Source organism: Aliarcobacter thereius LMG 24486 (assembly GCF_004214815.1).
In the GTDB taxonomy this organism is placed as follows: domain Bacteria; phylum Campylobacterota; class Campylobacteria; order Campylobacterales; family Arcobacteraceae; genus Aliarcobacter; species Aliarcobacter thereius.
Genome location: NZ_CP035926.1, coordinates 1,786,493 through 1,901,835, shown reverse-complemented (window position 1 = coordinate 1,901,835; position 115,343 = coordinate 1,786,493). Strand labels below are relative to the sequence as shown.

The following is a 115,343-nucleotide window of genomic DNA, read 5'->3' as shown; positions in this document are numbered from 1 at the left end:
AGGATAATTATGCTTGAAACTTCTGAAAAAAATAAACTTACTCTTGATGAAATAAATAGATATAGCAGACATTTAATAGTTCCTGAAATTGGACTAAAAGGACAACTAAAACTAAAAAATTCAAAAGTTTTAGTTGTTGGAACAGGTGCTTTAGGTTCACCTGTTTTACTCTATTTAGCAGCAGCTGGAGTTGGAACTCTTGGAATTATAGACTTTGATAAAGTAGAAGAGTCAAATCTTCAAAGACAAGTTATACATAATACAAGCTCAATTAATAAATCAAAAGTAGAATCAGCAAAAAAGCAGATAAATTTAATAAATCCAAATATAAATGTTATATCAATAGAGGAAAAACTAATAAGCAAGAATGCACTGGAAATAATCAATGGATTTGATGTAGTTGTAGATGGAACAGATAATTTCCCAACAAGATATCTAATAAATGATGCTTGTGTATTTTTAAATAAGCCTTTTGTTTACGGAGCAATATTTAGATTTGAAGGACAAGTTTCTGTATTTAATAAAAATGGTGGAGCTTGTTATAGATGTTTATTTAAAGAACCACCAGCTCCAAATAAAGTTCAGTCTTGTGCAGAAGCTGGAGTTTTGGGAGTTTTACCTGGAATTGTAGGAACAATTCAAGCAAATGAAGCTATAAAACTTATTTTAAATATTGGAGAAAACTTAGATAATAGACTTTTGACTTTAAATACTCTAAAAATGAAATTTCTTGAATATAAAATAGAAAAAAATGAAGAGTGTCCAGTTTGTAGTAGAAATCCAAGTATAAAAGAGTTAATAGATTATAATTTATTTTGTGGAATAAAAGATAATACAGAAGAGATTATTGTAGAAGAGATAAGTTTGATTGAATTAAAATCTATGATAGAAGAAGAAAATATACAAATAGTTGATATTAGAGAAAATATAAAAGAAGATGAGAAATCAATAAAGAACTCAAAACAAGTAGACATAAAAGATATACTTGAAGATTTAACTATCTTAAATAATCAAAAAAGAGTAGTATTAGTTTGTACAATAGGATTAAAAAGTAAAGAAGCTATAATAAAACTAAAAAAAGCTGGATATTTAGGTAAGATTTACTCTTTAAAGGGTGGAATTACATCTTGGCAAAACGATCAATAAAGAGTAAATATGCAAAATAACAATGAGATAACATTTCCTAAAAGAAGAGATTTTATACAAGATAGTCTTGATAAAAAGTTTAATAAATTAGCAATTTTTGATATAACAGGTTTTGGTAATGTAAATCATTACTATGGTTATGAATTTGGAGAAAAGATTCTAAAACTAGTATCTTCAAGGTTAGAAGATAAGTTTAAAAATGGAAATATTTATTATTTGGGAGCTGATATTTTTGCTGTTACATCAAATGAAAATATAGAAAAAGATATTTTTATACATGCAATTAAATCAATTATTTGGTATTTTGGATATTCACCAATAGAACTTGATGGATATAGAGTTTATATTCCATTAAGAGTTGGTGTTGCAATAGATTATGAGGAGCTTTTGTTTACTGCTGAATATGCTTTAAAACAGACAAGAGTATTAAAACATAATTTAGTTGTTTATGATAAAAAAGAGCATCATATTTGTCATCCAAATTCATCTAATATTGAACAAGAACTCTATTGGGAAACACAAATTATACAAGCTGTGAAGAAAGAGAAGTTTGAAATATTTGCCCAATTAATAAGTAATCAATATGAGAAAAAATATGAAGTCTTAGTTAGAATGAAAGATTCAAAAGGAGATATAATTTCACCTTTCTTTTTTTTAGATAGAGCAAAAAAGATAAATTTATATAGTTCTATTACAAAACAAGTTATACAAAAATCATTTGAATTTTTTGCAGATAAGAATATATCTTTTAATATAAATTTGTCAATTAGTGATATTTTAGATAAAGATGTTTTTGATTATTTAATACAAAAGATTTATGAGTTCGGAGTTGCTGAATTTTTAACTATTGAAATAACTGAAAGTGAAGGAATAGATAATCTTGAAGAAGTTATAACTTTTATAAATATTGTTAAAAGTTTAGGAGTGAAAATAGCAATAGATGATTTTGGAACAGGATACTCAAACTTCTCATATTTAGTAAAACTCCAAGCAGATTTTATAAAACTCGATGGTTCTATAATTCAAGATATAAATAGATCAAAATCAGCAAGAGCTGTAATAGAAGCAATTGTTTTCTTTGCAAAAAAAGTTGGAATGAGAACTGTTGCTGAGTTTGTATCTACAAAAGAGATTTATGATACTTGTAAAGAGTTAGAAATAGATTATTTTCAAGGATATTGGTTTGATGAGCCAAAAAGTGTAAAAGAGTTAAAAATAATCTAAAAAATTGATATTTATCAATGAGTAATTTAAAATAATCATCTACAATTTTCCTAGATAAAAAAGGAGTAAGAATGCTAATTGATAAAAATAGTTTACCACTTGTAGATGAAGAGTTTATGAATAATACACATTTTGAAGATGTAGATTTGATAAATAAACTTTATGAACATATAAAGATATTCCAAAAAAAGAGTTCAGATGAGAATTTTAATTTTCTAAAAGATAGTTATAAATCTTGGCAAAAGCACACAATAGAGCATTTTAAAACTGAAGAAGATGAGATGCAAAAAAGAGCTTTCTTTGCATATCCTTTTCATAAATCAGAACATGATAGGAATCTTTTAGAGATAGAAAATATTTGGAATAGTTTTGAAAATAGTAAAGATATTGAAGCTTTAAAAAACTATATTGAGTATGATTTGATAAATTGGTTAATAAATCATATAAAATCTATGGATACTATAACTGCAAGATTTTTTAAAACAGGAATGAGTCCTTGTTCAATGATGTGATTTAAGAAATTAACACTAAATTAACACTTCTTATATATAGTTTCAATAAAAAAGGGAAAAGATGAAAAAGATTATTATTCTATTTTTATTTGGAGCTACACTTCTTTTAGCTTCAGATTCTATAAAAGTAAGTGATGCCTATGCAAGAGCAACTCCACCAAATATGCCAAATAGTGCAGCTTTTATGAACTTAAATAATATTACAGATAAAAATATATCACTTATAAAAGCAAGTTCATCTCTTGCAAATAAAGTTGAGCTTCATACTCATGATATGAAAAATGGTATGATGAAAATGTATGAAGTAGAAGAGATTTTAATAAAAGCAAATAGTAATACAGATTTAAAACCAGGTGGATATCATATTATGTTAATTGGTTTAAATAAGTCTTTAAATGAAGGTGATTTAATAGACTTATCTTTAGAGTTTTCAAATGGAGAAATAAAGAATTTAGAATTAGAAGTAAAGAGTATAAAACAAGGTATGATGAAACATCATTGAAAGAGATTTTATGAATAAAGAGTTAAAAATAAATATTATATTAGTTTCAAGTACTATTTTTTTGGTGATTTTATATTTTACTATTGATTTTAACTCTATTTATCAATCTTTTAAAAAAGATATAAAGTATATAGTTCAAGATGAAGATTGTGATTTAAGAAATAGCTCTTGTAAAATAGTATTAGAAAATGGAATAGAACTGATTTTGGATATTGAACCAAAAAATATACCGCTTATGAACGATTTAGAATTTGTTTTAACAAGCAATAAAGAGGATTTAAAGAAAATATCTTTAAATATCTATTCAACAACTATGAATATGGGAGAAATAAATGCAATATTTCATAATATTGGAGATGGATATTATAGTTTAAAAACAATGCTTCCAGCTTGTGTATATGATAAAATGACTTGGAATGCTGATATAAAAATAGAAGAAAATAATGAAATTTTAGGTGCAAGATTTAGCTTTGAAACGAGAAATTAGATGAAAATAGTTTATAAAATATTAATAGCATTATTTGTAGCAGTTTTATTTATATTGCTGATAGAACCTTTAGTAGATAAATTTAAAGAGAATAGAAATTATAGTTTTACCTTAGATACAGTAGATGGACAAATTACAAAAGATGATTTCAAAAGCAAAGTTTTAGCTGTATATTTTGGATATACATTTTGTCCTGATGTTTGCCCAACATCATTAAGTGCTTTAGCTCAAGCTATTAATGAATTAGAAGAACAAAACAAAGATGAGATATTAGGGCTTTTTATAAGTGTTGATCCAAATAGAGATAAATTGGAAAACTTAAAAGAGTATGCAAAATATTTTCATAAGAATTTTATAGGAGCTAGTTCAACAAAAGAGAATATCGATGATATCATAAAAAGATATGCTTCTAATTATGAGTATATATATTTAAAAGGTTCAGCTATAGATTACTCTGTTGCACATACTTCATATATTTATATTTTTGATAAAGATGGAAAATTTGTAGAGAAAATCGATCACTTTTCAGATGTAGAAAAGATAAAAGATGTTTTAGGAAAAGCATTAAGATAAAGATAAAACAGTTATTTCACTACTTGCTCCAAGTCGCATAGGTGGTCCCCAAAAACCAGTTCCTTTATTTACATAGATTTGTGTATAAGTATTGTGTTGGTGAAGTCCTTTTACATAAGGTTGCTCTAGTTTTACTAAAAAATTAAAAGGAAAAATTTGTCCACCGTGAGTATGTCCAGAAAGTATTAAATCAATATCTTTTGTATTTTCTAATTCTTGTTCTAAATCTTTAATATATTTTGGTTGATGAGCCAAAAGAATAGTTGGAGAATCTTTTTTACAAGTTTTTAAAGTTTTATTTATATCTGGAATATATGAACCAAATCTATATCCAAATCTATCATAAACTCCAGCTAAATTAAATCCAAAATTATCTTCTCCAATATAGATAGAATCATTTTCTAAAACTTTTATTCCTAAAGAGTTTACATAAGAGATTATTTGTGAAACATCATGAAAATATTCATGATTTCCAACTATAAAATATGTTCCATAAGTAGATTTTATATTTCTTAATTCATCTAAAGCAGATTTTGCAAAATTTAGATTTGTATCAACTAAATCACCAGTGATTACGACAACATCAGCTTCTAAGATATTTACTTTATTTACAAGCTCTTTTATAAATTTCTGATTTATAAGTCCACCAATATGAATATCACTTAGCTGAACTATTTTATAAGCTTTTTTAAGATTATTTAGTTTTATATTTACAGCTTCAATTTCTATATTTCTTGCATTATCCATAGCTTTTGCATTTGTTGCAAGTATTATTGAAGTTGTAGTTATATCAAGTGATTTTTTAAAGAAATCTCTTCTGTTTTTTTTGTATTTAGTTTTTTTTAAACCAATTGAGATGATATCGTGAATAATAGCTATTGTAAATGTTAAAAAAATCACCCCAATTGGTAGGGAAAGGAGAAAATAGAGCCAATTTGGCACTATTGGAAAATATCTAGCAAATGGATACAAAAGTACCCCAAAAAATGTTAAATATAATAAAAAGCTAAGATATTTCCTAGTTTTATAACTAAAATCTAGTTTATTTATAAACCTTCTCTTGATGATATAGGTCTGAAAAGAGAAAGCAATAAAAAAAACTATAAAGAAAATTATAAAACTCATAAAGGAATGATAATTATTTTTAGTTAATAGTATTTAAATAAATAGTTAATCATTTTTTAATCTAGTTGTAACTAACAAATAAATATAATCAATGCCAATTTTTATATGAAAGATTAATATGATTAGAAAACTTTTAGCACTTTTTACAATATTTTTTAGCATGAACCTTTTTTCAATGGGATTTAAAACGGATACTTTTTTAGGTGCAGGATTGGGTTTAAATTTTGATAAACAAAAAATAGATAATAAAAGTAATACTGAAAATGGAACATTAATTATGTTAAAAGGTGGATTTATAATAGAAAATTATAGAAGAGTATCTTTTATATATAATCCAAGTTTTAGTGATGAAACTAATATAAATAAGCTTTATTCATCTTTTGATTATATTTTACCTTTAAATTATAGCTATGGAACAAAAGCATTTTTAGGAGTTCATTTGGGGCTAGTAAATGTTGAAAATAAAGAGCTTGAAGGTTCAAATCCAAATTCACTTATATATGGAGCACAATTTGGAATTATAAATGAACTTGCAAATAATTTAGAATTAGAAACAGGCTTGGTTTATACTAAATATAATATTGATAAAGATTATACAAAAAATGGAACGGGTGTAAAATATAAATTGGACAATAGCACTTCTTTATATGTAAGTATTAACTATAAATTTTGAGATAAATAAACTCTAAATAATTAGAGCTTTTATCTCATCTACTAAATTCTTTATCTGCTCTTTTGTATGAGTAAAATGAACACCAACTCTTAGCCATCCTGGTCTATTTTTCATAGATACTTTTTTTAGATTTAACAAATCATGACCATATGGTCCAGCACAAGAACAACCAGCTCTTGTTTGAAAGTTTTTTGTAGAAGAAAGTTTAGAGCATAAATCATAAGGATTAAAATCTTTTATATTAAAAGAGGTAATACCTATATTCATACTTTTATTATTTCCATAAATTACAAGATTTGGAATAGTTTTTAGTTCATTTAAAAGATAAGAATATAGCTCCTCTTTTTTATTTTGAATATATTCAAGTCCAATTTCATCTCTTAGTTGATAAGCTAAACTTGCTTTTATAAATTGGATTATTGCAGGAGTTCCTGCATCTTCTCTTATTTCTATATCTTTTTCATAAATTTGGCTAGATTTATTTACATATTTTACAGTTCCACCACCACTAAAAGTTGGAGCTAATTTTGTATTTATTAAAGTTTTTTTAATAACTAAAATTCCACTTGAACCAACTCCTCCTAAAAGCTTATGAGGAGATAAAAACATTGCATCATAGTATTTACAAGGAATATTTATATATGGACTTGAAGCTGCTGCATCAAAACATACAATAGCATTATATTTTTTTAGAAGATTAGAGATTTTTTTATAGCAAGTTACAATTCCACTAACATTTGAAGCTATTGTAAAAGAGCCTATTATTTCTCTTTTTTTATTCTTTTCAAGTATTTTTTCAAGATGTTTTAAATCTATCAATCCATCTTCTTGTAATCTTACTCTTTTTACTTGAGCCAAAGATTCTCTAAAAGATACTTCGTTTGAATGATGTTCATAAGGACCTACAATAACTAAAGGTAAAGCTTTTTTATCTATATTGTTTTTTAATCTAGTTTTTGTTGCAGGTGGAATATAAAGTCCCAAAAGTTCTTGAAAATGTTTTATTGCTGATGTTGCTCCTGAGCCACTTGGTAATATGGCAAAATTATCATCAATTTTTAATGATTTTCTTAAATTATCTCTTGCACCATCATAGAAAGATGTTGTAATTTTAGCATTTCCTGACTCTTTTGAGTGAGTATTTGCATAAAATTCTAGTACTTCATGAATTCTATTTTCAATCTGTCTAAATGCTAATCCTGAAGCTGTGAAATCAAAGTATCTCTCTTTGTGTTTACCTATTGTATTGTATTTTAGGAAATTCTCTTTATCTACATTTTCATTCAAAAATGGTCTAAAAATATTGTTATGCATAAATTGTCTCTTTTTAAAATTAATAAAAATTATATAAGAGATAATTTTAGCTTATTTGTATTTTAAAACTATTTAATCTGGCTATAAATATTTATTTTATAGCTACTTAGCTCTCTTTTTATAATATCATTTAATTTCTCACCAAATATTTTTGGAAGATTTTCACTTAATATTACACCACTTAAAAGATCTTTTTGTAATAAAGAGTAGAAAATTATTATTCCAGCTCCGATTCCTGTTGGATAAGATACATAAGTACTTCCACTATATGGGGTTTTTAAAAGGTCAAGATACTTACTAAAAGATAATCCAATTGATTCAATACTTGTTATCTTTTTTCTACTTTTTGGATGAGAAACTTCTAAGTAAATATCAGCGATTGCAGAAAATTCTGCATATTTTATAGTTTTCTTTTTTATATAATCTTCTATAACTTCAGGACTTTTCATTTTAGGAATTATATTTTTTATAACACTATTTATAGATATTTTCTCATTTTCATTATCAATACAGTATTTGTCTGAAAAAAGATTTAATTGATATAGATTTTTCATAAGTTCAAGCTCATTTCCACCAATATTTAATTTGATATTTTCAATTTCAGGAAAACTATCTTTTAAAGATATTAGCTCCTCTTGAAAAACAGGATAAATATCAACTATATTTCTAAAATATGGAAACTTATAGATTTTTGATTTTGAAAACGGTTCAATCTTTTTAATTTTATTGTTTTTAACAAAAATTGGTGGAAATGCAAGTTCATCTATTGCAACTTTTGGTGACCACGAAAAGATAAGTTTTTTTGATTGCAACTCTTCTAAAAGATTTAATTCAATCTTTGTAATTTTAACTTCATAAGGAAGATTTTTAATTGAGTTAATTCTATCTCCGATTAGAAAGTTTGTAATTCCTGGAGATATTCCAAGATTTATAAGTGCAAAAAGATTTCTTTTTTTAAACTCTTTTTCAAAGCTTTGTTGCTCAAATTTTAAAGAGTTTATAACATCATCTTTATAGATATCACTAGCTAAATCAGCATAGTTTGCATTGAATTCTAAAGCTAGTTTCATAATATTAAGATTGTATGAAGGCGTTGAACTATTTATAAAAATATCAAAACCTTTTAACTCTTTTTTATACTTATCTGGATTATTAAAAATATCATCAAAATTTTCTATTTCTAAAAAATTTGAGTTTTCTAACAAATCAATATTTTTATAAAAATGTAATTTGGCTCTTTTCTCACTTCTTACAATAAATAGAAACTTTGCACAACTCTTTTTATTTTTATCTGCTTGTTCACTTAAAAGTGTTGAAATAACACTACAAACGGCACCAACTCCAAAGAATACAACTTTCATAATTCCCCCATCTTATTAAAAATATGATACTATTTTCGTATTTTATTTCAAAGGCACTTAATATGCAAAGACAAAAACCTTATTTAGATAGTTTTCCAGATTCAAATGGTTATTTTGGGAAGTTTGGTGGCTCTTTTATTCCACCTGAATTAGAAAAGCCATTTTTAGAGATAAATGAAGCATATAATAAACTATCAAAAGATTTTAACTTTATAAATGAGTTAAAAAATATAAGGAAATATTACCAAGGAAGACCTACTCCTATATATTTTGCAAAGAATATATCAAACAAAGTTGGTGGAAATATATATCTAAAAAGAGAAGACTTAAATCATACTGGAGCTCATAAATTAAATCACTGTATGGCTGAAGCACTTTTAGCAAAATATTTAGGAAAGAAAAAACTAATTGCTGAAACAGGAGCAGGGCAACACGGAGTTGCTTTGGCAACTGCAGCTGCTTATTTTGGATTAGAGTGCGAAATTCATATGGGTGAAGTCGATATAAAAAAAGAGTATCCTAATGTTGTAAAAATGAGAATATTAGGTGCAAAAATAGTAGCAGTTACAAAAGGTCTAAAAACATTAAAAGAGGCTGTTGATAGTGCATTTGAAGCATATTTAAAAGATACAAAGAATTCTATGTTTGCTATTGGTACTGTTGTTGGTCCAAGTCCTTTTCCTAAAATGGTTAGAGATTTTCAAAGTATAATAGGTTTTGAAGCAAGAGAGCAATTTTTAGATATGACAGGAAAACTTCCAGATATGGTTACAGCTTGTGTGGGTGGAGGAAGTAATGCTATGGGAATATTTAGTGGATTTATTGAAGATAGTGTAAAGTTATATGCAGTTGAACCAGCTGGAAAAGGTGATAAGATAGGTGAACATAGTGCAAGTTTAACTTATGGAGAAGAGGGAGTTATGCACGGATTTAACTCTATTATGTTGAAAGATGAAAAAGGTGAACCAGCACCTGTTCATTCAATTGGTAGTGGAATTGATTATCCATCTGTTGGACCAGAATTAGCATATTTAAGTAGTATTTCTAAAATAAATTTAGGACTTTGTAGCGATGATGAAGCAGTTGAAGCATTTTATACTTTATCAAGATTAGAAGGTATTATTCCAGCTTTAGAATCTTCTCATGCTCTAGCTTTTGCTATGAGATATGCAAAAGAGAATAAAAATGAATCAATTCTTGTGAGTTTAAGTGGAAGAGGTGATAAAGATATTGATTTTGTAATTGAAAACTATCCTTTAGTTTAAAAGTTTTAGCTTTTAAACTAAAGTTCTAATTCTAAAAGGCTTGAGTTTAAATTTTCACTATTTTGTGATGGAGCATCAAGTATAATAATATTTGATTTGTGTGTTATTTTTATTTTACTAGCTTGATTTTCTTCTAAAATTCTAATAAAATCTTCGAGTTTCTTTTGTGTAAAATTTTTATATTTTGAATTTAAACCAATATATGAAAAACCATCGTTCATACTTTTATGAATTCCCATTCTTGGTTTTTTTGGATCTATATTTGAATTTATTAAAGAAGAATCAAATATCTTAAAATCCAGCATAGAAGATAAAATATGAGAGAAATTTATTAATTCTAAATCTTCTATAAAACTTTTAAAATCTGTAGTTAAATAATCTTCTCTTTGACCATATTCTTTATAAATATTTGCAATGGCTCTTGCTGTTGGAATAACTTGAGAGTAAGCAATATTCCCAATTGAAGTAGAACCTATCTTTATCTCAAATACAATTTTATCTTTTAAATTTTTTCTAGCATTAAAACTAATATCAGGAATAACTCCAGCATCACAACCTTCAGGATAACCACTTATTGCAAATTGTAAAGAGTTTGGAAGATTAAAGAAGTTTTTATTTCCAACAAAAGTACTATTTAGTCTATTTGCTAACTCTTCAACATCAAAAAGCTGAGTTGAATCAAGACCATTTACAGGACAAGTTATAACACTTTTTATACTATGACCAGATTCAAAAAAACTTGACAAAGAAGATTCTTGCAAAATATTAAAAATATTTGGAAGAGTTGATAATCTTATATTTTTAAACTCTAGTTTTTGACCTTCATTGAAATTTACTTCATCAAAACCAAATCTTTTTAATAGAGCTAAAATAGTTTTTAATTGAATTAAATTTAATTCTCCTAAAAGCAGAGGAATTTTTAGGCTAAAGCTTGTTTGATTATTGTCTTCAACATAAATTCCATGCCATTTAAAGCGTTCTAAATCCTCTTTTGATAGCATTTCGCCTGTAACACAGTAATAAAATATATCAGCAATAATATCATTGCTTGATTTATCACTTTTTATTTTTTCTATATTTAGTTTGTATGACATAAATAATTCTCCCCTATTGAATAATCTCTTTGCAATTCCAGTGTGGAAAATGTTTTCTAACAAGAGCATTAAACTCTATTTCAAAATCACTATAAGAGTTTTTTTCTTTTTGATTAAAAGATTTACTTCTTATCATTCCTGCACCGACTGTATTATTTGAAACTCTATCTATTATTATAAAGCTTCCCATAGTTTTTATTTTATCATATGAATCATATGCAATGTTTTGTTCTAGGTCAAGTTTTACTCTTGCTATTTCGTTTAAAACTAAATTATCTGTTTTTTCTTGTTTTAAACTATTTACATCGGTTTTATAATAAATCTCATTTATTGTTCCACTTGTAGTTGTAGTTGCTCTTTTTATGAAATATTGCTTTTCTTTTACTAAAGCATTTTCGCTAAGCCAAACTAAATCAACATCAAAACTTGATGCTTCATCAATAAGATTATCACTTTTTACAATAATATCTCCACGACTTACATCAATTTCATCTTCTAAAGTTAAAGTAATAGCTTGATCACAATATGCATGAGTTAAATCTCCTTCATAAGTTACAATACTTTTTATTTTTGAACTTTTATTTGAAGGAATAACTGTAATTTCATCTCCAACTTTTATAACTCCACTAGCAATAGTTCCACAAAAACCTCTAAAATCAAGGTTTGGTCTATTCACATATTGAACAGGAAATCTGAAATTTTCTAAATCTCTATTACTATCTATTTTTACATTTTCTAAATACTCCAATAGAGTTTCGCCTTTATACCAAGGAGATTTTGTACTTCTATCAACAATATTATCACCATTTAAAGCAGATAAAGGAATTAAAGTTATTTTACTTTTTACTTCTAACTCCTTTGCAAAAGATAGGTAATCTTCTTTTATTGATTCAAAAATCTCTTCTTTGAAATCTACTAAATCCATCTTATTTACAGCTACTACAATATGGTCTATACCTAAAAGTTTATTTATAAAGGTATGCCTTTTTGTTTGAGTTTGAACACCATATCTGGCATCTATTAAAATAATTGCTAAATTTGCTGTACTAGCTCCCGTTGCCATATTTCTTGTATATTGTTCGTGACCTGGTGTATCTGCAATAATAAATTTTCTTTTTGGAGTTGTAAAATATCTATATGCAACATCAATAGTAATCCCTTGTTCTCTTTCACTTTGTAAACCATCAACCAATAAAGATAGATCAAATTCATTATTTGTTGTATTGTTTTTTTTACTATCTTTTTTTATATTTTCTAGTTGGTCTTCAAAAATTGTTTTAGAATCATGAAGTAATCTTCCAATAAGAGTAGATTTGCCATCATCAACATTTCCACAAGTTATAAATCTAAGAAGTTGTTTATTTTCATGCTCTTTTAAATAAGCTTTTATATCATTAATTTGTTCCATCTTAAAAGTATCCTTCAATTTTCTTTTTTTCCATTGAACCTGAGCTATCATTATCTATAACTCGTCCTTGCCTTTCACTTGTACGACTTAAAAGCATCTCTTTTATAATCTCTTCCAAAGTTGTAGCATTTGAACTAACAGCTCCTGTTAGAGGATAGCAACCAAGAGTTCTAAACCTTACCATCTCCTCTTTTATTACATCATTTTTTTCTATTGGCATTCTTTTATCATCAACCATTATTTTCACACCATCTTTTTCAACAATTGGTCTTTTATCTGCAAAATAAAGAGGCACTATTGGTATTTGCTCAAGATAAATATATTGCCAAATATCAAGTTCTGTCCAGTTTGAAAGTGGAAAAACTCTAATACTTTCGTCTTTATGAACTCTTGCATTATAAATATTCCAAAGTTCTGGTCTTTGATTTTTTGGATCCCATCTGTGATTTTTATCTCTAAAAGAGTAGATTCTCTCTTTTGCACGGGATTTCTCCTCATCTCTTCTAGCTCCACCAAAAACAGCATCAAATTTATATTTATTTAGTGCTTGTTTAAGTCCTTGAGTTTTCATAATATCTGTATGAACAGCTGAACCATGAGTAAAAGGGCTAATATTCATATCAATTCCATCTTGATTTGTATGAACTAAAAGCTCAAATCCTTCCTCTTTTGCTCTTTTATCTCTAAAAGCTATCATCTCTTTAAATTTCCATAATGTATCTACATGAAGTAGTGGAAATGGCAATTTTGCAGGTGCAAAAGCTTTTAGTGCAAGATGCAACATAACAGCTGAATCTTTTCCTACACTATACATCATTACAGGGTTATCAAACTCTGCAACAACTTCTCTTATTATATGAATTGATTCAGCTTCTAGTTGTTTTAAATGTGTTAGTTGTTTTGTATCTAACATCTATTCTCTCCTCTTTAATTTGTGTCTGTACTTTTTCTTTTTGCCAAAGGCTAGTTCTTACTCTCTTTTGGATATAAAAAATCACTTTTTGTGAAGTCCACACTCTTTATGATTAGGGTCTTCCCACCACCATCTTCCAGCTCTAATGTCTTCACCATCTTTAATTGCTCTTGTACAAGGTTCGCAACCAATACTTGGATAGCCACTATCATGAAGTTTGTTATAAGGAACTTTATTTGTTTTTATATAATCCCAAACATCATCTTCGCTCCAGTTTATAAGTGGATTTAGTTTTATAATTTTAAAATTATCATCCCACTCAATTATTGGCATATTGGTTCTTGTAACACTTTGAGAAGCTCTTAATCCAGTTATCCAAATATCAACATCTTTTAATGCTCTTTTAAGAGGTTCTATTTTTCTAATATTACAGCAGTTTTTTCTATTTTCTATACTTTCATAGTGACCATTTATTCCTTGAGAAATATATAGTTTTTCTATATCTTTATAATTTGGAAATAAAACTTCTATTTTTACACCATATTTTAAATTTGTTGCATCCATAACTTCATATGTTTCTTTATGTAATCTTCCTGTATCAAGAGTGAATACTCTACTATTTTTATCTACTTTAAGAATCATATCTGTTAAGACCTGATCTTCTGCACCAAAGCTAGAGCTGAAAGCAATATTTGAGTAATTATCAAATATATATTTGATTAAATCACTATGATTTAAAAGTAAAATTTTTTCTTCTATTTTTATAAAATCTTCAAAATTCATTATAAGCCTTTAGATTTGATAATCATTCTCTGTTGGTTTGTGTAAACCAAACTTTAGTTTATTCCAGATTCTTTCGTGATAATAGTATAAAATCATTTTTGTAATAACTTCAATACTTCCTATTGAAGCAGCCATAATTAAATTTCCAGTAACAAAATAAGATACAATCATTGTATCAAGTGTCCCAACTGTTCGCCAAGAAATTGTCTTGGCAACAGATCTATAAGGTTTTTCGTGCATATATACCTACTCTTCATATTCATAAAGACCAGAACTTAAGTATCTCTCTCCTGTATCACAAAGAATTGTAACAATTGTTTTACCTTTGTTTTCTGGTCTACTTGCAATAATTTTAGCAGCAAGGGCATTTGCTCCTGAAGATACACCTACAAGAAGTCCTTCCTCTTTTGCCAATTCTCTTGAAGAGTTTATTGCATCATCATTATCTATTTTGATAACTTCATCAATTTGCTTTGTATTTAAAACATCAGGTATAAATCCAGCACCAATTCCTTGGATTTTGTGTGGTCCAGGGTTTCCTCCACTTAAAACAGGACTAGCTTCTGGCTCAACTGCAATTATTTTAATATTTGGATTATGAGCTTTTAAAACTTCACCAACACCTGTTAAAGTTCCACCAGTTCCAACACCAGCAATAAAGAAGTCCACTTTTCCATCTGTATCTCTTAAAATCTCTTTTGCAGTTGTTTCTTTATGAATTGCAGGATTTGCAGGATTTTGAAACTGTTGTAAAATAATTGAATCTTTAATTTCATTGTTTAATTCAACTGCTCTTTCAATAGCACCTTTCATACCTTTTTCAGCTGGAGTTAGTTCAAGTTTTGCTCCAAGTGCAACAAGAAGTCTTCTTCTTTCAACACTCATAGATGCAGGCATTACAAGAATAAGTTTTAATCCTAAAGCTGCACTAACACTTGCAAGTGCAACTCCTGTATTTCCACTTGTTGGTTCAATTATTGTTGAACCTGTTTTGATTTTTCCTTCTTCTAGAGCAACTTTAATCATATTTGCACCAATTCTATCTTTAACACTTGAACTAGGATTCATAAATTCACATTTACCTAAAACCGTAGCTCCTTCTTTACTTGCTTTTTGTAATTTCACTAAAGGAGTGTTTCCTATTAGTTCTGTTATATTGTTTGCATATGCCATAATACTTTCCTCTCTTTATTATATATTGTAATGTAAAAACTGATTATATTTGTTTTGATACTCATCTAATTTTGATAAGCTTAAATCAAATATCTTTTTCATTTTCTCTTTTGACTCATCGAAAAATAAGTCTAATATTGGATTATTTGTCTTTTGGTCAGCAATTTTTAAGTCATCTTCCAAAGTTATCAAAATATCCACCACTTTTATATCATCTGCACTTCTTGCTAAATGATAACCACCTCTTGCACCTCTTATACTGTTCACAAGACCAGCTTTTCTTAGTTTTCCTAAGAGCTGTTCAAGATAGTTCTGCGGTATAGACGCATTTGCAGAAATATCTTTAATTTGCATGGGAGAGTCATCATTATGTTTTGCTAATTCATGCATAGCTGACAATCCGTAAATCCCTTTTGTCGAAATTAAAGGCATATCTTAACTCTTAAACTAATGCTTGATTTAAATCTTCAATTAAATCAACACTATCTTCTAAACCAATTGAAAGTCTAATTGTAACAGGACTTACACCAGCATTTTTTAACTCTTCTTCACTTAATTGAGAGTGCGTTGTTGAAGCTGGATGAACAATAAGTGATTTACTATCTCCAATATTTACAACCACACTAAATAGTTTTGCACTATCAATAACTTTTTTGGCTTCTTCAAAACTGCTTACTTCAAATGAAATTAATCCACTTGCTAAGCCATTTTTGAAATATTTTTGAGCTTTTGTAAAATATTTATCATCTTTAAGACCAGGGTAATTTACACTCTTTACTTTTGGATGAGATTTTAAAAACTCAGCAATTTTTAAAGCATTGCTTGAATGTTTCTCAACTCTAATACTTAAAGTTTCTAGGCTTTGAATTAGTAACCACGAGTTAAATGGTGCAGGAGTTGCTCCAATATCTCTAAGAAGTGATAATCTAACTCTTAAACAAAAGTTTGGAAGAGGAACATCTGTATAAACAAGTCCATGATAAGAAGCATCAGGAGTTGTAAAGTGTGGGTATCTTGCACTATTTTGTTTGAAGAAATCTGCTAAACCATCTCTTTCAACTATAATTCCACCTAAAGCTGTACCATTTCCACTTGTATATTTACTTGTTGAGTGAACAACAATATCAACTCCCCAAGAGATTGGGTTAAATAGATATGGAGTTGCAACAGTATTATCACAAATTGTGATAATTCCATATTTCTTTGCTACTTCAACTATTTTTTCAATATTTGGAATTGCAATTTGTGGATTTGAAAGAGATTCAAAAAAAATACCTTTTGTTTTATCATCTACTAAGCTTTCTAAATCATTAGCATCATCACTTTTAAAAGTTTTTACAGAGATTCCAAATCTTTTTAAAGTAAAATGAAACAGAGTTACACTTCCACCATAAAGTTTATCAGAGATTAAAATATTATCTCCAGCTTCAGCAATATTTGCAATAGCATAAAAAATTGCACTAGCTCCACTTGCAGTTGCAAGAGCAGCAGCACCATTTTCAAGCTGTGCATATCTTTGCTCAAAAATATCTGTTGTTGGATTTGTTAATCTTGTATAAATTGAACCAAGCTCTTTTAATCCAAAGAGATTTGCTGCATGTTCACTATCTCTAAAAGCATAAGCTGTTGTTTGAGAAATAGGAATAGCCATCTCGCCATTTCCATTTTTTTTATCATATCCAGTATGGATTGCAATTGTATCTTTTTGCATTTTATATCCTTTGTTTTTTAATCAAGTTTAAATTTATGTAGAATTATAAGCAGATTTTTTTTAATTGTCAAGTCTTTTAATCAAATTTATATAAATATGATTAGGTAGGGCTTTCGATTAAAGTATATCAAATTAATATGGATTGAGAAACTATTTAAACTTAATTAGGTTAAAATATTAAAAATAAAGATTTAGGATAAGTTTTGAAAATAGCAATTATAGGTGGTGGTGCAGCTGGAATAATAGCAGTAATTACAGCAAAAAGATTAAATAAAGATTTACAAATAGATATTTTTGATGCAAATAAAAGTTTGGGGAAGAAAATACTTGCAAGTGGAAATGGAAGATGCAATATTTCAAATACAAAAATTACATCAAAGAATTATTTAGGAGAAAATCCAGATTTTGTAAATTTTGCTTTAAAAGAGTTTGATTTTAAAGCTTTTCTTAAATTTTGTAAATCTATTGGATTAATGCTAGATATAAAAGAGAGTGGAAAAGTTTATCCACTATCAAATGAAGCAAAATCAGTAGTAAATCTTTTGGCTTTAGCTTTAGAAAAGCTAGAAGTAAATATTTATTATGAACATTTTATACAAAAAGTAGAAAAAAAAGATGATAAATTTATAATTATTGCAAATGAGAAAGAGTTTAAAAACTATTCTAAAGTTTTAGTTTCAAGTGGATTAGGAGCAGCTCCTCAGTTAAATTCAACTGAAATAGGGCTTGAAATAGCTTCAAGTTTTGGACACACTTACAATCTTACATATCCAAGTCTTGTTGGACTTCAAACAAAAGAAAACTACAATGGAAAACTTCAAGGTGTAAAAAAAGAGTGTAAAGTATCTTTATATGTAAATGGAACTTTAGAAGATGAAATTTTTGGAGATGTTCTATTTACATCTTATGGGGTTTCAGGGTTTGCAATACTTGATATTTCACAAAAAGCAGTTTTGGCTTTGAGTCAATATTTTGATGTAGAATTAAGAGTTAATTTATTTCCAAATTTAAATGTAAATGATTTAGCAGATCAGATTGCAACTCTCTTTAAATCTTTACAAAAAGAGAGAGTAGTTGATGTTTTAGTAGGAGTTGTTTCAAATAAAATTGCTCCTATTTTACTAAATATTTGCAAAATAGATTTAGATACAAAAATAGAAGATATAAATACAAAACAGATAAAAGCAATTTCTCACCAATTAAACTCTTGGAGATTAAAAATAGTAAATACACAAGGATTCTCTCATGCAGAAGCTAGTGGAGGAGGTGTAAAAACATCAGAGATAAATGATAAAACATATGAAAGTAAGCTTATAAATAATTTATATTTTGCTGGTGAGGTTTTAGATATTGTTGGAAATAGAGGTGGATTTAATCTTCATTTTGCTTGGGCAAGTGGTTATATAGTGGGAAGAGCTTTGATTAAATAATTTAAACTCATATAAAATAATATTTTTAAATTTAACTAAAGAATACAAAGGTAAAATATCAAAATTTTACAAATGAGGACTAAGATGTTAAAGAATTTAAATACAAAAACAAAATTATTTTTATTTCCTGCAATATTTGTTATTACAATTATAGCAACAATTATAATATATAGCTTATCAATAACTTATGTACAAGAGAGAATTAAAGTATCTTCTCAAACAACACAATTAATAGATAATTTACTTAAAGCGAGAATTGCTGTTTATCAATTTATGTTAAATCCTACAAAAGATGAAAAAGAAAATGTAGATAAAAAATGGGAAACTATGATAAAAGATACTCTATTATTAAAAGATTTATTTGCATCAAGTGAGAATAAAGAGCTTTGCGATCTTACAATCTCTTATATAAAAGATTATGTAAAAAGCCTTGATGCTTTAGCAGAACACTCTTTTAGTACAAATAAAGATGAAACTAGATTACAATATGAATCTACTATGAAATCTATTGTAAAACTAGTAACTAGTATAGAAAAAAACTATGATGATATGAATAAAAGAAATGCTGAATTAAGAGATAATTCAATTCATTCATTAACAATGAACTTACTTCTTGTAGGTTCTTTATCGATGGTACTATTCATATTATTCTCTATTTTCTTATCAAACTCAATTACAAAATCATTAAATAACTTTAAATCAGGACTTTTAAGTTTCTTTAATTTCTTAAATAGAAAATCAGATGATGTTGTAGCATTAGATGATTCAAGCAAAGATGAATTTGGGGAGATGGCAAAACTTATTAATGATAATATTGATATTGTTCAAGATACTTTAGAAAAAGATCATGAATTAATTGATGAAGCAAAAGCTGTTATGATAAGAGTTAGAAATGGTTGGTATTCTCAAACAATCGACAAAACAACTCCAAATAGATCTTTAAATGAATTTAAAGATGAATTAAACTCAATGATAAGTAATACAAAAGAGAGATTTGAACATATAAATGATATTTTAAGTGCTTACTCAAATTATGATTATAGACCAATTTTAGAACTTGGAAAAGATGATGAAGAAGGTGGAGTTCTTGAGAAGATGATTACAGGAATAAATACTCTTCAAAATGCGATAGTTTCTATGTTAAAAGATAGTTTAAAAAGAGGAGTTAGTCTTGAAGAGTCTTCAAAAACATTGATTGAAAATGTAAATAGTTTAAATCAAAGTTCAAATGAAGCAGCAGCATCTTTAGAAGAAACAGCAGCAGCTCTTGAAGAGATTACAAGCACAGTTATTAGTAATTCAAATAATGTTATTCAAATGTCTGGTTACTCAAATGAAGTTAGTAATTCTGCTAAAAAAGGTCAAGAGATGGCAAGAAATACAGCAAATGCTATGGATGAAATTACAAATCAAGTAAACAATATAAATGAAGCAATAAGTGTAATAGATAATATTGCATTTCAAACAAATATCTTAAGTTTAAATGCAGCAGTTGAAGCAGCAACAGCAGGAGAAGCTGGAAAAGGTTTTGCAGTTGTTGCTGGTGAAGTAAGAAATCTTGCAAATAGAAGTGCAGAAGCTGCAAGAGAGATTAAAGATATTGTTGGAATAGCAAATTCAAAAGCTCAAGAAGGAAAAAATATTTCAGATCTGATGATAAAAGATTATGAAGGACTTTTAAGTAATATTGCAAAATCTTTAGAGATGATAAATGAGATATCAAATGCTTCAAAAGAGCAACAAAGTGGTATTTCTCAAATAAATGATGCTGTTACAATGCTTGATCAGAAAACACAACAAAATGCTGTAATTGCTTCAAAAACACAAAGTATTGCAAATCAAACAGATGGAATTTCTAAAAATATTGTAGAAGATGTTATTGCAAAAAGATTTATTGGAAAAGATGATATTCTTGTAAAAAGCAGAAAGCAGTCATCAAAAGAAGATAAGCTTGTAAGTAAAGAAGAAGTAATAAAAAATGAAAAGCCTACGAAAATTCTTGAAATAAAAGAACAAAAATCAGATGATGAGTGGGAAAGCTTTTAAATAAAGAGGATTATCCTCTTTATTTAAAGCCAAGAAATAATTACTCTTTTATCTCTCCACCTAAAGTTTTAAAAATATCTACTCTATTTTCTAGCTCACTTAAAACTAAATTTGTATAAGCTATTTTCGAATTTATATACTCTTTTTGTGCAATTAGTAAAGATAGATAACTTCCTTTCCCAATTTTATATGAGTTTAAAACAATATTATATGTATCTTTTAAAGATTCTAAAAGTAAAGAGTAGTTCTCTAGTTTAGAAGCAATATTTTTTCTAATAGCCAAAGTATCATTTACTTCTTTGAAGGCTGTTTGAATAGCTCTTTCATACTCTTTTAAAGCTATTTCTTGCTCTTTTTTTGAATATTCTAATCTTTTTATATTTTCACCAGCAGTAAAAATAGGAATATTTATACTTGGACTAATTTGCCAAAATGTATTTTGGTTTGAAAATAATCCACTTAGAGAGTTACTAGCATAACCAGTATTTGCAGTCAAGCTAATACTTGGGAAGAAAGCAGCTCTTGCTGCACCTATATTTGCATTTTTTTCTCTTAATTTAAATTCATACTCTTTTATATCAGGTCTATTTAGTAAAACATTTGATTCTATTTGATAATTTAAAGTATCAATATAATCAGCTTTTAAAAAATTGCTTGGTATTAAGTTTTCATCAAGTTTAGAAGAGATTAAAAGTTCAAGTGCATTTATACTTTTTGATACTTCATTTTCAAACTCTAAACTTATATTTTCCATCTCTTTAAGTGAAGCTAAACTCGCCAACATTTCCTGTTTTGAAGCAGCTCCTAAAACATATTTTTTACTTGTTAAAGTATAAACTTCTTCTAGATTCTTTAGAATTTCATCTGATAGTTTTTGATTTTCTAAGCTACTTGCTAATTTTAAATAAGAATTTATAGTTTCAGATATCAATAGAAGCTTTGTACTATTATAAGCATATTTTGTAGCAAGAAAACTATTCTTAGCAGCTTCATTTAAACTTTGATTTTTACCAAATAAATCAAGCTCAAAAGATGCTGTAACATTTGCTTTATAGTTATTTAATATTCTATTATTTGGATTTGTTGTATCACTTGCTTTTGTTCTATCTAAAGAAGGGTTTGCATCTATTTTTGGAAATAGATTTGAAGTTTGTATTCCATAAAGAGCTTTTGAACTCTCAATTTTTAAAAGAGCTATTTCTAAACTCTTATTATTTTCTAAAACAAGATTAATAATAGTTTTTAGTTTTTCATCTTTTAAAAACGCATTACTATTTAACTCTTCAAATCTCTTATTTTTATTCTGTTCATAATTTTTAAATGACTCTTTTGTAAAATCTTTATCTTCAAGATTAAGATTTGGCTGCATTGAAGTACAAGATACAAAAAAGAGTGCTAAAATAAAATAAAATATATATCTAAACATTTTTACTCTTTACTAAATACTTTTTTTATAAATATATAAAATAGAGGAACTAAAAATAGAGTCAATATTGTTGCACTAATTGTTCCACCTATTATTCCTGTTCCTATTGCAATTCTACTGTTTGCACCAGCACCTGAGGATATTGCAAGAGGTATAATTCCTGCAATAAATGCTAAAGAGGTCATAATTATTGGTCTTAGTCTTAGTTTAGCACCAAGAATTGCTGACTCTAATAAACCCATTCCATTCTTATAAGAACTATTTATAAACTCAACTATCAAAATGGCATTTTTACTTGCAAGTCCCATAACTGCCAAAAGAGCAACTTGGAAATAAATATCATTATGTAAATCTCTTAAAAGTACAGCCAATACAACCCCAAAAAGTCCTAAAGGAACAACTAATATTACAGAAAAAGGAACACTCCAGCTTTCATATAAAGCAGCCAAACATAAAAATACAACTAAAAGTGAAATAGAATATAGTAGCATGGATTGATTACTAGCCATTCTTTCTTGATAAGATGCTCCACTATATGCACTCATAGTTCCATTTGCTAATGAGTTAGATATTTTATCCATCTCTTTCATTGCAAATCCAGAACTAACTCCATCTTTTGCATCACCTTCTATTTGATAAGACATAAATCCATTAAATCTAGTTAATTGTTCAGGTCCATATTCCCAAGAAAAATCACTAAATTCTGAGAATGATGTCATTGAACCACTATTATTTCTTACTTTCCATTTATAAAGATCTTCAGGAGCACTTCTAAATGGAGCATCACCTTGAATATAAACTCTTTTTACTCTAGTTCTATCTATATAATCATTTACATAAACACCACCCCAAGCAGCACTTAAAGTAGTATCAATATCCCTTAAGTTTATTCCTAGACTTGTTGCTTTTTCAATATTGTAAGAGATTTTTAATTGAGGAGATTCTTCAGCACCATCTGATCTTACAGATTTTATATATTGATTATTTTTAGCTTCTTCTATAATATTATCTTTAACTTCTAGTAACTCTTCTCTACTTATGTTTGAACTTGCTAGTAATTGGAATTCAAAACCATCATTAGAACCTAAACCTTGAACAACACTTGGATTAAAGGCAAAAACTCTAGCATCACGAATAAAATATTTACTATTTGGATCATTAAACTCTTTTAATGCTCTTGCAGAAATCTTATCAACATGACCATCTTTATCTCTTTCATCCCAAGACTTTAAAGATATAAAAGCTGTACCAACATTTTGTCCACTACTTCTTGAGCTAAAACCTGAGATTGTGAAAATTGTATTTAAATATTTCTCTTCTTTTTTCATAAAGTAATCTCTGATAATATTTGCAGTATCAACTGTTCTTGAAGCAACAGCTCCACTTGGAAGTGTATATTGAACCATCATACTTCCTTGATCTTCTTTTGGAAGAAAGCTTGTTGGAAGTTTTGTAAACATATAAACTGATGAAATAATAATTAATAGATAAAAAAATGCCCATCTTTTTGAGAAAAATATACTTTTCTCTACAAGTTTAGAATATTTTTCTGTTAAAGATTCAAATTTTGAATTAAACCAATAAATAAATCCTCTATTTTTTTCTTGATGAGGTTTTAAAATAGTTGCACAAAGTGCAGGAGTTAAAGTTAAAGCTACAATAACAGATAAAATCATAGATGAAACAATAGTAACAGAGAATTGTCTATATATAACTCCCGTTGAGCCTCCAAAAAATGCCATAGGTAGAAATACAACTGATAAAACAGTTGTAATACCTATTAATGCACTTGTAACTTCTTTCATTGATAAAATAGTTGCTTCTCTTGGATTTAAACCTTTTTCATTCATATTTCTTTCAACATTTTCAACTACAACAATAGCATCATCAACCAAAAGACCAATAGCTAAAACAAGAGCAAACATTGTAAGAGTATTTATTGAAAAACCTAAAATATTTAATATAGCAAAAGTTCCTAAAAGTACAACAGGAACAGCAATAGCTGGGATTAATGTTGCTCTAAAATTTTTCAAAAATAAAAACATGACTAAAACAACTAAAATAATTGCTTCAATTAAGGTTTTAATAACTTCATAAATAGAAGCTTTTATAAATAGAGTTGTATCCCTTGGATAAGCTATTTTATAGCCTTCAGGTAAAAAACTTTCACTCTGTTTTAAAAACTCTTTTACTCTATTAGAAGTAGCAACTGCATTTGCACCACTTGCAAGTTGAATAGAAATTCCTGAAGCAGGTGAACCATTTAAAGAAGTGATGTTGCTGTAACTTTGTGCACCAATCTCCACTCGAGCAATATCTTTTATTTTTACACTACTTCCATCTAGATTTGCTTTTAGAATTATATTTTCAAACTCTTCGACAGTTTTGAATTTGCTTCTAGCTGTAACAGTAACTGACAGTTGTTGATCACTTAATGTGGGCATAGAACCTAATATTCCAGCACTTGCTTGAGAATTCTGAGAATTTATTGCACTTTGTATATCGCTAGGAATTAAAGAAAATTGTTCTAGTTTATAAGGATCAAGCCAAATTCTCATTGCATATTGACCACCATAAACACTAACTTCTCCAACACCATCAATTCTTGCAATACTATCTTGAAGATTGCTTACTAAAAAGTCACTAATATCTGTTCTATCTGCACGATTACTTGAGTCATAAACACTTGCTAACATTAAAAAGTCATTTTGTGATTTATATACTCTTACACCTTGTCTTTGTACATCTTCAGGAAGTCTTGATAAAATCTGTTCTACTTTATTTTGAACTTGAACTTGTGCAATATCAGGGTTTATTCCTTGATTAAAAACTACACTTATTCTTGATCTTCCAGATGAACTAGAGCTTGAAAAGAAATATAACATTCCATCTAGACCTGTTAGTTGCTGTTCTATTATCTGAGTTACACTATTTTCAATAGTTTCAGCAGAAGCCCCTGTATAAGTTGCAAAGATATTTATTTGAGGTGGAGCAATATCAGGATATTGTTCAACAGGTAATAAATATAGGCTTACCACACCACTTATCATAATAATAAGAGATATAACCCAAGCAAAAATAGGTCTAAATATAAAGAAATTTGCAATCATTTTGATACTTTGTATTTGCTATTTAAATCTTTTGGAGATATTTTTGTATTACGATTTATCTTATTTAAACCCTCAATTACTACTTTGTCTTTTTCATTTAATTTATCTTTGATAAGCCAGAAATTACCAAATGATCTTAATATCTCAACTTTTTCTTCTCTTGTTGTTAAATCATCATTTATTAGTGTAATTATAGGATTTGCTTTTTGATCTCTTAATACAGCTTGTTGAGGAAGTAAAAATCCATCAAAGCTTTTTTGGCTTTGTAAATTTGCTTTTACAAACATTCCTGATAATAAAATATTGTTTGGATTATTAAATATTGCTCTTATTTTTACTGTTTGAGTATTTTCATCAACGCTAAGTTCTTTGCTTTGTAAATTACCTTCAATTTCATAAGATAAATCATCATTTAAAGCTAAAGTTACTTTTGTATTGTTATCAAAATCTATTATTGATTTTGCTCTTAGATATTCACTATAAGAAAGATTTAAATCTACAAAAACTGTACTACTATCTTTTATACTTGCTAAAAAATCACTTTGATTTGCATTTACTAAAGCACCTGTTGTAACAGTAGAAACACCAATATAACCACTAATTGGAGCTTTTATTTGACATCTATCTAAATTTATTTTTGCATCTTCTAATTCTGCTTCTTTCTTTTTAACTTCAGCTAGTGCTTGAAGATAAGATGCTTCAATCTCTTCAAACTCTTGTTTTGAAATACCTTCAAACTTTAGTAATTCATTTGATCTTGAATTTTTTGCTAAAGCACTTTTTAAATATGCATTTGCACTTTGTAATTCAGCTTTTATTTTATTATAATTTGCTTTGTATGTAGAATCATCTATTTTATATAAAATATCGTTTTGCTTTACAAAACTTCCTTCTATAAATAGTTGCTCTTTTATTATTCCACTAATTTGTGGTCTTATTTGTGCAATCTGTTTTGCTTTTACACGACCACTTAAAGTCATATCCAATAAAAGACTTTGTTTAACAGGATTTATATATCCAACTTCAACTATTTTCTCTTTGATGCTTGATTGTTCAACATTTGAACAAGAGCTTAAAAATATAGTTATGAAGATTAAAATTAGTAGTTTTTTAAATATTTTCAATTTTATTCCCAAATTTTCTTTTAATTCTATAATATTAAGATTAACATAATTTTAATATTAATAAAGATTATCAAAAATTACTGCTTTATCTCTTCCATTCTCTTTTGCTTTATAAAGTGCAATATCTGCATAATTTAATAGCTCATCAGGACTTTTAATATTTTTATTAAATGAAGATATACCTAAACTAATAGTTAATTGCTTAGGATAGGTACTAAATATATGATTTTTAATAGCTTGATTTAATTTTTCTGCTAATAAGATTGCATCTTCACTTGAGCTATTTGGGCAAATTATTAAAAACTCTTCTCCTCCCCATCTTCCTAAAATATCAGATTCTCTAATAGAAGATTTCAAAATAGAAGCTGTTTCTTTTAATACATCATCACCTATTTTATGCCCGAAATTATCATTTACTAATTTAAAAAAATCAATATCTAAAATAATAAGACTAAAACTACTTTCATATCTTTTTGCTCTTTCAAACTCTTGTTTTAAAGCATCATCAAGTTTTGTTCTATTGTATAAAGATGTTAATTTATCTGTAATTGATAGCTCTTTTAATTCAGCATTTTTTATACGCAACTCTTCAGTTCTTTGTGATATCTTCTCTTCAAGATAAGTTTGGTGTTCAAAAATTGATTTTGACATAGATGTAAAAGAATCAGAAAGTAGAGCAATTTCATTTATATTTGTATCTATTTGAATTATATTAAAATCTTTACTTTTAATTCTATTACTCTGTTCTACTAAAGAATAAATAGGTTTTGTAATTACTCTTGAAAGATATAATATAAAAGGAATTGTGAGAATATTTAAAACAACAAAGATAGACAATAGCCATATTACTTCATTCTTATATGGTTTTGTTAATAATTCATAATCAGCAAGAATTGCTAAATAACCATTATTATAAGTCTCTAAATCAATAACTTTTAAGATATATTTTTTATCATTTTCTTCTATGATTCTAGCTTTTTTATAATATTCTTTGTCGAAGTTATTATTTAGAATATTCTTAAAAATATTTACATCTTCAGATAAGTAAGATAGGATATTTTTTTCTGGATCAAATAAAAACAGATCCATACTTTCAACTTCAATATGCTTTTTTAAAGAGTCTAAATAGTTATGAATTAATAGATCTAAAGATATTATAAACTCATTATTATAAGACTTTTTTGAGTAAGTAATACCTAATGCTTGGGCATTTATAAAATGGTATGGAAATGTTTTTGTAACATTATCACTTATAACAGCACTTTTAAACCAAGGTCTTTGTTTTGCATCATAATTATTCTTTTTTATTCTTTGAGAGCTAATCTTTAAATCTTTATCATAAAATGTATATTCAATATTATTTACATTATGATTTATAGATTTTAATAAAAGCCATCTTTCATTCTCTTTTGCATTATAGAAATTTCCAAGCTCTTTATCTATATTTAAATCTATAACTTGAATAAAATCATTTTGTTTTGAAAATGTATAAATAGCATATAAACTAGAGTTTGTTTCAAGAAGTTTTGTATAAATTTCTATAACATTTAAATCTTCTTCAATAAAACTAAGAACTTTTACTGTACTTGAATAAGTAATATCTTTTTGTTCAATATTATTTTTTAAATCTATTGATATTCCTTCAAGTTTTGAATTAATTTTAGAAATAGCTATTTTTTCGCTATAAAAAAATAATTGACTAGCTATTACAATTGTTAGAATAGAAACTATTAGTAATGAAAATAAGAAAATTGTATTGCTTAGAGAAATACCTTTATTAAAAATGACTTTTGATACTTTATCCAATATATAACTCCAATATTAATAGAAGATTATATCAAATAAAACAAAATATTTAGTTTGAACTTTCATCAAAGTTTTGTTAACATAAAAAATAATTAATATAAAACAATATAGAAACGAAGGGAAAATATGAATAAGAATTTTGAAAAATTAGTTCAAGAAGAGTTTAATTATAATATTGCATTTCAAATACATTTAAAAGAGTTTAACCAAAATGTAAGAGATGAACTTGAAAGAAGAGTAAGTGAAGTTTTCTTTTTCTCAAAAGGTGTTGATTGGAAGTTCGATAGTTTTGGAATAGAAAAAGCTGGTGAAAGAAAGATTGATATTTTGGGATATTTTATTTTTAGAGCAGTTGAAGTAGATAAAATAAAAAAACTATTTACTGATGAATTTAAAGATTATCCAAATGCAATAAAACTTTCATGTTCTGTTGCAAAATATCAAAAAACAGATGAAGAGTTTTTTGAGATAGAGTTATAAAGCCTAAGCTTTATAACTTTTTAAAATAATTAGATTTATTATAGAAATCAATGTAATACTAAAAGCAATTATAAAAAATCCATCATCTGCAAAGTTTAAAGCAATAGATGAAATTATAGCTCCTAATCCAAACTGTAAAATTCCAATAACTCCACTAGCAACTCCAGCATTTTTAGAAAAATGTTCCAAAGCCATAGCCATACAATTTCCAAAAATAAAAGCCATCATACTCATATATGAAGCAATAATAATCATAATTCCAAATAAATTTATATCTTTATGAATTATTAAAAATATTACTCCTATAAATATTTGAAATAGTATTGCAGATTTTGCTATAAAAAGTGCAGAATATTTTTTAAGTAAAGATACATTTACTTTTATCATAAACATTAAAATAATGAAGTTTATACCAAAAAATAGTGGAAATAAATCAGTAGAAATCTGAAAATGTTCAATATAAATATAAGATGTTCTTGCAATTATTATGAAAAAACCACCAAAACTAAGAGCAAGTACAAACATGGCTTTTAGTGCTGTTTTATGGGTAAGAACACTTTTATATGATTCAATAATTCCAATAGAACTTTTTACAAAGCTTTCAGGTAAATCTTTATATATAAAAAATGCAACAAGTAAAGCATAAATTGTAAGAAAAACAAAAATTCCTTCCCAAGGAAAGAAATGAATAATAGCTGCACCAATAACAGGTGCTATGAGTGGAGCAATACTTCTAATAATTCCAATTAAAGAAAAAACTTTTGCTGCTTCTTGTCCTTTAAATCTATCTCTTATAGCAGCAGCAGCGTTTACAACAGTAATTCCACCAAAAAATGCTTCTAAGAATCTATAAATCCAGAGTTCATATACTGAAGAAGAAAAGATGATTAAAAAACTAAAAAAAGCATAACCAATAAGTCCAATTATTGAACCAAATCTTCTTCCATATCTATCAGAAATAGGACCACCAAATATTTGTCCTGTGGCAAAACCTATTAAAAATATAGATAAAGATAGTTCAATTTGATAAGTATTTACATTAAAATATTTTGCAATTTCTGGAATAGATGGTAAATATGTATCAACTCCCATTGGAGCAACAGAAGATAATATTGATAATAATATTATTAAATATATGTGATTAATTGATTTTTTCATTGATGCTCTTTAAATAGGAAATATATAAAATAAAATGTAGAGAAGGTAGTATTCTACCTTCAATAAGTGGCTTATAAAAGTATGTTATTTTAACATACTATTTAACATCCATAAATTTTTTTCTAGTTCAGCAACTTTATCATCTGCAAAAGCTTCAGTTCCTTTATCATTTGCATCACCAGCAACTTGGCTTAATGTTTTGAACTCTTTTAATAAATATGTAAAATCTGTAACAATTTTTTCAACAATCTCTTTTGACTTAAAGCAATCAGCAGTTTCTGTTGCAATTTTTGTTGTTTTTGCTAGGGCATCTATTGTAAGAAGTGCTTTCCCACCAATAATAATTGCTCTTTCAGCTGTATCATCAAAAAGAGTTGACATCTCATTATATAAACCTTCTGTAAAGTTATGAACAGGATGGAAATCCATTCCTTTTACATTCCAATGAAAGTTATGAAGCTTTACATAAAGTGCGTGAGCATCTGCTTGAATTTGGTTTAATTGAATAATTATTTTTGACATTTTAAATCCTTTTTAATAATAAAATACTCTTTATTATATATACAAAATAATAAATTGTCAATATTAAATGATAATCTTTATAATTTAGAAAGATAAAAGCAAGATGATAATTTTATTTATAAAGCTTAAAATAATCTTAAAAACTAAGTCTATTTATGTTTAAAATAGTTTCTTTGAGATACAATCAATTGTCATAGTTGATTATTTTGGTGTTTTTATATCTTTATTAATATAAAAATTATACAAGGAAAAGGAGAACCGATGAAAAAGCTTTTATTGCTTTGTACACTTTTTTTAACATCTAGCTTATTTGCTAATGAGGTTTTTTATACAGGAAGTGTTAAGAATTTGTATGAAACTTCAAAAAGTAATAGTACAAAAGGAAGATTATTGCCAACTTCTAAAGTTGAGATTTTAGGTGAAGAGAATAATAAATATAAAATAAAAATTGTAGGTTTTGCAAAAGAGGGTGTGGAACATGCTCTATATTTTACTCAAAAAAATAGGATATTGGTTGCTGGATTATCAAAAAATAATAGTTTTGAAGTTTTAAGTTCAAAAAGAACAGGAAATGAAGATTACAAACAAATAGAATTTATAGCTTTTATAGATAAAGATAATTTAACAAAAGATTTAGATTCATTATATGCAAAAGCAGCAGAACTTTATGGAAATAACTGCGGAATCTGTCATAGTGCACATGATAAAAAAGAGTTTACAGCAAATCTTTGGCCAAGTGTTATGAAATCAATGCTTAGTAGAACAGCTTTAACAAAAGAGGATAACTATTTAGTTGTTCAATATTTACAAAAACATTCAAAAGATATGGAGTAGGGGATGAAAAATATAGATAAAAAAAGAAGAAGTATTTTAAAGTTTGCAGTATTATTTGCAGCAGTTCCATTTGTTGATGTTGTAACAAATAGAACAAATCTTTTAGCTGCAAGTGTTTCAAAGTTTTCTACAAATTTAATACAAAATGGTGAAGTTATAACAGCAGCTCACTGGGGAACTATTAAACTTACAATTAAAGATGGAAAAATTATAAAATCTGAGCCAATTCAAAAAACATCAGATATTTATAATCCATTACAATACTACACACAAGATTTAGTATATGCAAAAGATAGAATAAAATATCCAATGGTTAGAAAATCTTATTTAGAAAATCCAAATAATTCAAAACCAGAGTTAAGAGGAAATGATGAATGGGTTAGAATACCTTATGAAAAAGCTATTAAATTAATTGCAAATGAGATTAAAAAAACTAGAAAAGAAAAAGGTGCTGAAGGTGTTTTTGCAGGAAGCTATGGATGGAAAAGTAGTGGAAATATGCATAACTCAAGAGTTTTACTACATAGATTTATGAATGTAACAGGTGGATTTACTGGAACTTTAGGAGATTATTCAACAGGTGCAGCTCAAGTTATTATGCCTCACGTTTTAGGAACTATTGAAGTTTATGAACAGCAAACATCTTGGCCACTTGTACTTGAAAATTCTGAAGTAGTTGTAATTTGGGGAGCAAACTTAATAAGAACTCTTAAAATATCTTGGACTTCATCAGATGAACAAGGTTTCAAATATTTAGAGAAGTTAAAGAAATCAAATAAGAAGATTATTTGTATAGATCCAGAAAAAAATGAAACTTGTACATATTTAAATGCAAAATGGCAACCAATAGTTCCTGGAACAGATGTTGCTTTTATGATGGGGATGGCTTATCATTTAATAAAAACAAAGAATTATGATAAAGAGTTTTTAGAAGAGTACACAGAAGGTTTTGATAAATTCAAAGATTACCTTTTTGGAAAAGAAGATAAAGTTATAAAAAATACAAAATGGGCATCAAAAATTTGTGGAATTGATGAAAAGACTATCAAAGAATTAGCTTTATTAATGTATCAAAATAGAACAATGATAATGGCAGGTTGGGGAATTCAAAGAGCTCAATATGGAGAACAAACTCACTGGATGATAGTTACACTTGCTTCAATGCTTGGACAAATTGGACTTCCAGGAGGAGGATTTGGGTTTTCTTATCACTATTCAAATGGTGGAGCTCCTACAACAAAAGGTGGAGTAATAGGTGGAATTACTTCAACAGTTGGTTCAACAGTAACAACAGGTGGAGCTTCATGGAAAGAAAAAACAGCAAAATTTGCTTTTCCCGTTGCTAGAATTGCAGATGCACTTTTAAATCCAGGTAAGAAGATAAATCATAATGGATCTGTAGTTACATATCCAGATATTGATTTTATATATTGGGTTGGTGGGAATCCTATGGTTCATCATCAAGATACAAATACTTTAGTTAAAGCTTTAAGAAAACCTAAAACAATAGTTGTAAATGAAATTTTCTGGACTCCAACAGCTAGAATGGCAGATATTGTTATGCCTGTTACTACAAGTTATGAAAGAGATGATATTACTATGAGTGGAGATTATTCAAACTCAAGTATTGTTCCTATGAAACAAGCAGTTGAAAAACAAAATGAAGCAAGAGATGATTATGAGATTTTTTGTGATTTAGCAAAAGAGTTTGGAGCATATGAAGAATATTCTCAAAACAAATCAGCTTTACAGTGGATAGAAGAGTTTTATACTAGTGCTTATAATCAATCAAAAAATTTAGGAATAGAAATACCAAAGTTTAAAGATTTTTGGGAAACAAATAAACCAGTTAATTTTGAAGTTCCTTTTGAAAATACAGAGTTTGTAAGATATGCAGATTTTAGAGAAGATCCAATTTTAGAACCACTAGGAACACCTTCTGGAAAAATTGAGATATATTCAAAAGCTATTGAAAAGATGAATTACAAAGATTGTAGAGCCTATCCATCATGGTTTGAACCAGATGAGTGGCTTGGGATGAAGAAAAAGAATGCAGAGTTTGCACTTATTACTTCGCATCCTGATAAGAGATTACATTCTCAATTAAATAATACATCATTAAGAGAAAAGTATGCAGTTGCAAATAGAGAGCCAATTTTTATAAATAAAAGAGATGCAAAATCTAAAAATATTAAAGATGGTGATATTGTAAGAGTTTATAATCAAAGAGGTGAAATTCTAGCAGGTGCTGTTTTAACTGATGATTTGAAAAGTGGTGTTGTAAGAATTGATGAGGGAGCTTGGTATGATCCACTTGAAAGAGGACAGATTGGAACAATTTGTCTAAATGGATGTGTAAATGTTCTTACAAAAGATATTCCTACATCACAACTTGCAAATGGAAATAGTTCAAATACAGTATTAGTAAATATTGAAAAATATACAAAACATGCTCAAGATATAACTATATTTAAACAACCATAAAATATAAAGCCTTTTGGGCTTTATATTAAGATTTTGAAATTATCTCTAAAATTTCTAAAGGATGATTTACAATAAAATCAGCTCCATTTTCTTTTAACTCTTTTTCATCTCTAAAACCCCATAATACACCAATAGCAATCATTCCTGCACTTTTTGCTGTTTGCATATCAACTTTTGTATCTCCTACAAAAAATATTTTTTCACAAGGAATATTTAATCTTTTTGCAATATTAATAGCAGCTTTTGGGTCAGGCTTTTTAGGTATATCACTTCTTTGACCGTGAACTTCTAAAAAAGGGTAATCTTTAAAATTTATTTTTACATACTCTTTTGTCATTAAATCGGGTTTATTTGATAAAACTGCTAAATTACAATTAATATTTACTAATCCATCTAAAAGTGAATATATTCCATCATAAGGTTTTGTATTACTATGAAGTTTTTCATCATAAATCTCTTTAAATTTTTTTACAAGTTTCTCTTTTAATTCTAAATTGTTTTTTAATACATTCAAAACTAATTCATCAACTCCATATCCAACAAAGTATTTATATTCATCAATACTATAAGTTTCTAAATTTAAACTTTCTAAAGATTCATTCATACACACTGCAATATCATAAATAGAGTCTAGAAGTGTTCCATCTAAATCAAAAATAACTGTTTTTTTCATAATTGATCCTTTAAAATAAAAGAGAATTTTAACTAATATTTGTATAATTTGGGATTTTATGTAACATTTTACATAATAATTGAAAAATAAAGAAGAGCTATTTTGTCGGCTTTTATAAAAGAAGTGTAACTTTTTGTTAAAGAAAATAGTTATAAAATAAAATTATTTTGGAATATAAGATAAACTATATATTTATTATGGGTATAATAGCGAGTGTTTATCAACTATATTTTTAATATGGATTGAGAGTAAATTTTCATTTAAAAAAGGTTAATTATATAAATATAATTAAATTATTATAAAATTTTGGAGTAAAAAGATGAATGCATCAGATTTATTTATTAAAGCGTTAGAAAACGAAGGTGTTGAGTATATTTTTGGTGTTCCAGGTGAGGAAAATTTAGATTTCTTAGAATCATTAAGAAAATCAAAAATTAAACTTATACTTACAAGACATGAACAAGGTGCAGGTTTTATGGCTGCAACTTATGGAAGATTAACAGGAAAAGTTGGAGTTTGTTTATCAACTTTAGGCCCTGGTGCTACAAACTTTGCTACAAGTGCTGCATATGCACAACTTGGTGGAATGCCAATGCTTATGATTACAGGTCAAAAACCAATCAAAAAGTCAAAACAAGGTAGATTCCAGATTATTGATATTGTAAGAATGATGAGACCAATGACTAAATATGCAAAGCAGATTGTAAATGGTCATAATGTTCCTTCTGTAGTAAGAGATGCATTTAAAATTGCAACAACAGAAAGACCAGGTGCAGTTCATATTGAGTTCCCTGAAGATATTTCAATCGAAGCAGTAGATGCAGATGCAAATGTATATCCAGTACATACTGTAAAATATCCAGCAGCTATTGATGAGGTTATTGCTGATGCAGTTTCAATGATTGAAAAAGCAAAAAGACCACTTCTTCTAATTGGAGCTGGAGCAAATAGAACAAGAATTGGAAATACATTAACAGAATTTGTAAACAAAACTGGAATGGCATTTTTCTCTACACAAATGGGTAAAGGTGTTGTTGATGAAAATCACCCAATGTGCTTAAGTGCAGCAGCACTATCAAAAGATGACTTTGTTCACTGCGCAATTGATAGAGCAGATTTAATTATTAATGTTGGGCATGATGTTATTGAAAAACCACCATTTTTTATGACAAACAAAGAGGGTGCTACAAAAGTTATGCACGTAAATTTCTTTGCAAGTGAAGTTGATGATACATATTTCCCACAAATGGATGTTGTTGGTGATATTGCATGTAATATTGCAAAAATTACAGAAAAAATCAAAGTTCAATCACACTGGGATTTTGATTATTATACAAGAATGGCTGAAGAGATTAGAAATAGATTATCAAAATATTTTGGAGATAATAGATTCCCAATTTTACCTCAAAGAGCTGTAAGAGCTATTAGAAAAACTCTAGCAGATGAAGATATAGTAACACTTGATAATGGTGTATATAAATTATGGTTTGCAAGAAATTATAGATGTGCTAAACCAAATACACTATTACTTGATAATGCACTTGCAACAATGGGAGCTGGTTTACCTTCAGGAATGATGGCTAAAATGGTTTATCCAAATAAAAAAGTAGTAAGTGTTTGTGGAGATGGTGGGTTTATGATGAACTCTCAAGAGATGGAAACAGCTGTAAGATTAGGACTTGATTTAGTAGTAGTTATATTAAATGATAATGCTTATGGAATGATTAAATGGAAACAAACTGGAATGGGATTAGAGACATTTGGACTTGATCTTGGAAATCCAGATTTTGTTAAATATGCAGAGTCTTATGGAGCTCATGGATACAGACCAAAATCTGTTGAAGAGTTTGAAGCTACATTAGAAAAATGTGTAAATAGTAAAGGAGTACATTTAATTGATTTAGCAGTTGATTACTCTTTAAATCACTCAATTTTAAATGAGCTTTTACCACAAAAAACTTGTATGGTATAATCAATAGTATTTAAAGGGGGCTTTAAATTTAAAGCCCCCTTTTTTATTTTATAAAAATTAATAAGGAGTAAACAATGAGTAAGATAGAAGTTACATCACCATTTGATGGAAAAGTAGTTGGAACAGTAAAATATAATACATTTGAAGAAGTAGAAGCAGCAATCGATTTAGCACATAAAACTTTTACAAATAAAGATGGATGGTTACCAAAATATAAAAGAGTTGAAATTTTAGAGAATGTTATGAAAATTATGAGTTCACAAGTTGAAGAACTTACAATTCTTTGTGCAAGTGAAGGTGGTAAACCTTATATTGACTCAAAAGTTGAAATCTTAAGAGCGATTAATGGAATTAAAATAGCTATTGAACACCTAAGTGTATTTGAAGGTAAAGAGATAGCTATGGGACATACAAATACAAGTGCAAATAGAATGGCATATACATTTAAAGAACCAATAGGTGTTGTTGCTGCTATTTCTGCATTTAATCACCCATTTAACCTAGCTGTTCACCAAGTAGTACCTGCAATTGCAGCTGGATGTCCAGTTATTATTAGACCAGCAACTCAAACTCCTATGAGTGCAGTTAAATTAGTAGAAATTCTTGAAGAAGCAGGTCTTCCAAAAGGTTGGGCACAAGCTGTTGTTTGTGATAGAAAAGGTGGAGAATTATTATCAACATCTCCAAAAACTGCATTTTTAACATTTATTGGAAGTGGTAGTGTTGGATGGTATTTAAATTCAAAAGCTAGTGATGGAACAAGAGTTGTTCTTGAGCATGGTGGGGTTGCTCCTGTTATTGTTGAAGCAGATGCTGATATTGAAGATATGATTCCAGCTTTAGCGAAAGGTGGGTTCTATCACGCTGGACAAGTTTGTGTATCAGTTCAAAGAGTATTTGTTCAAGAGTCAATTTGTGAAGAAGTTGCTAGTAAGTTAGCAAGTGCTGCTTCAAAATTAATTGTTGGAAATCAACTTGATCCTAAAACAGAAGTTGGACCACTAATTAATAATGCTGAAGTAGATAGAGTTGAAGAGTGGGTTAATGAAGCAGTAGCAAAAGGTGGTAAAATCTTAACAGGTGGAAAAAGAATCTCTGCATCTTGTTTCGAACCAACTGTTATTTTAAATCCAGCTGAAGATGCTTTAGTATCTACAAGAGAAGTATTTGGACCAGTTGTTTGTATCTATTCATATAAAACTTTAGATGAAGCAATTGCTAGAGCAAATCAACTTGATGTATCTTTTCAAGCAGCAGTATTTACAAAAAATATTGATAATGCATTAAAAGCTGTAAAAAGATTAAATGCAACAGCTGTAATGGTAAATGATCATACAGCATTTAGAGTTGATTGGATGCCATTTGGTGGAGCAAAAGTATCAGGACTTGGAATGGGTGGAATTCCTCATTCAATGAACGATATGAGTGTAGAAAAGATGATGCTTATAAAATCTCCTATTTTATAACTAATATTAAAAGATTGATTAACAAGCTAAGGTTTTTATAGCCTTAGCTTTTTTTATTTATAAAAGGAAAAATATGAAGACTTGGGAAGATATAATTAACTTAGAGAAAAAGAAAGATTACTATAAAGCATTAAAACTAGAGATAGAAAAAAGATATGAAAATTCAGTTGTATTTCCAAAAAAAGAGAATATATTTAAAGCTTTCACTCTTACAAAGTTTGATAATCTAAAAGTCGTGATTTTAGGACAAGATCCATATCATGGAGTTGGACAAGCTCAAGGATTATCTTTTTCAACACCAGAAAATATCAAAAATCCTCCTTCAATGCAAAATATTTTAAAAGAGATAGAAAATGATTTAGGAAGAAAATCTTATTGTGAAGATGGTGATTTAAGTTCTTGGGCAAAACAAGGTGTTCTTTTATTAAATACAGTTTTAACAGTGGAACAAAGTAAAGCAGGAAGTCATCAAAAACTTGGTTGGGAGATTTTTACTGATAATATAATCAAATACATAAATGATAATTGTAAAGATATAGTATTTATTTTATGGGGAACACCAGCAATTAAAAAGAGTTCTTTAATAAATAAAGATAAACATCATATATTAAGTTCAGTTCATCCAAGTCCTCTTAGTGCATATAGAGGTTTTTTTGGTTCTAAACATTTTTCTAAAACAAATGAGATTTTAAATAAAATTAATAAAGAAGCAATAAATTGGTAATTATTTAAAAATATTTACAACTCTTGATTTGATTTTTCCCAATGATAGTTTTATAGCTGAATATTTCATCACTCTTGCACAGTTTTTCCACTCTTGTTTTTCATAGCAAGGTGCAGGACAAGTTCTACATCTTGGTTTTATTTCATGAGGACAAGATTGTAATTTAGAAAAAGAGTAATAAATATTTTTTTGACAATCATTACATAAAGATAATTCTACTTGAAAATTATTCTCTTTATAAGGAATATCTTTTTTACATATTGCTTGTTTTTCGTGTTTATCTTTGCAATATAATTCATAAAATTTCTTAAGAGTGTTTATCTCTTCATTAAATTTTTCAAATGTCATTTTATCTACTTTTTAATATTTAATAGAATCTTTACATAGAATTTAGTATAAAACATTGATAACAATCAATAAGGCAAAATATATGAGAAACATTAGTGATCCTTACTCTTTTTTTGATTTTTTAGAAAAAAAAGATTTAGAAAAATTAAAAGATATATCGTTTAGAAGAAACTACAAAAAAGATGAGATACTTTTCTATAAAGGTGATGAATCAAACTATTTACATCTATTAACCAAAGGTATAGTAAAACTTTATACTCATGATTTTAAAGACAATGAAGTTGTAATTCATAATTTAGTATCTCCTTCATTGATTGCAGAAATAATGAATTATGAAGATATGAATTTTTTAGCAAATTGCTCTTTTGAAACAGATGGAGAAGTTATTTTAATAGATTATAAGAAATTCAAAGAAGAATTTTTACAGAAACCAGAAATATCAATGTTTTTTATAAAATCACTTACAAAAAAGATAAAATTCTTAGAAAATTTTATAAATTATAATGTAACATTAAATAGTATGGAAAAGATAGCAAAATTTTTACTTGAAAATGAAGAACATTTGTTAAATTTGAAACAAGTAAAAATAGCAAAACTTTTAAACATAACTCCAGAAACACTTTCAAGGCAATTAGCAAAGCTTAAGAAAGATGGTGTAATTGATAATGATAAAGGACATATTAGGATTTTAGACCATAAAAAGCTTGGATTTTTTAAAGCCTCTTTTTAGAATAAGAATACTCTTTTTTGTGATATAATTCACAAATAAATAATATAGGAAAGAGAAAAATGAGAAAAATAACTAAATCTACAATTGCTGTTTCTTTAATTCTTTCAGGATTAGAAGCTTCACAATTTCATGTCTTAGGAAGTAAGGCTGCATCTATGGGAGGAGCTGGAATTGCTACTTCACCATCATCTTTAGCAGTTTATAATAATCCAGCACTTTTAGCAAAAAATAAAAAAACTTTTGCTTTTCATACAGGAGTTGGAGTTGGATTAACAGATAATGATGTTTTTGCATCAGTTGATAAACTTGATGATTTAAGCTTTTCAGACTTAATTGATAAGTATAAAGATGTTTCTACAACACCTACAAATGTAGATATAAACGATATAAATACTTTATTTGAAGCAAGAGATATCATTTTAAATATGGATGAGGCATCAATGCAAGCAAATCCAACTACTGATCTATCTTTTGCAATAAAAAACTTTGGTTTTGGAATATTTGGAACAGCTGATATGAGTGCAACTGCTGAGATTGACCAAGATTATAATAGGTTGATTTTTAAAGATAATAGTGGCGGATTTTATGAGATTCTACAAAATGGAACAGCTCAAATTGTAACTCAAAATGATTATGAAAGCTCATCTTTAATTTGTGCTATGGATGATGATTCGTCTTGTAATGCAAAAACAGGAGTTGAGTTAGAAACTTTAGGAATAGTTGAAGTTCCTCTTGCTTATGGACATGAATTCAATGGTGATTTTGGAGATGTATATCTTGGAGGAGCTGTTAAATTTATGAAAGGATATGCATATTCTAGTTTTTATAGATTAGATAGTGATAAAGATATATTTGATGATTTTGATGATAGTAAAAAAGAGTCAAGTAATATTGGTATTGATTTAGGATTAGCATATAATCCAGCTTTTGATAAAGATTTAACATTAGCTTTAGTAGGAAAGAATTTAAATAAACCAAAATTTGATTTAGTAAATGGAAACCACTCTTTAGATCCTATGTTAAGAGTGGGAGCTGCTTATGAACTAGGTTTTATGGAGTTGGCATTCGATGCAGACCTAACAGAAAGTAAATCATTAAATGGATACAAAACAAAATTTGTTGGTGGTGGAGTTGGTTTTGATTTATGGATTTTCCAAATAAATGCAGGACTTATGAAAAATCTTGCAAATAGTGATAATGCAGGTCTTGTTTATACAGCAGGTATTGGAATTGGACCACTTGAAATATCTGGACAAATGGCTTCAAAAACAACTGAAATTGATGGAGATAAGTATCCAAAATATGCAAATATAAATGCATCATTGTCTTTTTCTTGGTAAGATAATAGCTTAGAATTTAATTTCTAAGCTAAAGTGTATTTAAATATACAATAATAATTTAAATACTATTATCTCTTCCCATAAATTCAGATGCTTCAGAGATTATCATAAAAGCGTCTGGATCATATTTTCTTATTAAATCTCTTAGAAGTTCAATTTTACTTGCTTCAACTGTTACATAAATTATAGTTTTATTTTGAGCTTGATGTAGACCAATTCCAGTTAAGATTGTTCCGTGCTCTTCAATTTTATCCCTAATTTGCTCTTTTAATACTTCTACATTTGTAGAAATAATATTTACAATCTTTTTAGAAGGACGACCTGTTAGTAAAATATCAAGAACTTTCATTCCTATATAAACACTAAGCAGACTATAAAGTGATTTATCAATATCTTGATATACAAAAACTGATGCCAACATAATAAAAGCATCAATAGTTAATAAAACTTCTGCTGCTTTATATTTTGTTTTCTTTGCTAAGATTTCTCCTATTACAGAAGTACTTCCTGTTGAAGCTCTACCTTTAATTATAAGCCCAATTCCAAGACCAATGAATATACCACCAAAAATAGCAGCTAATAAGATATCATTTGTAATTGCATCAATTTTTAAAATTTCTTTTAAGATATCTGTAAAAGTTGATAATAAAACAACTACTATAAATGTTTTAAATAAGTAGTATTTTCCAAAAAATATATAAGATAATATTAGAAAAGGAGTACTAACTAATGCCATAAAAATTCCAAGAGTAATATCTGGAAATAAGAAGTGAAGCATAAGCGAAATACCTATTCCTCCACCTGAAATTATCTCATTTGGTGAGTAAAAAGCAACAGCACCAAAAGATAAAGAAAAGGAACCTAATATTATTAATATATATTGTTTTAAATCATTTTTTTTCATAATTATTCATATTCTTTCACTTTGTAAGCATAATACAAGAGTAGTATTTAGACTCTAATTGTATAATAAAGCTTAGTAAATTATGGTTAGAAGAAGTAAGGATAAAAATGAAAATCTTATTTTCTCCAAGTGAGACAAAAATTTGTGGTGGAATAGATGAATATATAGATAAAAATAGTTTTATTTTCAAAGATTTATATGAAAAAAGATTTGAAATATTAAGTTTATATAATGATTTTATAAAAAAAGCATCAAATCTTGAGTTGGTAAAACTTTTTGGAACAAAGAAAGATGATATTATAAACAAATATCAAACAGATATATTTTCTCAAGAAACTATGAAAGCTATACAAAGATATACAGGTGTTGCTTATGATTATTTAAAATATGAATTATTAAAAGATGATGAGAAAAAATATATAGATGAAAATACTCTTATCTTTTCAAATCTTTTTGGAGTTTTAAAAGCTAGTGATAAAATTCCTGATTATAAATTAAAACAAGGTGAAACTTTTAATAATCTAAGAATAGATAAGTTTTACAATGAGAATTTTAGTGAAGTACTTGATGAATATTTAAAAGATGAAGATATTTTAGATTTAAGAGCAGGATTTTATGAGAAGTTTTATAATATAAAGAAAGCATATTACACAATGAAATTTATAAAAGATGGTAAAGTTGTTAGTCATTTTGCAAAAGCATATAGAGGAGAAGTTCTAAAATTAATGGCACAAAATAGTATAAAAAACTTTGATGAGCTTTTAAATATGCAAATAGAAAATCTTAGTATTGTTGAAATAGCACAGAAGAGATTAAAAAAAGAGATAGTTTATAATATAGGATAAAGAATGCAGATAAAATCATTTAGAGGCTTTGTATTAGATAGAAAGTCTTATGCAAAAGAGATAGTTTTTGAAGAGATAAGCGAATATAAAAATAGTGAAAATCTTTTGTGGTTACATTTTGATTATACAAAAGATGATGCAATAGATTGGATAACAAATAGAAGTGAAATAGAAGATGTAGCAGTTGATGCACTTTTAGCAGATGAAACAAGACCTAGAATGATAGTTTTAAAAGATAATTTACTTCTATCTTTAAGAGGAGTAAATCTTGATGCAGATGCAAATCCAGAAGATATGAAATCAATTAGGCTTTATATTTCAGAAAATCTTATTATATCTACAAGTAAAGAGATGATTTTATCAGTTGAAGAGATAATTGATGAGCTTAAAAATGGAATTGGGGTTAAAAGTTCTTCTCAATTTTTAGTAGAACTTACATATAAAATGATTGATAGAATGGATGATACTATCGAGCAAATACAAGATAGGACAGATTATTTAGAAGAAAATATAATAGATATGAAAAGTCTTGAATTTAGAAATGAGATATTAAAAATAAGAAGAGAATCTATTGTTCTAAAAAGATATCTATCTCCTCAAAAAGAGGCACTAATTAAACTTTCAAATGAGAAAATATCTTGGATAGATGAGTATCAAAGAGTTGAAATAAGAGAGACAAATGATCAATTAATAAGACATATTGAGGAGCTTGATACAATTCGTGATAAAGTAATTCTAATACAAGAAGAGCTAAGAAATCGTTTAAGTGAAGATATAAATAAAAAGATGTATATGTTAGCAATCATATCAGCAACATTTTTACCACTTACTTTTTTGACAGGACTTTTGGGAATAAATGTAGGTGGAATTCCTGGTTCATCAAATGAAAATGCTTTTTTAATATTTAGTGTGATTTTGCTTTTCGTTGTTGTTTTTCAGTTTTTATTATTTAAAAGAAATAAGTGGATATAAGTTTAAGAAAAAAGATGATTAATCAAATTTCTTAAATTTATCATCTTCACTTCCATCTTTCTTTCTATTCTTATAATCAGTCATATGTAAAAAATATTTAATTCCCAAAAGAGTCAAAAACATAGCTATTACAGATAAAAGAATAAATAAAATAGTCATAAATGTTTGCATAAAAATCCCTTCAAAATTAGAATAGAGAATTACTCTATTCTATAAAATTATAAGCTATCTGGAAAATCTTTTCTAAATGCTTTTACTAATTCATCTTGCCAGTTTGATGTAGCTTCAAGTCTTCCAAAGAAAAATCTTAGAGTTTTTGGCTCTTCAACAAATTTTAAACCACCAATTAGCTCTTTGTTTTTATAAAGCCATTCTATTCTATCAATAGCATATTTAACTTGAGAAAGTGTAAACACTCTTCTTGGCATTGCAAGTCTTAGTAGCTCCATATTTGAGAAAACTTCATTTCCATTTTCATCTCTTTGCTCAGATAAGCTACCTCTTTCCATTCCTCTTACACCACTTACAATATATAAAGCACTTGCTAATGCCCCAGCTGGATATTGCGATTGAGGAAGATGTTTTACAAATTCCATAGCATTTATATGACAACCTAAACCACCAGCTGGAGTTATTACAGGAACACCTTTTTTATCAAGTTCATTTACCATATATTCAATAAATAAAGGACCTTGACCTATAATATCTTCATCCATAGTTTCTTCAAGACCAATTCTAAGTGCTTCCATCTCTCTAACAGACATTCCACCATATGTTAAGAAACCTTCATATAATGTTACTAGTTCTCTCATTTTCATATATAAATTTTTGTTATTTGTACAAATTCCACCACCTCTTGAGAAACCTAGTTTTCTAGCAGAAAAATATGTAACATCACAAAGTGATATCATCTCTTGTGTAATCTCTTTTATACTCATATTTTTACAAGCTTCTTCTCTTTGTTTTATAAAATGTAAATTATCAGATAATAAACTAGCATCTAAAATAAGTAAAAGATTATTCTCTTCACAGATTTTTTTAACATCTTTTAGATTTTGTAAAGAGAATGGTTGTCCACCAATTAAGTTTGTACCAGCTTCCATTCTTACAAAAGCAACTTTATCTTTGCCATAAGATTTAATTACAGCTCTTAATTTATCTAAGTCCATATTTCCTTTGAATGGATGTTTACTTGTAACTTTGATACCTTCATCAATAACAATCTCTTCAATAGAACCACCATTTAGTACAATATGAGCCATTGTTGTTGTAAAGTGATAGTTCATTGGAACAACAGTTCCTTTTTCTACAAATACTTGAGCTAATATATTTTCACAAGCTCTTCCTTGGTGAGCTGGTAAAAAATATTTTGTTTGGAAAATATCTTCTAAAGTTTTTTCCAATCTTGTAAATGTTTCACTTCCTGCATAACTATCATCAGCAATAAGCATAGCAGATTGTTGATTGTCACTCATTGCATTTACACCACTATCTGTAAGCATATCCATAAATACATCTCTATTATTTAGTAAAAAAGTATTGTTTCCTGCTTCTTGTATAAACTTCAATCTATCTTCAATACAAGGTAAATTTAACTTTTGAACAATTCTTACTTTATGCATTTCTAAAGGAATATTCTCACCACTAAAAAATTTAATTTTTCCCATAATCCATCCTATTAAAATTTTTTGAATATAGTACCTTAAGTTTATTTATATTTCGTGTTACTAATCTAAATAAGTATTAAATTAACTTTTTTTTATAAAAAAGATAGAAATAAAAGATAATAATGCAAAAAATGCACTATATAAAAATAGATTTTCTCCATAAGTAGCTCCTGAAACTAAAGCACCTACAAAACCACCTAAACCATATCCCACACCAAACATAAATTGTTGTGCTAATTTTTTATTGTCATATAGTGAATAAAGATATATTACAACAGCACTATGAAAAAGTGCAAAAGAGAATGCATGTATTGCTTGAGTCAAAAAGACAATTTCTAATGAATCAGGATAGAGATATAGGAGTAACCATCTAAGAGCTGTTACTCCTACACAAAATTTAATTATAGATAAAAGGTTGTTTTTCAAAATTGGAGCTTGGAAATAGAGCATTAATATTTCGCATAAAACACCAAAAGCCCAAAGATAAGATATGATTTCTAGAGATAAACCGTGTTCTAATTCATAAATTGTAAAGAAATTATAAAATCCACCAAAACTAACTTGCATAAAAAATATACTTGCCCAAAAAGCAAAATACTTTAAAAATGAAAAAACTTCATCACTAATTGGATTTAATTTATCTTCAAAATCATTTTTTAAAAGAAGTAAAGCAAAAACAACAACTAAAACAACAATAGCTAAATAGTAATGAAGTGCTACAAAAGGAGTGCTTAAAACTTTTGCTAAAATAAGTGCTATAAGTGCAAAACCAATAGAGCCAAAAAGTCTTGCTTTCCCATATTTATCTCTTCCTAAAAGAGTTACAGTTGTAACTTCAAGATAGGGTAAAATCAATGATAAACAAGCTGCCAAAATTGCATTATTTAGCATAAATATATAAAAGTTTTCTATTGTTAAATAAAATAGTGAAACAGAAAAAACTGTTAAAAAAAGAGCTTTTTTAAACATTTTCCTATTTAAACTAATATGTTTTAAAAACAAAAAAGGCATTAAAAATTTCATCAAAGGTGCTACTGCTAAAATAATACCAATATCAAAAGCACTATAACCAATATCATTTAGTACTTTTGGTAAAAATATTACATATACTCCAACAGCAGCAAAGTAAAAAAAATAAAAAGCAGAGATATTAAAAAATAGCATTATTTTTCAATAATGATTTTTGTATTTGAAACTATATCTTGAAAAGTTTTTTTGTTTTTATTAAAAAATACAAAAAACATTGGAGCAAATAAAATTATTGCAAATAGTGTAGAAAAAAATCTTATAAATGCTTGAAAAACAGAAATTCTATCTTCAGTTTTTGCATCTACAAGTTTTATATTATAAGCTTTTAACCCAGGAGTTTGACCATTCTTAAGCCAAAATATTCCTATTATTACAAAAGTAGCAAATAGAATAATACTCCAACCAAGAGATCTATTTAAAGAAAAGCCTTCTCCTCCACCCATAATTAGATAAATAACAATATACATAATAGGAGTTGTAACTAAAAATGAATCAGTTAAAAAGGCTTTAAATCTTTGAGAAACAGATGCTAGATTTGTAGGATTATGTTTTGGAGAGTTCTTTTCAAAAAGAGTTTTATCTAATCTTTTTTGTTTTACATCTCTCCATTTTGCCATTAGTTCCCTCGGCTACCAGGTTTTATAGCAATACTTCCATTTTTGCACATAGGACAGTTTTCTGGACTATACATCTCAAATGCAAAATCTTCTAAAGCAAAAAGTGGTTTATCTAAAGGTAGTTTACAATTATCTTTTCTTTCAATATTACTTCCAACTCTTTGACAAAAACCTCTATTTGCTAAAGCTGCATAAGCTACAACTTCTCCACCATCTTTTATGATTTGAGCAGCTGCTTCTAAAGCACTTCCACCAGTTGTAATAATATCTTCACAAACAAGATATCTCTCACCAGATTTTACTTCAAATCCTCTTCTGATTGTCATCTCTTTTTCAACTCTTTCTGCAAAAATAAATCTTACATCTAAAGCACTTGCTAAAGCGAAACCAGCAATAAGTCCACCAAGAGCAGGAGCACAAACAGCATCAATTTTAATACCAGATTTTTTTATTTCAACTGCAAGTTTCTCTGCTAAAATTTTAGCAGTTTTTGGGTCTTCCAAAACCTTTGCACTTTGAAGATAAAATGATGAGTGATTTCCACTGCTTAATTTAAAATGTCCTTCTAATAGAGCATTTGCATCTTTGTAAATTTGTTCTATATTCATATTTATACCGTTAAAATTTCTTTCTCTTTTGCTTTTAGAGTTTCATCTGCTTTTGCAACAAAACCATCAGTTATTTTTTGAATTTCATCTTGTGCTTTTTTGTTATCATCTTCTGTAATCTCTTTATCTTTTAAAAGATTTTTAACTTTTGTATTTGCATTTTGTCTAATATTTCTAATAGCAACTTTTGCATTATCTGTCATAACTTTTGCTTGTTTCGCAGTTTCTTGTCTTTGTTCAACAGTCATTGGAGGAAAAAATAGTTTTATAGATTCTCCATTGTTATTTGGATTAACCCCAATATTAGCTGTTTGAATAGCTTTTTCAATAAGACCTAAAAGATTTTTTTCCCAAGGGTTTATTGTAATCGTTGTAGCATCAGTTGCTAAAACTGAACCAACTTGACTTAAATCCGTCATAGTTCCATAATAATCAACTTTGATATTATCTAAAATATTTACATTTACTTTACCTGTTCTTAAAGTTTTGTAATCTCTTTTCAAAGAATCAATAGATTTCTCCATTTGCTCTTTTGTTTGTGAATAAATCTCTTCTAACATAAAAAATCTCCTTAACTATTTTACTTCAGGTACTGTTGGGGCAGGTGTTGAATTGTTTTCTACTGGTTTTGCTGGAATTAATGATTCTATTTTTACATTATCAACTGCACTTTTATTTTTCTCTTGGTTATAAACATAACCTAAAATTAAAGTATTTATTACAAAAACAATACCTAGAACCATAGTTGCTTTTGATAAGAAATTTGCTGGTCCTTTTGCACCAAACAAAGAGTCATTGCTTCCACTATATGCTCCTAGCCCAATACTTGAGCTTTTTTGAAGTAGTACTACAATCACTATTAGTACTGCTAAAACGAACTGAACTATTAAAAGTGTAGATGTCATAATCTATATTCCTTTTTTAAAAATGGTGTCAATTTTATCCAATACTTATTAAGAACAAGCTAAAATAGAACTTAAATTTTTAATTAAAGATCTAAATGAAAAGTAAAAATCAATTCAGTAAATATGCAAATGAGTATAAATCAAATAATATAATTCAACAAATTTGTGCAAAATCATTAGTTAGAGAAATCAAATCAAATCCAAAAACTATTTTAGAACTTGGTTGTGGAAGTGGACAGATATTTTCAAATATATCTTGGGGATTTGATAAATATTTAGCAATAGATGCTTCAAAAGATATGTGTGAACTTCATCCAAAAAGTAAAAATCTTGAGGTAAAATGTTTTGATTTTGATAGTGAAGAGTTTTTTAATGAGATAAATAAATATAAATTTGATATGGTTTTATCTTCATCTGCACTTCAATGGTCAAGTAATCTTTCAAAAATAGTTGAAAACTTATCATATATAACAAAAGAGATAAATGCAGTTTTATTTACATCAAATACATTTAAAACTATTCAAAATATAACAAATACAAAATCACCAATATTAGATGAAGAAAGTATTAAAGAAGCATTCAATAAATATTATGAATGTAAATTTGAACTTATAACTTATAAATTAGAGTTTGATTCAAAAAAAGAGTTATTTTCTTATATTAAAAAATCAGGTGTAAGTTCAAGTGCAACACTATCATTTGAAAATGCTAAAAAGTTATATAAAGAGTATGATTTAAATTATTTAGAATTTGAGGTTATATTTATAAAAGCAATAAAAGACTAGTTCCCTAGTCTTTTATTTACTCATTGTTTTTCATAATTCCTAATATTTGAAGTAATGATATAAATAGATTAAAGAAATCTAAATATAGAGACAATGCAGCTTCAACTGGAGAATCGTAATTTCCTTTAATAATATTTTGTGTATCGTAAAGAATAAATGCTGAAAACAGAAGAGCTCCTGCACTTGCAATTACTAATTGCATCATTGAAGATTGAATAAAGATATTTGAAATACCAGCAACAATCATTATAATTAGTGCAATAAACAAAAATTTACCCATAAATGAGAAATCTTTTTTAGTTGTCATTGCAAACATTGAAATTCCACCAAAAGCAATTGAAGTCATTAAAAATGCTTGACCAACAATTGAAGCACCACCTGGCATTGCAAAAATTGATGTTAATAGTGGAGCAATTGTAAGACCTGTAATAAATGTAAATGCAAATAAAACTGCAAGATTTACACCTGGAGTATGTTTTACTCTTGGAATTACGAAAAATATTAAAGCTAACTCAATAGCAAAAAGTACCCACATCATTGGACCTGCTATAAAGTGAACTAAACCTAAACCAATATAAGCTCCTGCAGTAGCAGCTAATAATGAACCAGCAAATAGTTGATATGTAGCTTTTAAAAAGCTAATTAAATAAGCCTGTGAAGACTCGTTTGAATGTGAAGATGAATTATCAGTTAAATAATCTCTATTGTACATTTCCCTTCCTTATATATGTTATATATTATTTAATACAAAAGCAATTTGTATTTGTAGAATTATAGTATAAAAAATATGTAAATAAAAGATTAATAAAATTCTTTTTAAAACCAATAGAGGAGAAGTCCTTATATTAAGGGCGATTAGAGGTGATTTTTATGTGTAGGGGGACGAATTTTCAAATTTAAGCTTCAATTAAGCGTTAAGCTCTTGACAAAGGAGAATTTTCCTATTATAATTCCCGTCCAATTTGACCAGAGCGGTTAAATAAGTTCTTTAAAATCTGATAGGTTTTTTTTAGAGAGTAATCTTTATAAACCGAATATATAATTGTTAAAAAAATAAAAATTTGTACAAGTTAGTATTTATAGAGATATAAATATGATAGAAACTTGTCTATAAACTTTTGAGTGATAATTTTGTAATTAAGTAATTAAAAACAAAAAAGTCAGATTCAGACATCAATAAATAAAAATTTATGGAGAGTTTGATCCTGGCTCAGAGTGAACGCTGGCGGCGTGCTTAACACATGCAAGTCGAACGAGAACGGGCTATAGCTTGCTATAGTTGTCAGCTAAGTGGCGCACGGGTGAGTAATGTATAGGTAATATGCCTTTTACTAAGGGATAACAGTTGGAAACGACTGCTAATACCTTATATTCCTAATATGCAGAAGTATATTAGGGAAAGATTTATCGGTAAGAGATTGGCCTGTATTGTATCAGTTAGTTGGTGGGGTAATGGCCTACCAAGACTATGACGCATAACTGGTTTGAGAGGATGATCAGTCACACTGGAACTGAGACACGGTCCAGACTCCTACGGGAGGCAGCAGTGGGGAATATTGCACAATGGACGGAAGTCTGATGCAGCAACGCCGCGTGGAGGATGACACATTTCGGTGCGTAAACTCCTTTTATATAAGAAGATAATGACGGTATTATATGAATAAGCACCGGCTAACTCCGTGCCAGCAGCCGCGGTAATACGGGGGGTGCAAGCGTTACTCGGAATCACTGGGCGTAAAGAGCATGTAGGCGGATTGATAAGTTTGAAGTGAAATCCTATAGCTTAACTATAGAACTGCTTTGAAAACTGTTAATCTAGAATGTGGGAGAGGTAGATGGAATTTCTGGTGTAGGGGTAAAATCCGTAGAGATCAGAAGGAATACCGATTGCGAAGGCGATCTACTGGAACACTATTGACGCTGAGATGCGAAAGCGTGGGGAGCAAACAGGATTAGATACCCTGGTAGTCCACGCCCTAAACGATGTACACTAGTTGTTGTGAGACTTGATCTTGCAGTAATGCAGTTAACACATTAAGTGTACCGCCTGGGGAGTACGGTCGCAAGATTAAAACTCAAAGGAATAGACGGGGACCCGCACAAGCGGTGGAGCATGTGGTTTAATTCGACGATACGCGAAGAACCTTACCTGGACTTGACATAGTAAGAACTTTCAAGAGATTGATTGGTGTCTGCTTGCAGAAACTTATATACAGGTGCTGCACGGCTGTCGTCAGCTCGTGTCGTGAGATGTTGGGTTAAGTCCCGCAACGAGCGCAACCCTCGTGTTTAGTTGCTAACAGTTTGGCTGAGAACTCTAAACAGACTGCCTACGCAAGTAGGAGGAAGGTGAGGACGACGTCAAGTCATCATGGCCCTTACGTCCAGGGCTACACACGTGCTACAATGGGATATACAGTGAGCTGCGATACAGTGATGTGGAGCAAATCTTATAAAATATCTCCCAGTTCGGATTGTAGTCTGCAACTCGACTACATGAAGTTGGAATCGCTAGTAATCGTAGATCAGCTATGCTACGGTGAATACGTTCCCGGGTCTTGTACTCACCGCCCGTCACACCATGGGAGTCGAACTCATTCGAAGCGGGGATGCTAAAGTAGCTACCTTCCACAGTGGATTTGGCGACTGGGGTGAAGTCGTAACAAGGTAACCGTAGGAGAACCTGCGGTTGGATCACCTCCTTTCAAAGAAAAACTATTAATATTTGCTTATTAATAGATAAACAATTAACAATATATGTTCGGTTTATAAAGGTTATTTAGAGAAACACATGTAGGTGAAGGGGCCTATAGCTCAGCTGGCTAGAGCGCTCGACTGATAATCGTGAGGTCTCAGGTTCAAGTCCTGATAGGCCCACCATTAAATAATCTTTTGGGGAATTAGCTCAGCTGGGAGAGCGCCTGCTTTGCACGCAGGAGGTCAGCGGTTCGATCCCGCTATTCTCCACCATATATGTGAAAAAGAGATTAGATATAAGTTTTTAAGAGAGATTAAGAATTTATATCTGGTTTCATAACTAGAGTGATATTTAAAAATATAATGTTAAAGTCTTTAAAATTTTTTCGTAAATTTAAATAGAGATATTTGAGTTTAAAAATAAATTTCATATCAATAATGATATAACACAACTAGATTATTAGATGTATGTTTAATAAGATAGTAGCCAAAGAATATTATCAAATTATAAATATATATTAAGTATATATATTTATAGGCAAAAAATAAGCTATTAAGGGCTAATGGTGGATGCCTTGACTGTAAGAGGCGATGAAAGACGTATTAGGCTGCGATAAGCCTCGGGGAGCTGCCAAAGAGCTTTGATCCGGGGATTTCTGAATGGGGCAACCCAATATATAGAGATATATATTACCCTGCGGGGAGCGAACCTGGTGAAGTGAAACATCTCAGTAGCCAGAGGAAGAGAAATCAATTGAGATTCCCATAGTAGCGGCGAGCGAACTGGGATTAGGACAAACCCTATACTTGTATAGGGGGTTGTAGGACTATAATGTGTAATTAAAGAGAATAGAAGAATTAGTTGGAAAGCTAAAGCATAGAAGGTGATACTCCTGTAATTAAAATTCTCAATAATACTAATAGTATCCTGAGTAGGTCGGAACACGTGATATTTTGACTGAAGCTGGGGGGACCACCCTCCAATCCTAAATACTACTTACAGATCGATAGTGAACAAGTACCGTGAGGGAAAGGTGAAAAGTACTGCAGCGAGCAGAGTGAAATAGAACCTGAAACCATTAGCTTACAATCATTCAGAGCCCTATGATTTATCAGGGTGATGGACTGCCTTTTGCATAATGAGCCTGCGAGTTGTGGTGTCTGGCAAGGTTAAGCCGAGTGCGAAGCCGTAGCGAAAGCGAGTCTTAATAGGGCGACATAGTCAGATGCTGCAGACCCGAAACGAAGTGATCTATCCATGAGCAGGTTGAAGCTGGTGTAAGAGCCAGTGGAGGACCGAACCCGCTGACGTTGAAAAGTCTTGGGATGACTTGTGGATAGGGGTGAAAGGCCAATCAAACTTCGTGATAGCTGGTTCTCTCCGAAATATATTTAGGTATAGCCTTGTGTAGTAGCATATAGGGGTAGAGCACTGAATGGGCTAGGGCTGCTTACCGCGGTACCAAACCCTATCAAACTATGAATACTATATGTGTAATCACAGGAGTCAGGCGGTGGGTGATAAAATCCATTGTCGAGAGGGGAACAACCCAGACTAACAGCTAAGGTCCCTAAGTTACATCTAAGTGGAAAACGATGTGGAGTTACTGTGACAACCAGGAGGTTGGCTTAGAAGCAGCCATCCTTTAAAGAAAGCGTAACAGCTCACTGGTCTAGTGATTCTGCGCGGAAAATATAACGGGGCTAAGATGTACACCGAAGCTTTAGATTCAATTTTTAATTGAGTGGTAGGAGAGCGTTCTATTCAGCGTTGAAGGTATACCGGTAAGGAGTGCTGGAGCGGATAGAAGTGAGCATGCAGGCATGAGTAGCGATAATTAAGGTGAGAATCCTTAACGCCGAAAACCCAAGGTTTCCTACGCGATGCTCGTCATCGTAGGGTTAGTCGGGTCCTAAGTCGAGTCTGAAAAGAGTAGACGATGGCAAATTGGTTAATATTCCAATACCAACATATAAGCGCGATGTGGGGACGCATAGAGTTAATCGAGCACACTGATGGAATAGTGGGTCGAAGGAAGTAGGTTGTTAAGTAGGAAAATCCGCTTAACATTAGACCGAGATCTTACAGGCTCTTGACACTCTTCGGAGGAGATGGAGAATCGATGATACTGTCGTGCCAAGAAAAGCCACTAAGTATATTATATGTTGCCCGTACCGTAAACCGACACAGGTGGGTGGGATGAGTATTCTAAGGCGCGTGGAAGAACCCTCTTTAAGGAACTCTGCAAAATAGCACCGTATCTTCGGTATAAGGTGTGCCTACTATGGTATAGAAACTTGCTTTCGAAAGCCAAAGAGGTTGCAACAAAGAGTCCCTCCCGACTGTTTACCAAAAACACAGCACTTTGCTAACACGTAAGTGGATGTATAAGGTGTGACGCCTGCCCGGTGCTCGAAGGTTAATTGATGATGTCAGCGTAAGCGAAGCATTTGATCGAAGCCCGAGTAAACGGCGGCCGTAACTATAACGGTCCTAAGGTAGCGAAATTCCTTGTCAGTTAAATACTGACCTGCATGAATGGCGTAACGAGATGGGAGCTGTCTCAAAGAGGGATCCAGTGAAATTGTAGTGGAGGTGAAAATTCCTCCTACCCGCGGAAAGACGGAAAGACCCCGTGCACCTTTACTACAGCTTGACACTGTAGCTTGGATATTCATGTGCAGGATAGGTGGGAGGCTATGATGACTAGACGCAAGTAGAGTCGGAGCCATCCTTGAGATACCACCCTTGAATATTCGAGTTACTAACTGCGATGAGTTATCCTCATTCAGGACAATGTCTGGTGGGTAGTTTGACTGGGGCGGTCGCCTCCTAAATAGTAACGGAGGCTTACAAAGGTTAGTTCAAAGCGGATGGAAATCGCTTGTTGAGTATAATGGCATAAACTAGCTTGACTGTGAGACCTACAAGTCGAACAGAGACGAAAGTCGGTCATAGTGATCCGGTGGTTCTGTGTGGAAGGGCCATCGCTCAAAGGATAAAAGGTACGCCGGGGATAACAGGCTGATCTCCCCCAAGAGCTCACATCGACGGGGAGGTTTGGCACCTCGATGTCGGCTCATCGCATCCTGGGGCTGTAGTCGGTCCCAAGGGTATGGCTGTTCGCCATTTAAAGCGGTACGCGAGCTGGGTTCAGAACGTCGTGAGACAGTTCGGTCCCTATCTTCCGTGGGCGTAGGAAAGTTGAAGAGATTTGTCCCTAGTACGAGAGGACCGGGATGAACCAACCACTGGTGTACCAATTGTTCTGCCAAGAGCATCGTTGGGTAGCCACGTTGGGATGTGATAAGAGCTGAAAGCATCTAAGCTCGAAGCCAACTCTAAGATGAACTTTCCCTGAAGTTCCCAGCAAGACTAGCTGGTTGATAGGCTGGATGTGTAATGGGTGTAAGCCCTTTAGCTGACCAGTACTAATAGAACGTTTGGCTTTTTTTATGAATTCTTTGGTTTTACTATCTTATTAAGTGTATACTTAGTAGTTTGTTTTAGACAATATTATATGAAGAAGACTTTAGCATTAGATTTAACTCAATCTGATTTGAGTATTAAGAGTTTGATATAAGCTTTTACTACTCAAATTTGTTGGTGGTTAAAGAGAAGTGGAAATACCCAGACCCCATTCCGAACCTGGTAGTCAAGCACTTCATCGCCGATAATACTGCAGGGTCCCCCTGTGGAAACGTAGGTCACTGCCAACTCTTGAGTATTTATTTTATATTTTACAAAAGCTTAGCTTTCTTTATATGTCTTTTTATAAAGCAAGCTAAGCTTTTTTTATACCCATACCCCAACAACTTCCCCTAATCTCTTATGATTTTTATTAGAATACCTTTTTTTTGATCTTTAAAATAGCTTTCTTTTTGCTCTTCATCAATTATTTTTTTAATAAAATTATCATTATATTCAGAACTTAAATTATTTTTATTAAACTCTTTTAAACTCATACATTTGAATTTCCCAGTACAAATTTCATCTTCATATATATTTGCATCAAAAATTATATTTCCAGCTGTAAATACTTGAATATTAGTGTAGTTTTTATATTTATAAATAAAACCTTTATCATGAAATTTAATTGTAGGTGTTTTAAATAGTATTGTTGCACTATTTGAAGATATTATTGGCTGTTTTATACTACAAGCACTTATAAATATTGAAATTAATGCAAGTGGAAAATATTTTTTTATTGTAAATCCTTTATTTAAAAAAATTAACTATAATTATAATTAAAAAATTCGATAGACTCCTTAAAAAATGGAACTATTTTAAAGGAATTACTTGCTTGTACATATATGTTGTTCAGTTGATAGCCATTATTTTCTAGAAAAAATAAAAGAAGAGTATAAAGATGAAGAAATTGTAGGATATTTTTATGATCCTAATATTCATCCTTATAGTGAATATAGATTAAGATATTTAGATGTTGAATTCTCTTGTAAAAAGCTTGGCATAAAACTTTTTGAGGGAGATTATAATCTAGAAGCTTGGTTAAAAAAAACAAAAGGAATGGAAGAACTACCTGAAAAAGGTGAAAGATGTACAGTTTGTTATGATTTTAGGCTTGAAAATAGTTTTGATAAAGCTATTGAACTTGGACATAATAAAGTTACAACTACACTTCTAATTTCACCAAAAAAATCTCAAGAGAAATTAGAAATAATAGGTAATATTTTATCTAAGAGAACTGGAATAGAATTTGTTTTTAAAGATTATAGAAGTGGAATTGGTATGCAAATGCAAGGTTTAAGAGTAAAAGAAAACAATCTTTATAGGCAAAATTATTGTGGTTGTATATATGGCTTGAGTGCTCAAAGAGAACATCAAAAAAAACTTATGGATGAGATGTTTAGCCCAATATCAAATCAAATATTACCTGAATCAATTGAGCAAAGATTAGAGTTATATTATAAAAGAAATAAATTAGAAGAGAATAAAATAAATTATAAACTGATAAAGCAGAAAATTCTAAATTATAGACTTTTTAGTGGAAAGATTTCTATAAAAAATGAGGTAATTCCATCTTATATATTTTTTTATTCATTAGGAACGAAAAAACAAATTAGTACAAAAATTGATTTTGAAAAAGATGGAATATTTTATTTGAATCGTGATGAAGTAAAACTTATTACTATAAATACTTTTAATAAATTATCAAATTCTACTTATAAAAGTACAAAAGAGCTAATGTATAACCCTTTAAAAATAGAAGATGAGATAGAATTAAGATTTAAAATATTAAAAAGTTATTACGATTTATCACCAATTATAGTTTTAGATGAAGTAGTAGATGAAAAATATGATATTTTTATTAATAGTATAAATTATGAAGATATAAAAGAGGAGATTGTATGAAGATTTTGGTAAGTGCTATGGAAACATCATCAAATGTACATTTAAAAGAGTTAAAGAAATATCTGCCAAATGATATTGAATTTGTAGGAGTTTTCGATAAAGAGTTAGGGAAGCCATTGTATGATTTAAGTTCATTAGCAATCATGGGAATAATTGATGCTTTGAAAAAACTTAGGTTTTTCTTTAAACTAAGAGATGAAATGGTTGATTTAGCAAAAGATTGTGACAAGGTTCTTTTGCTTGATAGTTCAGGTTTTAATCTTCCTTTAGCAAAAAAGTTAAGAGAAAAATATCCAAAGAAAGAGATTATTTACTATATATTACCACAAGCTTGGGCATGGAAAAAAGGAAGAGTAAAAGTTTTGGAAGATACTTGTACAAAATTATGTTCAATATTGCCTTTTGAAAAAAATATATATACAAAAAAAGAGAAAATAACTTATGTAGGTCATCCATTATTAGATGAAATAAAAAACTTTAAAGAAAAACAGATAGATTCTAATAAAATTATTTTTATGCCAGGAAGTAGAAAAACAGAGATAAGAAACCTTATGCCAATTTTTAAAAAGCTTATAGAAAAAATTCCAAATAAAGAGTACATATTGGTTGTTCCTGAAAAGTTTGATAATAAATATATAAAAGAGAACTATGGAGATATTAGTTCTTTTTCTATATCAAAGAACTCTCATGAAGCTCTATATGAAGCAGAATATGCATTTATTTGTAGTGGAACAGCAACACTTGAAGCATCTCTTATTGGTACTCCATTTACTTTAGCTTATATTGCAAAGAAATTAGATTTCTTTATAGGAAGAACTTTTGTTAAGTTACCATATGTTGGTTTAGCAAATATATTTTTTGAGAAAATGGGAAGAAAAGCACTTCATAGTGAATTTTTACAAGATGAAGTAACAGTTGAAAATCTTTTAAATGATTATAATACTTTCAATAGAAATGATTTTTTTGATAATTCTAAAATTCTAAGAAATTATTTAATTGAGGGAAGTTCAGAAAATGTTGCTAAGATTATAAAAAACTAAACTTCTTTTAGATATAATCGAAAGCAATTTTAAAATTAGTAGGACACAAATATGTTTGATATTATGCAAATTCAAGAGATTTTACCACATAGGTACCCTTTACTTTTAGTGGATAGAATTACTGATATGGAAGCTGGTAAGACAATAAAAGGTTATAAAAATATATCTATTTCAGAACCAGCATTTCAAGGTCATTTTCCAGGGCATCCAATTTATCCAGGTGTTATGATTCTTGAAGGAATGGCTCAATGTGGAGGAGTTTTGGCTCTAAAGAGTGCTGGATTAAGTGATGAAGAGCTAAAAAGTAAAGTTATCTATTTTATGAGTATTGATAAAGCTAAATTCAGAAATCCAGTTCGTCCAGGAGATAGATTAGATTATGAATTAACAGCTATCAAAATGAAAAGTACTTTAATGGTATTTGAAGGAAAAGCATATATAGATGGAAAACTTACAGCTGAAGCTGAATTTAAAGCAATGATAGTAGATAAATAATTAGGACTAATATGAGTAATATTCATAAAACAGCCATAATAGAAGATGGTGCAATTTTAGGACAAAATGTAATAATTGGTGCATATACCATAATAGGAAAAAATGTAAAAATAGGAGATGGAACGATTGTTGATTCTAACTCATTAATTACAGGTAAAACAACTATTGGTAAAAATAATCATATATTTTCTCATGCATCAATTGGTTCAATACCTCAAGACTTAAAATTTAATCCAAGCGATGATGTTGAGTTAATAATTGGTGACAATAACAGAATAAGAGAATTTACTTTGTTTAATCCAGGAACTATTGGTGGTGGAGCAGTTACAAAGATTGGAAACAATAATTTATTTATGGGTTATACACACGTAGCACATGATTGCATTATTGGAGATAATTGTATTTTTGCAAATGGAGTTACTCTTGCAGGACATGTTGAAGTTGATGATTTTGCTGTTGTTGGTGGACTAACTCCCGTTCATCAATTTTGTAAAATTGGAACTCAAGCTATGATTGGTGGTGCTAGTGCAGTTGCACAAGATATTCCACCTTTTTGTTTGGCAGAAGGAAATAAAGCTACAATTAGAGGTTTAAATTTAGTTGGTTTAAGAAGAAGATTAGAAAACAAAGAAGATATTAATGATTTAAAAAGTGCATATAGATTACTTTTTGCTTCAGGTAAACCACTTCAAGAAGTAGCAAAAGAACTATTTGAGACAAGTAAAAATGAATTAGTAAAAGAGTTAGCAGGTTTTGTAATAAATACAAAAAGAGGAATACCTTTTGAAAGAACAGTAAAGAGTGAAAATGAGTAAAATTATTTGTGATTTTTGTGGAGCAAATGATACAAAGACTAATCCTATTATAACGGGAGACAATGCTTGTATTTGTAAATCTTGTGTAACAGCTGCAAATGAAATTATGACTTCTCAAATAGATGGAAACTTTGAGAGTAATGAGATTAAGCTTGAAGAAAAAGAGATAAAAATCAAAACACCTTCTGAGCTAAAGAGTATTTTAGATGAGTATGTAATTGGGCAAGAAAGAGCAAAAAAAGTTCTTTCAGTTGCAGTTTATAATCATTATAAAAGAATATTTAGAAAAGATGAACTCAAGAATGACATTGAATTAAATAAATCAAATGTACTTTTAATAGGACCAACAGGAAGTGGAAAAACTCTTTTAGCTCAAACAATATCAAAATATTTAGATGTCCCATTGGCTATTGCAGATGCAACAAGTTTAACTGAAGCTGGTTATGTAGGAGATGATGTTGAAAATGTTGTAACAAGACTTGTACAAGCTGCAAATGGAGATATTGAGAAAGCACAAAGAGGAATTATCTTTATTGATGAGATTGATAAAATTGCAAGAATGAGTGAAAATAGAAGTATTACAAGAGATGTTTCAGGAGAAGGTGTTCAACAAGCTTTACTAAAAATTGTTGAAGGAGCAGTTGTAAATGTTCCACCAAAAGGTGGAAGAAAACATCCTGGACAAGACTCTTTACAAGTAGATACTACAAATATTTTATTTATTTGTGGAGGAGCTTTTGATGGACTCGAAGATATTATAAAAAGAAAGCAAGGTGCAAATATTTTAGGTTTCAATCAAGATAAAAAGTCAAAAGAAGATAATGATAAAATTGTTTCAAAAGTTGAAACAGATGATTTAGTAAAATATGGTCTTATTCCAGAATTAATTGGAAGACTTCATATGATTGCAACATTAAATGAGATTACAAAAGAAGATATGGTTCATATTTTAACAGAACCAAAAAATGCATTAATTAAACAATATAAAGAACTATTTGCAATGGATGGTGTAACTTTAGATTTTGATAAAGATGCTCTTTTAGAATTAGCAGATTTAGCAATTAAGAGAAAAACAGGGGCAAGAGGACTTAGATCTATTTTGGAAGATATTATGCTTGATATTATGTTTAATCTTCCAGATTTTAAAAATAAAAAAATTACAATTACACAAAAAGTTATTCTAAAAGAAGAAGAACCTAAAGTAAGCAAAGGATAAATAGATGATTTTAGATAAGTTAATAGGAATATTTTCAAATGATATGGCAATAGATTTAGGAACTGCTAATACTATTGTTAGTGTTAAAGGAAAAGGGGTAATCATCAATGAACCTTCAGTTGTAGCTGTTCAAGTTGATAGACAAGGGAAAGATAGAATTTTAGCAGTTGGTCAAGAAGCAAAGAGAATGCTTGGAAAGACTCCTTTAAATATTCAAGCAGTAAGACCAATGCAAGATGGAGTTATTGCTGATTTTGAAATGACTGAAAGAATGATTAGATACTTTATAGAGAAAGCACACTCAAGAAAATCATTTATTAGACCAAGAGTAATTATCTGTATTCCTTATGGAATTACACAAGTTGAAAGAAAAGCAGTTGAAGAGTCAGCTATGAGTGCAGGAGCTAGAGAAGTTTTCTTAGTAGAAGAGCCAATGGCAGCTGCTATTGGAGCTGGAATACCTGTTTCTGATCCAGATGGACATGTTGTTGTTGATATTGGAGGAGGAACAACTGAAATTGGTGTTACTTCTTTAGGAGGATTGGTTTTATGTAAATCAGTTAAAGTTGGTGGAGATAAAATTGATAGATCAATTGTTGAGTATGTAAGACAAAACTATAATCTTTTTATAGGAGAAAGAACAGCCGAAAATATTAAAATAGCTATTGGTGCTGCTTCAAAACTTGATCCTGAATTAAAATTCCAAATAAAAGGAAAAGATCATTCAGGTTATCTTTCTACTATTGAATTAGGTAGTGAAGGTGTTAGAATTGCAATAAAAGAACCACTGAAAGAAATTGCTTCAGCAATTAGAAGTGTATTAGAAAATATGCCACCAGATTTAGCAGGAGATGTTGTTGATAATGGAATTATAATAACAGGTGGTGGAGCATTAATTAGAGGAATAGATAAATATCTATCTGAAATTGTTAAAATACCTGTAAAGATTGCAGATGAACCATTACTTTCTGTTGCATATGGAACTAGTCAAGTTCTTGATGAACCAGAATTACTAAAAATTATTGAAGAGATGAAAAATTAGAAATTAGATGAAAAGATTTCTTTTTTTATCTCTATTTATCTTTGCAGGATTACTATACTTATTTGAAATAGATGAATATATTTCAAAACAGTTTAGATTTTTTGCAGAGATAAAAAAATCTTATTTAAATAGTTATATAGAATTATCACAAAAAGTTAAAGATCATTTTTCTCATGAAGAACTTATAAAGAAATTACAAGAAGAGAACTTACGCTTAAAAGAGTACAAAATTTTGTATGAATCTACAACCTCAAAAATAGACTCTTTGCGAGAATTTTTGTTAAATGTGGAACTTCCTAGTATAAATGCAAAAATTGATATAGTAAGAGTTTTATCATATGTAAAATTTGATGATTTTACAACAGTTTGGATAGATAAAAAATTAGATGATGAGATTGTAGGACTTATATCAGAAAACTATGCTGCTGGAATTGCTTTAAATAAGCAAGGTAAAAGTGTAGGTTTACTAAATGGAAATAAAGATTGTTCTTATGCTGTTTTTGTAGGGAATGATAGGAATTCTGGAATTGTGATGTCAAATGATAGTGATGAAAGATTATTGTCTGTTAAATTTATACCTATTTGGGCAAAAGTAAAACTTGGTGATGAAGTTATAACTTCAGGTCTTGATAATATCTTTTATGAGGGCGTAAGAGTAGGTAAGGTGGTTGATATAAAAGAGTATCCAGATATGAAAGTGGCATATATTGAGCCCTATGCAAAACCACTTACAAAAAGATATTTTTATACATATCAAACTATAAATGAGTAAAATCTATTAATTAAAAATTAAGAAATATTTTTCTAAACTACGGCAAAATTAAATATTTCATAAAAGGAGCGGAAATGGATTCAGATAGTAGTCAGAGTAGATTCATGAAGTTTTATTTTATGATTAATATAAACTTGAGTATTTAAAATATTAATATAAACCTTAAAAATCTTATAAGTCATTAAAACTTCATGTAAATTGTTTAAGCCAATGTTGATAGTTTTGTATGATAATCCTAAAATCTTAATTGTAGATTGTAATCAATATAATACTTAACTATTGTAAATTATGTAAACATATAGGGAGTAAAATATGAATAAAAAAGAATTAATTTCTAGCATACATAATGTTATAGAAACTAGAAGTAAAAAAGAGATTGTAAAAATATTACACCATACATATCCAGTAGATTTAAAAGAAGCTTTTGAAGAGTTAAAACCACAAGAAATTTTTACTTTTATATCTTTGATGCCACTTAAAAATAGTTCAGAGTTATTTGGATACTTAGATGAACGAATGCAGTTAATTATCCTTGATTTTATGGATAGAACAATGATAAAAGAGCTTTTTGAAAAGATGCCAAGTGATGAAAGAGCCGATTTATTTAACATAATGACGGAAACTCTACAAGATAGAATTTTGCCTATTTTAACTAAAGCTGAGCAAGAAGACATAATAAAATTATCATCATATGAAGAGAATGTTATTGGTTCAATTATGACATCAAATTATGCTACTTTAAAAGCCAATATGAATGCTTTAGAGTCAATTTCTTATCTAAGAAAGATTGCTGGAGATATTGAAACTATTTATGAAACATTTGTAATAAATGAAAATAGAGAGTTATTAGGAAGTGTATCTTTAAAATCTATAATTATGGCAGAACCAGATAGTCTAATAGAAGATTTTATGAGAAAGAATCCTATCTCTTTAAAAGCTAGTGATCCAGTAGAATTTTGTGTTAAAGTAATTCAAGATTATGATTTACTTATTGCTCCTGTTGTAGATGAGAATAATATTCTTGTGGGAATAATCACTTATGATGATGTTATAGATGTTGCTATTGAAGAAGCAGAAGAAGATTTCCAAAAAATGAGTGGTACAAGTGTTGAAGTAAGTAAACATGGAAATGTAGGGTTTTTAACAAATATAAAAGAAGCAACAATTTCAACACTTTATAAAAAAAGAGTTTTTTGGCTTGTTATTTTAGTTTTTGGTAATATATTCTCAGGTGCAGGAATAGCATATTTTGAAGATACAATTTCTGCATATATTGCACTTGTATTCTTCTTGCCATTACTTGTAGATAGTGGAGGAAATGCTGGTTCACAATCAGCAACACTTATGGTAAGAGCTTTAGCAACTGGAGATGTTAAACTAAAAGATTGGGCTGGAATGCTAGGAAAAGAGCTTGTTGTTGCAAGTTTACTTGGGTTTACTATGGCTTTAGCTGTATCTTTTATAGGTATTTATAGAGGTGGATATGATATTGCTTTAATTGTATCTTTAACGATGGTTCTTGTGGTAATAGTAGGAAGTATAATTGGAATGTCTTTACCGTTTTTATTAAGTAAGTTTAAACTAGATCCTGCATCAGCTAGTGCACCTTTGATAACTTCAATTGCAGATGCAATAGGTGTTGTAATATTCTTCTCTATTGCAACTGCAATTCTTGATTTACCAACACCATAAATTCTTTAGATAATGGCTAATAATTAGCCATTATTCTATCTACACTTTCCCAAGTTAAATTATCTTTATCATTTTTCTTAAACATATTAAAAATATATCTTGCAAACATATCAGTTTCTACATTTACTCTTGAGTTTACTTTATAGTTTTTGAAAAGTGTATTTTCTATTGTATGAGGAATTATTGTAAGTCTAAAAGAGTCTTTAAATACTTCATTTATAGTTAAAGATATTCCATCTATTGCTACGCTTCCTTTGCTTATCATATATTTTATAAACTCATTTGGTACTTTTATATAAAAATCTGTTGAGTTCCCTTTTTTTTCTATCTTTTCAATAATTCCAAGACAATCAATATGTCCTTGAACAATATGTCCTTCAAATCTATCACCCATTTGCATAGCTGGTTCTATATGTACAAAATTCTTATAATTTTCTAAAGCAAGTAAGTTTGTACTTTCAGGAGATAACTCAACACTAAAAGTATCATTTGAAATTTTTATTACAGTTAAACAAGCCCCATTTACTGCAATAGAATCCCCAATCTTTGGGGAATAATTTGCTTGTAGAGTTAAAATATTGTTTGAGAAATTAACAACTTTTGCCATCTCTCTTATAAGTCCTGTAAACACTTAAAAAACCTTTAGATAAAATTTAGTTATAATAGCCAAAAATTTATAAGAAGCTAATTTCTACAAATATTTAAAAATCTAATACTCTATATAGAAAAAGGAATAATTATGCAATACGATATTATAGTTGTAGGTGCAGGTCATGCTGGTATTGAAGCAGCATTAGCAGGTGCAAGACTTGGTAAAAAAACACTTTTAATAACAATGCTAGTCGAACAAATAGGAGCTGCTAGTTGTAATCCAGCTATTGGTGGATTGGCAAAAGGGCATTTAGTAAAAGAAGTAGATGCTCTTGGTGGAGAAATGGGACTTTGTACTGATGAAACAGGAATTCAATTTAGAGTTTTAAATGGCTCAAAAGGTGCAGCAGTTCAAGGAACTAGAGCTCAAATTGATATGGATTTTTACAAAGAGTATATGAGAAAAGTTTGTCATAGCACACCAAATTTAGATATTTATCAAGATGAGGTAAGTTCTCTTATTTTAGAAAATGATGAGGTTTTAGGAGTAAAAACAAAATTAGGAGAAGAGTTTAGAGCTTTAAAAACTATTCTTACAGTTGGGACTTTTATGAGAGGATTAATTCATATTGGAGAAAATAAATATGAAGCTGGTAGAGCTTGGGAATTGCCATCTACAACTCTATCTTTACAGTTAAAAGAGATGGGATTAAAAGTGGGAAGATTAAAAACTGGAACTCCATCAAGACTTGATGCAAACTCTATTGATTTTTCAGTTATGGAGACTCACGGTGGGGATATAAATCCAACACCATTTTCATTTAGAACAGATAAAAAAACTTTTAATCCAACTCAATATCCATGTTATGTAACTTATACAAATTTAAATACTCATGAATTAATATCAGCAAATTTCCACAGAGCACCAATATATACAGGGCAAATTGAGGGATTAGGTCCACGATATTGTCCAAGTATTGAAGATAAAGTAAAAAGATTTAGTGAAAGAGAAAGGCATCAACTATTTTTAGAGCCACAAACAGCAAAGTGTACAGAATATTACTTAAATGGAATGTCAAGTTCACTTCCAATAGAGATACAAAAGAAAATGATAGCAAGTGTAAAAGGTCTTGAAAATGCAAGAGTGATAAGATATGGATATGCTATTGAGTATGATTATGTTGATCCAACAGAGTTAAAACATACTTTAGAAACAAAAAAAATAAAAAACCTTTATCACGCTGGACAAATAAATGCAACAACAGGATATGAAGAAGCAGCAGCTCAAGGATTAATGGCTAGTATAAATGCTTGTTTGTCAATAGATGGTAAAGAACCATTTGTTTTAAGACGAGATGAAGCATATATTGGAGTTTTGATTGATGATTTAGTTACAAAAGGAACTCACGAACCATATAGAATGTTTACTAGTCGTGCTGAATATAGACTTCTTCTAAGAGAAGAGAATGCAGATATAAGACTTTCAAAATATGGATATGAGATTGGTTTACTTGATGAAGATTCATATAATAAAATGCTAAATAAGAAAAAGACTCTTGAAGATGCTATTTCTTATATGGCAGAAACTTGGATAACTTCTAAAAAAGAGACTTTGGAACTTTTAGAATCTATTGGCGAAGAGAAAATAAACGATAAGGTACTTTTAATAGATTTAATAGGAAGAAATACAATAGATATTTCAAAATTAGATATTTTGGTACCTAGTTTTAAAGAGTTTGATGATTATTTAAAAGAGCAAATAATAGTTGAAGCAAAATATTATAGATATATTCAAAAACAGCAAAAACAGATAGAGAAAATGAAGAAAATGCTAAAGCTTAGAATTCCTGAGAATTTTTGTTATAAAGGACTTCCAGGGCTTTCAAATGAAGTTATAGAAAAGCTTGAAAATAATCAGCCACCAACTTTATATAATGCTAGTTTAATATCGGGAGTTACACCAGCAGCACTTGATATTATACATTTGAATATGAATAAATAATTTGTATAAAGTATGATTTTTAACTATTTATAGAGATTTGGATAAAATAATCACTTATTTATATATAAAGATGAAAAATGAGTGAAGAACAAAAGAAGATACTAGAACAGCAACTTTGGAATATAGCAAATGCCCTAAGAGGAAAGATGGATGCAGATGAGTTTAGGGATTATATTTTAGGATTTATTTTTTATAAATATCTATCTGAAAAAATGGTTGATTATGCAAATGAAATTCTACAAAATGATAATATAACTTATCTTGATATTCTTAACCTAAAAGATAAAGAAGAGTTTTTAGAAGATATAAAAAATGAAGCAATAGAAAAGCTTGGATATTTTTTAAAACCTGATGAACTATTTTCTTCTATTGCAAAAAGAGGAAATGAAGAAACAAATAATTTTATATTAGATGATTTAACAAAAATATTAAGAAATATAGAGTCTTCAACTATGGGAACTGAAAGTGAAGATGATTTTATTCACTTATTTGAAGATTTAGATTTAACTTCTACAAAACTAGGGCGAACTGTTGAGCAAAGAAATAGTTTAATATCTAAAGTTTTATCACATTTAGACAAAGTAAATTTTGAACTAAAAAATCATGATAGAGATGTTTTAGGTGATGCTTATGAGTATCTAATTGGACAATTTGCAGCAGGTGCAGGAAAAAAAGCTGGAGAGTTTTATACTCCACAAGAAGTTTCTAAAATCTTAGCAAAACTTGTAACTATTGGAAAAGAGAGGTTAAAATCTGTATATGACCCAACTTGTGGAAGTGGCTCTTTGCTTTTACGAGTTGCAAAAGAGGTACAAGATGTATCAAATTTTTATGGGCAAGAGTTAAATAGAACAACTTATAATCTAGCAAGAATGAATATGATAATGCACGATATTCATTATCGAAAGTTTGATATAAAACAAGAAGATACACTAGAACACCCACAACATTTTGATATGAAGTTTGAAGCAATAGTAGCAAATCCACCTTTTAGTGCAAATTGGAGTGCAAACAATCTATTTTTAAATGATGATAGATTTAGCCAATATGGAAAACTTGCACCTAGTAGCAAAGCTGATTTCGCTTTTGTAACTCATATGATACATCATCTTGATGACAATGGAACAATGGCTGTTGTCTTACCACACGGAGTTTTATTTAGAAGTGCAAGTGAAGGGCATATAAGAAAATATTTAATTGAAAATAGAAACTATCTTGATGCAGTTATAGGACTTCCTTCAAATATCTTTTATGGTACTTCAATACCTACTTGTATTTTAGTTTTTAAAAAGTGTAGAGTAGATAGTGATAATATACTTTTTATTGATGCTTCAAAAGATTTTGAAAAGGCAAAAAATCAAAACTTTTTAAGAGAACAAGATATACAAAAAATCATAGATACTTATAAGAGTAGAAAACAAATAGAAAAATACTCTCATCTTGCAAGTTTAGATGAGATAAGAGAAAACGACTACAATCTAAATATCCCACGATATGTAGATACATTTGAAGAGGAAGAGATTATTGATTTAGACAAAGTTTGCTATGAGTTAAAAGAGCTTGAAATTAGTATGAAAAAAACAGATAAAACAATAGCTTCTTTTTGTACAGAACTGGGTATTTCTACACCGTTTTAGGAGAATTTTATGAGAGATGAACTAAATAATCAAATAGTAATATATGAAGATATAAATGGAGAGGTAAAGCTAGATGTTTCACTTGAAAATGATACTTTATGGCTTAGTCAAAAACAGCTAGAAGTTTTGTTTGATAGAGATAAATCTGTTATTTCAAGACATATAAAAAATATTCTTAAAGAAGAGGAACTTGATAAAAATTCAGTTGTTGCAAAAAATGCAACAACTGCTACTGATGGAAAAATTTATCAAGTAGAATATTATAATCTTGATATGATTATATCTTTAGGATATAGAGTAAATTCAAAAAGAGCTACAAGTTTTAGAGTTTGGGCAACAAAAATTTTAAAAGATTATATTATAAATGGATACTCTATAAATAATAAAATATTGAAACAAAAAGGCTTAAAAGAGCTAGAGAAAACAATAGAGTTTTTAAAAGATAATATTTCAAAATCAGAGCTAGAACTAAATGAAGCAAAAGGTTTACTTGATGTAATTTTAAACTACTCAAGAACTTGGACACTTTTGCAAGGATATGATGAAGACTCTTTGAAAATAGATTTTATACCAATAAAAGAAACAAAGTTTATACTAGATATTGATGAAGCAAAAACTTCCATATATAAACTAAAAGCTGAACTTATAAAAAAAGGTGAAGCAACAGAACTTTTTGGTAGAGAAAAAGCAGGAGAATTTGAAGGGATTTTAAGAAATATTTATCAAACTTTTGGTGGAGTTGATTTACTGCAAAGTGTTGAAGAAAAGGCTGCAAATTTGCTCTATTATATTATCAAAGGATACCCTTTTAATGACGGAAATAAAAGAATAGGTGCTTTTATGTTTATACTTTTTTTAAGTAAAAACAATATGCTATATAAATCAAATGGAGAACTTAAAATAAATGATAATGCTTTGGTTGCACTATCACTTATGACAGCAAAAAGTGAGCCAAAACAAAAAGAAACTATTGTAAATTTAATAGTAAATATTTTACAAGGTTGAAAATGAGTAAAAATATAAATGTACCAAAATTAAGATTTAAAGAGTTTAGTGGAGAGTGGGAAGAAAAAAAGTTTGAAGATATTTTTAGTTTTTCAATAGGTAAAAATATAAAACAAAATGAAGCTTCACCAGATTATGAAACTCCTTGTGTTCGGTATGGAGAACTTTATCATATGTATAATGAAGTTATTTTAAAAGTAATTAATAAAACAAATTTAGACAAATCCGAACTTTTATTTAGTGATGGAGATGAAATATTAATGCCATCAGCAGGAGAAGACCCGCTAGATATTGGTTTGGCTTCAGCTTTAACTTTAAAAAATGTAGCAATAGGAAGAACAATAAATATTTTAAAACCACTAAAACAAAATATATATTCTCAAATATTTGTTTCATACTATATAAATTCAAAACTAAGAAAGAAAATATCAACATTGGCAAAAGGTTCAAGTATTAGCAATGTTTATAATTCAGATTTAAAACAATTAAAAGCAAAATTACCAACTTTAGAAGAACAAGAAAAAATTGCTATATTTTTAAATAGTGTTGATGAGAAAATAGAAAAACTTACAAAAAAAGATGAACTTTTACAACAATATAAAAAATCTATTATGCAAAAAATCTTTTCTCAAGAGATTATATTTAAAGATGATAAAGGGAAAGAGTTTCCAGAGTGGGAAATAATATCATTAAAATCAATTTTTAAAGAAAGAAAACAAATGGTAACAAAATCTAAAAACTATGAACATATTTCATTGACTGTTGAAGGAGTTGTTGCAAAAACTGAAAGATATGAAAGGGATTTTCTTGTTAGTGATGATAGTATAAAAAAATATAAGGTTACCAAATTAAATGATATTTGTTACAATCCAGCAAATTTAAAATTTGGAGTTATTGCTAGAAATAAATATAAAGATGGGATTTTTTCACCTATATATGTAACATTTGAAGTGATAAACGCAAATATTAGTTTTATTGAATACCTTGTTACACGAAGAGATTTTATAAATAGTGTTAGAAAATATGAAGAAGGCACTGTTTATGAAAGACAAGCTGTTAAAGCTGAAGATTTTTTAAGATTTTCTATAAAATTACCGCAAATTGAAGAACAAAATAAAATAGCAAACTTTTTATCTAGTATAGATGATAAAATAGAAGAAAACCAAAAAATCTTAAAAAAATCAAAAGAGTTTAAAAAATCTCTTTTACAACAGATGTTTGTATAGGAGAGAAATATGTATAAAGAAATTTCAAAAGAGTTAAAAGCTTCACTTTTTCAAAGAATAAAATCGCCATTTTTTAGTTCTTTTTTAATAGGTATTTTGATATTTAATTATAGATATATTCTTGTATTATTATCTACAAAATCAATAGAAGATAAATTTAATTTTATAGATACATATAAACCAACTTTAATTTTTGAACTTCCATATATAGACTTGTTTTATCAAACTACTTTAATTTATCCATTTTTCTTTGCTTTTGTTTGGATAGGAATTATACCTTTCTTTGAAAGATATATTTCAATGCCGATATGGAAATGGCATCAAAATAAATTAAAGGAAAAATTTGCAAAACTAGAAAAAGAAGAGATATTTTTAGGAAGTGAAAGAGATAAATATTTGAGTTCTATATCCAACATAAGAAAAAAGACAAAAAAGTTAGAAGAAGAATTAACAAATATTGATTTAGCAACTCAAACTAAAATAGAAAAAGCAATAAAAAATGAACAAGAAAAATTTGAACAAGAAAAAGAGAGACTAAATGCTGATATTGAAATTAGATTAAAGGCAAAAGAAGATGAGATAAAAAAACAAAAAGATGAAGAAATAATTAATGTTAAGAAGTTACTGAAAGAATCTGAAGAATTAAATAATAAAACTAAAAATAATTTAGAAAAACTACAAACCGATAATCAAAACTTTAGACAAGATTTAATACAAAAGTATGAAAAAGGGATTAGTGAAAAAGATGATGAAGTAAATGCTATAAGAAAGACAAATGAAGAATTGAAAAATAAGTTAACTAATTATGAAAATGAATTCAAAAAATTGGAAGAATTTGAGAAAAGAGAAAAAGAGACTAATAGAATGTTTGAATTACAAAAAAAAGATATTTTAAAAGATTTTACAATAGATGAAATAAAATTTTTAGAAATAATTTATAAAAACAATATACAAGATAATCATTTGTATTCAAATTTTATTGATGAAATACAAAAATATTATTCTAATAAAAGAATGGATTTGGAAAAAATATTAGAAGATTTGATAGAGAAAAAATTTATAACAAGTAATGGTGGATATATTTATTATGCAAAGGATATAAAAGATTTAATATATAAGGCTTTTAAAAACAATTATTAACTAAACTTAAAGTATAATAAAAGATTAGTTATTTTAAGGCAAATAAAATGGTTGAAACTAGAGAAGAGATATTTAATAAAATTAGTAAAAGTTTAGCTATTACAAAATATGATATTGAACATAGACAATCAATAAATGATTATGGTTTAAATATACACTCAGAAAACTTTTTTAGAGATATTTTAAATTTTATTTATGGATATGAACTTATTAATTCAAATAAAGAAAAACAAAATACTCCTTTTATTGATTTAGTTGATAAAAAAAGAAAACTGTTTTTTCAAATTACAACTACAAGAACAAAAGATAAAATTGAAAATACACTACAAGTTTTTAATGATGGAAATTATAAAGATTATGAAATTAAAATTTTATATTTATTAGAAAAATCAAAACCAAATCAAGAAACAATAAAAGAGCTTAATTCTAAATATAATATTGATTTATTATATTGCTTATATGATTCAAGTGATTTAATAAGAGAGATAAATGATTTAGAAACTACAAAATTAAAAGATTTGTATAATAAATATTTTAATAGTTTAGAAAATAAATATTCAGAACTTGCTGTATTGGATTTGGTTATTAAACATTTAATTCAAAAAAAGATTAGAATAGCTTATGGAAATGATGATTTTGGAACTATTGAAAGTAATGAAAAATTAAAATTAAATCAAATAAACCAAAGAATTTCATCTCAAATTAACAGTGGGCTTGATTATAGAGTATTGATTGATAAACTTGAAGAAGATAATACAATTACAGATTTAAAAGCTTTGATTGTAGAAGATAAATATAAATCGATATTAGAGAGAAAATTACTAACTAAAGTAAAAAAAGAAGAAATATTAAATAAAAATATATCAGAACTACATATTTTATCAAAATTACACAATTTAGATTTTAATGAAATTATAAATGAACTATATGAAAATATAAAAAGTGAAGTTGAAATTGATGATTTTAATTCACTAAATGTAATTTGGATAATAATATCATTTTTCTTTGAAATATGTGATATTGGGATAAAAGAATGATAATGCCTACAAAAATAATTCAACCAGTTGATAGTTTGATTAGTATTTCATCTGTTGTTTTAGATATTCTTAAAAATGAAGCAATATCTTTAGATGATTTATTAGATAGGTTAAATGAAAAATATTATAAAAAAATATCTATTGAAAAATTAATTTTGTGTATAGATTTTCTATATATAATAAATAAAGTGGAGAGTAACGATGAAACTATTACAATTAACATCAGATAATCCAAAATTTAAAACATTAAATTTCAAAGATGGTTTAAATATAGTTGTTGGTACACAATTAACAGATGAACAAAAGAAAACAATAAATGGATTGGGTAAAAGTTTATCATTATCTTTAATTCATTATATGTTTGGTTCAAAATTTAAGACATCTTCAGAGAAAAAACTAGAAAAATATTTGTCAGAATATGGAATTTTTGAACTCTCTTTAATTCATAACAATCAAGAATATACAATAAAAAAAGATTTTTCAAAATCGGAGTTTTATATAAATGATGAAAAAATAGTGAAAGCAAACTATCCAAGCAAATTGACAGAGATATTTCTAGGAGATAATTGCGAAATATCTTTTAAACAACTATTCAATTGTTTTTCAAGAAGATTTAGTAGTGAAGTGAGTTATTATAGTAATGTTTTAACTCAACAAGGAAGACCTTTAGAAGATTATTATCAAAAAATGTCTAACTTATTTTTATTAGGAATTAATCTGTCATTAGTTAAAAGAAATTTTGATATAAAAGATAAGTTATCTAAATTGAAAAGTGCAGAAAAAACATTAAAAGAGTATGAAAAAAAACTTGATAAAAATAATATTAATGATATTAAAGATGAAATTAATAGATTAGAAGAGCAGTTAGATAAATTTATTATTGCTGAAAATTATGATAGTTTAAAACAAGAGGCAGATATATTAACTCAAAATATTAATGATTTTAGAAATAAAATTTATATCATTTCTAAAAAAATAAAAATGAAAGAGTTAAATTTAGAAAGCTCTGAAAATATTGATGTTGATATTGAAAAGATTAAAGAAATTTATGATGAAGCAAATTTCTTTTTTGAAGAAAAAATTACTAAGCGATTAGAAGAAGCTCAAGAGTTTCATAATAATTTGATACAAAATAGGAAAAAAAGATTATCCATAGAGTTAAATGATTTGAATATTGAATTAATAAAGTTAGAACAAAGTATGCAAGAAATATCAACTAAAAGAGATAGCATAATAAAAGATTTGAATAACAGTGGAGCTTTAGAAGAGAGGGATAGCCTAAAAGATAGGATAAAAACACTTGAAGAAGAACAAAAAGATTTAGAGAAATATGAACATATTTTAAATGATTTTAAAAAAGATAAAGTTCAATTAGAAATGAATGAAACTATAATAAAAAAAGAGAGTTTATCTTATTTAGAAAAAAATCATAACAGATTTGAAGAAATAGAACAGAAATTTAGAAGTTTGGTTAAAAGATTTTATGATAATACAGGTGGTTCACTAAAAATAGTAGAAACACCAACAGCCAGATATTTATTTGATATTATTAGTGATATACCAAAACAAGGTTCACAAGGAGTTGGAGAAGTTAAAATCTTTTGTTATGATGTATTGCTTTATCTGTTAAATCCTAAATTATTAGAGTTTTTATCTCACGATGGTTGTGTTTTTTCAGAGATGGATAAAAGACAAAAAACTATGATTTTTAAGCTTATAACTGAACTTGTACAAAATAGCTCTTTACAATATTTTATAAATGTTGGAGATAGCACATTAAATGAAGTATTAGATAAAAATAAGCAAATAAATATTTTATCAGAAGAAGAAAAAAAAGTTATAGAAGATAGTATTATCTTAGAATTAAATGATATTGAACCAAAAAATTGGTTATTTGGAGAAAGTTTTAATTAAAATTATTCAACTGAAAATATAGTAACTTAGGTAAATCAATAATGAACACACAAGATGAAGCAACATTAGAAGAGAATTTAATCAAACAATTACAGAGCTTGGATTATGAAAGAGTTTATATAAAAGATGAAAAAGAGCTTTTAGGAAATCTAAAAAAACAGCTTGAAATTCACAATAAAATAACTTTAAGCCAAGCAGAGTTTCAAAGAGTATTAAATCATCTAAACAAAGGCGATATATTTGATAAAGCTGAAACTTTAAGAGGTAAATATGCACTTTTAAAAGATGACAATAAAACAACCATATATATTGAGTTTTTGGATAGTATAAATTGGTGTCAAAATATTTTTCAAGTAACTTCTCAAGTAACAATACAAGGAGCTTATAAAAATAGATATGATGTAACGCTTCTTATAAATGGTTTGCCACTTGTACAAATAGAGTTAAAAAGAAGAGGATTAGAGCTAAAAGAAGCTTTTAATCAGATAAACAGATACCAAAGACACTCATATAGTTTTAATAGTGCTTTATTCTCATATATTCAAATATTTGTAATCTCAAATGGAGTAAATACAAAATATTACTCAAACAACAAAAAACAGTCATTTAAACAAACATTCTTTTGGGCAGATGAAAGCAATAACAATATCACAGAATTAAGCCAATTTACAAAACAGTTTTTAGAAAAATGCCATATATCTAAAATGATATGTAGATATATAGTTTTAGCACAAGTTCCAAAGATACTTATGGTTTTACGACCTTATCAGTTTTGGGCTGTTGAAGCTATCATAAATAGAGTAAAAAATACAAATAAAAATGGCTATATTTGGCATACAACAGGAAGTGGAAAAACTTTGACATCGTTTAAAGCTTCACAAATTCTTACAAATTTTAGTGAAGTTGAAAAAGTAGTTTTTGTTGTAGATAGAAAAGATTTAGACTCTCAAACTACAAAAGAGTTTAATAGTTTTAGTTCAGGAAGTGTAGATGGCACAGACAATACAAAAACTTTAGTAAAGCAGTTCTTAGGAGTTTATAAAAATAAAAAAGGAGAGCTAAAAGATAGCAAACTTATCATAACAACTATTCAAAAACTAAACAATGCTATAAATAATCAAAGATATTTAAAAGATATGCAAAACCTAAAAGATAAAAAAATAGTTTTTATATTTGATGAGTGTCATAGAAGCCAGTTTGGAGAAGCACACAAAAATATTGTTAAGTTTTTTACAAATGCACAACTTATGGGTTTCACAGGAACACCAATATTTGAAGATAATGCTTTGGGAAATAAGTTTGGAAAAAGAACAACAGCAGAACTTTTTGGAGATAGACTTCACAAATATATCATAACAAATGCAATAAAAGATGAAAATGTATTGAAGTTTTCAGTTGAATATGTAGGAAGATATAAGAAAAAAGATAGTGCAAATGAGATAGATATTGAAGTTGAAGGAATTGATACAAAAGAGTTATTTGAAAGCAATGATAGAATTGAGAAAATAGTTGATTATATCTTGACAAATCATGATAGAAAAACTCACTCAAAAGAGTTTAACTCTATTTTTGCTGTTAGTAGTGTTGAGGTTTTGTGTAAATACTATGAAGCTTTTAAAAAGAAAAATCAAGATTTAAAGATTGCAACAATATTTTCATACAGTGCAAATGAAGATGACAAAGATGCAAATGGAATTTATGCTTTAGATGAGAGTGATATTTTGATTGATGAAACAAATATAAATCAGCACTCAAGAGATAAATTAGAAGAGTATATAAGCGATTATAATAAGCTATTTGATACAAATTACACTACAAAAGATACAAAAAGTTTTTATAACTATTATGATGATATTTCAAGAAGAACAAAGAAAAAAGAGATAGATATTTTGCTTGTTGTAAATATGTTTTTGACTGGTTTTGATGCACCTAGTTTAAATACTTTATATGTAGATAAAAATTTAAAATATCATGGATTAATCCAAGCTTTCAGTAGAACAAATAGAATTTTAAATGAAAAAAAATCTCAAGGAAATATAGTTTGTTTTAGAAACTTAAAAAATGCAACAGATGAAGCAATAGCTCTTTTTTCAAATCAAGAGAATGTTGATAAAGTTTTGATGGAATCTTATGAGTATTATGTACAAAAATTTAATGAAATTTTTATAAGGCTTTTACAAATAGCTCCTAGTGTGAGTAGTGTGGATAGTATAATAGACGAAAATATACAGCTAGAGTTTATAAAAACTTTTAGAGAGATGATTAGAGTTAAAAATATTTTGGAAGGATTTAGTGATTTTAAATGGTTTGATTTATCTATGAGTGAACAACAATTTGAAGATTATAAATCAAAATATTTAGACCTTTATGACAAGATAAAAAGAGAAAATAGCTCAAATGATAAAAAAGTATCTATTTTGAAAGATGTAGATTTTGAATTAGAACTTATTCATAAAGATGAGATAAATGTTTCATATATTTTAAAACTACTTGCAAAATATAGCCAATCAAAACAAAAAGATAAAACAAAACAAAAAGAGAATATTAATAATCTTATAAATTCAAACCCAATATTAAGAAGTAAAAAAGAACTTATTGAAGAATTTATAAATACTACTTTAAGTGGGATTGATATTGAAAATATAGAAGATGAATTCTTTAGGTTTATAGATATTAAAAAAGAGAAATCTTTTAATATTTTATGTAAAGAAGAGAATCTTAATATTGATAAAGCAAAAGAATTGATAGAAAACTATCTTTATGATAGTAGAAAACCACTAAGTGATGACATTGTAGATATTCTTTTGGTAAAACCAAAATTATTGGAAAGAAAAAAAGTAATTCCTAGAGTTTTGGATAAAATTGTAGAATTTGTAGATAAGTTTTATAATTTTAATTAGATTTTATAAATAAGATTAAAAGTAGATAAAAATTCATCTACTTTTAAATATATTACTTTTTAGTAATAGTAATAAGACCTTCTTTTATATCAGTTTCATATTTTGAAACACTATCATTTAATTCAAGAGAAACTCTGAAGAAACCAGCACTATTGTGATTTCCTACTACAAGACTTTTATAGTTTATATCCATAAAAGATTCTCTAACAGTAGAAAAATTTGTTTTTGCTTTGAAGTCAAAGATAAGTTTATTATCTTTATCAAGAGAGAATTTCTTTAAAATTTTATAATCTGTTTTGATTATAAATTTATTTTCATCTATTGAAATTTTTAAAAAAGGAAGAACAGTTCTTTCAATACTAAAAGTTTTTATTTCATCTTTAGCAACTTCATCTTCACTTGCTATATCTGCTCTTGGTTTTACATAAACTACTTGTTCTGGCTCTTTCTTTACATTTTCAAGCTCTTTTTTAATCATCTCTTTTGTTTTTTGTTCATTAGCTTGATTTGATTTTTTAATTATTGCATCAAGCTCTTTTTTCGAATATGTTTTTTCAACTGGCTTTTGAGGAGTAGGCTTTATCTCTTCTTTTTTAGAAGTTTTACTATTTATCTCTTCTTGCATTTTTTTGATATACATATCTTCTTGCATAGCTTCTACTGCTGATTTAAGTTCAGCATCATCTTTATAGTTTGAGAAAGGGTTTTCTCTTGCTTCTAGTGATAAAACTAGTGCAAATAACAATGTAGTCTTTAGTAATTTTTTCATTCTTCTGGCTCCAGGTTTTTAAGTTCAAAATACTCTTTTTGTAATCTAGCATTTTCTCTTTGTAGTCTTGAAATTTCACTCTCTAAGTATACTTTTTTATTCTTTAATGAATCATAAGCAATAAAAGAGTTAGCTCCAAAAAGTAAAATTGCAAAGTGATAAGCAAGAAATAGTGTGAAAATCACTGAAACTATTGATACAATAGCAAATCTTGCTTTTTCACTTTTTATTTTCATTATTTTTTAGAAAAAGGTTCTTTTCCTAAATATTCAGAATATCCTATTTCAGCACCAATTTCAAGAAGTCTATTATATTTTGCAATTCTATCACTTCTTGCTGTGCTACCTGTTTTAATTTGTCCACAATTTAATGCAACAGCGAAATCAGCAATAAATGCATCTTCACTTTCTCCACTTCTGTGGCTCATTACACAATTATAGTTGTTTCTTTGTGCAAGTCTAATTGTCTGCATAGTTTCACTTACACTTCCAATTTGATTTGGTTTAATTAAAATAGAGTTTGCAATACCTTTATTTATACCTTCTGCTAAGATTGAAGCATTTGTTACAAATAGGTCATCTCCTACAAGTTGAACTTTATTTCCAAGTTTTTCAGTTAAGATTTTCCATCCATCCCAGTCATCTTCGCTTAATCCATCTTCTATTGAAACTATTGGATATTTTGAACACAAGTTTTCATAGTAAGCTACAAGTTCTGCACTTGATAATTCTCTATTTTCACTTTTTAATACATATTTTCCAGCATCATTTATAAGTTCACTTGCAGCTACATCAAGTGCAATAGAGATTTGTTCACCAGCTATATAACCAGCTTTTTTAATAGCATTCATAATAACTTGAATTGGTTCTTCATTTGATTTTAAATTTGGTGCAAATCCACCTTCATCACCAACAGCAGTACTTTCTCCCATTTCATCTATGATTTTTTTAAGGTGTTGATATATTTCAGCAACAGCTCTTAAACCCTCATTAAAATTTTCAATCCCTGTTGGCATAATCATAAACTCTTGGAAATCAACAGAGTTATTTGCATGTTCACCACCATTTATGATATTAAACATAGGAACAGGCATAGTCATAGCATTTGCACCACCAAGGTATCTATAAAGTGGCATATTTAATGAAATAGCTGCTGCTCTTGCAACTGCCATAGAAACACCTAAAACAGCATTTGCACCTAGGTTTGAGTAGTTGTTTGTTCCATCAATTTCTTTCATTATTGCATCAATCTCTGCTTGATTAAATGGACTTTGACCTATTAGTTCATCAGCAATTTTTGAATTTACATTTTCAACTGCTTTTAAAACACCTTTTCCTAAATATCTACTATCACCATCTCTTAGCTCTAGAGCTTCTCTTTTACCTGTACTTGCTCCACTTGGAACTATTGCACTAGCTTTTGAACCATCACTTAGAATTACTGTTGCTCTTACAGTAGGATTTCCTCTTGAATCCATTACTTCATCAGCATATATATTATCTATAAATACCACTTGGGCTCCTAGTTTAAAAAATTTGGTTTGATTATATCTAAAAAAATTTTGGCTTTTGCTTTATCAATTCTAATCAAAAAAGATAAAGCAAAAAATTAAGAAATATTATTTTTCGTCAGGCATTAAGTGCATATGTTTAGCTATTTTGAAACCTAGTTTTTCAAGAGCGTCCACATCATCTTTTGGAGTTTTCCCAGTAGTTGTAAGATAATCTCCAATTACAAAAGCATTTGCACCTCGTTTAAAAATCTCATATTGTCTATCTCCAAACATCAATTCTCTTCCACCTGCAACCATTATTTTATGTGCATTTGGGATCATTTCTCTAGCTAAAGTTATTAGATCAAAAGCTTGTTCAATATTTATTGTATTTTTAACTATTGGCAAAGCTTCATTTGGATGGAAAAAATTTAAAGGTACATTCATAGGGTCTAAAGAATTTATAGCTTCAAGCATAGAAACTCTATCTTCTTGTGTTTCACCCATTCCAAAAATTCCACCACAAACAAGTTTTAGACCAGCTTCTTTAACATTTAAGCAAGTTTGGTATCTATCATCCCAAGTGTGAGTTGTGCAAATTGTTTTATAAAAATCTCTTGATGTTTCTAAATTATGATTGTAGTTATCAACTCCAGCAGCTTTTAGCTCTTTTAATTGTTCAACTGTTGCAATTCCATTACATGCGATTACTCTAAGTCCTAAATTTGCAGCTTTTACAGCTTTTGCAGCTTCAGCTACAAATTTTGTTTTTTTATCAGTAAGACCAGCTCCAGCAGTTACTAAACAAAAACCAACTGCTCCATTTGCTCTTGCAATAGTTGCTTCTTTTACTATTTGTTCTATATTTTTTAATTTGTATCTTTGGATATCTGCTTTATATCTTACACTTTGAGTACAGAATTTACAATCTTCGTTGCAAGTACCACTTTCAACATTGCAAATTGCACATAAAAAAATCTCTTCATTATTGTTCATATTTAATCTCTTCCTTATTAAAATTATTTTCTTCAATTCTTTTAAAATAGCGATTGATTATATACTCATTTTCTTTAATTTCTAGTTTCATACACTCTATGAAATCTTTCTCTCTAGCACAAACTTCTCCAGGATTTAGAAATAGTGTTTTGTTTTTATATTCGCAAGAAAATTGATGAGTATGACCAAATATTACGATATCTGCATCAGGATTTAGATAAAAAGGCAAGTGCATAAGTTTAAAAGTTTTATCTTTTATTTTGAAGTAATAAGGCTCTTTTTTGATATTAAAATCATTTGAGTAAGCTAAAAGTTGATTATCGTTATTTCCAAAAACAGCTATATATTTTAAGCCAGAATTTTCTAGTAATTCCAAAGCTTCTTTTTGGCAAATATCTCCTGCATGAATTAAATACTCACAAGATTTAGATTTCAAAAAATCTATGCAAGACTTTAAATAATCTAGTCTGTGATGACTATCTGAGATAATACCTATTTTCATTTACTCTTTTTTTTCTTTTTTAGTACTTGTTGTACTTGCTCTCTTTGTTGTAGTTTTTTTAGCAGGTGCTTTTTTTGTTTTTGAATCTTTTTCAATAATCTCTAAGCACTCTTCTAAAGTAAGAGCTGAAGCATCTTTTGTTTTTGGTATTTTAAAGTTTTTTCTACCTTGTTTTATATATGGACCATATTGACCATTTAAAATTTGAATTTTTTCTTTTGGGAAATCTTGGATTAGTGCTTTTCTCTTCGCTTCATCTATTTCACTTATAATCTCTTTTGCTCTTTTCTCTTCAATTTTATAAGGATCATCAGTTTTTAATGAATAGTAAGTAGATTTTACTTGTAAATATGGACCAAATCTTCCAATATTTGCTTTTATCTCATTTCCATTATCATCAATTCCAACTACTCTTGGAAGTGTAAATAAAAACATAGCTTCATCAAAAGTGATAGTATCCATATTTAACTCTTTTGGAATAGCTACAAATTTTGGTTTTTCTTCATCATCTTTTGTACCAATTTGTATAAATGGACCAAATCTTCCAACTCTTGCACTTACAGGTTTTCCACTTTTTGGATCAATTCCTAGCTCTCTTACTTGTAGATAATCTGATTTATTAATATTCTCTTCTTTATCTTTTATTGTTTCTTTAAAATCTCCATAAAAGCTTCTCATTACATCAACCCAAGCTTTTTTACCATCAGCAATATCATCAAACTCTTCTTCGATTCTTGCAGTGAATCCTAAATCTACAATATTTGAAAAGTGGTCAGTTAAAAAACTATTTACAATCTCTCCTGTTGGAGTTGGGATTAGTTTTTTATCTTCAGTTTTACTTACATATTCTCTTGCTTGAATTGTTGAAATTGTTGGAGCATAAGTTGATGGTCTTCCAATTCCTTCACTTTCAAGCTTTTTTACCAAAGATGCTTCTGTATATCTTGCTGGTGGTTTTGTAAAATGTTGTTCACTTGAAAGATTTTCAAGATTTAAAACTGTACCAACTTTTATTTCTGGTAATATCTTTTCACTACTTTCAAGAACTTCTTCAGGATTATCGCTACCTTCTGTATATGCTTTCATAAATCCAGCAAATATAATTCTTTGACCTTTTGTTTGAAATTCGAACTCTTTTTTAGCTCCAGCTTCTATTTTATAAGTTGTATTTGCTATTTTTGCAACTGCCATTTGAGTTGCTATTGTTCTTTTCCAAATTAAACTATAAAGTCTATATTGAGCTGAATCTAAATAAGCTTTTACATCTGATGGTTTCAAACTCATATCCACAGGTCTTATAGCTTCGTGAGCTTCTTGAGCTCCTTTTGCTTTTGATTTAAAAACTCTTGGTTTTGTTAAAGAGTAATCTTTCCCATATTCCTCTTCAATGACTTTTTTAGCAGCACTTGTAGCAAGAGTAGAAAGATTTAAAGAGTCAGTTCTCATATAAGTAATTAAACCACCTGTATGATTTGGAATATTTGCAGTATTCCCTTCATAAAGTTGTTGAGCTATCATCATAGTTTGTGCAACACTTAAACCTATTTTTCTTGAAGCCTCTTGTTGTAGAGTTGAAGTAGTAAATGGAGCAGCAGGATTTCTTGTGCTATCTTTTTCTTCAATATCAACTAAAGTAAAGTTTCCATTATTTAAAGAAGCTTCAATCTCTCTTGCTTCTTTTTCATTTCTTACTTTTAAAAGTTTTCCATTTTTCTTTGCAAGTTCACTTTGAAGTTCAGGATTTATGAAATCTGCTTTAATTTTCCAAAACTCTTCTGGTACAAAAGCTCTTATTTCATTCTCTCTTTCAACAATAATTCTAACAGCAACACTTTGAACACGACCAGCACTTAAACCATATCTTACTTTTTTCCATAAAAGTGGAGATAGCTCATATCCAACAGCTCTATCAAGAATTCTTCTTGCTTGTTGAGCATCTACAAGGTTTTGATCAACATCTCTAGGATTTTGTAATGCTTTAAGTATTGCATCTTTTGTAATTTCGTGAAAAACTATTCTTTTTATTGGATTTTTTTCAATTTTAAGTGCAGGAATTAAGTGCCAAGCAATAGCTTCTCCCTCTCTATCCTCATCGGCCGCTAGATAGATTGTAGTATCTTTTGTAATATTCTTTTTTAATTCAGCAATAACTTTTCTTTTGTCAGTTGATACTTGATAGCTTGGTTTGAAGTTATCTTCTGGATCAAAACCTAAAGTAGATTTTGGTAAATCTCTTACATGACCCATAGATGCCATAACTGTGTAATCACTTCCTAGAAATTTTGATATTGTTTTTGCTTTTGCTGGAGACTCGACTATTACTAAATTTTTCACTTAAATTACCTTCATATTTTATAAAAGTTTGCATTCTAACATAAAATTTGTAAGGTTTTCTTAATGCAAAATTTAATTATAATTAAATCTATACTTTAGAATTAGATTTTAGTTCTTCCCAATCTTCAAGTAATTCAAAGAATTTCTTATCTAATTTATCATCACTTTTACCAAATAGATATTTTTGAATAAGAAGAAGTTTTAGTAATTCTGGATTATCTTTATATTTATCTATTAAATCAATATTGTTTGATTTAAATAAATTTAAATTTGAATCTTCAATATCTAGTGATTCTTTTATAATATCTTGTTTAGTTTTATTATTTTCTATACTTGATTTGTCAGTTTGAAAAGCTTCACCAAAAGTTTTTGGTAAAGAGGTTTTTAGCTTATCAATCCAATCTCTTTTTTCAGAACCAAAGTTTTCATTTTGACCAACATCATAAAAACTTCCATTTTTATAATCTATTGAAAGATTCATATCAGGAACATTATCAAATCCTTTAAGAGCTAAATCATTTAATATTTTTACATTATGGTCAAACATTAAACCTTTGTATTGTTCAGGAATATCATTTGATTTTATAACACCTTCTTTATATAATTCTATAATATCTACTCCATCTTGTGTAAAAAACTTTCCATCTTTGTTTTCTAAATCTCTTAAATCATAACCCGTTTTATCTTTTATCTCATGAAATATCTGATATTTAGCTTCATTACTTCTATTTATTTGAGTATTTTTATATTCATAATTACTTTGTATAATATGAATATAAAGGTTTTTTGAATTATCTGCTGTATTTAGAGCATCTTCTAAAAGAGTTTTTAGATTATTATCATCAATTCCACTAACATTTACTTTAAAATCATAAGGGTCAATAGTAAAACTAATATTTGTATCTTTTGGAATATCTATATCGTATCTATTTAAAAGTTCTTGAAATTGATTATTTATTCTATCTCTATAATATACCTTTGATTCGGCTTGAAATATACTATCATAAACTGCATTCATATCTTTTACAAGATAATCTTTTGAACTAGCATTACTAAGGTAGCCTCTAAAAAAATAATTTGTTTCAGTCTCATATGCAATTTCTCTTTCAATAGTATTTAATTCTTTTATATAATATTTATACTGTGGATTGTTATATTTATCCCACATATGTTGCATAGGATCTGAAAATTTCTTATTTTGCTCATTCATAGTTTTATAATGTTCTTTTAGTTTATTTTGCCAAGCTTCACTATCTGCATTAATATAGCTATTATCAGAAGGTTTTAAAAAAGTTTGTTCATCTAAAGAGGATAATTTATTTAAACTATTTAAAGTATTAGAATTAATATTTAGATTTACTTCATTTTTATTATTAGAGTTATTTGAAGAATTATTGTGTTGTGTTACTTTAATTCCACTTTGTGAGCTAAATGAAGATGCACTTGTATTTATAATCATATCAAAAACCCCTTTAAAATAATTACTTTTCTTAATACTAGTTTAATTAACCTTTGTTTAACTTTAATTTTAAATAATGTAAATATATGAGATTAAAAATGGATTGAGAATAAAGAATTTAATAAATATTAATAGATATCTCCTCTAAAGCCAATATCTTCAATTATCACTTCTTTAAAAACTTCATTGGTTTTTTAGATAAGTGATTTTTAAATCTTTTTTCATATTAAAAATCTAAATTTATAATTTTTGAATGAGAAACTTCTTTAACAGCATAAGAGATAATATTTAAGAAAAAACTATAATCTCGGTTTCTAATTCTATGTTAAATTGTTCTTTTACTTTTTGTTTTGCAAGATTTATCAAAGAAATTGCATCTTCAAATGTACCATTTCCATGATTTACTAAGAAGTTTGCATGAGTATTTGAAAACTCCATATCTCCAATTCTATATCCTTTTAATCCAACAGCTTCTATAACTCTTCCTGCAAAATCATTTTTTGGATTTTTAAAACAGCTTCCAGCACTTGCAATATTTGGTTGATTGTCTCTCATCTTCACAAATTCATCTTGTCTTTCTTTGCTAAAGCCTAGCTCTTTTTGGAAAACTACTTCATAAATAATTGTATTTATATTTGTATGTCTATAAGAAAAATCCAAATCTTCTTTTTTTATATATCCATCTTTTGTCTTTATAGAGTGAATATAATTAAAAATTTCCCAAGATTTAAGCCCAGCATTCATTTTTACTAAACCACCTAGATTTCCAGGTAATTTTGCTAAAAACTCTAAATTTGCAATATTATTTTTTCTTGTATAAGTAAGAAGTTTTCCACTACTTGTAGCACATCCAACATAAATTAGATTTTCTTTTTCTTCTATATAATCAAAGTTTTCACCTAAAATTGCAAATTTTTTATTGCAATCTGGAGAGATTAGAAGATTATTTCCTCTTCCAATAATCTGATAATCTTCATAATCTGATATTTGATTTATTACTAAAACTTCTTTTTGGCTTCCAATATGAATTGAAGAGTATCTTTTAAAATCTATTGTTTTAAAGTAGTTTTCCATTAACTGTTTCTTAGCTCTTCATACTCACTTGGGATTAAAAACTCTTCTGCTTTTATTAAATTTTGGTAAAAACCATGTTTATAACCAAGTTCAAAAAGTTTATTTATAGCTTTATATTGAATTGGACTTAAATTTACAGAGTTATCATTTGCATATAAATCTAAATATTTATCTAAAGTTGGAGCATCAACTCTTATTAAACCTTTTTCTAAGAGCATTGGAGCTAAAGTTTTTCTATTTTTATTTGCTACATCAACAGCTTTTATTAAAACATTTTCATATTTTATAGCATCAATTAAAGGAATAGATCTTCTTAAACACATTCCACCAAGAGGTAAAGGAAGAGTTTTATCTTCGCATAAATTTTGCCAAAGATCCCAAACTTCAGCTTCTACTTCAAGCTCATTATTGTAAGTCAAAATTGATTCATGAATTAAAACTCCAGCATCAACTTTTCCATCTATTACAGCTTGTTCAATATCTAAAAAATTCATATAAATGATTCTTGCTTCTGGATAAGAGATTTTAAATATTAGTGCATTTGTTGTAAATTCTCCACTTAAAGCAACTTTGAAATTCCTTTTTAGTTTTACACCTTTTTTCTTAATTAGTTTTGGACCATATCCCTCACCAAAAGAGACAGCAGTTTTCAAAAGAGCATAATCGTCTTTTACAAAAGGATAAAGAGCAAAAGATATTGCACAAATGTCATAAACTCCTTTTAAAGTTGCTTGATTTAATGTTTCAATATCATCCGCAATATTTTCAAATTTGGCATCTTTTATATCAACCCAACCAAATTTAATAGCATAATACATAAATATATCATCTGCATCAGGTGAGTGAGCTACACTTATATTTTTCATATTTCTTCCTTTTTTAAAACTACTTTAGAAAAACTATAAGTAGAGATATTTTCATTTATTAAAGCAATAGTTCCTAAAAGATTTTTATCTAAGATTATTTGCTTTTTATACTCTTTGTTATTTATAGAAAAAGATACAAAATCTTTGTCATTTAGCTTTGCAATATTTAAAAATGTTTGACTAGCTACTAAGTTAGTACCTAATGAAGAGTCATTTGAAAAATATAAAATTGTTCCATTAAAACTTTTTAACTCTTCTGGTTCATTTAATGTGAAATTAGAGTAATTTTTAAAACTATTTTCAAGCTTTTTATTTGTAAAAACTAGTTCAAAATCTGAATATTTTTCTATGTTTTTTAAGATTGCTAAAATATTTTCTATATTTTGATGATTTTCTAAATCATCTCCTAAAACTAAAGCTTTGTTTGAAGCTTTTTTAAATAGTTCAAAACTATCTTCAAACTCCTCTTCTCCGCAAGAGCTTTCAGCAGATAAATAACCAATATCAAGCTCTTCTAAATAATCTTCTAACTCTTTTGATCTATTATTTGTAAAGAAGTATAAAACCAAAGCTAAAACAGCCTCTTCACTTCCTACTTCATATTTTATAAATTGAGAATAAAACTCTTTTAAACTAGCTTTATCAATAGGGTGCATATATGTAAAATCTGATACTTTTTTAATATTTTCAAATAAATTTTTATCTTCAAAAAAAGTTCCAATGCTTAAAATATAATCATATTTTTCTAAATTCATAATTTTCCTTCTTAAAAAAATCCAACTTTTGTCTCTTTATCAAATTGAGACTTTTTCTCTTTTGTAATCTGCTCTTCAAAATCATCTATTGTAAAAACTGCATTATCATTTACAGCTAATTTATAAGCTGTATTTTTAATCACAAGCTCTATTTGCCCACCTGTAAGTTCATGATTTGCAATTTTTTCAAAATCAAAATCTTTTTCTAAAGGTAAAGCACTAGGAGTTAGTTTCTTCCATAATTTTACTCTTTGTTCATGGTTTGGTTTTGTAAATTCTATTTTGTAATTAAATCTTCTTGAGAATGCTTTATCAAGGTTTTCAAGTAGATTTGTAGTAGCTATTAAAATTCCATCAAATCTTTCGATTTGTTCCAAAAATATATTTTGCATTTGGTTATGCATTTTATCAGCACTACTTCCAGTTCCGCTTGTTCTTGAGCTTAAAAATTGGTCAGCTTCATTTAAAAGTAAAACAGGTTCAGTTTTTGTTTGCTCTTTTATTTCATTATATTTATCAAATATATTTCGTACATTTTTTTCACTTTCACCTATATACATTGATAAAATTTTAGAGCAATCAAAACTAAGAACATCTTTTTTTAGTGATCTTGCAAGAGCTAAAGCTGTGATTGTTTTTCCAGTTCCAGCAAGACCATAAAATATGATTTTTGCATCAATTCCTCTTTTTTTATCTTTTATTCCCCAAGATTTAAGTCTATTTATAACACTTTTATCAACTTGTTTTAAAAGATTATCTAAAGTCTCTTTTGTTTTTGGATTTAAAACTACATCTTCTAAAGTCTTAGTTGTCGTGATTAGCTCAAACATCTCTTGCTCTTTTATGATTGTTTCAAGTTTTATTTTTGCAACAGCAGAACCTTTTTTATTTGGATGAGATATTTTATATAAAACTTCATCTGTTATGTAAAAGTTTCTATTTATTCCACCAAAAGGAGTTAAAACTTCATCATAATCAAATAGATTTTTTGAAATAAGTGTTGAGCTTTCTTCTAGTAAACTTCTATATTTTATTTTTTCATAATCATCATTTGAGATTAGTTCAAGTAGATAGTTCATCTCTCTTAATGTTCCATCTCCGCCACTATATTCTTCTTTTAACAAAGCTAGAAATAGTGTTTGCTCTTGTTCATTTAAATTGTGTTCTTTAAAAAACTCTTCTATTAAAATTTTATTTGTTGTTGCATTTATTCTATCTTTAATTCTATTTTCAATAAGTAGAAGTTTGTTTTTAAGTCTGCTTGTATTTGGAGAATTTATATCAAAATTTCTTTTTACACTATTTAGTTGTTGAGAAATATCAATTTTTAGAAATTGATCTTGTAAGTATTCCAAGTGGTCACTATAATTTCTTATTTCAGGTAATATAAATTCACTAGTTCCGCTTTCTAGCATTTTTAAATATGCACTTGATAAAGATATTGAAGAGTTTATTAGCTCAAATTTTGAGGCTTCATTTAGTTTTACTTGTTCAAAAGCTATTTGAATAACCCAACCCAACTCTAAAAGTGATTTTATAATATTTAGCTTCTCAAGATGTTCATATTTTTCAATATTATAAAATTGAGTTAATATATCAATCACACTTAAAACATCTCTTCCTTGCATATACTCTTTTGATAGATATTGCAGGATTTTTGCTTCATCAATACTACATTTTAATTGTGCAAAAAATTTTGTATTTTCTACATCTTTTTCTTTTAGAAAGTCTATTACCTCTTGCATTTAGCTCCGAAAATAAAATTTGAATTAGTTTTTATGATATCTTAAATCGTCTTAACTACAAATGAATGAAAAGATGATAAAATTCATTATATTCTTTCTGGGGAGCATTTATGTCACAATTTATTAAATATTCAATAATAATCTTAATCTCTTTTGCTTTTACTGCTTGTTTTTCAAAATATAAAAATAGTGAAGTTTTACAATCAGAGTTACAAACAGCAGATTCTTGTATAAATAAAAAAGTAAAACTAGAGATGGATTGTTATGATTTAATAGCTTATAAAAATAGTTTTGCACAATTAAGATTGGGAATTTATGAGCTTAAAATAGGAAACTCAACTGTTGCTAAAGATAGATTCCTTTTAGCAAAAGAGGCTGGAAATATCTATGCAAATGTTTTTTTATCTTCAATGTATGAAAACGGAATTTTCTATAAAAAAGATGAAGAGATGGCAATTAAACTTTTAAAAGATGTTGAAAAATTAGATCCAATAGCTGCATATAAAATATCTTTTTATTATTTAGCAAATGATGATGCAAAAAAGGCTATTAAGCTTCTTGAATTTTCAGCAAATGCTGGAGTTAAAGATGCACAAAAAGAGTTAGTGATTTTATATTCAAATGGACAATATATAAAAGAAGATAGTGAAAAATCAAACTATTTTGACTCATTATATCAAGATAAGAAAAAAGATTTTTCAAAAAAAATATATGCTAAATAAAGATAGATAAAATGATAAAAAGTAATATTTTTGCTGGTCTTACGGTTGGAATTATTGCTCTTCCTTTATCTATGGCACTTGCTATTGGAACGGGAGTTCCACCAGAACTAGGGCTTTATACTGCAATTATTGCTGGAATTATTGCAGCTATATTTGGTTCAAGTAAGGTAAATATATCAGGACCAACAGCTGCTTTTATAGTAATTTTAATTCCTATTGTTCAAGAGTTCGGAGTAACTGGACTTTTACTTTGTGGACTTATGTCAGGAGTTATTTTAGTTTTAGTTGGTGCATTTAAGTTAGGAAATCTAATAGAACTTGTTCCATATCCAGTTACAGTTGGATTTACTTCTGGAATTGCTGTTGTAATTGCAACTTTTCAGATAAAAGATTTTTTTGGACTTACAATTGAGAACTTTACAGGTTCATATCTTGATAAAATTTTTTTACTTTTTCAATCTTTTCCTACAATAAACTTATATGAATTTTTAACTGCTAGTTTAACTTTGCTTATTCTTATTTTATGGAAAAAATCAAAAAGTAAGATTCCACCAGCTTTGATAGCTTTAAGTATAGTAACTCTGCTTGTAGCATATTTTAATCATAAGTTTGGGCTAAATATTGCAACTATTCATTCAACTTTTTCTTATGAAGTTGGAGAAAATAGTGGAACAGGAATTCCACCAATTCCTTTACAGTTTATTCTTCCTTGGGAGTTTTTAAAACCAGAAGAGATAAATTTTGCTTTAATTACAAAACTACTTCCTCATGCAATTGCAATTGCAATTTTAGGTGCTTTGGAATCTTTATTGTGTGCAGTTATTAGTGATGGAATAACAGGTAATAAAACAGATCCAAATAAAGAGTTAATAGGTCAAGGAATCACAAATATTGTTGTTCCATTTTTTGGAGGAATTCCAGCAACTGCTGCAATAGCAAGAACGGTTGCAAATATAAATGCAGGTGGAACAGCAAAACTAGCAAGTATAGTTCACTCTTTATTTATTTTAGTTTCAATTTTATTCATTGCTCCATATATCTCTTATCTTCCAATGGCTGGATTATCTGCTCTTTTATTGATAGTTGCTTGGAATATGAGTGAAATTAAACACTTTAAAAATATTATTAAAACTGCACCAAAAGATGATATATATGTACTTCTTACATGTTTTTCATTGACTGTTTTAATTGATATGCAAGTTGCAGTTGCAGTTGGTATTGGATTAGCTTCAGTTCTATTTATAAAAAGAACTATTGAGTTATACTCAATTGAACTTGTAAGTGAAAATAAAACTCTACATCCAGATTTGCCAAAAAATGTTTTGATTTATGATATAAATGGACCAATGTTTTTTGGAGCTGCACAAAAAGCTATGAAAACACTACTTAGCTCAAGTGATAAAAGAGATATTGTTATTTTAAATATGAAAAATGTTTCTATGATTGATATGACAGCTATGGTTGCTTTAAAATCTATTATAGATACATTTGCAGCAAAAAATAAAAAACTTATTCTTTCAGGATTAAATAATAGAGTATTAAAAAAATTAGAAAGAGCAAAATTTGATTATGTTACAAGCTTTTCAAATATTGAAGATTCTTTAGAATATGTAAGGCATCTTGAAAATATAATTTTGAAAGAGAAAGCTTAATATTAAGCTTTCTTCTTCCTAAATACTCTTACAGTGAATACAAAAGATAGGATACTTAAAACAAGAATCAAACTAAGCCAATGAAAGTTTGAAATCTCTACTAGATATCCAGCTATTAAAGTAACTGTTGCTGGAAGTAAAAGTTGTAAAGAACCTAAAAGTGCAGCAGTTGCTCCCAATGATTTTTTTTGTGAAGACATAGCAATAGCAAAAAGACTTGCTTCTGCTAAACCTAAACCAAAGAAAGATATAAAAAATCCAAATACAATTCCATCTAAACCTATAACAGCAATATTTGAGCTTGTAAAACTTATAAGAGCTCCAATAAATATAAAAGTTGCTCCTGTAATAGATAATCTATCCATATCCATAATTTTTAGAAGTTTAGTAGATAATAAAGCTCCAAGTAATAAAGCACTTCCCGTTGCTCCAAAAAGAAGACCAAAAGTTTTTGCATCTATATCATAAACTTCTCTATATGCATAAGAAGCACCTGCAATATATGCAAAAATAAACATATACATAAGACAAGTTGCTAAAGCAGGGATTATAAACTTTTTATCTTTGAAAATTGAAGCATATATAATAAATACATTTTTAAAATTTATTTTTACTCTTTTCTCTTCTTTTAAAGTCTCTTGCAAAGTAAAAACTGATACAAAAGTTAAAATTAGTGCTAAAACACAAAGTACATAAAATATTGATTTCCATCCAAAAATCTGATCAATATATCCACCAATAGCAGGTGCTAAAATTGGAGTAATCGCTCCTATTGTGATTAATATTGCAAATATTTTTGCTGCTACTTTTCCTTTTGAAACATCTCTTATCATACTTATTAGTGAAACATAAGTTAAAGATACTCCCAAACCTTGGATTATTCTATAAAATAAAAATATCTCAACGCTTGATGCAGTTGTAATTAAAAATGAACAAAAAGCATAAACTAAAAAACCAAATAGAAGAAGTTTTTTTCTTCCAAAATAGTCAATAAGTGGTCCAAAAAACAGTTGTCCAATTCCCAAAGCAAAAAGATAAAAAGTAAGCGAAAGCTGTACCTTTGCATATGAAGTTTGGAAATATGTTGCAATATCAGGCATTGAAGCTAGATACATATCAACAGCCATATAACATAAAATTACAATTAGTGAAATTGTTGTTATAAACTTAGGGTTTATTAATCTTTTTTTCAAACTATTTTCCTATAAAACTATATAAAGTTTCTATCTCTTGTGCCCAAATGTTTTCATCTATTGTTTCTAAAACAAGTGGAATATCATCCATTCTAGAATCATTCATTATAAATTTAAAAGCATCCCAACCAATTTGACCAGCTCCAAGGCTATCATGTCTATCAACACGGCTTCCAAGTTCTGGTTTTGAATCATTTATATGCATTCCTGCCAAATATTCTCTTCCTACAATTTTGTCAAATTCTGCCCAAGTTTTATCATAGGCTTCTTTTGTTCTAATATCATAACCAGCTGTAAACATATGACAAGTATCAATACATACACCAATTCTACTTTTATCTTCAACTTTATCTATTAAATATGCAAGATGTTCAAATTTGTAACCAAGATTACTTCCTTGACCAGCAGTATTTTCAATAACAAGTTTAACACCACTTGTTTTTTCTAAAGATATATTTAAACACTCTGCAATATTATCTAAACACTCATCTTCGCTTATTTTTCTTAAGTGAGAACCTGGATGAAAATTTAATTTATCTAAAGCTAATATTTCACATCTTTGAACTTCATCAATAAAACTATTTAAAGATTTTTCTCTAGCATCACTATCTGGATGCCCAAGATTTATAAGATATGAGTTGTGAGGTAAAATATGTTTACTTTGTATTCCACTTTTTTCAAGCTCTTTAAACCATCTATCAATTGTCTCATTATCTAAAGCTTTTGCATTCCATTGTCTTTGATTTTTAGTAAATAAAGCAAAAGCTTTTGCTCCTATTAAACTAGCATTTATTGGTGAATTATAAACTCCACCACTTGCACTCACATGAGCACCAACAAATTTCATTTTAACTCCTATTTATGAATAAAAGTAATATTTATATACATATTATGATAATCTTTATCCAATTTAATTAGAAATTTATAATATCCTAAAACAGCTAAGTATAGAATAATAGAGTGTTTAAGAGATAATAGTATAAAGTAGAGGTAAAAAAATTATAAACTTTTAGATACAATCAAAAAAAGTTTATATCAGAGGTTGTTTTGCATAAAAATAGGTTTTCAAGAGTTGGATATGTTTTGGCGATTGCAGGAAGTGCAATTGGGCTTGGTAATATTTGGAAATTTCCTTATATTACAGGAGAAAATGGTGGTGGAGCTTTTGTTTTAGTATTCTTACTTGCAGTTTTTTCTATTGGAATTTCTATATTCATTGCTGAGGTGATTTTAGGAAAAATTGTAAAAAAAGATGCTGTTACAACTTTTGAAGTTTTATCTCCAAAAAAGCATAAATATTTTAAATATATTGGTTTTACTTTTATAACAGGAATCTTAATAATCTCTTTTTATCCTATTGTTATAGCTTGGATTTTACACTATACAGTTCTAAGCTTTACAACTTTGCCTGCAAGTGTGGATTTAGCTGAAAAGTATTTCTTGAACTATTCACAAACTAATCTTTTATCTCAAATATCATATTTTACATTTGTGTTTGTCTTAATTGCTTTTATTATTTCAAAAGGGATAAAAAAAGGGATAGAAAAATTAAATAATATGCTAATTCCTGCACTATTTATTATATTTATATTGATGTTTTTTTACTCTATTACTTTAAGTGGTTTTCCAAAAGCTATGGAGTTTATGTTTAAAGTAGATTTTGAGAATTTTGATACAAATTCAATCTTAATTGCAGTTGGACATGCATTCTTTTGTTTATCTGTTGGAGTTGTAACTATTTTGACTTATTCAGCTTCTATAAGTGAAGATACACATATCCTAAAAGCAACACTTTTTGTAGTAATTATGGATGTTTTAACTGCATTTTTATCAGGACTTATCATTTTTACAATAATATTTAGTGCAGATGCAAATGTAGATAAAGGAGTAGGATTGGTTTTTATAACTTTACCTGCAATTTTTTCTGATATGGGATTTGCTGGTACAATATTTGCAATATTTTTCTTTCTTGCTTTAGCTTTTGCTGCTATTACATCTGCTGTTTCAATGATAGAACCAGCAATTATGTATTTAATGGAGAGAAAAGGATATAAAAGATTAAAAGCAACAATTACTGTATCTGCTTTTGCATACAGCTTAGGACTTTTAGCAATATTATCTTTTTCAAATGATTTTAAAGATTATTTAACATTTTATGGAAGATCATTTTTTGATTGGTTAGATTTTTCTACATCTGCAATTATGATGCCTCTTGGAGGAATAGCAATATCAATTTTTGTCGCATATATTGCAGATAAAGAAGTTATAAGAAAAGCACTTGAACCATATTTAGGAAAGTTCTTATTCTCTTTATGGCTTATTGTTTTAAGATATTTAACACCTTTTGCAATATTTGTTTTAATGCTAAAAGAAGCAGGGCTTGTAAGTTTTTAGTTTGTAAATTTTTTAGAAAAATATTGAGACAAAATTAATTTGTCTCAATTATATTAATCATCTAAAGAGTCAGAAGAACTATCTTCATCATCACTTCCAGTGATAATTGTATCATTTATTCCCATAGAATTTAAGATTTTATCTTCTATCTCTTTTGCAATTTCTGGATTATCTCTTAAGAATATTTTAGAGTTTTCTCTTCCTTGACCAATTTTTGTATCACCATAGCTAAACCAAGCTCCAGCTTTATCAACAATATCAAGTTTAACTCCATAATCTACAAGTTCACCTGTTTTAGAAATTCCTTCTCCAAACATAATATCAAACTCAGCTTGTTTAAATGGAGCAGCTACTTTATTTTTTACAACTTTAACTTTAACTCTATTTCCAATAGAATTTTCACCTTGTTTAAGTGTAGCAATTCTTCTAATATCTAGTCTAACTGAAGAGTAAAATTTAAGTGCATTTCCACCAGTTGTTGTTTCAGGGCTTCCATAACCAGTCATTCCAATTTTCATTCTTATTTGATTAATAAAAATAACTGTACAGTTCATTTTGCTTAAAAGACCAGTAACTTTTCTTAAAGCTTTACTCATAAGTCTTGCTTGAACTCCAACTTGCATATCATCCATATCACCATCTATTTCAACTTTTGGTGTAAGTGCTGCAACAGAGTCAATAACAACTAAATCAACAGCTCCACTTCTAATAACAGTTTCAAGAATTTCTAAAGCTTGTTCTCCAAAATCTGGCTGAGAAACAAGTAAATTATCAATATCAACACCAATATCTTTTGCATATTTTACATCTAAAGCATGTTCAGCATCTATAAAAGCGCAAACTCCACCAGCTTTTTGTGCCTCTGCAATAGCATGTAAAGTAAGAGTTGTTTTTCCTGAACTTTCAGGTCCATAAATTTCTATAACTCTTCCTTTTGGAAGTCCACCAACACCTAAAGCCAAATCAAGTCCTAAAGAACCTGTACTAATAGCTTCAGTTGGAATAACTTCTTTATCTCCAAGTCTTATTAAAGTACCTTTTCCAAAAGCTTTGTCTATTTGTTTAATTGCTAATTCTAGTGATTTTTTTTGATTTTCATCCATTTTGTTTTACCTCGCCTTTTTCTTTTCTGTTGGAATATTAGCACATATTTTTAAAAATGAGTAAAAATATTACAATTTGCAATATTTTTACTCTTTATCTAAAGCTTCAATAGTTTCAATGCTTTTAATATGGGCATTTACTCTTTTTTTCATAGTATAAGCTTTTATATGTTTTGCCAATATCTTTGTATATTTTTTATAGTTTCTTGAATCTTTTTGCAAAGTTGCAAGTTTTTTTTGTATTTTTAAAATATTTTCTGGGATTATTTCGCTCATATTTCTCTTTTTCTCAAATAATAGTTCTTTATTATTACATAATTTAATAAAATAATAAATAAATTAGGTTAAAATGTAGATTAAATTTGTAATTTGAGGCAAGAAAATGTTTAACGGAAAGAATATCTTAATAACTGGTGGGACGGGTAGTTTTGGTAAAAAATATACAGAAGTATTATTAGAAAAATACAAACCAAATAAAATAATAATTTTTAGTAGAGATGAATTAAAACAATATGAAATGGCTCAAGAGTACAATGCAAAATGTATGAGATATTTTATCGGTGATGTAAGAGATAATCAAAGATTAAAACAAGCAACAAAAGATGTTGATTTTATTATTCATGCAGCTGCACTTAAACATGTGCCTATTGCTGAGTATAATCCAATGGAGTGTATAAAAACAAATATTGATGGTGCCCAAAATGTAATTGAAGCAGCACTTGAAAATGGTGTAAAAAGAGTAATTGCTCTTTCAACAGACAAAGCTGCAAATCCAGTAAATCTGTATGGTGCTACAAAATTGGCTTCAGATAAGCTTTTTGTTGCCGCAAATAATCTTGTTGGAAAAAATGATATTAAATTTTCAGTAGTTAGATATGGAAATGTTGTAGGAAGTAGGGGATCAGTTGTTCCATTTTTTGAAAAACTAATCGAAAATGGAGAAAAAGAGATTCCTATAACAGATGAAAAAATGACAAGATTTTTTATAACTCTTGAAGATGGTGTAAATTTTGTATTGAAAAATTTTGAAAGAATGCAAGGTGGAGAGATTTTTATTCCAAAAATACCTTCAATGAAAATAATAGATATGGCAACAGCTCTTGCTCCAAATTTATCACACAAAATAATAGGTATAAGACCAGGAGAAAAATTACATGAAATTATGTGTCCAGCTGATGATAGTCACTTAACTTTGGAATTTGATGATCACTATGTAATCAAACCAACTATAAAATTTTCTGGATATGTAGATTATAGTAAAAACTTATTAGGCGAAGTAGGAAAACCTGTATTACAAGGTTTTGAATATAATTCAGGAAATAATAAACAAAGGCTAAGTAATGAAGAGTTTTTAAATATGGTAAAAAAAGCATGAAAACTTTTATTCCATATGGGAAACAAAATATAGATGAAGATGATATTAAAGCAGTTATTGAAGTTTTAAAATCAGATTTTTTAACAACAGGACCAAAAATAAAAGAGTTTGAAGATAAAATCTGTGAATACACAAGTGCAAAGTATTGTGTTGCGGTATCAAATGGTACAGCAGCACTTCATTTAGCTTCTATGGTTCTTTTAGAAAAAGGGGATAAGGTTTTAACAACCGTAAACTCTTTTGTTGCAACTTCAAATTCAATTTTGTATTTAGAAGCAAAACCAGTTTTTTTAGATATTTGTGAAGATGGAAATATAGATTTAGATTTATGTGAAAAAGAACTTGAAAAAGATAGCTCGATAAAAGCAATATATGTTGTGCACTTTTCAGGAAAAATTGTAAATCAAGAGAAACTAAAATATTTAAAAGATAAATATGGAGTAAAAATATTAGAAGATTGTGCACATTCTTTGGGTGCAGAAAAAAAAGGTGTAAAAGCTGGTTCTTGTGTAAACAGTGATTGTAGTATTTTGTCTTTTCATCCAGTTAAGCATATAACAACAGGAGAAGGTGGTGCTATTACTACAAATAGTAAAGATATATATGAAAAACTTATTCAATATAGAGCTCATGGAATAAGTAGAGATAATTTTTTAGATGAAAATATGGCAAAAGATGAAAAAGGAAACACAAATTCTTGGTACTATGAGATGCAAACTCTAGGTTTTAATTATAGAATTACAGATTTTGCCTCTGCATTAGGACTTAGCCAATTTAAAAAACTTGATAGCTTTATAAAAAAAAGAAAGAGTATTGCTTTAAATTATGATAAAATTTTTTCAAATAGTATTGTAAAACCAATATATAATTTTGATAAAAATTCATCTTATCATCTTTATGTGGTTTGTGTTGACTTTTCAAAGTTAAATATTACAAAAGCAGAATTATTTAATAAAATGAGAGATAAAAATATAGGTCTTCAGCTTCACTATATTCCTATAAATAAACAAGTTTTTTATAAAGACTTAGGATATGGGAATGAGAAAACTCCTAAAATGGATAAATATTATAAAGAGTGCTTTTCTCTTCCTATGTATCCAAGCTTAAAAGAAGATGAGCAAAAGTATGTTGTTGAAACTTTATTGGACATTTTAAGTGCTTAATTGTGTAGCAATAATTCCAGCACGTGGTGGAAGCAAAAGAATCCCTAAAAAAAATATAAAAAATTTTCATGGAAAACCACTTATTGCATATAGTATTGAAGCAGCAATTAAATCAAAACTTTTTTCCAAAGTTATAGTTTCAACAGATGATGAGGAGATTGTAGAAGTATCTAAAAATTATGGAGCAGATATTCCATTTATAAGACCAAAAGAACTTTGTGATGATTTTACTGGTACGGGAGCAGTTGTAAATCATGCAATAGATTTTTTAAAACAAAATGGAGAAAAAATAGATTTTGTTTGTACAATTTATGCAACAGCCCCATTTCTTCAAGAAAAATATCTAATAGAAGGTTTTACTAAACTCAAAAATTCAACTGTTAAAAATGCTTTTTCTTGTACTTCTATGCCATTTCCAATTCAAAGAACATTTAAAATCACTCAAGATGAAAGATGTGAGATGTTTTGGCCAGAAAATTTTATGAAACGAAGTCAGGATTTAGAAGAGGCTTATCAAGATGCTGGACAATTTTATTGGGAAAACTTAAGTATAAAATCAGATGAGATAATGTTTGGAAAAGATAGTATTCCTATAATACTTCCTAGATGTTTAGTACAAGATATTGATACACTTGAAGATTGGCAAAGGGCAGAGATTATGTATGAAGCTATTAGAAAATCACAAGATATAAAAAAGATTTGATATGAATATTTTAATAAGAGCCAATTCATCCTCATATATTGGAACGGGGCATATTATGAGAGATTTGGTTTTAGCAAAACAATATTTAAATGATAATATTATTTTTGCTACAGAAAATTTAGATGGAAATATAAATCACAAAATTATTGAAGCAGGTTATAAAATAGAACTTCTAAAATCAAATAGTTTTGATAAATTAAACGAGTTAATTAAAAAATTAAATATCGATATGATAATAATTGATAGTTATGAAATAAATTATAATTTTGAGAAAAAATTAAAAGAGTTAAATCCAAGTTTAAAAATATTTGTGTTTGACGATACTTATGAAAAACATTATTGTGATATTTTATTAAATCATAATATTTATGCAGATGAAAAAAGATATAAAAATCTAGTACCAAATAATTGTGAATTAAGATGTGGAAGTAAATACACACTTTTAAGAGAAGAATTTTTAGAAGCTAAAAAACAAACAAAAAAAATAAAAAAAAATAAGAAAATAAAAACTATTTTTGTAGCTATGGGTGGAGCTGACCATACAAATAAAAATATAAAAATTTTAAAAATAATTAAGAAATTTAGAAAAAAGAATAAAGAAAAAATAGTAGTAAATCTTTTTACTACAAATGCAAATAAAAATCTAAAACAATTAAATAAATATTGTAAAAGTAAGAAATGGATAAATTTACATATTAATTCAAGAAGAATTGCTAATTATATGATTAAAAGTGATTTAGCAATAGTTACTCCAAGTGTTACTTTAAATGAAGTTTTTTATTTAGATATTCCTTTTATTGCTATAAAAACAGCTAAAAATCAAAAATATATGTATAAATATATAGTAAAAGATGGATATAAAACTTTGAGAAGCTTTAATAAAAAAGAGTTGGAAAAAGGTATAGATAAAATCTTAGGTGTAGAAAATGAAAAGTATAAAGTTTAAAAATGATTAAAAGGTAAATTTATATGAAAAAAGTAATATCAACATCAAAAGAACAATTTAATTTATTGAGAATTATAGATAATGAAAATCATCCAGAATTTTTTGAAGTAGATGGTACTAAATATATACTAAAAATTGAACTAGATGAAGGGAAAAGTATAACTCTTCATGATTTTATAGATTTAAGCTTAGAAGAAAATAATCTAATTTTAGAATGGAGAAATAATCCAGAAGTTAGAAAATGGATGTACAATCAACATATTATAAAACTAGAAGAACATTTGAATTTTATTGAAAATTTAAAAATAAATAAAGATAAATTATATTTTCTATTAAAAAAAGATGGAGATAATTTAGGTGTAATTTATTTTGTTGATATAAATAGTGAGTTTTCATATTTTGGTTTTTATGGAAATCCTAATTCAGTTTCAGGAATAGGAAGAGTATTAGAAGAAACATCAATAAAATTTGCTTTTGATGTATTAAAGGTAAATAGACTAAAATTAGAGATATTTGAAAATAATATCAAGGTTATAAATCTACATAAAAAATATAAATTTAAAGAAGTAGATAGAAAAATTGTTAATAATATAAATGTAATTTGTATGGAGTTAAAAAATGAAGATAGGAAAATTTGATTTAAATAAAGATGGAACTTATATAATTGCAGAGTTAAGTGCAAATCACAATGGAAGTTTAGAGGTAGCAAAAGAGACTATAAAAGCTGCAAAGGAAATTGGGGCAAATGCAATAAAACTTCAAACATATCGTGCTGATACAATGACTATAAATAGTAATAATGAAGATTTTATGATAAGTGGTGGAACACTTTGGGATGGAAAAAATCTTTATGAACTTTATGAAGAAGCATATACTCCTTGGGAGTGGCATAAAGAACTTTTTGATTATGCAAGAAGTTTAGATATAGATATTTTCTCAACACCTTTCGATAAAAGTGCAGTTGATTTTCTTGAACAATTTAATCCAAGTGCTTATAAAATTGCATCTTTTGAAATAACAGATTATGAACTTGTAAAATATACAGCAAGTAAAGGAAAACCAATAATTATAAGTACAGGTATTGCAACTATTGATGAGATACAAGATGTTGTGAATATTTGTAAAAGTGTTGGAAATGAAGATATTATTCTTTTAAAATGTACAAGTGAATATCCAGCAAAGCTAGAAGAAGCAAATTTAAAAACAATACAAAATATGAAGGAAACATTTGGTGTAGAAGTTGGTTTTTCTGATCATACTATGGGACATATTGCACCAGTTGTTGCAGTTACTTTAGGAGCAAAGATTATAGAGAAACATTTTATTATTGATAAAAGTATAGGTGGAGCAGATGCTGATTTTTCTTTAGATAAAAAAGAGTTTGAAGATATGATAAAAGCTGTTAGAGATAGTGAAAAGTTGTTAGGAAAAGTAGAATATAGTTTAAATGAAAAAAGAACAAAACAGCGTCGTTTTGCAAGAAGTCTATATATATCAAAAGATATAAAAAAAGGAGAAATATTTAATACTGATAATATACGAAGTGTAAGACCAGGGTATGGGCTTCATCCTAAATATTTAAACGATATTATTGGGAAGGTTTCTAAAAAAGATTATAAATTTGGTGATAGATTGGAAATGTTTTAATATGAATAATATTTTAATTGTAACAATAAAAGATTGGAATATTAAGAATTATTTTAAATTGAAAGAAAATTTATATAAAGAATATAACTTTCATATAATTGATAATAAAGAAGAATTGACTTTAGATAATATTAGAAAAATTAATCCAAAATATATATTTTTCCCACATTGGTCATGGATAATTCCAGAAAATATATATAAAAATTATGAGTGTATTTTATTTCATATGACTGATTTACCTTATGGAAGAGGTGGAAGCCCTTTACAAAATTTAATTATAAATAAAGTATATAATACAAAAATAAGTGCAATTAAAGTATCAAAAGAGTTAGATGAAGGAGATGTTTATTTAAAAGAAGATTTTGATATTTCAAAGGGAAGTGCAAAAGAGATTTATGAAAATGCTTCAAAACTGATTTTTAAAAAATTAATACCAAATATCTTAAGACAAAATCCAACTCCAGTAAGACAAGAAGGAGATATTGTATTATTTAAAAGAAGAACACCAGAACAAAGTAATATAAAAACATTAAATGATATTTCTATTAATAACTTATATGATTTTATTAGGATGCTAGATGCTCCTAGTTACCCTAAAGCTTATTTAGAACTTGATAATTTGAAAATTGAGCTATCTGAAGTTATAATAAAAGATGGAAAACTTGAAGGAAGATTTGAGGTCTCTAAAGATGAATAAAAAAATATTAATAGTAGCAGCCCATCCAGATGATGAGGTTTTAGGATGTTTTGGAACGGTCGCAAGATTAATTCAAGAAGGCTATGAAGCATATACTTTGATATTGGGTGAAGGAAAAACAAGCAGAGATGAAAAAAGAGTGGTTGAAAATAAAAAAGATGAAATAGAGATTTTAAATAGCGAAATAAAAAGAGCAAATGATACTATAGGAATAAAAAAAACTTTTATTTATAATTTTCCTGATAATAGATTTGATAGTGTTGATTTATTGGATATTGTAAAAGTAATTTCAAAAGTAAAAGAAGAGATTCGCCCAGATATTATTTTTACTCATTATGAAAATGATTTAAATATTGACCATCAAATTACATATAAAGCAGTTATAACTGCAACTAGACCTATGCAAAATGAAAGCGTAAAAGAAATTTATAGCTTTGAAATTTTATCCTCAACAGAATGGAATTATCCATTATCATTCTCTCCAGATACATTTTTTGATATAGAGGATACCTTGGATTTGAAAATTTGTGCTATGAAAGAATATAAATCAGAACTTTGTATTTATCCACATCCAAGAAGTATTGAGGGAATAGAGCTAAATGCAAAATATAATGGCATGAGAGTTGGTAAAAAATATGTTGAAGCTTTTAAAAGTGTGAGAGTAATAAGATGAAAGAGATAAAATTAATAAATTTTACAGATTTAAGTAATGATGAAAAAAAGATAATTTTAGAATGGAGAAATAATCCAAATATAAAAAAATGGATGTATACTCAAGATGATATAATTCTAGAGAATCATTTAAATTTTATAGATAGTTTAAAGAATAGTAAAGAAAAATTATATTTTTTGGTAAAAAAAGAAGATGAAAATATCGGAGTAATTTATTTTACTCAGATTAAACAAAATGAGAGTTTACATATGGGAGTATATACAAATCCAAATTTAAAAGGTTATGGTAAAATCTTATTGGAAACTATCATAAATTTTTCATTTGAGATTCTAAAAGTAGTAAAGATATATTCAGAAGTCTATTTTGAAAATGAAAAAGCTTATTTATTATATAAATCTTATGGTTTTAAAGAGTATGCAGAGAAGATAGTAAACAATAAGAAAGTTATTTGTATGGATTTAAATAATAAAGGTAAAATATGACAGAAGCACAAATAGAGTTACAAAATGCACTTACAACAACATTTTTAGCAAATTTAGCTTTTCTAAGTGAGTATGATAATGAACTTTATCATAGAGTAGATGAGTTATCAAGAATGATAGAAGATGGAAGTTATCAAGAAAAATATGCACTTGAATTTAATATGCAAGATGGAGATTTTGATATATATGATATTTTAAATGATAAATATCTGTATAATAAGAATCCAAAAAAATTTAATGATAATTTGGTAAGAAATACAGAATTAGATATTAAAAACACTATTATAAATATAGCACAATATTTTAATATTAAAACCGATGTAGATATTGATAAAAGTAAAAGATTTGAACTAAATACTATGAATGAGTTAAATTCATTAACATATTGTGATATACAAGAATATACAAAAACATTAAATGATTTTTTAGACCAAAAAAAGAAAAGATTTAAGAAAATAGATAAATTTATATTTTTGGGTACACTTCTAGGAAGACATATTCCAAGAATTGCACAAAAAGTAGATGCAAGTTCATATTTAGTTTTGGAGAGAAATTTAGAGATATTTAGATTGTCTTTGTTTACTGTAGATTATACTCTTTTGGCAAAAAAAGGGGTAGTTTTTTCTGTAATGGATAATTATTTAGAAGAAGAGAATAGGATTATGAAGTTTTTAAATACTTCAGTATTTGATAACTATATATTAAAACTTACTACAACAGGAATTAATATAGATAAATATATAGATGCTATTTTGACAACATTGTCTCATTTGAATCCATTAACATATGATTACAATAGAAAATTATATATACAGATGAATAGAGCCACACAATATTTAGAAGAGTATAGAACATTAAATTTTGGAAGTATAAAAAAGAAATGTAATATTCTTAGAAATACACCAATTTTATATTTAGCTGCTGGTCCATCATTGGATGATAATTTAGAGTGGATAAAAGCAAATCAGAATAATTTTTTTATAGTTACAATTGGTTCTGCATATAAAAAGCTAATTAATAATGGTATAAAAATAGACCTAATTACAACTTTAGATGAACAACAGTTTTTAGCAGATATGCAATTTGATGATGAAAATGTAGCAAAGATTGATAAAAATACTATTATTTTAGCTTCAAGTATCACAAATAAAGAGGTATTAAATAAGTTTAAGCAAGAGAATCTTTTTTTATATGAGGTGTTTATTCCTTTTTATAAAAACAACATAGCATTTAGTGGGTACAGTATAGGAGAAGTTACATTAGATATTTTACTTCATTTTAATGCAAAAGAGATTTATCTAATAGGGCTTGATTTAGCTCTAAACCAAGAAACTGGAGAGAGCCATTCAAAAGATGCAGGTTCAGGTGTTAGTAGATTAAATTTAGATGAAGTCCAAACAAGAGAAGTTTTTAGTGAAAGAAAAAGTTTAATTAAAGTAAAGGGAAATAATAAAGATGAAGTATTTACAACAGCAATATTTTATGTATCTATAAAAGAAGCTGAGAGAAAGATAAAAAATACTGAAGTAAAAGATTTAAAGATATATAATTTATCAAATAATGGAGCATATTTTGAAGGTACAATACCTACAAATAAAGATGATATAAAACTAAAACCTATAAATAAAGAAATAAATCTAAAAAGTTATTTAGAAGAAAATTCAAATAAATCTTTGGATAAAGATTCAAAAAAATCTATAAAGGAAGAGTTAGATTTTATGGATACCAAAATTAAGATTATATTAGAAGATATTGAGAATACAGATTTTAAAAATTATGATGAGTTTTGTGAAAAGGCTATCTCTATTATTTCTATTGTATTTGAAAATAAATATTTTATGATTTATCAGTATTTGTATCAATATTTTATTCTTTATATACCATATTTGACTTATCATTTTAATGACTCAAAGATAAAAAATGAAGCTAAGCAACTAAATAAAATTAAAATGGTTTTTGTGTCTCAAATGAATAAAACACTAGATGATTATATATTTATGGTAAAAAGGGTTTTATAAAAGAAAATAAGATGTAGTATTAAGATTACTGAAGTAATCTTAATACATTTTGAGAAACAGCATTTGATTGGCTAATCGCATACGACCCAGCTTGAGAGATGATATTTAGTTTATTAAAGTTTGCACTCTCTTCAGCATAATCAACATCTCTTAAAACTGATTCCGCATTTTTAATATTTGTAGATTGAGTCATTAAGTTTCTAACTGCTGATTCAATTTGGTTTTGAGTAGAACCTATATCTCCTCTATATCCATTTAAAGTTGTAAGAGCTGCATCAACTTTACTCTGTCCAGCAGTTGCCATTGCTCTTGTAAAGGTAGTTGCTGCAGAATCTGTTACTAATTGATTTAGTGAAAATCCAACAGTATTCGCTTGAACAGATTTTGTAGTAATCATATCACCTACATTTTCACCAATTTGAAAAGATAATGTCCCTTTTGGGCCAGTACCTGTTCTAGTCTCTTGCAAAAGATTTGTTCCATTATAGTTTGTCTGTTTTGCAATATTATCAAGCTGTTCTAAGAGTTTACTAATATCTTTTGCAATAGCATTTCTACCATCTTCTGAAGTAGTATCAGTGTTTGCTTGGATTAGTTTTGCTTTTATTGTATCCAGAATTTGAGATTGTTCAGCCATAGATTTATCAGCAATTTGAAGTAAAGCAACAGCAGAGTTACCATTTGAAACACCTTGATTTATAGATGTAACTTGAGTTCTAAGTTTATCAGCAATAGCAAGACCAGAAGCATCATCACTAGCTTTATTGATTTTTAATCCAGTAGAAAGTTTCTCTAAAGAGTTTTTAATACTATTATTAGTATTTGTTGCTGCTTCTTGAGCTGTTAAAGATGAAACGTTCGTATTAATTTTCATAAATATGTCCTTAGTTTTGGTTTATTTTGGTGTAAATAAAACTTAATGACACAATTATTACAAACTAATTCATAAAATTAGTTTAAATTAAAAATGAAATTAGAAAAAGTGGAGAAAAATCCCCACTTTTTTACAAAAGAGAACTTAAGACTAATTAACTATTGAAGTAGTCTTAGAACATTTTGTTGAGTAGCATTAGCTTGACTGATTGCATATGAACCAGCTTGAGAAATGATATTCAACTTATTAAAGTTTGCAGACTCTTGTGCATAATCAACATCTCTAATTACAGATTCAGCTGCTTTAATATTTGTTGATTGAGTCATTAAGTTTCTAATAGCTGATTCAACTTGGTTTTGAGTAGAACCTATATCTCCTCTATATCCATTTAGAGCAGTAATTGCTTTATCAACTGCTGTTTGACCTGCTGTAGCTTGTGCTCTTGTGAATGTTGCTCCACCAGCTGCGCCTGATAATACAGTTAGTGAATAACCATTAGTATTTGCTTGAATTGCTTTTGTAGTAATCATATCACCTACATTTTCACCAATTTGAAAACTTAATGCAGACTGTCCAGCAACAGCACCTCTAGCTCCTTGTAAAAGGTTTGTACCATTATAGTTTGTTTGTTCAGCAATATTATTTAATTGCTCTAAAAGTTTACTAACATCTTTTGCAATAGCATCTCTACCATCTTGAGAAGTAGTATCAGTATTTGCTTGGATTAGTTTTGCTTTGATTGTATCAAGAATAGTTGATTGCTCAGCCATAGATTTATCAGCAATTTGTAATAAAGCAACAGCAGAGTTACCGTTAGAAACACCTTGGTTTATAGAAGTAACTTGAGTTCTTAATTTATCAGCAATAGCAAGACCAGAAGCATCATCAGAAGCTTTATTGATTCTTAAACCAGAAGAAAGTTTTTCTAAAGAGTTAGAAATGTTTTTATTTGTGTTTGTTGAAGCTTCTTGAGCTGTAAGTGAAGATACGTTTGTATTAATTCTCATAATAAATCCTTTTAGATTTTTAAACAATTTATAATATTTTTTTAAAATATTACAACCTAAAACCTTCTTGTCTCTTTTTATAAAAAAGGTTCAAGCATAGAGTTCAAAATTTCTTTTGCCTCTTCGGATTAAATTTAACCCTAAAATGTTTTGATAGAGGAATTATTATATAACTTTTCTTAAAATTAGATTAAATTAAAAAGAAAGCTATTTTCTTTTTAAAATTATTCCAGATTCAATATGTTCACTATATGCAAACTGGTCAAATAGTGCGAATCTTAGGATATTATGAGTTTTGATAAGTTCTTTTAAATCTCTATGTAGAGTTTCAGGGTTGCAAGATATATAGATAATATTTTCGAAATTTTTTGCTAAAGCTCTTGTTGTATCATCAAGTCCACTTCTTGGTGGGTCCATAAAAATAGTATCAAAATCATAAGATTTTAAATCTATATTTTTTAATCTATTAAAAGCACGAACTTCATTTAAAGCTTCAACAAACTCTTCAGAGCTCATTCTTATAAACTTTATATTTGAAATATTGTTTAGTTCACAGTTTTTTAAAGCAGATTTTATAGATGTTTTTGAGATTTCTGTGGCTAAAACTTTATTGAATTTTGTAGAAAGAGGAATTGTAAAATTTCCACCACCACAATAAAGCTCACATAAATCTTTATTTGAATCTTTTGTATTGTTTAAAACCCACTCAATCATTTTTATATTTACATAAGTATTTGGTTGAGTAAAACCATTCTCTTCATAGTTAAATCTAAAACTCTTATTTTCAATATTTAAACTCTCTTCAATAAAGTTTTTACTTAAAACTATTTTTTGTTTTTTGCTTCTTCCTATTATTTTTATAGGAAATTTTGTTTCTAAAGTTTTTGCTAGACTTATCCATTCATCTTCTAGCTTTTTGTGATAAATTAAAGTTATTAAAATATCATCTGTACTCGAACTTAAAAATTCAATAGCAAAAAGTCTAAAAGATAAAATCATATCTTTTTGTAGCTCTTCTAAAAGTTTTGGCATAAGTTCAGCAATTTTTGGGCTAACAATAGAGCAAGAGTTGATTTGTAAGATATTTTTATCAAAATCATTCATAGCATAAGATAAAATATCTTTTCCAGATTTTTCATCTTTTTCCCACCAAATTCTGAATTCAGCTCTATTTCTGAAATTTGACTCTTTACTTTTTATAATATCAAGAGGAGTTTTAGAAAAATCTATTAAATCTTTGAATCTATCTTTTTCTCTATCTATTTTAAAATTTAATTGTTCATCATAAGACATATTGTGTAAAGTACACGAAGCACACGAAGCAAAATAATCACACTGCATAAAATATCATCCTTTATTTAAAAATTTATTATATTGAAAGTTTGCTTTTTTTGGATATAATCGACAAATTTTAAAAAAAGAATATATAAAATAATGAAACAAAATAGCTGGCAAGAAGATTTAAAAAATTTATTAAATTGTGATTTAAAAGAGTTATATCCAATAGCAAGAAGCTTAAATAGAAAATTAGAATTTTATGTTGGACCTACAAATAGTGGTAAAACATATAATGCAATGCAAAAATTAAAAGAGGCAAATAGTGGTTTATATTTAGCTCCACTTAGACTTTTGGCTTTAGAAGGGCATGAAGATTTAAAATCATCAAATATAAATAGCTCATTAATTACAGGAGAAGAGCAAGTTTTAGATGAAGATGCTGCTCATATTTGCTCAACTATTGAGATGTTAGATTTTGATTTAGAAGTTGATGTTGCAGTAATAGATGAAGTTCAAATGCTTGAAGATAGTGAAAGAGGCTGGGCTTGGGTAAATGCAATTATTGGAGTTCCTGCAAAAAAAGTAATAATGACAGGAAGTGTAAATGCACTTGAAGCAGTTAAAAAAATTGTTCAATACTTAGGTGAAGATTTAGAAATAATAAAACATAAAAGAAAAAATCCTTTAAATGTTTTAGAAAAATATACAAGCCTTGATAATCTTGAAGATGGAACTGCTTTAATAGCTTTTTCAAGAGCAGAAGTTTTAAAATTAAAACAAAAACTTCAGAAAAAATACTCTGTATCAGTGATTTATGGAAATTTATCTCCTGAAGTACGACGAGATGAAGCAAGAAGATTTAGAGAAAAACAGAGCCAAATACTAATAGCAACAGATGCAATAAGTATGGGATTAAATCTTCCAATAAAGACAATATTATTTACAAATGATACAAAATTTGATGGTGTAAGAAAAAGAAAAATATCTGTAAATGAGATTGTCCAAATAGCTGGTCGTGCTGGAAGATTTGGGCTTTTTGAAGCTGGGTATTTAGGAGCTACACGAAGAGATATTTTAGAATATATAAAATATGAGTTTGAACAGCCAATAAAAACTATAAAACCACCATTTAAAGTAAAAATAAATAATAAACAACTACAAGATTTATCAATGCATTTAAAGACAAAATCCTTAACAAAAGTATTGAACTTCTTCTCTTTGAATATGAAGTTTAGCGGACCTTTTGAAGCAGCGAATCTTTCAAGTATGCTTGAAGCTTCAAAAATAGTTGATAATAAAGATTTATTAAATATGGAAGAGAAATATCTTTTGGCTCAAGCACCAATAACTATAAAATCAACAATTATTTTACAAGCATATGATTCGTATATTGCAAGTATTGTTAAAAAAAGAGTAAATCACTATAAACCATCTATAACTTTACCTAAAAAAGCTATTACTCAAAGAGATTTACTTTTAGTTGAAGATGAAGTTAAAAAAATATCTTTATATTTATGGCTTTCATATAAGCTTCCTGAACTTTTCCCAGATAGTGAAAAGGCATATATATTAAGAAACTCTTTTAATAGTTTTATAGAAAAATCTTTAAAAGGAAGATTATTAGATGATAGAGATTTTGATAGAAAGAAAGATGATAAAGTGCTAAATAGAAGCAACAGAAATAGAAAAAGAGATAGTAACAATTCGTTTAAAAAACCTTTTAAACGAAATTAAGATAAAATAAAAACAGTTTGATTAAAAAATAAATAAGGATAATTTGTAGTGCTAAGTTATTTTAAAGCAGATAGGGAAACTCTTTTAAAAGAGCTTCTTTTAGATAATGCTAATGAAGATAAAATTAAAAAACTTATTGCTAAAGGTGTAGATATAAACTCTGTTGATGAAAGAGGAAAAACTATACTATTTTATCTAGTATTTAAAAAGAAATTTAACTCTATAAAGCTATTGATAGATTTAGGAATAGATTTATATAAAGAAGATAGTACAAATGCAACTATTTTAAGTAATTCTTGTGATAAATATGACTTTCCAGCGGCAAAGTTTTTGCTTGAAAATGGCTACAACATAAATCAAAAAAATAGTAAAGGAAGAACTTTATTACAAGAGTTAGTAATAAGTTCAAATCATAAAGCATATAATTTTTTACAAGATTTTAATCCTGATTATGATTCTATTGATAATAGTGGAAAGACTGTTCTGTTTGATGCTGTTTTAAGTGGAAGTTTAGAGCTTGTTGAAGATGTAGTAAAAAAAATAAAAGATATAAATGCAAATGATAAAAATGGTCAAACAGCACTATTTTATTCAGTTTTACAAGAAAATTTAAGAATCTCTTTGGTTTTGATGGCAAAAGGAATAAATATAAATAGAGTTGATAATAGTGGACAAAATGCACTATATAATGCTGTTTTATTAGGAAGTAGAAATAGAATTCTAATTAATCATTTAATAGATAGAAGAATAGATTTAAATGTTGTAGATAATAGAAATATGACTATTGTTGATGAGATATTCTATATTACAACTTTACAAAAACACGATAAAGATATTGAAGATAAAAAGTATTTAAGAATAAACCAAAAAGATGATTATTTCTCTTTAGCGCAACAGATTTTAGGTTTCTCATCTAGTGTAGATAGTTTGGATAAAGATGGAAAGACAACATTACAAAAAGAACTAGAAAAAAATAATTATGCTTTTGCAGAGATATTAATAAAAAATAAAGCTGATGTTGAGATAACAGATGAAAATGGAAGAAGTCTTCTTCATCAAGAGATTTTAAAAGGTTTTTCAAGTAGAAGAACTGTTGAGTTTCTTATTTTAAATGGAGCAAATGTAGATCAAATAGATAATTATGGAAAATCTATTTTGGATAATTTAATAGAATTGTATTTAGCTTCAGAAGGAGAAAAAGAGCCTAGAGAAGAGTTGGAAACCTATGTTCAAGAAAATGGTGATTTTGATTTTTATATTAAAAAAATCTTGGCTCACGGAGTAAATGTAAATCTAAAAAGATTTATGGGAAGAAATATACTATTTGATTTGGTGCAATATAATTGCCAAGTTATTATGGATAGTTTGGTTGAACACGGAGCAGATGTAAATTGTATTGATCAAAGTGGAATTACTCCAATTACACATATGGTAGAAGAGGGCTTAAAACTTACAAATATAAAAGAGCAAAATGAGTTTTTAAAGAGATTACAAAGTTTTTTAAAATATAAAGTTAGTTTGGATATTCAAGATAAAGATGGACGAACAGTTGTTCATAAAGCTGTAATTGCAGATAATCTACAGGTTGTAGAAAAACTTATGATAAAAAAAGCAAATTTAAATATAAAAGATAGTCATGGAAGAACAGCTCTTCATCATACTCAATGGAAAGGAAATTATGAGATAGCAAGATGGCTTTTAGCAGCTGGTGCTGATATAAATATTCCTGATAATAGTGGATTTAATATCTTAAACTATGCAACAATATTGGGTCATGCAAGATTGGTAATAACTCTTATAAAATCAGGAGCTTTACTACATAATAATCACCCAAAAAATAAAAAAATCGCAGCTTTTTTTAAGAGTAAAGAAAGAGTTTTAGATAGATATTTAGAAGGTACAAATATTAGTGATTTTAAAATGAAAACAGCACTAATAGAACTTGTAACAAATTTTAGAAAAGAGATAAACCAAGCTATAATTTAAAAGCAAAAAAGGAAAATATTTTGAATAAAAAATCAGTAATAATTCTTGCAGCAGGTCAAGGAACTAGAATGAAATCAACTTTACCAAAAGTTCTGCATAGAATTTCAGGAAAGCCAATGATTTACTACTCTATAAAAGAAGCACTAAAAATAAGTGATGATATTACAGTTGTTTTATATCATCAATTTGAAAGAGTACAAGAAGAGATAGAAAAATATTTTTCAAATATAAATTTTGTAATACAAGATCATGCAAACTATCCAGGAACTGGTGGAGCTGTTATGAATATTATTCCAAAATACGAGAAAGTTTTGGTATTAAATGCAGATATGCCACTTATTCAGGCAACAGAGTTAAAGAAGTTTGATTTAGATGCAACAATTGTAATGTCTGTTTTAAACTTAAAAAGTGCAGATGGATATGGAAGAGTTGTTATAGAAAATGATAATGTAAAAAAAATAGTTGAACAAAAAGATGCAAATGAAAATGAGCTTAAAATAACAACAGCAAATGCTGGTATTTATCAGTTTTGTACAAAGTTTTTACTTGAAAACTTATCAAAACTAAATAACAATAATAATCAAAAAGAGTACTACATAACTGATTTAGTTGAGATGGCTATTAATCAAAACTTAGAGTTAAAACCAATCTATGTAAGTGAAGAGAATTTTAAAGGAGTTAATTCAAAAGTTGAGTTAGCTGATGCTGAAGTTATTCATCAAAACAGAATAAAGCAAGAGTTCTTAAAAGCTGGTGTGATTATGAGACTGCCTGAAACTATCTATATTGAAGATGGAGTTGAAATAGAGGGTGAGAGTATTATTGAAAATGGAGTTACTCTTCTTGGAAATACAAAGATTATAAACTCTCATATAAAAACAAACTCAATAATAGAAAGCTCTATTATAGAAAATAGCGATGTTGGACCACTTGCAAGAGTAAGACCTGATTGTAAAATAAAAGATACACATATTGGGAATTTTGTTGAGACAAAAAAAGCTGAATTAAATGGAGTAAAAGCTGGGCATTTAAGCTATTTAGGAGATTGTTTTATAGATAGTGGGACAAATATTGGTTGTGGAACAATTACTTGTAATTATGATGGAGTAAAAAAACACCAAACAATTATAGGAAAAAATGTTTTTGTAGGAAGTGATACACAATTTGTAGCTCCAATTACTGTTGAAGATGATGTAATAATTGGTGCTGGAACAACTGTTACAGATAATTTGAAAAAAGGTCAATTGTATGTAACAAGAGCAAAATCAAGACAGATTGATGGATACTTTTATAAACATTTTGAAAGTAAGAAAAAATGATTTTAAAAGGTAAAAATATACTTCTAGGAGTTACAGGTTCTATTGCAATTTATAAGAGTTTAGAGCTTGTAAGACTATATATAAAAGCTGGAGCAAATGTAAAAGTTCTTATGAGTGAAGCTTCAAAGAAGTTTATTACACCTTTAACTTTTGAGGTAATATCTCAAAACAGAGCGCTAGATGAAACAACAGAAAACTGGGAAAAAAATCAAAACTATAATCATATAGATATTACAAAATGGGCAGATATATTTGTACTTGCACCACTTAGTGCAAATAGCATCAATAAAATTGCAAATGGAATTGCAGATAATTTACTTTTACAAACAGTTCTTGCTTGTAAAAAACCAATTGTTTTGGCTCCTGCTGCAAATACAAATATGATAGAAAATAGTATTACAAAAGAGAGTTTAAAAAAAATAAATTCACTTGGATTTAAAATTGTTGATACACAAACTAAAGAGTTAGCTTGTAAAGATATTGGAAATGGTGCTATGGCTGAACCAATAGATGTTTTTCAT

The 115,343-nt window shown here is 27.8% G+C and carries 103 protein-coding genes, 2 tRNA genes and 3 rRNA genes (1 of these 108 cut by a window edge); 60 read left to right on the top strand and 48 right to left on the bottom strand.

The window, feature by feature from the left end; genetic code table 11:
- The first annotated feature begins 9 nt into the window (after nucleotides 1–9).
- From moeB to ATH_RS09730, 6 genes are all read left to right on the top strand, one after another.
- Nucleotides 10–1,146, top strand: coding sequence for a molybdopterin-synthase adenylyltransferase MoeB (gene moeB / locus ATH_RS09755; protein ID WP_066390028.1), 1,137 nt, complete (start codon nucleotides 10–12; stop codon nucleotides 1,144–1,146).
- 9 nt (nucleotides 1,147–1,155) lie between these two features.
- Nucleotides 1,156–2,370, top strand: a complete 1,215-nt coding sequence (locus ATH_RS09750) for an EAL domain-containing protein (protein WP_066181973.1) — start codon at nucleotides 1,156–1,158, stop codon at nucleotides 2,368–2,370.
- Between the two features lie 71 nt (nucleotides 2,371–2,441).
- Entirely contained in the window at nucleotides 2,442–2,882 is a 441-nt protein-coding gene (locus tag ATH_RS09745; protein WP_066390030.1) for a hemerythrin family protein, read from the top strand.
- 61 nt (nucleotides 2,883–2,943) lie between these two features.
- The gene (locus ATH_RS09740; RefSeq protein ID WP_066390031.1) at nucleotides 2,944–3,384 is read left to right on the top strand and encodes a copper chaperone PCu(A)C; all 441 of its coding nucleotides are present in this window, start codon (nucleotides 2,944–2,946) and stop codon (nucleotides 3,382–3,384) included.
- 10 nt (nucleotides 3,385–3,394) lie between these two features.
- On the top strand, nucleotides 3,395–3,871 hold the full coding sequence (locus ATH_RS09735) for a hypothetical protein (protein WP_066390032.1): 477 nt from the start codon (nucleotides 3,395–3,397) through the stop codon (nucleotides 3,869–3,871).
- Nucleotides 3,872–4,444: an SCO family protein gene (locus tag ATH_RS09730; protein ID WP_066181959.1), complete on the top strand. Its 573-nt coding sequence runs from the start codon at nucleotides 3,872–3,874 to the stop codon at nucleotides 4,442–4,444.
- Here the strand turns inward: ATH_RS09730 and ATH_RS09725 are convergent.
- Nucleotides 4,436–5,344 (bottom strand): metallophosphoesterase, encoded by a 909-nt coding sequence (locus ATH_RS09725; RefSeq protein ID WP_322853008.1) that lies wholly within the window; start codon nucleotides 5,342–5,344, stop codon nucleotides 4,436–4,438. The genes ATH_RS09730 and ATH_RS09725 overlap by 9 nt on opposite strands.
- 343 nt (nucleotides 5,345–5,687) lie before the next feature.
- Here ATH_RS09725 and ATH_RS09720 point away from each other — a divergent pair, with 343 nt between their 5' ends.
- Nucleotides 5,688–6,242, top strand: coding sequence for a hypothetical protein (locus ATH_RS09720; protein WP_066181954.1), 555 nt, complete (start codon nucleotides 5,688–5,690; stop codon nucleotides 6,240–6,242).
- Between the two features lie 12 nt (nucleotides 6,243–6,254).
- Here the strand turns inward: ATH_RS09720 and ATH_RS09715 are convergent, their stop codons facing one another.
- Together ATH_RS09715 and ATH_RS09710 are read right to left on the bottom strand one after the other, a co-directional pair.
- The gene (locus ATH_RS09715) at nucleotides 6,255–7,556 is read right to left on the bottom strand and encodes an aminotransferase class V-fold PLP-dependent enzyme (protein ID WP_066181950.1); all 1,302 of its coding nucleotides are present in this window, start codon (nucleotides 7,554–7,556) and stop codon (nucleotides 6,255–6,257) included.
- 68 nt (nucleotides 7,557–7,624) lie between these two features.
- Nucleotides 7,625–8,917: a saccharopine dehydrogenase C-terminal domain-containing protein gene (locus ATH_RS09710; RefSeq protein ID WP_066181948.1), complete on the bottom strand. Its 1,293-nt coding sequence runs from the start codon at nucleotides 8,915–8,917 to the stop codon at nucleotides 7,625–7,627.
- A gap of 62 nt (nucleotides 8,918–8,979) precedes the next feature.
- Between ATH_RS09710 and trpB the strand changes: the two genes are divergently transcribed.
- A complete protein-coding gene (trpB, locus tag ATH_RS09705; protein WP_066181946.1) occupies nucleotides 8,980–10,182 on the top strand; it encodes a tryptophan synthase subunit beta in 1,203 nt (400 codons plus the stop codon).
- A gap of 17 nt (nucleotides 10,183–10,199) precedes the next feature.
- On the opposite strand, the gene ATH_RS09700 is transcribed toward trpB, so the two are convergent.
- The 8 genes from ATH_RS09700 to ATH_RS09665 all read right to left on the bottom strand — a co-directional run bounded on the left by ATH_RS09700 (nucleotide 10,200) and on the right by ATH_RS09665 (nucleotide 17,264).
- A complete protein-coding gene (locus ATH_RS09700; protein ID WP_066181943.1) occupies nucleotides 10,200–11,276 on the bottom strand; it encodes a sulfite reductase in 1,077 nt (358 codons plus the stop codon).
- Nucleotides 11,277–11,289: 13 nt separating this feature from the next.
- The gene (cysN, locus tag ATH_RS09695) at nucleotides 11,290–12,684 is read right to left on the bottom strand and encodes a sulfate adenylyltransferase subunit CysN (protein WP_066181941.1); all 1,395 of its coding nucleotides are present in this window, start codon (nucleotides 12,682–12,684) and stop codon (nucleotides 11,290–11,292) included.
- A gap of 1 nt (nucleotide 12,685) precedes the next feature.
- Nucleotides 12,686–13,597: a sulfate adenylyltransferase subunit CysD gene (gene cysD / locus ATH_RS09690; protein WP_066390033.1), complete on the bottom strand. Its 912-nt coding sequence runs from the start codon at nucleotides 13,595–13,597 to the stop codon at nucleotides 12,686–12,688.
- Between the two features lie 81 nt (nucleotides 13,598–13,678).
- A complete protein-coding gene (locus tag ATH_RS09685) occupies nucleotides 13,679–14,380 on the bottom strand; it encodes a phosphoadenylyl-sulfate reductase (RefSeq protein WP_066185363.1) in 702 nt (233 codons plus the stop codon).
- 9 nt (nucleotides 14,381–14,389) lie between these two features.
- On the bottom strand, nucleotides 14,390–14,620 hold the full coding sequence (locus ATH_RS09680; RefSeq protein WP_066185366.1) for a DUF2061 domain-containing protein: 231 nt from the start codon (nucleotides 14,618–14,620) through the stop codon (nucleotides 14,390–14,392).
- 6 nt (nucleotides 14,621–14,626) lie between these two features.
- Nucleotides 14,627–15,553, bottom strand: coding sequence for a cysteine synthase A (cysK, locus tag ATH_RS09675; RefSeq protein WP_066185367.1), 927 nt, complete (start codon nucleotides 15,551–15,553; stop codon nucleotides 14,627–14,629).
- An 18-nt stretch (nucleotides 15,554–15,571) separates the two neighbouring features.
- Entirely contained in the window at nucleotides 15,572–15,985 is a 414-nt protein-coding gene (locus ATH_RS09670; RefSeq protein WP_066390034.1) for an RrF2 family transcriptional regulator, read from the bottom strand.
- Between the two features lie 10 nt (nucleotides 15,986–15,995).
- Nucleotides 15,996–17,264: an O-acetylhomoserine aminocarboxypropyltransferase/cysteine synthase family protein gene (locus tag ATH_RS09665; protein ID WP_066390035.1), complete on the bottom strand. Its 1,269-nt coding sequence runs from the start codon at nucleotides 17,262–17,264 to the stop codon at nucleotides 15,996–15,998.
- A 203-nt stretch (nucleotides 17,265–17,467) separates the two neighbouring features.
- Between ATH_RS09665 and ATH_RS09660 the strand changes: the two genes are divergently transcribed.
- Nucleotides 17,468–18,694, top strand: coding sequence for a BaiN/RdsA family NAD(P)/FAD-dependent oxidoreductase (locus ATH_RS09660; RefSeq protein WP_066390038.1), 1,227 nt, complete (start codon nucleotides 17,468–17,470; stop codon nucleotides 18,692–18,694).
- 84 nt (nucleotides 18,695–18,778) lie between these two features.
- Nucleotides 18,779–20,740: a methyl-accepting chemotaxis protein gene (locus ATH_RS09655; protein ID WP_066390040.1), complete on the top strand. Its 1,962-nt coding sequence runs from the start codon at nucleotides 18,779–18,781 to the stop codon at nucleotides 20,738–20,740.
- A gap of 40 nt (nucleotides 20,741–20,780) precedes the next feature.
- Here the strand turns inward: ATH_RS09655 and ATH_RS09650 are convergent, their stop codons facing one another.
- From ATH_RS09650 to ATH_RS09635, 4 genes are read right to left on the bottom strand one after another with little or no spacing between them, the layout of a single operon-like run.
- Nucleotides 20,781–22,166: an efflux transporter outer membrane subunit gene (locus tag ATH_RS09650; protein WP_066390042.1), complete on the bottom strand. Its 1,386-nt coding sequence runs from the start codon at nucleotides 22,164–22,166 to the stop codon at nucleotides 20,781–20,783.
- Between the two features lie 2 nt (nucleotides 22,167–22,168).
- Complete coding sequence (locus ATH_RS09645; protein ID WP_066390044.1) at nucleotides 22,169–25,276, bottom strand: efflux RND transporter permease subunit; 3,108 nt, start codon at nucleotides 25,274–25,276, stop codon at nucleotides 22,169–22,171.
- The gene (locus tag ATH_RS09640) at nucleotides 25,273–26,400 is read right to left on the bottom strand and encodes an efflux RND transporter periplasmic adaptor subunit (protein WP_066390664.1); all 1,128 of its coding nucleotides are present in this window, start codon (nucleotides 26,398–26,400) and stop codon (nucleotides 25,273–25,275) included. The genes ATH_RS09645 and ATH_RS09640 overlap by 4 nt, the downstream gene beginning before the upstream one ends.
- A gap of 57 nt (nucleotides 26,401–26,457) precedes the next feature.
- Entirely contained in the window at nucleotides 26,458–28,206 is a 1,749-nt protein-coding gene (locus tag ATH_RS09635) for a GGDEF domain-containing protein (RefSeq protein WP_066185385.1), read from the bottom strand.
- Between the two features lie 126 nt (nucleotides 28,207–28,332).
- On the opposite strand from ATH_RS09635, the gene ATH_RS09630 reads away from it, so the two are divergent.
- Nucleotides 28,333–28,686 (top strand): hypothetical protein, encoded by a 354-nt coding sequence (locus ATH_RS09630; RefSeq protein WP_066181905.1) that lies wholly within the window; start codon nucleotides 28,333–28,335, stop codon nucleotides 28,684–28,686.
- A gap of 3 nt (nucleotides 28,687–28,689) precedes the next feature.
- Here the strand turns inward: ATH_RS09630 and ATH_RS09625 are convergent, their stop codons facing one another.
- Nucleotides 28,690–29,844 (bottom strand): multidrug effflux MFS transporter, encoded by a 1,155-nt coding sequence (locus tag ATH_RS09625; protein WP_083190906.1) that lies wholly within the window; start codon nucleotides 29,842–29,844, stop codon nucleotides 28,690–28,692.
- 84 nt (nucleotides 29,845–29,928) lie between these two features.
- Nucleotides 29,929–30,366, bottom strand: a complete 438-nt coding sequence (locus tag ATH_RS09620; protein WP_066181902.1) for a Dps family protein — start codon at nucleotides 30,364–30,366, stop codon at nucleotides 29,929–29,931.
- 261 nt (nucleotides 30,367–30,627) lie between these two features.
- On the opposite strand from ATH_RS09620, the gene ATH_RS09615 reads away from it, so the two are divergent.
- Together ATH_RS09615 and ATH_RS09610 are read left to right on the top strand one after the other, a co-directional pair.
- The gene (locus ATH_RS09615) at nucleotides 30,628–31,200 is read left to right on the top strand and encodes a cytochrome C (RefSeq protein WP_066181899.1); all 573 of its coding nucleotides are present in this window, start codon (nucleotides 30,628–30,630) and stop codon (nucleotides 31,198–31,200) included.
- 3 nt (nucleotides 31,201–31,203) lie between these two features.
- Nucleotides 31,204–33,684 (top strand): molybdopterin guanine dinucleotide-containing S/N-oxide reductase, encoded by a 2,481-nt coding sequence (locus ATH_RS09610; RefSeq protein ID WP_066185387.1) that lies wholly within the window; start codon nucleotides 31,204–31,206, stop codon nucleotides 33,682–33,684.
- 25 nt (nucleotides 33,685–33,709) lie between these two features.
- Here ATH_RS09610 and ATH_RS09605 read toward each other — a convergent pair whose 3' ends face one another.
- Nucleotides 33,710–34,357, bottom strand: a complete 648-nt coding sequence (locus ATH_RS09605) for an HAD family hydrolase (RefSeq protein ID WP_066181892.1) — start codon at nucleotides 34,355–34,357, stop codon at nucleotides 33,710–33,712.
- Nucleotides 34,358–34,676: 319 nt separating this feature from the next.
- On the opposite strand from ATH_RS09605, the gene ATH_RS09600 reads away from it, so the two are divergent.
- From ATH_RS09600 to ung, 3 genes are all read left to right on the top strand, one after another.
- On the top strand, nucleotides 34,677–36,329 hold the full coding sequence (locus tag ATH_RS09600; protein WP_066181889.1) for an acetolactate synthase large subunit: 1,653 nt from the start codon (nucleotides 34,677–34,679) through the stop codon (nucleotides 36,327–36,329).
- Nucleotides 36,330–36,403: 74 nt separating this feature from the next.
- Nucleotides 36,404–37,795 (top strand): aldehyde dehydrogenase family protein, encoded by a 1,392-nt coding sequence (locus ATH_RS09595; RefSeq protein ID WP_066390047.1) that lies wholly within the window; start codon nucleotides 36,404–36,406, stop codon nucleotides 37,793–37,795.
- Between the two features lie 73 nt (nucleotides 37,796–37,868).
- Nucleotides 37,869–38,519 (top strand): uracil-DNA glycosylase, encoded by a 651-nt coding sequence (ung, locus tag ATH_RS09590; protein WP_066390048.1) that lies wholly within the window; start codon nucleotides 37,869–37,871, stop codon nucleotides 38,517–38,519.
- Here ung and ATH_RS09585 read toward each other — a convergent pair whose 3' ends face one another.
- Complete coding sequence (locus ATH_RS09585) at nucleotides 38,520–38,867, bottom strand: nitrous oxide-stimulated promoter family protein (RefSeq protein ID WP_066181876.1); 348 nt, start codon at nucleotides 38,865–38,867, stop codon at nucleotides 38,520–38,522.
- Between the two features lie 82 nt (nucleotides 38,868–38,949).
- Between ATH_RS09585 and ATH_RS09580 the strand changes: the two genes are divergently transcribed.
- Both ATH_RS09580 and traF read left to right on the top strand, forming a co-directional pair.
- Nucleotides 38,950–39,597, top strand: a complete 648-nt coding sequence (locus ATH_RS09580; protein WP_066181873.1) for a Crp/Fnr family transcriptional regulator — start codon at nucleotides 38,950–38,952, stop codon at nucleotides 39,595–39,597.
- 59 nt (nucleotides 39,598–39,656) lie between these two features.
- A complete protein-coding gene (gene traF, locus ATH_RS09575) occupies nucleotides 39,657–40,937 on the top strand; it encodes a conjugal transfer protein TraF (RefSeq protein WP_066181871.1) in 1,281 nt (426 codons plus the stop codon).
- A 58-nt stretch (nucleotides 40,938–40,995) separates the two neighbouring features.
- On the opposite strand, the gene ATH_RS09570 is transcribed toward traF, so the two are convergent.
- Nucleotides 40,996–41,841, bottom strand: a complete 846-nt coding sequence (locus ATH_RS09570; RefSeq protein ID WP_066390051.1) for a YitT family protein — start codon at nucleotides 41,839–41,841, stop codon at nucleotides 40,996–40,998.
- 107 nt (nucleotides 41,842–41,948) lie between these two features.
- Here ATH_RS09570 and ATH_RS09565 point away from each other — a divergent pair, with 107 nt between their 5' ends.
- Both ATH_RS09565 and ATH_RS09560 read left to right on the top strand, forming a co-directional pair.
- A complete protein-coding gene (locus ATH_RS09565) occupies nucleotides 41,949–42,686 on the top strand; it encodes a YaaA family protein (protein ID WP_066390053.1) in 738 nt (245 codons plus the stop codon).
- Between the two features lie 3 nt (nucleotides 42,687–42,689).
- On the top strand, nucleotides 42,690–43,658 hold the full coding sequence (locus ATH_RS09560) for a zinc transporter ZntB (protein ID WP_066181862.1): 969 nt from the start codon (nucleotides 42,690–42,692) through the stop codon (nucleotides 43,656–43,658).
- 18 nt (nucleotides 43,659–43,676) lie between these two features.
- Here the strand turns inward: ATH_RS09560 and ATH_RS09935 are convergent, their stop codons facing one another.
- From ATH_RS09935 to secG, 7 genes are all read right to left on the bottom strand, one after another.
- The gene (locus ATH_RS09935) at nucleotides 43,677–43,829 is read right to left on the bottom strand and encodes a hypothetical protein (protein WP_165595835.1); all 153 of its coding nucleotides are present in this window, start codon (nucleotides 43,827–43,829) and stop codon (nucleotides 43,677–43,679) included.
- 47 nt (nucleotides 43,830–43,876) lie between these two features.
- Entirely contained in the window at nucleotides 43,877–45,325 is a 1,449-nt protein-coding gene (locus tag ATH_RS09555; RefSeq protein ID WP_066181860.1) for a tryptophanase, read from the bottom strand.
- A gap of 81 nt (nucleotides 45,326–45,406) precedes the next feature.
- Nucleotides 45,407–46,489: an MFS transporter gene (locus ATH_RS09550; RefSeq protein ID WP_066181858.1), complete on the bottom strand. Its 1,083-nt coding sequence runs from the start codon at nucleotides 46,487–46,489 to the stop codon at nucleotides 45,407–45,409.
- Nucleotides 46,489–46,971 (bottom strand): RDD family protein, encoded by a 483-nt coding sequence (locus tag ATH_RS09545; protein ID WP_066181855.1) that lies wholly within the window; start codon nucleotides 46,969–46,971, stop codon nucleotides 46,489–46,491. The genes ATH_RS09550 and ATH_RS09545 overlap by 1 nt, the downstream gene beginning before the upstream one ends.
- Nucleotides 46,971–47,579 carry an orotate phosphoribosyltransferase gene (gene pyrE / locus ATH_RS09540; protein WP_066181852.1) on the bottom strand — a complete coding sequence of 203 codons (609 nt, stop codon included), beginning with the start codon at nucleotides 47,577–47,579 and terminating at the stop codon, nucleotides 46,971–46,973. Before pyrE ends, ATH_RS09545 begins: the two co-directional genes overlap by 1 nt.
- Nucleotides 47,580–47,581: 2 nt before the next feature.
- Complete coding sequence (frr, locus tag ATH_RS09535) at nucleotides 47,582–48,139, bottom strand: ribosome recycling factor (RefSeq protein WP_066181849.1); 558 nt, start codon at nucleotides 48,137–48,139, stop codon at nucleotides 47,582–47,584.
- 15 nt (nucleotides 48,140–48,154) lie between these two features.
- Nucleotides 48,155–48,484 carry a preprotein translocase subunit SecG gene (secG, locus tag ATH_RS09530; protein WP_066185393.1) on the bottom strand — a complete coding sequence of 110 codons (330 nt, stop codon included), beginning with the start codon at nucleotides 48,482–48,484 and terminating at the stop codon, nucleotides 48,155–48,157.
- Between the two features lie 95 nt (nucleotides 48,485–48,579).
- Between secG and ATH_RS09525 the strand changes: the two genes are divergently transcribed.
- Nucleotides 48,580–49,269, top strand: coding sequence for a methyltransferase (locus ATH_RS09525; protein WP_066181843.1), 690 nt, complete (start codon nucleotides 48,580–48,582; stop codon nucleotides 49,267–49,269).
- 16 nt (nucleotides 49,270–49,285) lie between these two features.
- Here ATH_RS09525 and ATH_RS09520 read toward each other — a convergent pair whose 3' ends face one another.
- Nucleotides 49,286–49,981, bottom strand: coding sequence for a Bax inhibitor-1/YccA family protein (locus ATH_RS09520; RefSeq protein ID WP_066181840.1), 696 nt, complete (start codon nucleotides 49,979–49,981; stop codon nucleotides 49,286–49,288).
- A gap of 475 nt (nucleotides 49,982–50,456) precedes the next feature.
- Here ATH_RS09520 and ATH_RS09515 point away from each other — a divergent pair.
- The 5 genes from ATH_RS09515 (at nucleotide 50,457) to rrf (ending at nucleotide 55,686) form a co-directional block, all read left to right on the top strand.
- Nucleotides 50,457–51,974, top strand: a 16S ribosomal RNA gene (locus ATH_RS09515).
- 98 nt (nucleotides 51,975–52,072) lie between these two features.
- A tRNA-Ile gene (locus tag ATH_RS09510) sits at nucleotides 52,073–52,149 on the top strand.
- Between the two features lie 14 nt (nucleotides 52,150–52,163).
- A tRNA-Ala gene (locus tag ATH_RS09505) sits at nucleotides 52,164–52,239 on the top strand.
- Nucleotides 52,240–52,509: 270 nt separating this feature from the next.
- Nucleotides 52,510–55,423, top strand: a 23S ribosomal RNA gene (locus ATH_RS09500).
- A 146-nt stretch (nucleotides 55,424–55,569) separates the two neighbouring features.
- Nucleotides 55,570–55,686, top strand: a 5S ribosomal RNA gene (gene rrf, locus ATH_RS09495).
- Together the 16S, 23S and 5S rRNA genes with 2 tRNA genes alongside form the textbook arrangement of a ribosomal RNA operon.
- Before the next feature lie 102 nt (nucleotides 55,687–55,788).
- On the opposite strand, the gene ATH_RS09980 is transcribed toward rrf, so the two are convergent.
- Nucleotides 55,789–55,932 carry a hypothetical protein gene (locus ATH_RS09980; RefSeq protein ID WP_228140833.1) on the bottom strand — a complete coding sequence of 48 codons (144 nt, stop codon included), beginning with the start codon at nucleotides 55,930–55,932 and terminating at the stop codon, nucleotides 55,789–55,791.
- A 334-nt stretch (nucleotides 55,933–56,266) separates the two neighbouring features.
- Here ATH_RS09980 and ATH_RS09485 point away from each other — a divergent pair, with 334 nt between their 5' ends.
- The 8 genes from ATH_RS09485 to mgtE all read left to right on the top strand — a co-directional run bounded on the left by ATH_RS09485 (nucleotide 56,267) and on the right by mgtE (nucleotide 64,412).
- Nucleotides 56,267–57,340 carry an epoxyqueuosine reductase QueH gene (locus tag ATH_RS09485; protein WP_066181721.1) on the top strand — a complete coding sequence of 358 codons (1,074 nt, stop codon included), beginning with the start codon at nucleotides 56,267–56,269 and terminating at the stop codon, nucleotides 57,338–57,340.
- On the top strand, nucleotides 57,337–58,380 hold the full coding sequence (lpxB, locus tag ATH_RS09480) for a lipid-A-disaccharide synthase (protein WP_066181725.1): 1,044 nt from the start codon (nucleotides 57,337–57,339) through the stop codon (nucleotides 58,378–58,380). Before ATH_RS09485 ends, lpxB begins: the two co-directional genes overlap by 4 nt.
- A 51-nt stretch (nucleotides 58,381–58,431) precedes the next feature.
- Nucleotides 58,432–58,875, top strand: a complete 444-nt coding sequence (gene fabZ / locus ATH_RS09475) for a 3-hydroxyacyl-ACP dehydratase FabZ (RefSeq protein ID WP_066172611.1) — start codon at nucleotides 58,432–58,434, stop codon at nucleotides 58,873–58,875.
- An 11-nt stretch (nucleotides 58,876–58,886) separates the two neighbouring features.
- Nucleotides 58,887–59,690 carry an acyl-ACP--UDP-N-acetylglucosamine O-acyltransferase gene (lpxA, locus tag ATH_RS09470; RefSeq protein ID WP_066181728.1) on the top strand — a complete coding sequence of 268 codons (804 nt, stop codon included), beginning with the start codon at nucleotides 58,887–58,889 and terminating at the stop codon, nucleotides 59,688–59,690.
- Entirely contained in the window at nucleotides 59,683–60,906 is a 1,224-nt protein-coding gene (gene clpX, locus ATH_RS09465; RefSeq protein ID WP_066181731.1) for an ATP-dependent Clp protease ATP-binding subunit ClpX, read from the top strand. The genes lpxA and clpX overlap by 8 nt, the downstream gene beginning before the upstream one ends.
- 4 nt (nucleotides 60,907–60,910) lie before the next feature.
- A complete protein-coding gene (locus tag ATH_RS09460) occupies nucleotides 60,911–61,948 on the top strand; it encodes a rod shape-determining protein (RefSeq protein ID WP_066172601.1) in 1,038 nt (345 codons plus the stop codon).
- Between the two features lie 7 nt (nucleotides 61,949–61,955).
- The gene (mreC, locus tag ATH_RS09455) at nucleotides 61,956–62,720 is read left to right on the top strand and encodes a rod shape-determining protein MreC (protein WP_066181734.1); all 765 of its coding nucleotides are present in this window, start codon (nucleotides 61,956–61,958) and stop codon (nucleotides 62,718–62,720) included.
- A 312-nt stretch (nucleotides 62,721–63,032) separates the two neighbouring features.
- A complete protein-coding gene (gene mgtE, locus ATH_RS09450; protein ID WP_066186026.1) occupies nucleotides 63,033–64,412 on the top strand; it encodes a magnesium transporter in 1,380 nt (459 codons plus the stop codon).
- 16 nt (nucleotides 64,413–64,428) lie between these two features.
- On the opposite strand, the gene ribE is transcribed toward mgtE, so the two are convergent.
- Nucleotides 64,429–65,043, bottom strand: coding sequence for a riboflavin synthase (ribE, locus tag ATH_RS09445; RefSeq protein ID WP_066181745.1), 615 nt, complete (start codon nucleotides 65,041–65,043; stop codon nucleotides 64,429–64,431).
- Between the two features lie 108 nt (nucleotides 65,044–65,151).
- On the opposite strand from ribE, the gene mnmG reads away from it, so the two are divergent.
- The 9 genes from mnmG to ATH_RS09400 all read left to right on the top strand — a co-directional run bounded on the left by mnmG (nucleotide 65,152) and on the right by ATH_RS09400 (nucleotide 77,864).
- Nucleotides 65,152–67,005: a tRNA uridine-5-carboxymethylaminomethyl(34) synthesis enzyme MnmG gene (gene mnmG, locus ATH_RS09440; protein WP_066390055.1), complete on the top strand. Its 1,854-nt coding sequence runs from the start codon at nucleotides 65,152–65,154 to the stop codon at nucleotides 67,003–67,005.
- A gap of 77 nt (nucleotides 67,006–67,082) precedes the next feature.
- The gene (locus ATH_RS09435; protein WP_066390057.1) at nucleotides 67,083–68,642 is read left to right on the top strand and encodes a type I restriction-modification system subunit M; all 1,560 of its coding nucleotides are present in this window, start codon (nucleotides 67,083–67,085) and stop codon (nucleotides 68,640–68,642) included.
- Between the two features lie 9 nt (nucleotides 68,643–68,651).
- Nucleotides 68,652–69,647, top strand: coding sequence for a virulence protein RhuM/Fic/DOC family protein (gene rhuM, locus ATH_RS09430; RefSeq protein ID WP_066390059.1), 996 nt, complete (start codon nucleotides 68,652–68,654; stop codon nucleotides 69,645–69,647).
- A gap of 2 nt (nucleotides 69,648–69,649) precedes the next feature.
- Nucleotides 69,650–70,873 (top strand): restriction endonuclease subunit S, encoded by a 1,224-nt coding sequence (locus ATH_RS09425; RefSeq protein WP_208854818.1) that lies wholly within the window; start codon nucleotides 69,650–69,652, stop codon nucleotides 70,871–70,873.
- Nucleotides 70,874–70,882: 9 nt separating this feature from the next.
- Nucleotides 70,883–72,013 carry a coiled-coil domain-containing protein gene (locus tag ATH_RS09420; protein WP_066180493.1) on the top strand — a complete coding sequence of 377 codons (1,131 nt, stop codon included), beginning with the start codon at nucleotides 70,883–70,885 and terminating at the stop codon, nucleotides 72,011–72,013.
- A gap of 47 nt (nucleotides 72,014–72,060) precedes the next feature.
- On the top strand, nucleotides 72,061–73,050 hold the full coding sequence (locus ATH_RS09415; RefSeq protein ID WP_066390061.1) for an SMEK domain-containing protein: 990 nt from the start codon (nucleotides 72,061–72,063) through the stop codon (nucleotides 73,048–73,050).
- Complete coding sequence (locus tag ATH_RS09410; RefSeq protein ID WP_066180499.1) at nucleotides 73,047–73,280, top strand: ABC-three component system middle component 6; 234 nt, start codon at nucleotides 73,047–73,049, stop codon at nucleotides 73,278–73,280. The genes ATH_RS09415 and ATH_RS09410 overlap by 4 nt, the downstream gene beginning before the upstream one ends.
- Nucleotides 73,252–74,964: a DUF2326 domain-containing protein gene (locus ATH_RS09405; RefSeq protein ID WP_066180502.1), complete on the top strand. Its 1,713-nt coding sequence runs from the start codon at nucleotides 73,252–73,254 to the stop codon at nucleotides 74,962–74,964. The genes ATH_RS09410 and ATH_RS09405 overlap by 29 nt, the downstream gene beginning before the upstream one ends.
- Before the next feature lie 41 nt (nucleotides 74,965–75,005).
- Nucleotides 75,006–77,864: a type I restriction endonuclease subunit R gene (locus tag ATH_RS09400; protein WP_066180505.1), complete on the top strand. Its 2,859-nt coding sequence runs from the start codon at nucleotides 75,006–75,008 to the stop codon at nucleotides 77,862–77,864.
- A 52-nt stretch (nucleotides 77,865–77,916) separates the two neighbouring features.
- Here the strand turns inward: ATH_RS09400 and ATH_RS09395 are convergent, their stop codons facing one another.
- The 11 genes from ATH_RS09395 to ATH_RS09345 all read right to left on the bottom strand — a co-directional run bounded on the left by ATH_RS09395 (nucleotide 77,917) and on the right by ATH_RS09345 (nucleotide 89,856).
- Complete coding sequence (locus ATH_RS09395; protein ID WP_066180508.1) at nucleotides 77,917–78,633, bottom strand: AMIN domain-containing protein; 717 nt, start codon at nucleotides 78,631–78,633, stop codon at nucleotides 77,917–77,919.
- Nucleotides 78,630–78,869: an FtsB family cell division protein gene (locus ATH_RS09390; protein ID WP_066180511.1), complete on the bottom strand. Its 240-nt coding sequence runs from the start codon at nucleotides 78,867–78,869 to the stop codon at nucleotides 78,630–78,632. The genes ATH_RS09395 and ATH_RS09390 overlap by 4 nt, the downstream gene beginning before the upstream one ends.
- Nucleotides 78,869–80,146: a phosphopyruvate hydratase gene (gene eno, locus ATH_RS09385; RefSeq protein ID WP_066180514.1), complete on the bottom strand. Its 1,278-nt coding sequence runs from the start codon at nucleotides 80,144–80,146 to the stop codon at nucleotides 78,869–78,871. The genes ATH_RS09390 and eno overlap by 1 nt, the downstream gene beginning before the upstream one ends.
- A 105-nt stretch (nucleotides 80,147–80,251) precedes the next feature.
- Nucleotides 80,252–81,121 (bottom strand): biotin synthase, encoded by an 870-nt coding sequence (locus ATH_RS09380; RefSeq protein ID WP_066180517.1) that lies wholly within the window; start codon nucleotides 81,119–81,121, stop codon nucleotides 80,252–80,254.
- On the bottom strand, nucleotides 81,111–81,623 hold the full coding sequence (locus ATH_RS09375) for a metallophosphoesterase family protein (protein WP_066180521.1): 513 nt from the start codon (nucleotides 81,621–81,623) through the stop codon (nucleotides 81,111–81,113). Before ATH_RS09375 ends, ATH_RS09380 begins: the two co-directional genes overlap by 11 nt.
- The gene (gene topA / locus ATH_RS09370; protein ID WP_066180523.1) at nucleotides 81,624–83,957 is read right to left on the bottom strand and encodes a type I DNA topoisomerase; all 2,334 of its coding nucleotides are present in this window, start codon (nucleotides 83,955–83,957) and stop codon (nucleotides 81,624–81,626) included.
- An 88-nt stretch (nucleotides 83,958–84,045) separates the two neighbouring features.
- Nucleotides 84,046–85,416, bottom strand: coding sequence for a DUF4885 family protein (locus ATH_RS09365; protein WP_066390065.1), 1,371 nt, complete (start codon nucleotides 85,414–85,416; stop codon nucleotides 84,046–84,048).
- Nucleotides 85,417–85,704: 288 nt separating this feature from the next.
- Nucleotides 85,705–86,490 carry a UDP-N-acetylmuramate dehydrogenase gene (locus ATH_RS09360; protein ID WP_066172572.1) on the bottom strand — a complete coding sequence of 262 codons (786 nt, stop codon included), beginning with the start codon at nucleotides 86,488–86,490 and terminating at the stop codon, nucleotides 85,705–85,707.
- Nucleotides 86,490–87,356 carry a menaquinone biosynthesis family protein gene (locus tag ATH_RS09355; RefSeq protein ID WP_066172570.1) on the bottom strand — a complete coding sequence of 289 codons (867 nt, stop codon included), beginning with the start codon at nucleotides 87,354–87,356 and terminating at the stop codon, nucleotides 86,490–86,492. Before ATH_RS09355 ends, ATH_RS09360 begins: the two co-directional genes overlap by 1 nt.
- Nucleotides 87,353–88,111, bottom strand: a complete 759-nt coding sequence (locus ATH_RS09350; RefSeq protein WP_066172567.1) for a hypothetical protein — start codon at nucleotides 88,109–88,111, stop codon at nucleotides 87,353–87,355. The genes ATH_RS09355 and ATH_RS09350 overlap by 4 nt, the downstream gene beginning before the upstream one ends.
- An 11-nt stretch (nucleotides 88,112–88,122) precedes the next feature.
- Nucleotides 88,123–89,856 (bottom strand): ATP-binding protein, encoded by a 1,734-nt coding sequence (locus ATH_RS09345; RefSeq protein WP_066390066.1) that lies wholly within the window; start codon nucleotides 89,854–89,856, stop codon nucleotides 88,123–88,125.
- Between the two features lie 110 nt (nucleotides 89,857–89,966).
- On the opposite strand from ATH_RS09345, the gene ATH_RS09340 reads away from it, so the two are divergent.
- Nucleotides 89,967–90,578 carry a tetratricopeptide repeat protein gene (locus tag ATH_RS09340; RefSeq protein ID WP_066172562.1) on the top strand — a complete coding sequence of 204 codons (612 nt, stop codon included), beginning with the start codon at nucleotides 89,967–89,969 and terminating at the stop codon, nucleotides 90,576–90,578.
- Nucleotides 90,579–90,589: 11 nt separating this feature from the next.
- Entirely contained in the window at nucleotides 90,590–92,230 is a 1,641-nt protein-coding gene (gene dauA / locus ATH_RS09335) for a C4-dicarboxylic acid transporter DauA (protein WP_228140834.1), read from the top strand.
- Between the two features lie 2 nt (nucleotides 92,231–92,232).
- Here the strand turns inward: dauA and ATH_RS09330 are convergent, their stop codons facing one another.
- Entirely contained in the window at nucleotides 92,233–93,423 is a 1,191-nt protein-coding gene (locus ATH_RS09330) for a multidrug effflux MFS transporter (RefSeq protein ID WP_066172559.1), read from the bottom strand.
- A gap of 1 nt (nucleotide 93,424) precedes the next feature.
- The gene (gene nfo, locus ATH_RS09325) at nucleotides 93,425–94,270 is read right to left on the bottom strand and encodes a deoxyribonuclease IV (RefSeq protein ID WP_066178214.1); all 846 of its coding nucleotides are present in this window, start codon (nucleotides 94,268–94,270) and stop codon (nucleotides 93,425–93,427) included.
- Nucleotides 94,271–94,470: 200 nt separating this feature from the next.
- On the opposite strand from nfo, the gene ATH_RS09320 reads away from it, so the two are divergent.
- Nucleotides 94,471–95,817, top strand: coding sequence for a sodium-dependent transporter (locus ATH_RS09320; protein WP_066172552.1), 1,347 nt, complete (start codon nucleotides 94,471–94,473; stop codon nucleotides 95,815–95,817).
- Nucleotides 95,818–95,870: 53 nt separating this feature from the next.
- On the opposite strand, the gene recA is transcribed toward ATH_RS09320, so the two are convergent.
- Together recA and ATH_RS09310 are read right to left on the bottom strand one after the other, a co-directional pair.
- Nucleotides 95,871–96,920 carry a recombinase RecA gene (recA, locus tag ATH_RS09315; protein WP_066172549.1) on the bottom strand — a complete coding sequence of 350 codons (1,050 nt, stop codon included), beginning with the start codon at nucleotides 96,918–96,920 and terminating at the stop codon, nucleotides 95,871–95,873.
- An 87-nt stretch (nucleotides 96,921–97,007) separates the two neighbouring features.
- The gene (locus ATH_RS09310) at nucleotides 97,008–97,196 is read right to left on the bottom strand and encodes a hypothetical protein (RefSeq protein ID WP_066172545.1); all 189 of its coding nucleotides are present in this window, start codon (nucleotides 97,194–97,196) and stop codon (nucleotides 97,008–97,010) included.
- A 106-nt stretch (nucleotides 97,197–97,302) separates the two neighbouring features.
- Here ATH_RS09310 and pseB point away from each other — a divergent pair, with 106 nt between their 5' ends.
- From pseB to ATH_RS09260, 10 genes are read left to right on the top strand one after another with little or no spacing between them, the layout of a single operon-like run.
- Nucleotides 97,303–98,295, top strand: a complete 993-nt coding sequence (gene pseB, locus ATH_RS09305; protein WP_066172544.1) for a UDP-N-acetylglucosamine 4,6-dehydratase (inverting) — start codon at nucleotides 97,303–97,305, stop codon at nucleotides 98,293–98,295.
- Nucleotides 98,292–99,458: a UDP-4-amino-4,6-dideoxy-N-acetyl-beta-L-altrosamine transaminase gene (pseC, locus tag ATH_RS09300; RefSeq protein ID WP_066172542.1), complete on the top strand. Its 1,167-nt coding sequence runs from the start codon at nucleotides 98,292–98,294 to the stop codon at nucleotides 99,456–99,458. Before pseB ends, pseC begins: the two co-directional genes overlap by 4 nt.
- Nucleotides 99,451–100,161: a pseudaminic acid cytidylyltransferase gene (gene pseF / locus ATH_RS09295; RefSeq protein ID WP_066172539.1), complete on the top strand. Its 711-nt coding sequence runs from the start codon at nucleotides 99,451–99,453 to the stop codon at nucleotides 100,159–100,161. Before pseC ends, pseF begins: the two co-directional genes overlap by 8 nt.
- 1 nt (nucleotide 100,162) lies before the next feature.
- Entirely contained in the window at nucleotides 100,163–101,107 is a 945-nt protein-coding gene (pseG, locus tag ATH_RS09290) for a UDP-2,4-diacetamido-2,4,6-trideoxy-beta-L-altropyranose hydrolase (RefSeq protein ID WP_066172536.1), read from the top strand.
- Between the two features lie 23 nt (nucleotides 101,108–101,130).
- Nucleotides 101,131–101,745: a UDP-4-amino-4,6-dideoxy-N-acetyl-beta-L-altrosamine N-acetyltransferase gene (pseH, locus tag ATH_RS09285; RefSeq protein WP_083196013.1), complete on the top strand. Its 615-nt coding sequence runs from the start codon at nucleotides 101,131–101,133 to the stop codon at nucleotides 101,743–101,745.
- A complete protein-coding gene (pseI, locus tag ATH_RS09280) occupies nucleotides 101,726–102,754 on the top strand; it encodes a pseudaminic acid synthase (protein WP_066172533.1) in 1,029 nt (342 codons plus the stop codon). The genes pseH (ATH_RS09285) and pseI overlap by 20 nt, the downstream gene beginning before the upstream one ends.
- 1 nt (nucleotide 102,755) lies before the next feature.
- The gene (locus tag ATH_RS09275; RefSeq protein ID WP_066390067.1) at nucleotides 102,756–103,451 is read left to right on the top strand and encodes a formyltransferase family protein; all 696 of its coding nucleotides are present in this window, start codon (nucleotides 102,756–102,758) and stop codon (nucleotides 103,449–103,451) included.
- Nucleotides 103,444–104,124, top strand: coding sequence for a PIG-L deacetylase family protein (locus ATH_RS09270; RefSeq protein WP_066247486.1), 681 nt, complete (start codon nucleotides 103,444–103,446; stop codon nucleotides 104,122–104,124). The genes ATH_RS09275 and ATH_RS09270 overlap by 8 nt, the downstream gene beginning before the upstream one ends.
- Entirely contained in the window at nucleotides 104,121–104,606 is a 486-nt protein-coding gene (gene pseH, locus ATH_RS09265) for a UDP-4-amino-4,6-dideoxy-N-acetyl-beta-L-altrosamine N-acetyltransferase (protein ID WP_066247483.1), read from the top strand. The genes ATH_RS09270 and pseH (ATH_RS09265) overlap by 4 nt, the downstream gene beginning before the upstream one ends.
- Entirely contained in the window at nucleotides 104,603–106,624 is a 2,022-nt protein-coding gene (locus ATH_RS09260; protein WP_066172523.1) for a motility associated factor glycosyltransferase family protein, read from the top strand. Before pseH (ATH_RS09265) ends, ATH_RS09260 begins: the two co-directional genes overlap by 4 nt.
- Nucleotides 106,625–106,649: 25 nt before the next feature.
- Here the strand turns inward: ATH_RS09260 and ATH_RS09255 are convergent, their stop codons facing one another.
- The 3 genes from ATH_RS09255 to trmA form a co-directional block, all read right to left on the bottom strand.
- Nucleotides 106,650–107,498: a flagellin gene (locus ATH_RS09255; protein WP_066390068.1), complete on the bottom strand. Its 849-nt coding sequence runs from the start codon at nucleotides 107,496–107,498 to the stop codon at nucleotides 106,650–106,652.
- 158 nt (nucleotides 107,499–107,656) lie between these two features.
- Nucleotides 107,657–108,505 carry a flagellin gene (locus tag ATH_RS09250; protein WP_066172517.1) on the bottom strand — a complete coding sequence of 283 codons (849 nt, stop codon included), beginning with the start codon at nucleotides 108,503–108,505 and terminating at the stop codon, nucleotides 107,657–107,659.
- Nucleotides 108,506–108,712: 207 nt separating this feature from the next.
- On the bottom strand, nucleotides 108,713–109,846 hold the full coding sequence (gene trmA, locus ATH_RS09245; protein ID WP_066390070.1) for a tRNA (uridine(54)-C5)-methyltransferase TrmA: 1,134 nt from the start codon (nucleotides 109,844–109,846) through the stop codon (nucleotides 108,713–108,715).
- Between the two features lie 93 nt (nucleotides 109,847–109,939).
- Here trmA and ATH_RS09240 point away from each other — a divergent pair, with 93 nt between their 5' ends.
- The 4 genes in view from ATH_RS09240 to coaBC are tightly spaced (at most 48 nt apart) and all read left to right on the top strand, a layout consistent with a single transcriptional unit that may run on beyond the window.
- Entirely contained in the window at nucleotides 109,940–111,517 is a 1,578-nt protein-coding gene (locus ATH_RS09240; protein WP_066390073.1) for a helicase-related protein, read from the top strand.
- A 48-nt stretch (nucleotides 111,518–111,565) separates the two neighbouring features.
- Nucleotides 111,566–113,503, top strand: coding sequence for an ankyrin repeat domain-containing protein (locus ATH_RS09235; RefSeq protein WP_066390075.1), 1,938 nt, complete (start codon nucleotides 111,566–111,568; stop codon nucleotides 113,501–113,503).
- Between the two features lie 20 nt (nucleotides 113,504–113,523).
- Nucleotides 113,524–114,822: a bifunctional UDP-N-acetylglucosamine diphosphorylase/glucosamine-1-phosphate N-acetyltransferase GlmU gene (gene glmU, locus ATH_RS09230; protein WP_066172505.1), complete on the top strand. Its 1,299-nt coding sequence runs from the start codon at nucleotides 113,524–113,526 to the stop codon at nucleotides 114,820–114,822.
- A protein-coding gene (coaBC, locus tag ATH_RS09225; protein WP_066172502.1) for a bifunctional phosphopantothenoylcysteine decarboxylase/phosphopantothenate--cysteine ligase CoaBC crosses the window boundary here: on the top strand, nucleotides 114,819–115,343 show its beginning. Its footprint extends 687 nt past the window's final position; 525 of the gene's 1,212 nt are visible here — the first part of the coding sequence; its start codon is at nucleotides 114,819–114,821; the stop codon falls past the right edge of the window. Before glmU ends, coaBC begins: the two co-directional genes overlap by 4 nt.

Bases quoted from the DNA above. Each gene is read 5' to 3' on its own strand.
- moeB (WP_066390028.1), top strand. From the start codon at position 10: ATGCTTGAAACTTCTGAAAAAAATAAACTTACTCTTGATGAAATAAAT.
- ATH_RS09750 (WP_066181973.1), top strand. From the start codon at position 1,156: ATGCAAAATAACAATGAGATAACATTTCCTAAAAGAAGAGATTTTATA.
- ATH_RS09745 (WP_066390030.1), top strand. From the start codon at position 2,442: ATGCTAATTGATAAAAATAGTTTACCACTTGTAGATGAAGAGTTTATG.
- ATH_RS09740 (WP_066390031.1), top strand. From the start codon at position 2,944: ATGAAAAAGATTATTATTCTATTTTTATTTGGAGCTACACTTCTTTTA.
- ATH_RS09735 (WP_066390032.1), top strand. From the start codon at position 3,395: ATGAATAAAGAGTTAAAAATAAATATTATATTAGTTTCAAGTACTATT.
- ATH_RS09730 (WP_066181959.1), top strand. From the start codon at position 3,872: ATGAAAATAGTTTATAAAATATTAATAGCATTATTTGTAGCAGTTTTA.
- ATH_RS09720 (WP_066181954.1), top strand. From the start codon at position 5,688: ATGATTAGAAAACTTTTAGCACTTTTTACAATATTTTTTAGCATGAAC.
- ATH_RS09715 (WP_066181950.1), bottom strand. From the start codon at position 7,556: ATGCATAACAATATTTTTAGACCATTTTTGAATGAAAATGTAGATAAA.
- ATH_RS09710 (WP_066181948.1), bottom strand. From the start codon at position 8,917: ATGAAAGTTGTATTCTTTGGAGTTGGTGCCGTTTGTAGTGTTATTTCA.
- trpB (WP_066181946.1), top strand. From the start codon at position 8,980: ATGCAAAGACAAAAACCTTATTTAGATAGTTTTCCAGATTCAAATGGT.
- ATH_RS09700 (WP_066181943.1), bottom strand. From the start codon at position 11,276: ATGTCATACAAACTAAATATAGAAAAAATAAAAAGTGATAAATCAAGC.
- cysN (WP_066181941.1), bottom strand. From the start codon at position 12,684: ATGGAACAAATTAATGATATAAAAGCTTATTTAAAAGAGCATGAAAAT.
- cysD (WP_066390033.1), bottom strand. From the start codon at position 13,597: ATGTTAGATACAAAACAACTAACACATTTAAAACAACTAGAAGCTGAA.
- ATH_RS09685 (WP_066185363.1), bottom strand. From the start codon at position 14,380: ATGAATTTTGAAGATTTTATAAAAATAGAAGAAAAAATTTTACTTTTA.
- ATH_RS09680 (WP_066185366.1), bottom strand. From the start codon at position 14,620: ATGCACGAAAAACCTTATAGATCTGTTGCCAAGACAATTTCTTGGCGA.
- cysK (WP_066185367.1), bottom strand. From the start codon at position 15,553: ATGGCATATGCAAACAATATAACAGAACTAATAGGAAACACTCCTTTA.
- ATH_RS09670 (WP_066390034.1), bottom strand. From the start codon at position 15,985: ATGCCTTTAATTTCGACAAAAGGGATTTACGGATTGTCAGCTATGCAT.
- ATH_RS09665 (WP_066390035.1), bottom strand. From the start codon at position 17,264: ATGCAAAAAGATACAATTGCAATCCATACTGGATATGATAAAAAAAAT.
- ATH_RS09655 (WP_066390040.1), top strand. From the start codon at position 18,779: ATGTTAAAGAATTTAAATACAAAAACAAAATTATTTTTATTTCCTGCA.
- ATH_RS09650 (WP_066390042.1), bottom strand. From the start codon at position 22,166: ATGTTTAGATATATATTTTATTTTATTTTAGCACTCTTTTTTGTATCT.
- ATH_RS09645 (WP_066390044.1), bottom strand. From the start codon at position 25,276: ATGATTGCAAATTTCTTTATATTTAGACCTATTTTTGCTTGGGTTATA.
- ATH_RS09630 (WP_066181905.1), top strand. From the start codon at position 28,333: ATGAATAAGAATTTTGAAAAATTAGTTCAAGAAGAGTTTAATTATAAT.
- ATH_RS09625 (WP_083190906.1), bottom strand. From the start codon at position 29,844: ATGAAAAAATCAATTAATCACATATATTTAATAATATTATTATCAATA.
- ATH_RS09620 (WP_066181902.1), bottom strand. From the start codon at position 30,366: ATGTCAAAAATAATTATTCAATTAAACCAAATTCAAGCAGATGCTCAC.
- ATH_RS09615 (WP_066181899.1), top strand. From the start codon at position 30,628: ATGAAAAAGCTTTTATTGCTTTGTACACTTTTTTTAACATCTAGCTTA.
- ATH_RS09610 (WP_066185387.1), top strand. From the start codon at position 31,204: ATGAAAAATATAGATAAAAAAAGAAGAAGTATTTTAAAGTTTGCAGTA.
- ATH_RS09605 (WP_066181892.1), bottom strand. From the start codon at position 34,357: ATGAAAAAAACAGTTATTTTTGATTTAGATGGAACACTTCTAGACTCT.
- ATH_RS09600 (WP_066181889.1), top strand. From the start codon at position 34,677: ATGAATGCATCAGATTTATTTATTAAAGCGTTAGAAAACGAAGGTGTT.
- ATH_RS09595 (WP_066390047.1), top strand. From the start codon at position 36,404: ATGAGTAAGATAGAAGTTACATCACCATTTGATGGAAAAGTAGTTGGA.
- ung (WP_066390048.1), top strand. From the start codon at position 37,869: ATGAAGACTTGGGAAGATATAATTAACTTAGAGAAAAAGAAAGATTAC.
- ATH_RS09585 (WP_066181876.1), bottom strand. From the start codon at position 38,867: ATGACATTTGAAAAATTTAATGAAGAGATAAACACTCTTAAGAAATTT.
- ATH_RS09580 (WP_066181873.1), top strand. From the start codon at position 38,950: ATGAGAAACATTAGTGATCCTTACTCTTTTTTTGATTTTTTAGAAAAA.
- traF (WP_066181871.1), top strand. From the start codon at position 39,657: ATGAGAAAAATAACTAAATCTACAATTGCTGTTTCTTTAATTCTTTCA.
- ATH_RS09570 (WP_066390051.1), bottom strand. From the start codon at position 41,841: ATGAAAAAAAATGATTTAAAACAATATATATTAATAATATTAGGTTCC.
- ATH_RS09565 (WP_066390053.1), top strand. From the start codon at position 41,949: ATGAAAATCTTATTTTCTCCAAGTGAGACAAAAATTTGTGGTGGAATA.
- ATH_RS09560 (WP_066181862.1), top strand. From the start codon at position 42,690: ATGCAGATAAAATCATTTAGAGGCTTTGTATTAGATAGAAAGTCTTAT.
- ATH_RS09935 (WP_165595835.1), bottom strand. From the start codon at position 43,829: ATGCAAACATTTATGACTATTTTATTTATTCTTTTATCTGTAATAGCT.
- ATH_RS09555 (WP_066181860.1), bottom strand. From the start codon at position 45,325: ATGGGAAAAATTAAATTTTTTAGTGGTGAGAATATTCCTTTAGAAATG.
- ATH_RS09550 (WP_066181858.1), bottom strand. From the start codon at position 46,489: ATGCTATTTTTTAATATCTCTGCTTTTTATTTTTTTTACTTTGCTGCT.
- ATH_RS09545 (WP_066181855.1), bottom strand. From the start codon at position 46,971: ATGGCAAAATGGAGAGATGTAAAACAAAAAAGATTAGATAAAACTCTT.
- pyrE (WP_066181852.1), bottom strand. From the start codon at position 47,579: ATGAATATAGAACAAATTTACAAAGATGCAAATGCTCTATTAGAAGGA.
- frr (WP_066181849.1), bottom strand. From the start codon at position 48,139: ATGTTAGAAGAGATTTATTCACAAACAAAAGAGCAAATGGAGAAATCT.
- secG (WP_066185393.1), bottom strand. From the start codon at position 48,484: ATGACATCTACACTTTTAATAGTTCAGTTCGTTTTAGCAGTACTAATA.
- ATH_RS09525 (WP_066181843.1), top strand. From the start codon at position 48,580: ATGAAAAGTAAAAATCAATTCAGTAAATATGCAAATGAGTATAAATCA.
- ATH_RS09520 (WP_066181840.1), bottom strand. From the start codon at position 49,981: ATGTACAATAGAGATTATTTAACTGATAATTCATCTTCACATTCAAAC.
- ATH_RS09980 (WP_228140833.1), bottom strand. From the start codon at position 55,932: ATGAGTTTAAAAGAGTTTAATAAAAATAATTTAAGTTCTGAATATAAT.
- lpxB (WP_066181725.1), top strand. From the start codon at position 57,337: ATGAAGATTTTGGTAAGTGCTATGGAAACATCATCAAATGTACATTTA.
- fabZ (WP_066172611.1), top strand. From the start codon at position 58,432: ATGTTTGATATTATGCAAATTCAAGAGATTTTACCACATAGGTACCCT.
- lpxA (WP_066181728.1), top strand. From the start codon at position 58,887: ATGAGTAATATTCATAAAACAGCCATAATAGAAGATGGTGCAATTTTA.
- clpX (WP_066181731.1), top strand. From the start codon at position 59,683: ATGAGTAAAATTATTTGTGATTTTTGTGGAGCAAATGATACAAAGACT.
- ATH_RS09460 (WP_066172601.1), top strand. From the start codon at position 60,911: ATGATTTTAGATAAGTTAATAGGAATATTTTCAAATGATATGGCAATA.
- mreC (WP_066181734.1), top strand. From the start codon at position 61,956: ATGAAAAGATTTCTTTTTTTATCTCTATTTATCTTTGCAGGATTACTA.
- mgtE (WP_066186026.1), top strand. From the start codon at position 63,033: ATGAATAAAAAAGAATTAATTTCTAGCATACATAATGTTATAGAAACT.
- mnmG (WP_066390055.1), top strand. From the start codon at position 65,152: ATGCAATACGATATTATAGTTGTAGGTGCAGGTCATGCTGGTATTGAA.
- ATH_RS09435 (WP_066390057.1), top strand. From the start codon at position 67,083: ATGAGTGAAGAACAAAAGAAGATACTAGAACAGCAACTTTGGAATATA.
- rhuM (WP_066390059.1), top strand. From the start codon at position 68,652: ATGAGAGATGAACTAAATAATCAAATAGTAATATATGAAGATATAAAT.
- ATH_RS09425 (WP_208854818.1), top strand. From the start codon at position 69,650: ATGAGTAAAAATATAAATGTACCAAAATTAAGATTTAAAGAGTTTAGT.
- ATH_RS09420 (WP_066180493.1), top strand. From the start codon at position 70,883: ATGTATAAAGAAATTTCAAAAGAGTTAAAAGCTTCACTTTTTCAAAGA.
- ATH_RS09415 (WP_066390061.1), top strand. From the start codon at position 72,061: ATGGTTGAAACTAGAGAAGAGATATTTAATAAAATTAGTAAAAGTTTA.
- ATH_RS09410 (WP_066180499.1), top strand. From the start codon at position 73,047: ATGATAATGCCTACAAAAATAATTCAACCAGTTGATAGTTTGATTAGT.
- ATH_RS09405 (WP_066180502.1), top strand. From the start codon at position 73,252: ATGAAACTATTACAATTAACATCAGATAATCCAAAATTTAAAACATTA.
- ATH_RS09400 (WP_066180505.1), top strand. From the start codon at position 75,006: ATGAACACACAAGATGAAGCAACATTAGAAGAGAATTTAATCAAACAA.
- ATH_RS09395 (WP_066180508.1), bottom strand. From the start codon at position 78,633: ATGAAAAAATTACTAAAGACTACATTGTTATTTGCACTAGTTTTATCA.
- ATH_RS09390 (WP_066180511.1), bottom strand. From the start codon at position 78,869: ATGAAAATAAAAAGTGAAAAAGCAAGATTTGCTATTGTATCAATAGTT.
- ATH_RS09380 (WP_066180517.1), bottom strand. From the start codon at position 81,121: ATGAACAATAATGAAGAGATTTTTTTATGTGCAATTTGCAATGTTGAA.
- ATH_RS09375 (WP_066180521.1), bottom strand. From the start codon at position 81,623: ATGAAAATAGGTATTATCTCAGATAGTCATCACAGACTAGATTATTTA.
- ATH_RS09365 (WP_066390065.1), bottom strand. From the start codon at position 85,416: ATGATTATAAATACAAGTGCATCTTCATTTAGCTCACAAAGTGGAATT.
- ATH_RS09360 (WP_066172572.1), bottom strand. From the start codon at position 86,490: ATGGAAAACTACTTTAAAACAATAGATTTTAAAAGATACTCTTCAATT.
- ATH_RS09355 (WP_066172570.1), bottom strand. From the start codon at position 87,356: ATGAAAAATATAAGTGTAGCTCACTCACCTGATGCAGATGATATATTT.
- ATH_RS09350 (WP_066172567.1), bottom strand. From the start codon at position 88,111: ATGAATTTAGAAAAATATGATTATATTTTAAGCATTGGAACTTTTTTT.
- ATH_RS09345 (WP_066390066.1), bottom strand. From the start codon at position 89,856: ATGCAAGAGGTAATAGACTTTCTAAAAGAAAAAGATGTAGAAAATACA.
- ATH_RS09340 (WP_066172562.1), top strand. From the start codon at position 89,967: ATGTCACAATTTATTAAATATTCAATAATAATCTTAATCTCTTTTGCT.
- dauA (WP_228140834.1), top strand. From the start codon at position 90,590: ATGATAAAAAGTAATATTTTTGCTGGTCTTACGGTTGGAATTATTGCT.
- nfo (WP_066178214.1), bottom strand. From the start codon at position 94,270: ATGAAATTTGTTGGTGCTCATGTGAGTGCAAGTGGTGGAGTTTATAAT.
- recA (WP_066172549.1), bottom strand. From the start codon at position 96,920: ATGGATGAAAATCAAAAAAAATCACTAGAATTAGCAATTAAACAAATA.
- ATH_RS09310 (WP_066172545.1), bottom strand. From the start codon at position 97,196: ATGAGCGAAATAATCCCAGAAAATATTTTAAAAATACAAAAAAAACTT.
- pseB (WP_066172544.1), top strand. From the start codon at position 97,303: ATGTTTAACGGAAAGAATATCTTAATAACTGGTGGGACGGGTAGTTTT.
- pseC (WP_066172542.1), top strand. From the start codon at position 98,292: ATGAAAACTTTTATTCCATATGGGAAACAAAATATAGATGAAGATGAT.
- pseG (WP_066172536.1), top strand. From the start codon at position 100,163: ATGAATATTTTAATAAGAGCCAATTCATCCTCATATATTGGAACGGGG.
- pseH (WP_083196013.1), top strand. From the start codon at position 101,131: ATGAAAAAAGTAATATCAACATCAAAAGAACAATTTAATTTATTGAGA.
- pseI (WP_066172533.1), top strand. From the start codon at position 101,726: ATGAAGATAGGAAAATTTGATTTAAATAAAGATGGAACTTATATAATT.
- ATH_RS09275 (WP_066390067.1), top strand. From the start codon at position 102,756: ATGAATAATATTTTAATTGTAACAATAAAAGATTGGAATATTAAGAAT.
- ATH_RS09270 (WP_066247486.1), top strand. From the start codon at position 103,444: ATGAATAAAAAAATATTAATAGTAGCAGCCCATCCAGATGATGAGGTT.
- pseH (WP_066247483.1), top strand. From the start codon at position 104,121: ATGAAAGAGATAAAATTAATAAATTTTACAGATTTAAGTAATGATGAA.
- ATH_RS09260 (WP_066172523.1), top strand. From the start codon at position 104,603: ATGACAGAAGCACAAATAGAGTTACAAAATGCACTTACAACAACATTT.
- ATH_RS09255 (WP_066390068.1), bottom strand. From the start codon at position 107,498: ATGAAAATTAATACGAACGTTTCATCTTTAACAGCTCAAGAAGCAGCA.
- ATH_RS09250 (WP_066172517.1), bottom strand. From the start codon at position 108,505: ATGAGAATTAATACAAACGTATCTTCACTTACAGCTCAAGAAGCTTCA.
- trmA (WP_066390070.1), bottom strand. From the start codon at position 109,846: ATGCAGTGTGATTATTTTGCTTCGTGTGCTTCGTGTACTTTACACAAT.
- ATH_RS09240 (WP_066390073.1), top strand. From the start codon at position 109,940: ATGAAACAAAATAGCTGGCAAGAAGATTTAAAAAATTTATTAAATTGT.